Source organism: Hymenobacter sp. IS2118, from assembly GCF_000715495.1.
Classification (GTDB): Bacteria; Bacteroidota; Bacteroidia; order Cytophagales; family Hymenobacteraceae; genus Hymenobacter.
In genome coordinates this window covers 57,672-139,066 of the sequence record NZ_JNLX01000047.1, presented here as the reverse complement: position 1 = coordinate 139,066, position 81,395 = coordinate 57,672, and the positions used below count along the sequence as shown (strand labels likewise).

Annotated in this window: 77 protein-coding genes, 2 tRNA genes and 2 riboswitches (1 of these 81 only partly in view); of the genes, 46 read left to right on the top strand and 33 right to left on the bottom strand. The window is 58.8% G+C overall.

Annotation, left to right across the window (positions count from 1 at the left end; translation table 11 throughout):
* The 3 genes from GM79_RS03245 to GM79_RS03235 all read right to left on the bottom strand — a co-directional run.
* Window positions 1-1,127, bottom strand: a 1,127-nt coding sequence (locus GM79_RS03245; RefSeq protein WP_200875571.1) for a homocysteine S-methyltransferase family protein, incomplete at its 3' end; no start/stop codon positions are given.
* A gap of 72 nt (window positions 1,128-1,199) precedes the next feature.
* A riboswitch (SAM riboswitch) is annotated at window positions 1,200-1,310 on the bottom strand.
* Between the two features lie 91 nt (window positions 1,311-1,401).
* A complete protein-coding gene (locus GM79_RS03240; RefSeq protein ID WP_035559071.1) occupies window positions 1,402-2,619 on the bottom strand; it encodes a molybdopterin molybdotransferase MoeA in 1,218 nt (405 codons plus the stop codon).
* Window positions 2,620-2,665: 46 nt separating this feature from the next.
* A complete protein-coding gene (locus GM79_RS03235; protein ID WP_035559068.1) occupies window positions 2,666-3,733 on the bottom strand; it encodes an SDR family oxidoreductase in 1,068 nt (355 codons plus the stop codon).
* A 433-nt stretch (window positions 3,734-4,166) separates the two neighbouring features.
* On the opposite strand from GM79_RS03235, the gene moaC reads away from it, so the two are divergent.
* From moaC to GM79_RS03220, 3 genes are all read left to right on the top strand, one after another.
* Window positions 4,167-4,658, top strand: coding sequence for a cyclic pyranopterin monophosphate synthase MoaC (gene moaC / locus GM79_RS03230; protein WP_035559066.1), 492 nt, complete (start codon window positions 4,167-4,169; stop codon window positions 4,656-4,658).
* Window positions 4,659-4,666: 8 nt separating this feature from the next.
* Complete coding sequence (locus tag GM79_RS25940) at window positions 4,667-5,887, top strand: NTP transferase domain-containing protein (protein WP_235183901.1); 1,221 nt, start codon at window positions 4,667-4,669, stop codon at window positions 5,885-5,887.
* 162 nt (window positions 5,888-6,049) lie between these two features.
* On the top strand, window positions 6,050-6,739 hold the full coding sequence (locus GM79_RS03220) for a porin family protein (RefSeq protein WP_051718445.1): 690 nt from the start codon (window positions 6,050-6,052) through the stop codon (window positions 6,737-6,739).
* 105 nt (window positions 6,740-6,844) lie between these two features.
* Here the strand turns inward: GM79_RS03220 and GM79_RS03215 are convergent, their stop codons facing one another.
* A complete protein-coding gene (locus GM79_RS03215; protein WP_035559061.1) occupies window positions 6,845-7,267 on the bottom strand; it encodes a molybdenum cofactor biosynthesis protein MoaE in 423 nt (140 codons plus the stop codon).
* Between the two features lie 86 nt (window positions 7,268-7,353).
* The gene (locus GM79_RS03210) at window positions 7,354-7,596 is read right to left on the bottom strand and encodes a MoaD/ThiS family protein (RefSeq protein WP_035559058.1); all 243 of its coding nucleotides are present in this window, start codon (window positions 7,594-7,596) and stop codon (window positions 7,354-7,356) included.
* A gap of 180 nt (window positions 7,597-7,776) precedes the next feature.
* On the opposite strand from GM79_RS03210, the gene moaA reads away from it, so the two are divergent.
* From moaA to GM79_RS03185, 5 genes are all read left to right on the top strand, one after another.
* Window positions 7,777-8,781 carry a GTP 3',8-cyclase MoaA gene (moaA, locus tag GM79_RS03205; protein ID WP_035559055.1) on the top strand — a complete coding sequence of 335 codons (1,005 nt, stop codon included), beginning with the start codon at window positions 7,777-7,779 and terminating at the stop codon, window positions 8,779-8,781.
* Between the two features lie 242 nt (window positions 8,782-9,023).
* Window positions 9,024-10,184 carry an MFS transporter gene (locus GM79_RS03200; RefSeq protein ID WP_035559053.1) on the top strand — a complete coding sequence of 387 codons (1,161 nt, stop codon included), beginning with the start codon at window positions 9,024-9,026 and terminating at the stop codon, window positions 10,182-10,184.
* A gap of 204 nt (window positions 10,185-10,388) precedes the next feature.
* Window positions 10,389-10,766 carry a cupin domain-containing protein gene (locus GM79_RS03195; protein ID WP_035559049.1) on the top strand — a complete coding sequence of 126 codons (378 nt, stop codon included), beginning with the start codon at window positions 10,389-10,391 and terminating at the stop codon, window positions 10,764-10,766.
* A gap of 4 nt (window positions 10,767-10,770) precedes the next feature.
* Complete coding sequence (locus GM79_RS03190; RefSeq protein ID WP_035559047.1) at window positions 10,771-11,562, top strand: SDR family oxidoreductase; 792 nt, start codon at window positions 10,771-10,773, stop codon at window positions 11,560-11,562.
* A gap of 42 nt (window positions 11,563-11,604) precedes the next feature.
* Entirely contained in the window at window positions 11,605-13,203 is a 1,599-nt protein-coding gene (locus tag GM79_RS03185; RefSeq protein ID WP_035559044.1) for an MDR family MFS transporter, read from the top strand.
* A 115-nt stretch (window positions 13,204-13,318) separates the two neighbouring features.
* Here the strand turns inward: GM79_RS03185 and GM79_RS03180 are convergent, their stop codons facing one another.
* The gene (locus GM79_RS03180) at window positions 13,319-16,678 is read right to left on the bottom strand and encodes an SBBP repeat-containing protein (protein WP_035559039.1); all 3,360 of its coding nucleotides are present in this window, start codon (window positions 16,676-16,678) and stop codon (window positions 13,319-13,321) included.
* 289 nt (window positions 16,679-16,967) lie between these two features.
* Window positions 16,968-17,192, top strand: a riboswitch (cobalamin riboswitch).
* A gap of 149 nt (window positions 17,193-17,341) precedes the next feature.
* Between GM79_RS03180 and GM79_RS03175 the strand changes: the two genes are divergently transcribed.
* On the top strand, window positions 17,342-17,731 hold the full coding sequence (locus GM79_RS03175; protein ID WP_035559036.1) for an acyl-CoA thioesterase: 390 nt from the start codon (window positions 17,342-17,344) through the stop codon (window positions 17,729-17,731).
* Between the two features lie 73 nt (window positions 17,732-17,804).
* Here GM79_RS03175 and GM79_RS03170 read toward each other — a convergent pair whose 3' ends face one another.
* From GM79_RS03170 to GM79_RS03160, 3 genes are all read right to left on the bottom strand, one after another.
* Window positions 17,805-18,992 carry a putative sulfate/molybdate transporter gene (locus GM79_RS03170; RefSeq protein WP_235183900.1) on the bottom strand — a complete coding sequence of 396 codons (1,188 nt, stop codon included), beginning with the start codon at window positions 18,990-18,992 and terminating at the stop codon, window positions 17,805-17,807.
* Window positions 18,993-19,091: 99 nt separating this feature from the next.
* Window positions 19,092-19,541, bottom strand: coding sequence for a GNAT family N-acetyltransferase (locus tag GM79_RS03165; protein WP_035559033.1), 450 nt, complete (start codon window positions 19,539-19,541; stop codon window positions 19,092-19,094).
* An 8-nt stretch (window positions 19,542-19,549) separates the two neighbouring features.
* Window positions 19,550-20,269 carry a DUF6624 domain-containing protein gene (locus GM79_RS03160; protein WP_152559801.1) on the bottom strand — a complete coding sequence of 240 codons (720 nt, stop codon included), beginning with the start codon at window positions 20,267-20,269 and terminating at the stop codon, window positions 19,550-19,552.
* 79 nt (window positions 20,270-20,348) lie between these two features.
* On the opposite strand from GM79_RS03160, the gene GM79_RS03155 reads away from it, so the two are divergent.
* Window positions 20,349-20,714, top strand: coding sequence for a glyoxalase (locus GM79_RS03155; protein WP_035559030.1), 366 nt, complete (start codon window positions 20,349-20,351; stop codon window positions 20,712-20,714).
* A gap of 21 nt (window positions 20,715-20,735) precedes the next feature.
* Here GM79_RS03155 and mfd read toward each other — a convergent pair whose 3' ends face one another.
* Entirely contained in the window at window positions 20,736-24,149 is a 3,414-nt protein-coding gene (mfd, locus tag GM79_RS03150) for a transcription-repair coupling factor (protein WP_035559028.1), read from the bottom strand.
* 258 nt (window positions 24,150-24,407) lie between these two features.
* Between mfd and GM79_RS03145 the strand changes: the two genes are divergently transcribed.
* Entirely contained in the window at window positions 24,408-25,148 is a 741-nt protein-coding gene (locus GM79_RS03145; RefSeq protein WP_035559026.1) for a metal-dependent hydrolase, read from the top strand.
* Between the two features lie 385 nt (window positions 25,149-25,533).
* Window positions 25,534-26,535 carry an NYN domain-containing protein gene (locus tag GM79_RS03140; RefSeq protein WP_316930098.1) on the top strand — a complete coding sequence of 334 codons (1,002 nt, stop codon included), beginning with the start codon at window positions 25,534-25,536 and terminating at the stop codon, window positions 26,533-26,535.
* Window positions 26,536-26,639: 104 nt separating this feature from the next.
* Here the strand turns inward: GM79_RS03140 and GM79_RS03135 are convergent, their stop codons facing one another.
* On the bottom strand, window positions 26,640-27,137 hold the full coding sequence (locus GM79_RS03135) for a PaaI family thioesterase (RefSeq protein WP_235183899.1): 498 nt from the start codon (window positions 27,135-27,137) through the stop codon (window positions 26,640-26,642).
* Between the two features lie 122 nt (window positions 27,138-27,259).
* On the opposite strand from GM79_RS03135, the gene GM79_RS03130 reads away from it, so the two are divergent.
* Entirely contained in the window at window positions 27,260-27,565 is a 306-nt protein-coding gene (locus GM79_RS03130; protein WP_081867529.1) for a DUF962 domain-containing protein, read from the top strand.
* Between the two features lie 77 nt (window positions 27,566-27,642).
* Here GM79_RS03130 and GM79_RS03125 read toward each other — a convergent pair whose 3' ends face one another.
* Entirely contained in the window at window positions 27,643-28,101 is a 459-nt protein-coding gene (locus tag GM79_RS03125; protein WP_035559015.1) for a GNAT family N-acetyltransferase, read from the bottom strand.
* A gap of 106 nt (window positions 28,102-28,207) precedes the next feature.
* Between GM79_RS03125 and GM79_RS03120 the strand changes: the two genes are divergently transcribed.
* Entirely contained in the window at window positions 28,208-28,699 is a 492-nt protein-coding gene (locus GM79_RS03120) for a YajQ family cyclic di-GMP-binding protein (protein WP_035559012.1), read from the top strand.
* A gap of 105 nt (window positions 28,700-28,804) precedes the next feature.
* On the top strand, window positions 28,805-29,575 hold the full coding sequence (locus tag GM79_RS03115; protein ID WP_035559010.1) for a TerC family protein: 771 nt from the start codon (window positions 28,805-28,807) through the stop codon (window positions 29,573-29,575).
* Window positions 29,576-29,748: 173 nt separating this feature from the next.
* On the opposite strand, the gene GM79_RS03110 is transcribed toward GM79_RS03115, so the two are convergent.
* Window positions 29,749-30,168: a hypothetical protein gene (locus tag GM79_RS03110; protein WP_035559007.1), complete on the bottom strand. Its 420-nt coding sequence runs from the start codon at window positions 30,166-30,168 to the stop codon at window positions 29,749-29,751.
* A gap of 46 nt (window positions 30,169-30,214) precedes the next feature.
* Window positions 30,215-30,748: an RNA methyltransferase gene (locus GM79_RS03105; protein ID WP_035559004.1), complete on the bottom strand. Its 534-nt coding sequence runs from the start codon at window positions 30,746-30,748 to the stop codon at window positions 30,215-30,217.
* 240 nt (window positions 30,749-30,988) lie between these two features.
* On the opposite strand from GM79_RS03105, the gene mutS reads away from it, so the two are divergent.
* The 4 genes from mutS to GM79_RS03085 all read left to right on the top strand — a co-directional run bounded on the left by mutS (window position 30,989) and on the right by GM79_RS03085 (window position 34,512).
* Complete coding sequence (gene mutS / locus GM79_RS03100; RefSeq protein ID WP_051718448.1) at window positions 30,989-33,676, top strand: DNA mismatch repair protein MutS; 2,688 nt, start codon at window positions 30,989-30,991, stop codon at window positions 33,674-33,676.
* Window positions 33,677-33,810: 134 nt separating this feature from the next.
* Window positions 33,811-33,886 (top strand) — tRNA-Gly (locus GM79_RS03095).
* A gap of 56 nt (window positions 33,887-33,942) precedes the next feature.
* Window positions 33,943-34,443, top strand: a complete 501-nt coding sequence (locus tag GM79_RS23610) for an HNH endonuclease (RefSeq protein ID WP_035559142.1) — start codon at window positions 33,943-33,945, stop codon at window positions 34,441-34,443.
* Window positions 34,429-34,512: transfer RNA gene (locus GM79_RS03085), tRNA-Leu, on the top strand. Before GM79_RS23610 ends, GM79_RS03085 begins: the two co-directional genes overlap by 15 nt.
* 102 nt (window positions 34,513-34,614) lie before the next feature.
* Here the strand turns inward: GM79_RS03085 and GM79_RS03080 are convergent.
* From GM79_RS03080 to GM79_RS24135, 3 genes are all read right to left on the bottom strand, one after another.
* Window positions 34,615-35,157: an XrtX-associated membrane protein gene (locus tag GM79_RS03080; RefSeq protein WP_035559002.1), complete on the bottom strand. Its 543-nt coding sequence runs from the start codon at window positions 35,155-35,157 to the stop codon at window positions 34,615-34,617.
* Between the two features lie 16 nt (window positions 35,158-35,173).
* Window positions 35,174-35,731, bottom strand: coding sequence for an exosortase X (gene xrtX, locus GM79_RS03075; RefSeq protein WP_035558999.1), 558 nt, complete (start codon window positions 35,729-35,731; stop codon window positions 35,174-35,176).
* A gap of 86 nt (window positions 35,732-35,817) precedes the next feature.
* Complete coding sequence (locus GM79_RS24135) at window positions 35,818-36,033, bottom strand: PID-CTERM protein-sorting domain-containing protein (RefSeq protein ID WP_081867528.1); 216 nt, start codon at window positions 36,031-36,033, stop codon at window positions 35,818-35,820.
* Window positions 36,034-36,429: 396 nt separating this feature from the next.
* On the opposite strand from GM79_RS24135, the gene GM79_RS03070 reads away from it, so the two are divergent.
* Window positions 36,430-37,428 carry an AAA family ATPase gene (locus GM79_RS03070; RefSeq protein ID WP_051718443.1) on the top strand — a complete coding sequence of 333 codons (999 nt, stop codon included), beginning with the start codon at window positions 36,430-36,432 and terminating at the stop codon, window positions 37,426-37,428.
* A gap of 95 nt (window positions 37,429-37,523) precedes the next feature.
* Here the strand turns inward: GM79_RS03070 and GM79_RS03065 are convergent, their stop codons facing one another.
* The 3 genes from GM79_RS03065 to GM79_RS03055 form a co-directional block, all read right to left on the bottom strand.
* Window positions 37,524-39,197, bottom strand: coding sequence for a T9SS type A sorting domain-containing protein (locus GM79_RS03065; protein ID WP_081867527.1), 1,674 nt, complete (start codon window positions 39,195-39,197; stop codon window positions 37,524-37,526).
* 167 nt (window positions 39,198-39,364) lie between these two features.
* Entirely contained in the window at window positions 39,365-40,396 is a 1,032-nt protein-coding gene (gene mnmH, locus GM79_RS03060; RefSeq protein WP_035558993.1) for a tRNA 2-selenouridine(34) synthase MnmH, read from the bottom strand.
* Window positions 40,397-40,574: 178 nt separating this feature from the next.
* Entirely contained in the window at window positions 40,575-41,300 is a 726-nt protein-coding gene (locus GM79_RS03055) for a pyridoxine 5'-phosphate synthase (RefSeq protein WP_035558990.1), read from the bottom strand.
* 422 nt (window positions 41,301-41,722) lie between these two features.
* Between GM79_RS03055 and GM79_RS03050 the strand changes: the two genes are divergently transcribed.
* From GM79_RS03050 to GM79_RS02985, 14 genes are all read left to right on the top strand, one after another.
* Complete coding sequence (locus tag GM79_RS03050; RefSeq protein ID WP_035558988.1) at window positions 41,723-42,184, top strand: GatB/YqeY domain-containing protein; 462 nt, start codon at window positions 41,723-41,725, stop codon at window positions 42,182-42,184.
* Between the two features lie 80 nt (window positions 42,185-42,264).
* Window positions 42,265-42,795: a CvpA family protein gene (locus tag GM79_RS03045; protein ID WP_035558985.1), complete on the top strand. Its 531-nt coding sequence runs from the start codon at window positions 42,265-42,267 to the stop codon at window positions 42,793-42,795.
* Between the two features lie 77 nt (window positions 42,796-42,872).
* Entirely contained in the window at window positions 42,873-43,514 is a 642-nt protein-coding gene (locus GM79_RS03040; RefSeq protein ID WP_051718442.1) for an anthranilate synthase component II, read from the top strand.
* Entirely contained in the window at window positions 43,480-44,262 is a 783-nt protein-coding gene (locus GM79_RS03035) for an alpha/beta fold hydrolase (protein WP_035558982.1), read from the top strand. Before GM79_RS03040 ends, GM79_RS03035 begins: the two co-directional genes overlap by 35 nt.
* 132 nt (window positions 44,263-44,394) lie before the next feature.
* Window positions 44,395-45,069, top strand: a complete 675-nt coding sequence (locus GM79_RS03030) for a CBS domain-containing protein (RefSeq protein WP_051718441.1) — start codon at window positions 44,395-44,397, stop codon at window positions 45,067-45,069.
* 27 nt (window positions 45,070-45,096) lie between these two features.
* On the top strand, window positions 45,097-46,524 hold the full coding sequence (locus tag GM79_RS03025) for a POTRA domain-containing protein (RefSeq protein ID WP_051718440.1): 1,428 nt from the start codon (window positions 45,097-45,099) through the stop codon (window positions 46,522-46,524).
* Window positions 46,525-46,603: 79 nt separating this feature from the next.
* Entirely contained in the window at window positions 46,604-47,497 is an 894-nt protein-coding gene (locus GM79_RS03020; RefSeq protein WP_035559129.1) for an NAD kinase, read from the top strand.
* Between the two features lie 139 nt (window positions 47,498-47,636).
* Window positions 47,637-48,605, top strand: a complete 969-nt coding sequence (locus GM79_RS03015; protein ID WP_035558979.1) for a DUF6089 family protein — start codon at window positions 47,637-47,639, stop codon at window positions 48,603-48,605.
* Window positions 48,606-48,646: 41 nt separating this feature from the next.
* Window positions 48,647-49,402 (top strand): DUF6089 family protein, encoded by a 756-nt coding sequence (locus GM79_RS03010; protein WP_035558976.1) that lies wholly within the window; start codon window positions 48,647-48,649, stop codon window positions 49,400-49,402.
* Window positions 49,403-49,535: 133 nt separating this feature from the next.
* Window positions 49,536-50,282 carry an isoprenyl transferase gene (locus tag GM79_RS03005; RefSeq protein WP_035558974.1) on the top strand — a complete coding sequence of 249 codons (747 nt, stop codon included), beginning with the start codon at window positions 49,536-49,538 and terminating at the stop codon, window positions 50,280-50,282.
* Window positions 50,283-50,291: 9 nt separating this feature from the next.
* Window positions 50,292-52,826 carry an outer membrane protein assembly factor BamA gene (gene bamA / locus GM79_RS03000; RefSeq protein WP_072008514.1) on the top strand — a complete coding sequence of 845 codons (2,535 nt, stop codon included), beginning with the start codon at window positions 50,292-50,294 and terminating at the stop codon, window positions 52,824-52,826.
* A 38-nt stretch (window positions 52,827-52,864) separates the two neighbouring features.
* Window positions 52,865-53,548: an OmpH family outer membrane protein gene (locus GM79_RS02995; protein WP_051718439.1), complete on the top strand. Its 684-nt coding sequence runs from the start codon at window positions 52,865-52,867 to the stop codon at window positions 53,546-53,548.
* 49 nt (window positions 53,549-53,597) lie between these two features.
* Complete coding sequence (locus tag GM79_RS02990; RefSeq protein ID WP_235183898.1) at window positions 53,598-54,230, top strand: OmpH family outer membrane protein; 633 nt, start codon at window positions 53,598-53,600, stop codon at window positions 54,228-54,230.
* 56 nt (window positions 54,231-54,286) lie between these two features.
* The gene (locus GM79_RS02985) at window positions 54,287-55,360 is read left to right on the top strand and encodes an RluA family pseudouridine synthase (RefSeq protein WP_235183897.1); all 1,074 of its coding nucleotides are present in this window, start codon (window positions 54,287-54,289) and stop codon (window positions 55,358-55,360) included.
* 74 nt (window positions 55,361-55,434) lie between these two features.
* Here GM79_RS02985 and GM79_RS02980 read toward each other — a convergent pair whose 3' ends face one another.
* From GM79_RS02980 to mazG, 8 genes are all read right to left on the bottom strand, one after another.
* Complete coding sequence (locus tag GM79_RS02980) at window positions 55,435-57,057, bottom strand: tetratricopeptide repeat protein (RefSeq protein ID WP_051718438.1); 1,623 nt, start codon at window positions 57,055-57,057, stop codon at window positions 55,435-55,437.
* Between the two features lie 56 nt (window positions 57,058-57,113).
* On the bottom strand, window positions 57,114-58,103 hold the full coding sequence (locus tag GM79_RS02975) for a PstS family phosphate ABC transporter substrate-binding protein (RefSeq protein WP_051718435.1): 990 nt from the start codon (window positions 58,101-58,103) through the stop codon (window positions 57,114-57,116).
* Window positions 58,096-58,368 (bottom strand): hypothetical protein, encoded by a 273-nt coding sequence (locus GM79_RS02970; RefSeq protein ID WP_152559800.1) that lies wholly within the window; start codon window positions 58,366-58,368, stop codon window positions 58,096-58,098. Before GM79_RS02970 ends, GM79_RS02975 begins: the two co-directional genes overlap by 8 nt.
* A 375-nt stretch (window positions 58,369-58,743) precedes the next feature.
* The gene (locus tag GM79_RS02965; RefSeq protein WP_235183896.1) at window positions 58,744-59,571 is read right to left on the bottom strand and encodes an energy transducer TonB; all 828 of its coding nucleotides are present in this window, start codon (window positions 59,569-59,571) and stop codon (window positions 58,744-58,746) included.
* Window positions 59,568-60,104, bottom strand: a complete 537-nt coding sequence (locus GM79_RS02960; protein ID WP_035558962.1) for an ExbD/TolR family protein — start codon at window positions 60,102-60,104, stop codon at window positions 59,568-59,570. The genes GM79_RS02965 and GM79_RS02960 overlap by 4 nt, the downstream gene beginning before the upstream one ends.
* Window positions 60,105-60,158: 54 nt before the next feature.
* A complete protein-coding gene (locus GM79_RS02955) occupies window positions 60,159-60,791 on the bottom strand; it encodes an ExbD/TolR family protein (RefSeq protein ID WP_035558957.1) in 633 nt (210 codons plus the stop codon).
* A gap of 91 nt (window positions 60,792-60,882) precedes the next feature.
* Window positions 60,883-61,776, bottom strand: a complete 894-nt coding sequence (locus tag GM79_RS02950; RefSeq protein ID WP_235183895.1) for a MotA/TolQ/ExbB proton channel family protein — start codon at window positions 61,774-61,776, stop codon at window positions 60,883-60,885.
* A gap of 268 nt (window positions 61,777-62,044) precedes the next feature.
* Entirely contained in the window at window positions 62,045-62,902 is an 858-nt protein-coding gene (gene mazG / locus GM79_RS02945) for a nucleoside triphosphate pyrophosphohydrolase (RefSeq protein WP_051718433.1), read from the bottom strand.
* Window positions 62,903-62,975: 73 nt separating this feature from the next.
* Between mazG and glmM the strand changes: the two genes are divergently transcribed.
* The 5 genes from glmM (at window position 62,976) to GM79_RS22685 (ending at window position 67,804) form a co-directional block, all read left to right on the top strand.
* Window positions 62,976-64,373, top strand: a complete 1,398-nt coding sequence (gene glmM, locus GM79_RS02940) for a phosphoglucosamine mutase (protein ID WP_035558954.1) — start codon at window positions 62,976-62,978, stop codon at window positions 64,371-64,373.
* A 157-nt stretch (window positions 64,374-64,530) separates the two neighbouring features.
* Complete coding sequence (locus GM79_RS02935) at window positions 64,531-65,694, top strand: cysteine desulfurase family protein (RefSeq protein WP_035558951.1); 1,164 nt, start codon at window positions 64,531-64,533, stop codon at window positions 65,692-65,694.
* Between the two features lie 136 nt (window positions 65,695-65,830).
* On the top strand, window positions 65,831-66,514 hold the full coding sequence (locus GM79_RS02930; protein ID WP_051718430.1) for a ferritin-like domain-containing protein: 684 nt from the start codon (window positions 65,831-65,833) through the stop codon (window positions 66,512-66,514).
* A 197-nt stretch (window positions 66,515-66,711) separates the two neighbouring features.
* Entirely contained in the window at window positions 66,712-67,338 is a 627-nt protein-coding gene (locus GM79_RS02925) for a hypothetical protein (RefSeq protein WP_035558948.1), read from the top strand.
* 19 nt (window positions 67,339-67,357) lie between these two features.
* Window positions 67,358-67,804 carry a PRC-barrel domain-containing protein gene (locus GM79_RS22685; protein ID WP_051718428.1) on the top strand — a complete coding sequence of 149 codons (447 nt, stop codon included), beginning with the start codon at window positions 67,358-67,360 and terminating at the stop codon, window positions 67,802-67,804.
* A gap of 82 nt (window positions 67,805-67,886) precedes the next feature.
* Here the strand turns inward: GM79_RS22685 and hemH are convergent, their stop codons facing one another.
* A complete protein-coding gene (gene hemH / locus GM79_RS02915) occupies window positions 67,887-68,924 on the bottom strand; it encodes a ferrochelatase (protein ID WP_035558945.1) in 1,038 nt (345 codons plus the stop codon).
* A 211-nt stretch (window positions 68,925-69,135) separates the two neighbouring features.
* Here hemH and era point away from each other — a divergent pair, with 211 nt between their 5' ends.
* The 3 genes from era (at window position 69,136) to GM79_RS02900 (ending at window position 71,953) form a co-directional block, all read left to right on the top strand.
* Window positions 69,136-70,032, top strand: coding sequence for a GTPase Era (gene era, locus GM79_RS02910; RefSeq protein ID WP_035558942.1), 897 nt, complete (start codon window positions 69,136-69,138; stop codon window positions 70,030-70,032).
* Window positions 70,033-70,202: 170 nt separating this feature from the next.
* A complete protein-coding gene (der, locus tag GM79_RS02905) occupies window positions 70,203-71,531 on the top strand; it encodes a ribosome biogenesis GTPase Der (RefSeq protein WP_035558940.1) in 1,329 nt (442 codons plus the stop codon).
* A 170-nt stretch (window positions 71,532-71,701) separates the two neighbouring features.
* Window positions 71,702-71,953 (top strand): hypothetical protein, encoded by a 252-nt coding sequence (locus tag GM79_RS02900; protein ID WP_035558937.1) that lies wholly within the window; start codon window positions 71,702-71,704, stop codon window positions 71,951-71,953.
* A gap of 57 nt (window positions 71,954-72,010) precedes the next feature.
* On the opposite strand, the gene GM79_RS02895 is transcribed toward GM79_RS02900, so the two are convergent.
* The 4 genes from GM79_RS02895 to GM79_RS02880 form a co-directional block, all read right to left on the bottom strand.
* On the bottom strand, window positions 72,011-72,595 hold the full coding sequence (locus GM79_RS02895; RefSeq protein WP_035558934.1) for a hypothetical protein: 585 nt from the start codon (window positions 72,593-72,595) through the stop codon (window positions 72,011-72,013).
* Window positions 72,596-72,700: 105 nt separating this feature from the next.
* A complete protein-coding gene (murQ, locus tag GM79_RS02890) occupies window positions 72,701-73,555 on the bottom strand; it encodes an N-acetylmuramic acid 6-phosphate etherase (protein WP_262489430.1) in 855 nt (284 codons plus the stop codon).
* A gap of 21 nt (window positions 73,556-73,576) precedes the next feature.
* On the bottom strand, window positions 73,577-73,843 hold the full coding sequence (locus tag GM79_RS02885; RefSeq protein ID WP_051718425.1) for a cytochrome b5 domain-containing protein: 267 nt from the start codon (window positions 73,841-73,843) through the stop codon (window positions 73,577-73,579).
* A gap of 61 nt (window positions 73,844-73,904) precedes the next feature.
* Window positions 73,905-75,062: an arginase family protein gene (locus tag GM79_RS02880; RefSeq protein ID WP_035558927.1), complete on the bottom strand. Its 1,158-nt coding sequence runs from the start codon at window positions 75,060-75,062 to the stop codon at window positions 73,905-73,907.
* A gap of 195 nt (window positions 75,063-75,257) precedes the next feature.
* On the opposite strand from GM79_RS02880, the gene GM79_RS02875 reads away from it, so the two are divergent.
* The 4 genes from GM79_RS02875 to GM79_RS02860 all read left to right on the top strand — a co-directional run.
* A complete protein-coding gene (locus GM79_RS02875) occupies window positions 75,258-77,036 on the top strand; it encodes an AMP-dependent synthetase/ligase (RefSeq protein WP_035558923.1) in 1,779 nt (592 codons plus the stop codon).
* Between the two features lie 165 nt (window positions 77,037-77,201).
* Window positions 77,202-77,678 carry a MarR family winged helix-turn-helix transcriptional regulator gene (locus GM79_RS02870; protein WP_035558920.1) on the top strand — a complete coding sequence of 159 codons (477 nt, stop codon included), beginning with the start codon at window positions 77,202-77,204 and terminating at the stop codon, window positions 77,676-77,678.
* 58 nt (window positions 77,679-77,736) lie between these two features.
* Window positions 77,737-80,145, top strand: coding sequence for a 3-hydroxyacyl-CoA dehydrogenase/enoyl-CoA hydratase family protein (locus GM79_RS02865; protein ID WP_035558918.1), 2,409 nt, complete (start codon window positions 77,737-77,739; stop codon window positions 80,143-80,145).
* Between the two features lie 122 nt (window positions 80,146-80,267).
* Window positions 80,268-81,395 carry the 5' portion of an acetyl-CoA C-acyltransferase gene (locus tag GM79_RS02860; RefSeq protein WP_035558914.1) on the top strand. 57 nt of this gene lie beyond the right edge of the window, so only the first 1,128 of its 1,185 coding nucleotides appear in the window; the start codon lies at window positions 80,268-80,270; its stop codon lies off the right edge, out of view.

Sequence of the window (81,395 nt, the reverse complement as noted above, 5' to 3'; positions counted from 1 at the left end):
CGGGCGAATGCCCGCGAGCCGGTCACGTTGCAACGCTCGCCCACGTTCACGAAAAGCGTGTCAGACTTGATGGCGAAGGGCTCCAAGCCACTCAAGTGGGTAGCGGAGGGTATTTCGGTGGGCAGCGGGCGCGGCCGGTACCGCTCGGCCAGCTTGCTCAGCTCGGCAATGTGCTGGGGCGTGGTGCCGCAGCAGCCGCCCACCACCGTCACAATGCCTTCCTTCAAATACTCTTCCACCAGCGCCGCGAATTCTTCGGCCGATTCGTCGTAGCCGCCAAAGGCGTTGGGCAAACCGGCGTTAGGATAAGCCGAAATGTGCACGTCCGAAATACGGCTCAGCTCCTGCACGTACTGCCGGAGCTGGTCGGCCCCAAGGGCGCAGTTTAGGCCCACGCTCAGCAGTGGCAGGTGGCTGATGGAGTTCCAGAAAGCTCCCACGGTCTGGCCGCTCAGGGTGCGGCCCGAGGCGTCCGTAATCGTGCCCGAAATCATGATGGGCACCACGCGGCCGCCTTCGTCGAAGAACTTCTGCACGGCGTAGAGCGCCGCTTTGGCGTTCAGCGTGTCGAAAATGGTTTCGATGAGGAGCGTGTCCACGCCGCCATCCACCAAGCCGCGCACCTGCTCCAGGTAGGCCGTGGCCAGCTCGTCAAACGTCACGGCGCGGAAGCCGGGCCGGTTCACATCGGGCGAAAGCGAGGCCGTGCGGTTGGTAGGACCCACGGCGCCGGCCACAAAGCGCGGCTTGTCGGGGGTAGCGTACTCGTCGGCCGCCTCGCGGGCCAGGCGCGCCGACTCGTAGTTCAGCTCGTACACCACGTGCTCCAGGCCGTAGTCAGCCTGGGCAATGGTGGTGCCGCTGAAGGTATTGGTTTCCACCATGTCGGCCCCGGCGGCGAAGTACTCGGCGTGGATGCCCTTGATGATATCCGGCCGCGTGAGGCTCAGCAGGTCGTTGTTGCCGCGCAGCGGCCGGTCATGGTCGGCGAAGCGGGTGCCGCGAAAATCCTCCTCCGTCAGCGGGTAGCGCTGAATCATGGTGCCCATGGCGCCGTCGAGAATCAGCAGGCGCTGGCGGAGCAGTTCGGCAAGGGGAGACGGAGCGGCGAGGGTGGCGGTGGACATTTCTTTCGGATTGAGTAACGGGCAAAAAGCGCGTATCCAGAAAGAAACCCAAGCGGCGGGGCTCGGTTCCGGCTGTCATCTTCTTTCACCAAAAAAAACGCGGTGAAACGGGAGTTGGCACCTACTCGTGGTAGGTTGCCAAGACGTCATCGGGCCCGGTCCCTCGGTCTTTCTGGATAGCAGCGTAGTACAAATATACAACTTGTAATTTGTAGCACATGCTTTAGCTTGTGCCCGCTCGCATGATGCACAAGCTAAAGCATGTGCTACGATATTACAGCCCCCAGGCAGGCCACACGCTGCCCGCCGCGAACATCACCGGCTCAGGCGGCAATTCCAAAAACGCGTCGGCGCCCACCAGCCCGGTGAGGTCGCCGGAGCCGCCCACGCGCAGCGGCGTGGCCAGCCGGCGCCCTTCGGCGTCCACGGTCAGGCGCACGGGCACGAAATGCGCCAGTTGGGGCTTGAAGTTTATTTCCACGGTGAGCACGGCGGGTGCGGGAGTTTCAGTAGTTGCTTCTTCTGTGCCAAGGGGCTGCTGCACGGCGCGCAGCCAGGGCAGCACATACCGGCAAGCCGTGAGGAAAGTGGACACCGGGTTGCCGGGCAGCCCAAACACCACCGGACCGGCTTCTTTGGCCCCAAACCACATGGGCTTGCCGGGGCGCTGGTTCACCTCGTGGAAAATCTCAACCACCGCCAGCTCGCGCAGCAGGCCCGGAAGGTGGTCGGCGCGGCCCTTGCTCACGGCCCCGCTCAGCACCACGGCATCGAAGCCCGCACCGATGATGTTGGTCAGCCCCAGGCGCAACGCCGTAAGCTCGTCGGTGAGGTGAAACAGCGTCACTTCGGCACCCGTCTGAATAAACAAACCCTGGAGGGCATAGGCATTGGAACGCCTGATTTGGTGCGGCAGCGGCGTTTCGCTGATGTCCACCAGCTCGTCGCCGGTGCTTACCACGGCCACGCGCGGGCGGCGCGTCACGCGGATTTCGGCGGCGCCCACGGTGGCGGCTACGGCCAGCTCGGCTGGCCCCAGGCGGGTGCCGGGGGCTAGCAGCGCATCGCCCCGGCGGCGGTCGGCGGCCTGGCGGTGCACGTTGACGCCAGGCGCGGCGGGCGGCGCAATTTGGATGGTAGCGCGGCTGTTTTCCAGTGCCGTGTCCTCGTAGCGCACCACTACGTCGGTGCCGGGGGGCAGCACGGCGCCCGTCATCACTTCCACGGCGGCCTGCGGGTCTTGCAGCGGCTGGGGCGGCGCACCGGCGTACTGCGTGTGCTCAATGGCGAACTCCGTCTGGCCCGCCGCCCAGGCGGCGTGCACCACCGCAATGCCGTCCATGGCCACCCGGTTGAAGGGCGGAAAGTCGCGGTCAGCCGTCAGGCTTTCGGCTAGCACGCGGCCCAGCGCTTCGGGCAGGGGCACGGTTTCGGCAGGCAGTGGGCGGGCAGTGGCCAGCACGCGGGCAAAGGCTTCGGCAACGGAGAGCATGGGGGGTAATGAAATAATGTTCAGGGGTGAGTCGGCTGCCGCGAACCTATGGAATCAGCCGGTCCTCACGCAGCTGGGCAAATAAGTCGAAAAACGAGTCTTCGGTGCGCTGGTACACGGCGAAGCCGCGTTGGCGGCTGTTAGCCATATCGGTCATCACCTCAATGGGCCGGCCCAAGTCCAAGTCGGTGTGCCAGGGCGAGGCCAGCCGGCTCAGGTCCGCCTCGGCCAGGCCGTGCTGCGCGGCAATGCCGCGCCAGAGGTCGGCATCGCCGGCCATTTCGGCTACCAGCGGGTGCATGGTGCCATCGAAGCCCACCGGCTCCACGCCAAACCATTCGGCCAGGCGCCCCCACAGCCAGCTCCAGCGGAAAATATCCCCGTTCACGATGTTGTAGGCTTCGTTGCGAGCCGCCTCGGTGGTCGCGGCCCACACCAGCTGCTTGGCAATGACGCGGGCATCGGTCACATCGGAAAGGCCGTCCCATTGCGCCTGCGAGCCGGGCCAGCGAAACGGCCGGCCGGTTTCCTTACAAATGCTGGCGTACACGGCCAGCGTGGTGCCCAGATTCATGAGGTTGCCCACCGCTTTGCCGATGATGGTGTGCGGGCGATGAATGCTCCACTTGAAGCCGTCGCGGGCCGCCGCAGCATACACTTCGTCTTCCTGGGCATAATAAAAATTGTCGAGCGCCAGCCGGGGCTGCGCCTCGCGCAGCGGCGTGGGGGGCGGCAAGCCGCCGTTCACGTACGCCTCAAACGGCCCCAGGTAATGCTTCAGGCCCGTGACCAGAGCCACATGCTGCACAGAACCTTTCTTGCCAAGCACGGCCAACAGGTTGCGCACCATGGCGCCGTTCACGCGGATGTTCTCGGCCTCGGTGTCGTTGCGCATCCAGCTGGTGATAAACACGTGCGTGGGCGCCACGTTGGCCAGGGCCGTTTCCAGGCTGGCCACGTCGAGCAAGTCGGCGGCCACGGGCTGCAGGCCGTCAATATCCGTGCTGGGCCGGCGGGCCAGGCCGTAAGTTACCCAGTTGTTAGCCAGCAGCCCCCGGGCCAGGTTGCTACCGATGATGCCGCTTGCACCCACTACTAAAGCGGTATTGGTCATGATGTGTATTTATGTCAAATAGAAAAGACGTGTTCCCGAATAAGCAGAAACGAAAAAAATGAGTCATGCTGAGCTTGCCGAAGCATCTCTACCGCGCAACTAATCCAATCGACTCAACGGTGCGGTAGAGATGCTTCGGCAAGCTCAGCATGACTCATTTTTTTCGTTTCTGTATTTAGGAACAATTCTAAAGTATGGGCAGGCCCAACGCGCCCGGCCTGTAGAACTGCCAACGTATTTTCGGCCAGTCGTGGCCAGTCGTGGCCAGGAAATGGCCAGGAAATGGCCGGCCGCCGCCATACTTTGCGACTAAACAATCAGCGGCCAATTTTGGCTGTTAGCAACGCCACGGCGGCCGCCTGCCTGTGGTAGCGGCCTCGCTTTGCCTCTTTGATGCCAACGATTAGACGTAATTACGCGTTTCTGCTATCTTATGCTAACCAAAAATTTTACGCACGTGAACGCCGCCAACGAGCCCACCATGGTGGACGTGGGCGCCAAAGCACCAACCCGCCGCGTGGCCCGCGCCCAATGCCGCGTGGTGCTGGGCGCCGAGCTGCTGGGCCGCGTGCAGGCCGGCGAGATGCCCTCGCACAAGGGCCCGGTCATTCACACGGCCATTTTGGCGGGCATCATGGGAGCTAAGCGCACCGCCGAGCTCATTCCGCTGTGTCACCCGTTGGGTCTCGACGACTGCAAAGTGACCATCGTGCCCGACGGCCCCGATGCCCTGCGCGTGGAGTGCACCGCTGTGGTCACGGGCCGCACCGGCGTGGAAATGGAGGCCCTGACCGGCGCCACCATCGCGGCCCTCACCATCTACGACATGTGCAAGGCCTTCTCGCACGATATCACCATCGACAGCGTGCAGCTGGTGGAGAAAACCGGCGGTAAAAGCGACTTTCACCGGGCCGAAAATTTGTAAATTTCCTCATGGACAGTTCCCCAACCCCCACTGCAAAGCGCTCGAAACACGCCGCCCTGGCCCGGCCCGATTTGGGTGAGTTTGGCCGGCACGAGTTGGCGATACTAGGCGCCCCTTGCGGCGACATTCAGGCCCTGGTGGCGCACCTGCTACCGCACCTGGCTCCCGCGTTGCGCATGGCCTACGTCGACGCCGACCACGCCGCCATCCGTGCCGCCGACGAAGCTGCCGCTACGGCCGCTGCTGGCGTGCCTCTCCACCTAGCGGCGCCGGCTACCAGCCCCACGCTGGGCGAAAACGGGCTTTCGGCCGAGCTGGTTGACTACGTGGCTTACCGGGAACTACGCACCCGCCGGCCGCTGGACCGGTTTTCGCAGCCTGAATTACTGGCCCACGAAAGCGTGGTACTGGTGAACGGCAACCACTTCCGCGCCCGCCAGCAGGTGGTGATTGTGGACCCGCGCAAGCCGCTGGACAAGAAGCTCGACCGCCTCACCGATGTGCGCTTGATACTGCTGGCCGACGGCCAAACCGACCTGCCCGCCGGGCTGGCCCAGCACCTGAGCGCCGCCCCGCTGCCGCCCGTGCTGCGCCTGAGCGACACGGCCGGCATTGCCGCGTTCATTCGCCAGTGGTACCTGTTGGCGGTGCCCGTGCTGCGCGGCCTGGTGCTGGCGGGCGGCCGCAGCGAGCGGATGCAAACCGACAAAGGCGCGCTGCATTACCACGCCCTCGACCAGCGCCAGCACACGGCCGCGCTGCTCGGGGAGTTTTGCCCCGACGTGCGCGTGTCCGTGCGCCCCGACCAGGCCGCCGCCCTGCCCGCCGGCCTCAAGCCCCTGCCCGATACCTTCCTCAACCTGGGGCCGCTGGGGGGCTTGCTTTCCGCATTCCAGGCCGACCCCAACGCCGCGTGGTTGGTGCTGGCCTGCGACCTGCCGTTCCTGACCCGCACCACGCTGGATTTTCTGGTGACCAACCGCCAGCCGGCCCGCGCCGCCACGGCCCTGCGCAGCCCCTGGAATGACTTCCCGGAGCCGCTGGTCACCATCTGGGAGCCGCGCAGCTACGGGCAGCTGCTGCGGTTTCTGGGCCTGGGGTATTCGTGTCCGCGCAAGGCACTCATCAATTCTGACATTGAGCTGCTCACGCCACCCGTGCCTGAGGAGCTGCGCAACGTGAACACGCCCGAGGAGCGGGCGGCGGCAGAACGCGAGTTGATTGGGTAGGCGTCAGAAAGTCAGTTTGGTTGATGCGTTCGTCTTCCTAAGGACAGCATTTTGGAAAAGGTGGCTTTGTATTGGTTAGGAGTGAATAGGCGTTTGTGGTTCAGATTGGCACACTTTTCGAATAGCGCCAATTTGAGGACATCACCTTACTCATTACTTCTCATGAAAAAATCTGCATTTCTAATCGGAGCATTGTTCGCTACGACAGCCGTTTCATCGGCTCAGGCCCAGGATGTGCGCTTTGGCCTGCGCGCCGGCGCCAACTACTCCAACCTGTCGGGCAACATCAAAAACGAAAACACCTACAACAACAAAATCGGCTTTCTGGGCGGTGTGATGGTCAACATCCCCGTTGTGGAGAACTTCTTTTCCGTGCAGCCCGAAATCCTGTATTCGCAGAAAGGCTTCGACAACAAGCCCACCGAATTCACGACCGTGCTCGGCGCCAAACAGAAGCGCGAAGGCAGCGTGAACTACAACTACCTTGATGTGCCCGTGTTGCTGAAAATCAACGCCGGCGGCTTCATCGTAGAGGCCGGCCCGCAGTATTCCTACCTGCTGGGCTCCAACAACGAAACCAAAACTACCACCACGCCGGCCTTGGGCGGCGCGCCATCCACCACCCAAGCAAACGATAAAAACGACGTGAGCGGCCTCAACCGCAACGAACTCGGCTACTTGGCCGGCGTGGGCTACCAGGCCAATAACGGCCTGAGCCTGAGCCTGCGCTACACTGGCGCCCTCAGCGACTTTGTGAAGAGCGACGACAATACCTACTTCAACGGCGACCTGAAAAACGCCCGCCACTCGGCCTTCCAGCTCTCGCTCGGCTACCTGATTGGCAGCAAGTAAGCGCCTGTCATGCTCAGCTAGCGAAGCATAGCAGGTGGCATGGATAGTAGTGAAAAGCCCGGTTCCTGCGCAGGAACCGGGCTTTTTTTATGAAAAGAATTGGCCTTACGGGTGCGCCGCCACCCACTCGGTGCCGTCCTCGTACTCCTCGCGCTTCCAGATGGTGACTACCTGCTTGAGCGTGTCGATGATGAACTGGCAGGCGGCGAAGCTTTCGGCGCGGTGCGGCGTGGCCACGGCTACCACCACGGCCACGTCGCCCAGCTCCAGGGTGCCTTTGCGGTGCACCACGGCCACTTCCTGGAGCATGGGCCACTTTTCGTAGGCCTGGGCTACCACGTGGCCGAGCTGCGTGAGGGTCATGCTGTCATAGGACTCGTAGTGCAAGCGGCGCACCGGGCGGCCCCCCGACTGGTTGCGCACCGTGCCGATAAAGGCGTTGACTGCGCCCGCGGCATCGGTCTGTACGGCGGCCAGGGCATCGGCTACGGCTATGGGCTGGTCGGTAATGGAAAGGTGAGGCGTCATGCGAGTAGTGTGGACTCTGCGAGTCCGCGTGTGGATAAGGGCAGGAAGTTCGTTTGGGCGCGGACTCGCAGAGTCCACGCTACAGGTTACCCGCCGGCTACGGGCGGAATGAGGGCGATTTCGTCTACCGTGCGCAGGGGGTGGTCGTGGGCGGCGTACTCGTTGTTTACGGCCACGGCGCAGCTGCGCAATTCGCCCAGGGCGGGGTACTGCTTGCGCATTTCGGCCAGCAGCTCGCCCACCGTGGCAGGGGCGGGAGCGGGCAGCTCAATCACCGAAGTGCCCACGATGTCGCGGGTAATGCCAAAGAGGGCGACTTTTAAAGACATATCTTTCGACGTTATTTTTGGACCTAAACCAGCACCAGGCAAGTAGTTGCTGCCGTGCCGCAGGCACGACCTGAACACCTTTTCGTGATTGAGGGTTTAGCGCAAGCGGGGTGTCTTACGTACAACCCGACAAATTTGGTGATAAACGTGCTACCAACTGCTTCCCCTACGGCCACTCCTGTGGCATCTACGCTCTACGACCAGCACGGCCGGCCGCTGGAATACCTGCGCCTGGCCGTGACGGACCGCTGCAACCTGCGCTGCTTCTATTGCATGCCCGAAGAAGGCATCAAATACATGCCCAAGCACGAGCTGCTGAGCTACGAGGAAATGCTGCGCCTCACCGGCTTGCTAGCCACTATGGGCGTGCGCAAAGTGCGCCTCACCGGCGGCGAGCCCTTTGTGCGGCGCGACCTGGTGCCTTTTATGGAGCGCCTGGCCCAGCTGCCCGGAATTGAGGACATCAGCCTGACTACCAACGGGGTGCTCACCGCGCCGCACGTGCCGGCCCTGGCCCGACTGGGCGTGAAAGCCGTGAACCTCAGCCTTGATACGCTGGACCGCGCCCGGTTTGCCAGCATCACGCGGCGCGACGAGCTGCCGCGGGTGATGGAGACGTTTCATGCGCTGCTGGAGGCCAGCATTAAGGTGAAAATCAACGCCGTGGTGATGGACGGGCAGAACATCGACGCCCTCGTTCCCCTGGCCAACCTCAGCCGCAACTTGCCAGTTGACGTGCGCTTTATTGAAGAAATGCCCTTCAACGGCGGCAGCCACGATGCCGGGCCTGATTCGCTTCCCTGGAACCACGTGCGCATTCGCCAGCACTTGGAGCAGCACTTTGGTGAGCTCACGCCAATAGCTATGGCGGCGGGTGCCACGGCGTCGGACTATGCCATTGCGGGTCATCAGGGCCACGTGGGCATCATTGCGGCGTATTCGCGCACGTTCTGCGGCACCTGCAACCGCCTGCGCATGACGGCCGAAGGCGGCATCAAAACCTGCCTCTACGACCAGGGCGTGCTCGATGTGCGAGCCCTGCTCCGGGGTGGTAAAGACGACGAGGAAATTGCGGCCGCCCTGGCCGCCGCGTTCCGATTCCGGGCCGCCAACGGCTTTGAGGCCGAGCGGCAGCGCCCCTTGCACCAGCTCAGCTTCGAGAGCATGGCCACCATTGGCGGCTAGCTGGTGTGGGCTTTTGCGGGCTGAAACTTATTGAGCAGCATTTTTTTGAAGGTATTGGTATTCTGATTGTTACATCGCTGCTCCGTCCTGATTTCAGAGCGGAAAGGTTTATTGCAGCAGCACCACAGCTTTAGCAAAAAAAGCAACTACTAGGCGCTAACCGGCGTTGGGAAAGCTTGTAATTTGCTGGACCTGGCGAAAAACGGCCCCCGCCAACCGCCCGGGGAGAGGAGATTTACGTGATGATTTCAGTGACCGCAGCGGCCCCGCCCATTTCCCGCAAAGCCCACCGTCTGGCGGTGGGCGCTTTGTTTTTTCTGCTGGGGCTGTGCTTTGCCAGCTGGGCGTCGCGCATTCCGAGTGTGCAGCAGCGCATGGGCATTTCGGAGGCGCAGTTGGGTCTGGTGCTGCTGGCGCTGCCGTTGGGCCAGCTGCTGTCGTTGCCCGTCACGGGCTGGCTGGTGGCCAAAGAGGGCAGCCGCAAGGTGGTGCTGTGGGGCGTGGTGCTATACGCTGCCGCGCTGGTGGGTGCGGGCTGGGCCAGCAACCTTTATCAGCTGGTTCTTTGCCTGGTCGTGTTTGGGGTGGGCGGCAACCTGACCAATATTTCGGTGAATACCCAGGCGGTGGGCGTGGAGCGGCTTTATAAGCACAAGCCCATTATGGCCTCGTTCCACGGGCTCTGGAGCCTGGCCGGGTTTGTGGCGGCGGCCGTGGGCTCGTTTATGATTGGCCGCGCCGTGCCGCCGGGCGTGCATTTCCTGCTTATTACCTTGCTGATTGTGGCGGGACTAGCGGTGAGCGCTGGCTATACCGTGCGCCAGGACGCGGGCGTAGACCCCGACCAGCCCATTTTTGTGAAGCCCGACAAGCAGCTGCTGGGCCTGGGGGCTCTGGCTTTTTGTGCCCTCATTTGCGAGGGGGCAATGTTTGACTGGAGCGGTGTGTATTTCAAGAAGGTGATTCAGGCCGACAAAGCATGGGTGGGTGCGGGCTACACAGCCTTTATGAGCACCATGGCCCTGGGCCGTTTCGGGGCCGATAAGCTGGCCGAACGGCTCGGCGCCCGGCGCGTGATTCAGCTCAGTGGGCTGCTCACTGCTACCGGCCTGCTCATTGCGGTGCTCCTGCCGATGCTGAGTACGGCGCTGTTTGGCTTTTTTCTGGTGGGGTTTGGCACGTCGGCGGTGGTGCCGCTGGTGTACAGCGCGGCGGGCCGCTCTACGCATATGTCGGCCGGCATGGCCCTGACCTCGGTTTCGACGATTGGCTTCCTGGGTTTTCTGCTGGGGCCGCCCCTCATCGGGTTGGTGGCTGGGGCCACTAGTTTGCGGGTGTCGTTTGCCCTGATTGCAGTGATGGGCCTGTGCGTGTCGGCAGTGGCCAGCCGGGTGCGGGTGTAGCGGGTGGGGGAGGATTAAGGTGAGAAAACGGTCATGCGTAAAAAACGGTCATGCTGAGCGCAGTCGAAGCATCTCTACCGAGCAAGTAATTCCAATAAATGGATTAGTATTGAGGTAGAGATGCTTCGGCTGCGCTCAGCATGCCGGCCTTTTCTATTGTCCACAACGTCAACAACTCACCAAAACCCACCTCAAACCCCCCCCATGGAAGAAACCCAATCCGCTACCAAATACACCTGGGAGGACATGCCCAAGGAGCAGCTATCAGACCAGCTGTCGCGGCGCCTCATCACCGGCAACGACATGATGCTGGCCCATGTTTACCTCAAAAAAGGCTGCGTGGTGCCCCTGCATCACCACATCAACGAGCAGATTACCTATATTTTGGAAGGCGCGTTGCGCTTCCACATCGGAGCCGAAGACGGTGAGGAAATCATTGTGCGGGCCGGCGAGGTGCTGCACATTCCGTCCAACGTGCCGCACACGGCCGAGGCCCTGGAAGACACCCTGGATGTGGATATTTTCAGCCCGCCCCGCCAGGACTGGTTGGATAAGTCCGACGACTACCTGCGTAAGAAATAGCTTCATGGACCTCGGACTCAAAGGAAAAGTAGCCCTGGTGGCGGCCGCCAGCAAGGGCCTGGGACGTGCCGTGGCCGAAGAGCTGGCCGCCGAAGGCGCCTCCCTGGTGCTCTGCGCCCGCGGCGATGAAGCGTTGCAGGAAACGTGCGCGGCCATTGCGGCGGCCACCGGCGTGTCCGTGCTCGGCGTGGCGGCCGACGTATCGAACCCCGCCGACGTGGCCCGCGTGGTGCAGGCTGCCCTAGACCGGTTTGGCCGCGTGGATGTGCTGGTAACCAACGCCGGCGGCCCGCCCGCCGGTACCTTCGACACACTGAGCCGCGAAATGTGGGAAGCTGCCACCCACCTGCTGCTCACGAGCGTGGTGGAGCTCACCCGCGCCGTGCTGCCCGGCATGAAAGAGCGGGGCTGGGGACGGATTCTGAACGTGACGTCCATTGCGGCCAAGCAGCCGGTGGAAAACTTGCTGCTCTCCAACAGCCTGCGGGCGGCCGTGACCGGCATGGCCCGCACGCTGGCCAACGAAGTTGCGCCCTTCGGCATCACCGTCAACAACATTCTGCCCGGTTACACCCGCACCGAGCGGGTGGAGAACCTGGCCGATGCTCTGGCCGCGCGCGACGGCATAACCGCCGCCGCCGCCACGGCCCGGTGGGAAGCCGAAATCCCCATGCGCCGCCTGGGAGAACCCCGCGAATTTGCGGCGCTCGCGGCTTTTTTGTGTTCGGAGCGCGCCAGTTACATCACCGGCACCTCCATTGCCGTAGACGGGGGCTGGATTCGCTCGCTGCGGTAGAGATGCTTCGACTGCGCTCAGCATGACGTTTAAATTTCAGCAATGGCCACCCCCGAAGTACCCGCCACGCCCGCCAACACCCTCGCCCACCGCCAGAAGATGCTCACGTTTGCCGGTGTGCTGCTGGCCATGTTCCTCGGCGCGCTCGACCAGACCATTGTGTCCACGGCGCTGCCGCGCATCGTGGCCGATTTGGACGGGCTGGAGCGGTTTACGTGGGTAGCTACGGCGTACCTGGTGGCCAGCACGGCGCTGGTGCCCATTTATGGCAAGCTGGCCGACATGTACTCGCGGCGCACCATCGAGGTCACGGCAGTCATTATTTTCCTTATTGGCTCGATGCTGTGCGGGCTGGCTGGCGAATTTGGCCCGCTGCCGCTGCTGGGCGATGGCATGAACCAGCTGGTGATTTTCCGGGCCGTGCAGGGCTTGGGCGGGGCGGGCCTGTTTGCCATGGCCTTCATTATCATAGCCGACCTGTTTCCGCCCGCCGAGCGGGGGCGTTACCAGGGCTTTGTGGGAGCGGTTTTCGGCACCTCGTCGGTGCTGGGGCCGTTTCTGGGCGGCTTGCTCACCGATAACGGCAGCAACCTGATTCCGGGCGTGGCGGGCTGGCGCCTGGTGTTCTACGTGAACCTGCCGCTGGGCTTGCTGGCGCTCTGGTTCATCCTCACCCAAATGCCTGCCCTGCGCCCGCGCAGTCAGCCCAAACCCTTTGACTACCTCTCGGCCGGGCTGCTGCTGCTGGGCCTGGTGCCGCTGGTGATGGCCTTGCAGCTCAATAAGGCCGTGTACGGCTGGACCGACCCGTTCACGCTGGGCCTGCTGGCCGTGTCGCTCACGTCCATCGTAGCGTTCGTTTTCCGTAGCCTGCGCCACGAAAACCCGATTCTGGACTTCAGCCTGTTCCGCAACCCGGTGTTCCGCACCGCCAACGCGGCGCTGTTTCTGCTGGGCGGGGCGTTTCTGGGCATCATCATCTTTCAGCCGCTGTTTATGGTGAACGTGCTGGGCGTGTCGGCTACCAAAGCCGGGGTCAGCCTCATTCCGCTGTCGATGGGCGTGGTGCTGGGCTCGCTGCTGGCCGGCCAAATGGTGTCGCGCTACGGCCACTACAAGCGCTGGATGCTGTCGGGGCTGGTGGTGCTTCTCAGCGGGCTGTCGCTGCTGGCCACCATGCCCGCCGATGTGGGCTACTACCGCATTCTGGGCTACCTCTTTCTGTGCGGCCTGGGTCTGGGCCCCACCATGCCGCTCTACACGCTGGCCATTCAAAACGCTATCGAGCCGCGGCTGTTGGGCCAGGCCACGTCGGCCAGTCAGTTTTTCCGGCAGATTGGCGGCGCCATCACGGCCTCTGTGCTCGGCACGGTGCTCACGCTCACCCTTACGCAAAGCATGCCCGCTGCCAACATGCCGCCCCTGCGGCCCACCTCCCAAATGGTAGCCGCAGACGGCCCTGCGCTGCCAGCGGCGGCTAATACCACCTCCCCACAGATGCGCGCGGCCTTCTCTAAGGGCATCTCGCGGGTTTATTTAATCAACATTCTGCTGGTAGTTGGCGGACTGGTAATGACGCTATTCGTGCCGGAACTGCCGCTGCGCAAAACCAACGCGGGGCCACCGGCGCCGGCGGAGTAACTTTTAGGGCGTGACAAGGCAGCCGATAACAGCTTAGTTACATCCACCAAAGAACGAAACAGGCCCGCAGCAAATGTTGCGGGCCTGTTCTTGTTTCCAGCGAGCAGCCGAACCGTTATTCTACCGTCAGCCGCTTCGTTACAGAGCTTTGCGAGGTGGCCACGCGCAGCAGGTACAGACCGGGCGCCAGGTCCGCGAGCGGGAACACGACCGTGGCCGGGCTGCCGGCGGGCCGGGCCTGCGTGCGCACGCGCTGGCCCAACGGGTTTAGCAGGGTGAGGGAGGTAGCCAGCGGGCGCCAGGAGGCCGGCAGCTCAACCGATACCGCCCCACGGGCGGGGTTGGGATATACCAGCACCTGCGCGCCCAAAGCCGCGGAAGCGGTGGTCAGTACCCGGCCCGGCGTCAGCAACAGGCTAAAGCGACTGCCGGCGGCCGTGCCACTCAGGGAGAAGGAATACGAGGGCTGGGTGGCTAGGTCGATACGGGCACCGGTATGGGCGTCGAGCAGTACGGCGCGGGTGCCGGCCGGCAGGTTGGCCAGCCGGGCGGCCCGTAGCGAGTAGGTGCCGGCCGTCGGTACGCTCATTTGCAGGGGCACTACCACATCGGCGGTGCCCAGCGGCTCCAGACCCTGCACCGATAGGGCTTCGGCGTCGGCGGCCAGGGCTGCTACGTTCAGGCCGCTGGTATTCGGCAGCTTGTAGGCATCGAAACCACCGTCGAAAGCTGCTGTGGCGCCGACTTCGGCGTACACGAATACGTCGTCGGCCAGGGTGCTGGCGGCGTTTTGCAGCGTGAGCTGCACCAGCGGGCGGGTGCTGCTAGGGCGCTGAAACGTGGGCTGGGCGGCGTAGGCGGTGGCGCGGTTGGCATTGGTGAGGCTGATGCTGCCAGGGGTGGCGGTGCTGCTGGCCCGCACGAAAAAGCCCTGGCCGGCGGCAATGAGGCCGGTGCCGGCGCCGGTGCCGTTCACAAACGAGGCGTAGCTGCCGGCGTAGGGCCCGCTGCTGCGGTACACGTAGGCGGCGGCGTCTACGTTGGGGCGGGCGGCGGCGGGCACGGTACCCCAGTCCAGCGGGGCGGGGTAGGGGTTGCCCACCAGGTGCCAGCCCGTCTTGTCGGTGGGACCGGCGGCCGGAATGGGCGCCCGGCGGCTCAGCCCATCAATCAGGATGGCCCCTTGGTTAAACGTGCCCTGGAAATCGACCAGGGCTGCGGCATCAATGTTCACCGTGTAGCCGCGGCCTACCACCAGTGCATCGGCGGTGCCGGCGGGCGAGAAGAAGCCCTTGTCAAAGGTCGAGATGCCCGTGGCGGCGTTGCCAAGCCGTGTTTGGTCGTAGCCGAATACATTCGGAAACGGTTTGAAGGCCAGGGGCGTGGGCGAGGTGTTGTAGCCGCTGTTCACGCTGGGTACGAAGCCCGGAGCCGCCAAGTCGGCCACGGTCGAGCCGCTCACCGGGGCGCTGTAGTGGCGGTAGCCGGGGCCGGGGTTGGCACTGGGGGCAATGTAGCGCTGCATGACGCCGGTGCTGCCTTCTACCTGGCCCGTGCCGCTGTTCACGAGCAGGGCCGTGCCGGCGGCCGACGAAAGCAGCGTCAGGGTCCGGCCGTTCAGGTCCAGGTTGCCCGCGCCGCCCATAACGACCCGCTGCGTCACATCCAGTGTCGAGCTCAGAGTCACGGTATTGGCGTTGGTAATGGCCAGGCTGCGTACCTGCGCCGGCAGGCCCGGCCCGGTAATTTGAGTCTGGGTGCCGTTGTAGCGGTAGTTGGCGTCGGGGCTGAAGCTGCGGCTGCCGGTGAGCTGCACGGCGCCGGTGGTGCCCGTCGCCGCAATGCCGGCCGGGTCGCAGATGACCAGCGTGCCGCCCGCAGCCAGCACAAAGTTGCCGGGACCGGTCAGGGGCTGGCAATTAGTGTCGAGCTGGCCGTCGTCTTGCACCGTCAGGGTGCCGTAGACGCTGAGCTCGGCATCGAGTGTGGTGGTGCCGGTGCCGGTCACCGTCACGTTGTTGTAGGCTCCGCTGCTGGTTTGGCCCGGCGTGCTCACCACCAGGTCGGTCAGCGCCTGGCTGCGGGCCAGGAAGCTGGCCGTCTGGCCTGTGCTGCTGTGGCTGAGCGTGGTGAGGCCGAACGTGGCGCTGCCGTTGCTGTAGGCGCCGGTGTTGTAGGCAATGCCCGTTCCGTTGCTGCTCACTCCGTAGCCGTAATCGTTGCCGGTGCCGCCGGCGCGTAGAGCGCCCATCGCGCTGCCGGTCGCGGTATCGTACCGGGCCACGTATAGGTCGAAGCCTCCAGCGCTGCTGAGCGCTGTTTCCCCGAACTGGGCTGAGCCGCTGAAAATGCCCGTCGCCAGCAGGTTGCCCAGGCCGTCGAGGGCCACGCCTTCGCCTTCGTCGGTGCCGTTGCCCCCGGCCCGCTGGGCCCATAAAAAGGTGCCCGCTGCCGAGAGTTTGGCAACATAGCTGTCGCTGCCCGAAGCCACCAGCGTGGTGCCGCCGAACACGGCATTGGAGCTGGAGAAGCGCCCGGTGATGTAGCTGTTGCCGCTGGCGTCGGCCACGATGGCTGAACCGGCCGGGGCCTGGTCGTTGCCGCTGCCGCCGGCCCGGCTGGCCCACACCACTGCGCCGGTGCTGGCTGCCAGCTTGGTTACAAAGAGGTCCTGAGCGCCCGCGCTGCTGAAGGAGCTGCCCTCAAAGGCCGCCGTGCCCGCAAAATCGCCGAACACGTACGCATCGCCGCTGCCGTCAACGGCCACCGCGTTGGCATAAATGTTCGAGCTGCTGGTAAACTGCCGCAGCCATACCGCCGTGCCGGTTGGGCTGTATCTCAGCGCAAACGAATTCACGCCCGCCGAATTTGTGAGCGGGCCCAGGTCGGTGCTGATGCTGGCGCTTTGGAACGCGCCCACGAAGTAGGCGTTGCCGCTGCCATCCACGGCAACGCTCTGCCCGAAATCAGTGCCAACGCCCCCTGCCCGGTGTGCCCACTGCCACTCGCCGACCGACGACACCTTGGCCACCACGGCATCGGTCTGGCCCGAACTGGTGAGTGTGGTGCCGCCAAAGGAGGCCGCGCCGTTGAAAGTACCCGCGATGCAGACATTGCCAGTGGCATCGACGCCGATGCCCAGGCCGGTATCGTCGCCGCTTCCGCCCCCGCGCGTGGCCCACAGCAGCGTGCCGCTTGGGCTGTATTTGGCCACGTAGATGTCGGTAGCTCCGGCGCTGCTGAGCGTGCTGCCTCCAAACTGCACGGTGCCCGAAAAAGACCCCACCAAATAGCTGTTGCCGCTGTCATCGGTCGCGATTTCATGAGCCGTGCTACCGCCGCTGTTGGCTGAAGCGCCGGGGGCCACCGTCAGGGCCTGGGTGAAGATTTGGGCCCGGCCCGACCCGGCCACCGCCAGCAGCAAGGCCAGCATCGCCAGGGGTTTGAACCACCGCGTTTGGTACAGATTATTCATGAATAGTGAGCGTAAAGGAGGTAAGAAGCTAAGCGTCAGAAAAGGAATTTGCGCAAAGCGAATGTAGCACCCAACTATCAGGCGCAGGCTTACAAAAATGAATCTGTGCAGTTTTAAAACCAGGACTTTACGCGACTGCCTCTCTGACAAGCTTTCTCGCAGAGGTCCGCAGAGGTAAAACGCGGAGGTCCGCAGATTTTGCCGTACGGTCAGGGCCTGCTCCCAGAACCGATGCTTAGCAAGCGCCCGCTCGACGTGCTACCTTCGCCCCGTTGGTTCTCGGTTTGATTTCCTTCAATTAGCGGACGGTTTTCGGCCGGGGCTTCGGCGCCGACGGAAATTAAAAGGGAATCGGGTGCAACTCCCGAACAGACGCGCTACTGTAAATTTCCCGGCCTCCAAAAGCCGGAGCAGGCCGCCCCGAACAAGCCCATTGGTTCGCCACCCGCGGGCCGAGAAGGGCGGGGCCGGCCCGAAACAAGTCAGGAGACCTGCCGGCCGCCGAGTGATGCTGCCCCCGCGCTTTGGGGCTGGCATCGGCTGTGCCCGATTCCCCGCGTTACCGACGCGGGCCAAGCGGTGTGCAGTCGGTGGTTGGCTTATTAAAAGGTAGGGGCTCGAAAGCAGGCAGAGGCCATTTTCCACCCTTTTTCCTTCCTGCTCATGCTCCTCGCCGACCGGATTGCCCGCGCCGAAACACGCATCTTCAAAGCCGTGTTTCCCAATACCACCAACCACTACGACACCCTTTTCGGGGGTACCACGCTCATGCTCATGGACGAGGTGGCCTTCATTGCCGCCACGCGCTTTTCGCGCCTCAAAATGGTGACGGTTTCTTCCGAACGGGTCGATTTTACCCACCCGATTCCCGGCGGCACACTGGTAGAGCTGGTGGCCAACATCGAGCACGTGGGTCGCACCAGCCTGAAGGTGCGCGTCGAATTATTCGTGGAGCAGATGTACACCGAAGACCGTCATAAGGCAGTCACCGGCCTCTTCACCTTCGTGGCCGTGGATGAGCACAAAAAGCCCGTGCAAATCCTGGCGGATTAGGGGTCAGTGGTTTGCCGTAAGCTGCTGCAATCCCTGATTTTGAAGCCTAGCCGCAGGCCGGTAAAATCTGGAATCAGTGCTTGCCCAGCCCCACCCAGCCGCGCCGCCCGGCGTAGTGCAGGGCCGTGCCCGTCACCAGGCCCACGAGGTAGCCGTACGGCAGCCCGGCGCAGAGCAGGCCCACCAGCAGTGCCACCACCAAATCGGTGCGCTGGCTGCTGATGTCGCGTAGCAGCGTGGCCAGCGTCAGGGCTTCAAACAGCAGGAGCACGCCCAGAATCGGGAGCGGAAAAATCTGCACTACCTGCTGAAATCCCTGGCTGAAAAACAAGCCTAGCGTGAGAAACAACCCGCCGTAAAGCACTACCGAGCCGCCCGTGCGCGCCCCAAACGCATAATGCCCCACCATGCCACCCGAGCCGTGGCACACCGGAAAGCCGCCCAGAAACGGACTCACCAGGTTCATGAGCGAGTAGGTGAAGCTGATTTTGCGCACCGTAAGGCCGCGCTCGGGGAAGTAGTCGGCGGCAATCTGGCGGGTGGCCAGCACGGAGTTTCCCAGCGACAGCGGAATCTGGGGCAGCGCCAGCAGCACAGCTCCGGTCAGGATATCGGCCATCTGCGGCACGTGCCAGGTGGGCAGGCGCAGGCCAATGGCCCGCTGCGCCGTGCCCAGGTCGAGCTTGAAAACCAGCGCGTAGCCCACGCCCAATGCAATGACGGCCAGCGCCGCCGGCCAGCGCCGGTTGCCCAGCAGCACCACCGTGATGATGAAGGCCGCCGCCGCCAGCGCAAAACCGGGCAGGCCATCGGCCGGCACGTACTGTTTCAGGGCCAGCGTGGCCAGTTGCAGCGCCAGCCCAAACTGAATGCCCCGCACCACGGCCTTGGGCACCAGCCGCGCCAAGGCATCAATCAGCCCCGTGACCGACAGGAAAAACATGCTGACCCCAATGGCCAGCCCGCCCCCGAAAATGACCCGCCCGGGAATATTCTGGGCGATAACCAGCGCCGCAAACGCCTTGAGCGGCTGCACCGGCATCGGCATCCGGTACCACAGCCCCGAAAACACCTGCATCAACCCAAACAGAATGAGCACCCCGGCACTGTCCACGCCAGACGCGGCGATGACGCCGATAAGCAGCGGCAAATCGGTGCCCAGGTCGCCAAATGCGCCAGCCAGCTCGTTGCGGTCGAAGCGGATGGGCGGGCGGGCAGGGGCGGGGCGGGGTTCGGCCGGGGTCAGGGTTGAAGGTTCCACAGCGGCAAAGGTCGGGCGTTTTGCGTTGGAGTGCGTTCGGCGTATGGTCCGCCCTGGTTCGAAACCCTCGCCAACGACAGAACGCGCCAAGGCGCGTTCCTACGCCCGCCGCATGGGAATGTGCGGAATACCATCCTCCAGATACCCCTCGCCGCACTGCGCAAACCCGAAGCCCTGGTAAAACCGCTCCAGGTACTGCTGCGCGCCAATTTTGATGGGCTGCGCGCCATACAGCACCTCGCAGTAGGTCACGGCCTGGCGCATCAGCTCCTGGCCCAGGCCGTAGCGCCGGTGCGCGGGCGACACAATGACGCGCCCAATGGCCACTTCCTCGTAGCTGACGCCCGCGTCGAAGAGGCGCGCGTAAGCGGCCAGCTCCCCGCTTTCGGCGTGGCCCAGCAAGTGGTAGGCCTGGTCGTCCTGTCGGTCCAGGTCCTGGAAAACGCAGTTTTGCTCCACGATGAATACTTCCACGCGCAGGCGCAGCAGCTCATAGAGTTCAGTTAGAGTGAGTTCGTTGTAGGGTTTGGCGGTCCAGTTGAGAGTCATGGGGCGGGTTAGTTTTTGGGCATGCGGGCTACTTCCTCCAGCGTCACCACGCGGTAGGTGATGCCCAGCGAAGCGGCCACTTGCTCCACCGTATCGGAGAAGCCGGCTTTCTTGCGCAGCTCGTTTACCTGAGCGGCGTTTTTGATGGGCCAGATAAACGGCGGCTGGCCCTCCCGCAGGCCGGTAGCGGGGTTGGTATTGCTGTAGCCCATGGCTTGGGTGCCGTACAGTTGCTCTTTACCTTCGCGCATGAGCTGGCGGTCCAGCATCTGGCCGTAGAGGTAAAAAGGCAATTCCCCGCGCTTGGCGGCGGTTCTGATGAGCGGCAGGTAGGTTTTGATGTCCTGCGAATGCTGAATGATGGACCAGGCCGCCTCGTTGGTCGGCGTGCCCACCAGCGACTTGCCGGGGTAGCCGTACTGTTTCAGAATGGCGCGCAGGCGCACCTGGTTGGCCGAGTCCGTGCGCAGCATCTGCGTAGGAATGTAGGTCGGCAGGCTTTCGCGCGTCACACCCAGCGCGCGGGCTACCGAATCGGGACGGCGGCTCACGCGCGGGTCGAAGAGCAGGATGCGCCACTTCTGGTCGGCGGCGTGCAAGCTGTCGAGCTCGTGCTTCAGACGCGGGTTTTTTGGCGATTGTGCAGCGGCAAATTGCGGGAGCAGCGCCAGGAGAATCAAGAAGCGCAAACGGTTCATCTGCATCCAGTTTGAACACGATAAGAGCATTAGGGAGAAGGGTTTGTATACCGGCTTGCTAATGCCGTTCCTTTTTACTAATTTTGTTTGCATTTTACTAATAAATCGCATGAAACAACTCCTTAAATCCATTCGGCCCTTTCTCGGCGCTCATGACTTCAACCTTTCGCGCCGTTTCTACACGGACCTGGGCTTCGAGGAAAACGTGCTGTCGCCGAAGCTTTCCGTGTTCAAATCGGGCGACTTTGGCTTCTACCTACAAGATGCCTACGTAGCCGAATGGGTGGATAATACAATGGTTTTTCTCGAAGTAAATGATGTAGACCAATACTATAATCAACTTATCGCCCTGCACCTGACCGCCAGCTACCCCAGCGCAAAGCTAGTGCCCGTCCGCAACCACGACTGGGGCAAGGAATGCTTTCTGCACGACCCGTCCGGCATCCTTTGGCACATCGGAGAGTTTGCCCGGTAAGGCAGCAAACCGCCCCACTCTCTACGCCGCCACCGCTTCCTCACTGCCCAGCTCGCTCAGCACGCACTTGGCCTGCTGGATGGAGTGTACCTCCTCAAATGTGACGATGAGTTGCTCCTTTTTCTCCTTTAGGCTGGCCGTGCGGGCGTGCGTCTGCACGTAGTTGAGAATGGTGCCGAACTGGTCGCCTTGGAAATACGCCTGGTGCTCCTCGCCGGCCGGTAAAAAGCCCTTCAGCGTGTTGCGCTTGAGGGTGATTTTGGTGAAGCCCACCGCGCAGGCCTGCCAGCGCAGCCGCACGATCTCGGCCAGCTGCTCCACCTCGGGTGGCAGCGGGCCAAACCGGTCCGTCATGCTCGTGAGCAGCTTCTGCAGCTCGGCGGGCTTCTGGGCACGGTCGAGCTTGGCGTAGAGCTGCAGGCGCTCCGACACGTTACTCACGTACTTCTCGGGAATGAGTACCTGCTGGTCGGTTTCCACGTTGCACTCGTGGCTGCGGCCCGCGCCGGCGGCAAGCTGCAGGCGCTGGTTCGAGTCGCCCAGAAACAGGTCGCGGAACTCGGTTTCCTTTAGCTCCGTCACCGCCTCGTCCAGAATCTGGTGGTAGGTTTCGTAACCCAGGTCGTTGATAAAGCCCGACTGCTCGCCGCCCAGCAGGTTGCCCGCCCCGCGAATGTCGAGGTCCCGCATGGCCACATTAAAGCCCGCGCCCAGGTCCGAAAACTCCTCCAGCGTGCTCAGGCGCTTGCGCGCATCGGCCGGCAACTGGGCCACCGGCGGCGTGAGCAGGTAGCAGTAGGCTTTGCGGTTGGAGCGGCCCACGCGGCCGCGCATCTGGTGCAGGTCGGAGAGACCGGCCAGGTGGGCGCGGTTGATGATGATGGTGTTGGCGTTGGGAATGTCAAGGCCGCTTTCGATGATGTTGGTCGAAACCAGCACGTCATACTCGCCCTCCACAAATTTCATCATGCGCTTTTCCAGCATCTCGCCGTCCATCTGCCCGTGGGCGAAGGTGATTTTGGCATCCGGCACCAGCCGCAGAATGGTCGCGGCCATTTCCTCGATGTCCTTCACGCGGTTGTGCACGAAAAACACCTGCCCGCCGCGCTTCAACTCCCGCGCCACCGCGTCGCGAATCAAAATCTCGTCGTACACGTGCAATTCCGTGTTCACCGGCTGCCGGTTGGGCGGCGGCGTGGCAATCACGCTCAGGTCGCGGGCGCCCATCAGCGAGAAGTGCAGTGTGCGCGGAATGGGCGTGGCCGAGAGCGTGAGCGTGTCCACGTTCACCTTCAATTCCTTGAGCTTGTCCTTGGTCTTGACGCCGAATTTCTGCTCCTCATCAATAATAAGGATGCCCAAGTCCTTAAACTTAATGTCCTTATTAGTAAGCCGGTGTGTGCCGATGAGAATGTCGGTTTTGCCCTCCGCCACGCGCGCCAGCGTCTCCTTTATCTGCTTCGTCGATTTGAAGCGGTTGACGTACTCTACCGTCACCGGCAGGGTGGCCAGTCGGTCCCGAAACGTCTTGTAGTGCTGCATGGCCAGGATGGTGGTGGGCACCAGCACGGCCGCCTGCTTGCCATCGGCCACCGCCTTAAAGGCTGCCCGAATGGCAATTTCGGTCTTGCCAAAGCCCACGTCACCGCAAATGAGGCGGTCCATGGGGTGGGGCTGCTGCATGTCGTGCTTCACGTCCTCGGTGGCCTTGGCCTGGTCGGGCGTGTCCTCGTAAATGAAGCTCGATTCCAGCTCGGCCTGCATAAACCCATCGGGTGAAAACGCGAAGCCCGGCGCCGTCTTGCGCTTGGCATACAGCCGAATCAGGTCGGCCGCAATGTCCTTCACCTTCTTCTTGACCGCCTTCTTCTTGTTCTCCCACTCCGGCGAGCCCAGCTTGCTCATGGTGGGCGGCGAGCCCTCGGCGCCGCTGTACTTGGCAATCTTGTGCAGCGAGTGAATACTCACCGTCAGCAAGTCATCATCGCGATAAACGAGCCGAATGGCCTCCTGAATCTGCCCATTAATATCCACCTGCGTCAGGCCCGCAAACCGGGCAATGCCGTAGTCCTGGTGTGTCACGTAGTCGCCGGGCTGCAGCGTTTTCAGCTCACGCAGGGTGAGGGCCTTTTTCTTCGAGAACTTCTTGGTTTCCTGCGCCCGGTAGTAGCGCTCAAACAGCTGGTGGTCGGTGTACACGGCCAGTTCCAGCTGCTCGTCCACAAACCCCTCGCGCAGGGCCAGCAGCAGGTGCTGGAACTTCACGTTGTTGTCCAGCTCGTCGAATATCGTGCGGAGCCGGTCGGCCTGCCGCACCGTATCAGCGGTAATGATGGTGGTGAAATTGCGGTGCTGGTTTTCCTGCAAATTCTTCACCATCCGCTCAAACTCCTTGTTGAAACTCGGCTGCGGTTTGGCCGTGAACTGAAACGTCTCGGCGTTTTTGAAGTGGAAGCGCTTGCCAAACTCCACCACCGCAAACTCATCAAGCAGCTTCTTAAAGCTCTTGCCCGACTCAAATAAATCAGACGGCTTGCTCACGATTTGCATGCCGCCCGCCTCGCTCAGCATCTGCTGAAAGTTGGCCTCAGCTTTCTCGTACAATTCGCTCACCACGTCCAGCGTCTGGCGCACGTCCTTAGCCCAAATGCAGGCCGTGCGGGGCAAAAACTCAAAGAAAGCTTCCCGCGTTTCGGTCAGCATCTTGGTCTGCACGTTGGGGATAATGCTGATGCTGGGCCGGCTTTCCACCGACAATTGCGTCTCGGGATTGAACGTCCGGATGCTCTCAATCTCATCCCCGAACAGCTCCAGCCGAAACGGCAGCTCATTGGCGTAGCTGAACACGTCCACGATGCCGCCGCGCACCGCGTACTGCCCCGCCTCGTACACAAAATCCGTCTTTTCAAAGTCGTACTCGCCCAGCAGCTCGCCCAGAAAATTCACGTCCAGCTTGTCGCCCACCTTGGCGTTGAAGGTGTTTTTCACCAAGCTCTGCCGGTTTATCACCTTCTCCGTCAGCGCCTCCGGGTAGGTCACGATGAACACGCTGTTGCCCGTGGTAGCGGCCCGCGTGGTGTTCAGTCGGTTCAGGGCCTCGGCGCGCATCAGCACGTTGGCATTCTCGGTCTCGTCAAACTGGTAGGGCCGCTTGTAGGAGCTGGGGAACAGCAGCGCCTCGGGCCCCTCCGGCAGCAAGTGCTGCAGGTCGGACAGGAAGTAGGCCGCCTCGTCCTTGTCGTGCAAAATAAACACGTGCGGGTGCTGCGCGTGGGCCATGGCCGCCGCCACCACGGCATCCTGGCTGCCCACCAGGCCGCGCAGGTGCAGGCGCACGCCGCTCGGCTCGGGCTTGGCAGCCGCGCGCAGGCGCGAAGCCAGGGTTTGCAGCTCGGGTGAAAGGCGGTATAAGCGGAGAAAATCAGCTACTTGCACAGGTAAAAAGGCTTGCGAACGACAAATGAATTAGCCCGGCCGGAGTGATTCCGGTCGGGCAGCGGCTTAGGATACAGCGTAGCCGAAGGTAAGGTTTCCGAAAGCAGGGTAGGAACGCGCCTCGGTGCGTTCAATCGTCGCATCCGGTGTGCCCCGCCGTGGAATTACGTCCGGCTGGCCGCAACTTGCACACGTTTTCGTCACACTGTTCCCCCGGCTACAACGCCGAACGCGCCCAGGCACGTTCCTCCCCAATTCATGCGCGGCTCTTCTCACCTGGCCATTGGCCTCATTACCGGCGTGGCCATTGCGGGCCTGGTGCCTGGTATTCCGTTCTCGGTGGCTGGCATTGCCCTGGCCGGCTTTTCCAGCCTTGCCCCCGACCTCGACCACCCCGACAGCCGCCTAAGCAATCGGCTGGGGTTCACCCAAAACTACGTGCGCTGGGCATTTGCCGCCGGCGCGCTGGCCATCGGTGCCTATGCCTACTTTCAACTGGCGGCGGGCTCCGAGCAGCGCTTGTACTACACGGCGGCGCTGGCCTTCGGGCTCATTGGGGTGGGCATGCAGGGCGGCTCGGCCCGGCGGTTGGCGTTGCTCTTCACCGGGCTGGGCACGGTGGTGGCCGGTCTTTACACCGAGCAATTGTGGCTAAGTTTATTGGGAACGTTTGTGGCGCTGGCGCCTTTCACATCGCACCGTTCCTGGACGCACACCATCTGGGCCACCGCCCTTTGGACGTACATCGGCTATCTGGCCGACCAGCACCTGGGCTGGCGTGGCGTGGCACTGTACGCGGGTGGAGGGTATGTTTCTCACATTCTGGCTGATACGCTGACGAAATCCGGGGTCAGGTGGTTTTTGCCATTGGTGAATTACTCTTTTAAAATCCCGCTTATCAGCACCGGTTCCCCCACCGGCAACGTGCTCGAAGTCGCCATTTGTGCGGGTTACGGGCTGCTGGTTTTGGGCCTGGTAATCGGGCATATAGGATTCTAGCCCTGAAGCAGCGGCCCACAGGCCCGTATTGTACTCCTTCCTGCCAAGGCGTACTGTTGCATAAGTCAGCCAATACCACTAGCTTCGCAGTAGATATGCCCCTTTATTAAGACAGTGTTTGTATTGATTCGTGCTACTATCCAGCGTTTTCAATGCGTTTCGCCGTCCGGCATTCTATCAACTCAATAATTAAGGTAACACCAATTCGGGGAGGGCTGCGCAGTGGGGGCGACTACCGAACAAAATAGGGCTATACCGATTGTCATGAGCTTGGAAGGAGTGCGACTACGCCTTCCCTTCGTGCCGATTCTACCACTTCCACATCCACTCTCTTTCACTCAAAACACTTTTCTAAACTTAAATACCAATCATTACCATGAACCAGATGAACAGCCCCTTGATTCGGGTTGGTGTCTTCTATGACGGCAACTATTTCTTAAAAATCAGCGATTATTATTATTTCCAGCACGAGCGTAAGGCGCGTATCAGCCTGGAGGGCTTGCACGAATACATTCGCCATCAGGTAGCTGAGGAAGAAGACGTGGATGTGCGTCTGGCACAAATTACCGACGCTCACTTCTTCCGCGGCCGCCTGTCGGCTACCGAGGCCCGCGACAAAGACCGGCTGTTTCACGACCGCCTGCTCGACGACATTCTGATGAACCTGGGCGTGCAGACGCACTACATGGCCCTGAAAACCCGCGACGGCCGCCTCCAGGAAAAAGGCATCGACGTGTGGCTCAGCCTCGAAGCCTTGGAGCTGGCCCTGCACAAAACCCTCGACGTGGTGGTACTCATCGCCGGCGACTCGGACTACGTGCCCCTCATCCGCAAGCTCAACACCGTGGGCACCCGCGTGATGCTGCTCAACTGGGATTTCAAGTACGAAGATTTCAAGGGCGAAACCCGCGTTACGCGCGCTTCGCAGCAGCTACTGGAGCAGGTAACCTATCCGGTGGCCATGCACGACGTTATCGACCGCGGTTTGCAGACCCAGGACGAAGTAGTAGAGGCCCTGTTCGTGAATCAGTCGGAGCCCGCCGCGTTTGCGCCCAGCACGGCTTCGGCGCCCAAGCTGGTGCGCCCCACCGGCCCCACCGCCGCTGGCCCTGTGGGCACGCTGGGCATGAGCACCATCAAGAACCTGAAAAACGGTTTCGGTTTCGTGGTGATGCCTCCTAACAACCTGTTTTTCAGCTACGCCGACCTGACCGAAGGCGACTTCAACGACCTGCGCGAAGGCGACTGGGTGGAATTCACGGTGGGCCGCAACCACCGCGACGAAGATTGCGCCCGCAACGTGCGCAAAGTAACCGCCCCCCAACTGACTGATATGGAGGACGAGTACGAGCCCGTAAATGCTCACGCCGCTACGGCCGAGCTGTAGCCACGCTTACCCCAGCAAAAAGAGCCCGCCGGATAATTCCGGTGGGCTCTTTTTTGTTGAGCCCTACGCTTGCGGCTTATTGCTTAAAACTTGGGGCTAACTACCTAGCTGTCTTGCTGCATCACCAGCTGGGCAAAGTCCCGCTTGGAGGCCGGGTAGCGGTTGAAGGTGCCCAGGCCGCGGGCTACGGCCACGTCTTCCTGGCCCTCGGCCACGCGGTAAATCACGCAGCTGCTCACCACCAGCTTGTTGCCGATGTGGTCTACTACGCCTTTGGCAACCAGGGTATCGTGGAGATGCGCGGCGTGCAGGAAGTTCATTTTAAACTCCACCGTTGACACAAATTCCAGGGTGGTGAAGGCCAGCGAAAGGGCCGCAGCACCCAACGCCGCATCCATTAGGCCCGCCAGCACGCCGCCGTGGCAGGTGTTAGGGGAAGAAAGGTGCTCGTCGCGGATGGCCATGCGGTACTCGGCCTGGCCGGGCGCGGGCACGGTCAGCGTCATGCCGTTGGCGCGGCCGTAGTGGTTTATCTGGTTGTAGGCCGCTACCATGGTGGCGAGCGGGGGAAGCGGGCGGGCGGGAGTTGAAGAGTCAGACACGAGGGCGAAATTTCTAGTGAAGCGGCTTGGGGTGGCCGGTTTGCCAAAAGTCGGTACCAAAGTGCGAACTTGGATGCGCGGCGGCGCGCCGCGCTTTTTCCTCACACCTTTTTATGCCTGCCATGTCGGCCCTGCCCCTCACCTTTGCCGAGTTCTACCCAAGATACCTGCGCGAGCACAGCCGCCGCGGCACCCGCATCCTGCATTTTGTGGGCACCACGCTGTTTTTGCTTTGTCTGGTCATGCTCGTCCTCACGGGGCGCTGGGGCTGGCTGCCAGCGGGCATCGTGGCGGCTTACGGGTTTGCCTGGGTGGGTCACTTCTTCGTGGAGCACAACCGGCCCGCCACGTTCCAGCACCCGTGGTATTCGCTGCTCGGCGACTTCCGGATGTACGCCGACCTGTGGCGCGGCCGGGAGAGGTTTTGAGCTTCGAGCCACAAGCTTTAAGCCGCAAGCTCCAAGCTGCGAGCTTGGGTCTGTTTCGGAGCGCTTAGCGGTTGTTGCTAGAGTTGCTTGCGCATCAGAAAATGCGGAATTACCCCGAAAAGAGTGTGCGAGGGTTCCACCACTTCGTACCCCAACCGCTCATAAAAGGGTACTGCGATTTCGCGGGAATGCAGCACGATTTCCGTTAGGCCCACTGCCCGGGCCTGGGTTTCCAGTGCGTCCATAATCTGGCGGCCCAGGCCGGTGCCGGCGGCTTGCGGCGCCACCGCCATGAAGCGCACCTGGCCCTGCTGCGCGCTGGTGGGCTGCAGCATGCCCACGGCCAGCGCCTCCGGGCGTGGACTGCTTTCATCGGCCAGGAGCAGCGCGTGAATGGTGCCCGGTTCGTCGTCGGCGGGCACGCGCTCGGAGCCCGGCGGCTGTTGCCAGGGCTGGCGGAGCACCGTGTAGCGCAGGTGGTAGTAGGCATCCCACTCGGCGGTGGTGCGGGGCGAGCGAACGAGGAATGGGGGCATAAGCGAAAGTATAGGTGCGGCCGCGCAACCATGCCGGAGTTGGGCCGTTACCTTTGCGCCCCGGCTCCGGCCGGTTACTTATTTCAAAACTACGCCCCACCCCGCCATGGCTTCCTTCGACATTGTGAGCAAAGTAGACCCGCAAACCTTAGAAAACGCGGTGAACACAGCCCAAAAAGAACTTCAGACCCGCTACGACCTACGCGACACCAAGGGCGGCATCGAGCTGAATAAAAAGGAGAACACCATTCTACTATCGTCCGAGAATTCCATGCGCGTGAAGGCGCTGGAAGATATTCTGCTGGGCCGCGTGGTGAAGCAGGGCATCGACGGCACCAGTCTGGATTTTTCGGCCGAGGAGCAGGCCAGCGGCAACTTGGTTAAGAAAACCATCAAGGTGCGCGCCGGCGTCGACAAGGAGTTCGGTCGCAAAATCATCAAGGCCATCAAAGACGCCAAGGTGAAGGTGGAAGCCCAGATGCAGGACGACCAGGTGCGCGTGACGGCCAAAAAAATTGACGACCTGCAGGCCGCCATTGCCGTACTGCGCCAGTCCGACATCGGCCTGCCGCTGCAGTTCGTGAACATGAAAAGCTGAAGAATGTGAAAATCGGATGATGTGGAAATGTGAGCAATGGCTGTGTCTCTCCGTTTTTCATTCTTCACATTTCCACCTTCTCATATTTTCACATCCGAATAATTTATGTACGATATCAGTGCCTTTGCCGAAGCAGCTACCTGGGTTAGCTTGCTGACCCTCACGTTCATGGAAATTGTGCTGGGCATCGACAACATCATTTTCATTTCCATCGTCGTCAACCGCCTGCCGCCCGACCAGCAGGCCCGCGGCCGCACCATCGGCCTGCTGCTGGCGCTGCTGTTCCGCATCGGCCTGCTGCTCAGTATTTCGTGGATTGTGGGCCTGCGGGCGTCGTTATTTGATGTGAACCTACCCTGGCAGGACGTGCCCTTTGGGGTGACCGGTCGCGACCTTATTCTGCTGGCCGGTGGCCTGTTCCTGATTTACAAGAGCACTACTGAAATCCATAATAAGCTGCAGGGCGAGGAAGAAACGGAGGATGGCGCTGGCCCCAAGCACGCCACCATGCGCAACATCATCATCCAGATTATCATCATCGATATCGTCTTCAGCTTCGACTCCATTCTGACGGCCGTGGGCCTCGTGGACAACGTGCTGGTGATGATTGCGGCCGTGATACTGGCTATGGGGGTGATGCTGGCTTTCAGCAGCGCCGTGGCTGGTTTCGTCAACAACAACCCCACCATTAAGATGCTGGCCCTTTCCTTCCTCATCATGATTGGCTTCATGCTGGTGATGGAAGCCGCCCACAAAGAGGTGGAGAAAGGCTACCTCTACTTCGCCATGGCCTTCTCGCTCACGGTGGAGCTGCTCAACCTACGCCTGCGCAAAAAGACCAAGCCAGTGGTTCTGCGCGACTCGCAGTACGACTAGCATTTTTTTACCACAAAAGGCGCAGAAGAAAGGCGCAGAAGAAAGGCGCAGAAATCCGCAGAAGCCCGCCGCACGTTCGGTGGGCTTTTGCATTTGAAACCTGTCTACAGTAGACAGTCATGCTCCGACAAGCGCAGCATGACCGTTCTTTTTTGCCTATTCAGTATAAAATCTCAAAGCTCTGAAGCCACTTCGGCTACGGCCGCAGCCTGGTCGAGTACGCGGCGCAGGACCATTTCCAGCAGGCGCCGGTTCACTTCGGGGCGGTGCAGGCGGTAGAAGGCGTACTCATCGGCGGTGAAAGCGCCGGTAATCAGGCCCACCACTGTGTAGCGCAGCTTGGTATTGCGGCCCAGCAGCTCGCTGAGCTGGTGGTGCTGGTCAGTGGGGCGCAGGGTGATGTGGTGGTCGAGTACAAAATCGGCGACCACGGCCAGCAGCAGGTCGTTTTGCAGTTTCAGGACCGGGCGCAGCGTGGCGTGCAGGAAGTGGCCCACGGTGCCGGCGGCATCGGTAGCTTCCGCGTTGATGAGGGGGCGCAGGGCCAGCAGGGCGGCATCGGGCCGGGTGGCGGCGGTGGGGGAGGAGAACATGAGAACCCAACCGCCGGCCAGGCCAATGGTTGCCCGGCCCCGGCCGCTACACCACGCCCAGCTTCACCAGCGCGTCCCAGAGCACCACGCCGGCCGCTACGCCCACATTCAGCGAGTGCTTGGTACCGAACTGCGGAATTTCCACGGCCAGGTCGCACAGGGCCAGCACAGCATCTTCCACCCCGAACACCTCGTTGCCCAGCACCAGTGCCAGCGGCCGGCCCGGCTCGGGCTGAAATTGGGGCAGCACCACGCTGCCGGTGGTTTGCTCCACGGCCACTAGCTGATAGCCGGAAGCTTTCAGGGCCGCCACGGCGGCCACGGTTTCCGAAGCATATTCCCAGCTCATTGACTCCTCACTGCCCAGCGCCGTTTTGGTGATTTCGCGGTGCGGCGGGCGCGGCGTAATGCCGCAGAGCCATATTTTTTCTAGCGCGAAGGCATCGGCGGTGCGGAATATTGCCCCCACGTTGTGCATGCTGCGCACGTTGTCCAGCACTAGCACCACAGGGCTTTTGGGCGTACTTTTGAAGTCGGCCACCGTGGCGCGATTCAGCTCCGCCATTGTAAGTTTTCGCATGGGGCGAAGGTAGGAACGCGGCACGGCGCGTTCGGCGTTTCCACTGGTAGCCGGGGACGTTTGCCGCTGGTTGCGTGTTTTTATTTCAATTAAAAACGGGGCCGTTGTTCCGTTTTATCCTACCGATTGAACGCGCCAAGGCGCGTTCCTACTGCTTTGACTGCACCCAAGAAAGAATTCGTTATTAAGTCCGTCGGGCCCGACCACATTACGCCCGGCTCGCCCGTCGACACGCCGCTGATGAAGCAGTACTACCTGCTCAAGCAGCAGCACCCCGGCGCGGTGCTGCTGTTTCGGGTGGGCGACTTCTATGAAACTTTCGGTGAAGACGCCGTCACGGCCGCCCGCATCCTCGACATCACGCTAACCAAGCGCGGCGGCGGCACGCCCAACGAAATTCCGCTGGCCGGCTTCCCGCACCACGCCCTCGACAACTACCTGCCCAAACTGGTGCGCGCCGGCCAGCGCGTGGCCATCTGCGACCAACTCGAAGACCCCAAGCTCGCTAAGGGCCTTGTCAAGCGCGGCATTACGGAGTTGGTAACGCCCGGCGTGAGCATGCACGACAACGTGCTGGAGCGCCGCGCCAACAACTACCTCGCGGCTATCCATTTCGGCAAAACCGAGGCCGGTATTTCCTTCCTGGACATCAGCACCGGCGAGTTTCTGGTGGCCCAAGGCACGCTCGATTACCTGGGCAAATTGCTGCAGAATTTCAGTCCGGCTGAAATTCTGTTTTGCAAGAAAAGCCGGAACGAGTTCGAGCAGCATTTCGGCCCCGACTTCTGCACTTATGCGTTGGATGAATGGGTTTTTGGTAACGATTACGCCCACGACACCCTCACCCGGCACTTCAAAACCACTTCGCTCAAAGGCTTTGGCGTTGATGGCCTGAAGGAAGGCATCGTGGCCGCCGGCTGCATCCTGCACTACCTCGCCGAAACCAAGCACTCCGACCTCGGTCACGTGGCCAGTCTGGGCCGTTTGGAGGAGGACAAGTACGTGTGGCTCGACCGTTTCACGGTGCGCAATTTGGAGCTGGTGCACGCCCAGCACCCCGGCGGCGTGCCCCTCATCGACGTGCTCGACCAGACCCTAACGCCCATGGGCGCCCGCCTGCTGCGCAAGTGGATAGTGCTGCCCCTCAAAGAAGTAAGCCAGATTCAGCGCCGACTGGATACCGTGGCCGCCCTCGTAGCCGATGAAGAGCTGCTGGCCGACCTCACCATGCACCTGCGCCAGATAAACGACCTGGAGCGGCTCATCAGCAAGGTGGCCGTGCGCCGCGTGAACCCGCGCGAGCTGCTGCAGCTGGCCCGCGCCCTGGAGGCCATTGCGCCCATGCGCGAGCGGCTGGCAGGCTCCGGCGTGAAGGCTCTCGTGAAGCTGGCTGACCAGCTCAACCCCTGCGCCAATTTGCGCCAGGAAATCCTGACCAAAATCAAGCCCGATGCCCCGCTGCTCACCAACCAGGGCGGCGTGCTCAACCCCGGCATCGACGCCGAGCTGGACGAGCTGCGTGCCCTGGCGTTTTCGGGCAAAGACTACCTGCTGCAGCTGCAGCAGCGCGAGCAGCGCAATACCGGCATCACCTCACTCAAGGTTGCTTATAACAAGGTGTTTGGCTATTACCTCGAAGTGAGCAACGCGCACAAAACCAAGGTGCCGCCCGAGTGGATACGCAAGCAAACGCTGGTGAACGCCGAGCGCTACGTGACCGAAGAGCTCAAGACCTACGAGGAGAAGATTCTCAACACCGAAGAGCAGCTGTTTGTCATTGAGCAGCGTATTTACACCGATTTGGTGCTGGCCGCGCTCGATTTTGTGCCCCACATCCAGCAGAATGCCCGCGCCATTGGCGTGATGGACTGCCTGGCCAGCTTTGCCCTCACGGCCCGGCAGCAGCGCTACGTGCAGCCCGTGGTGAACGACGGTACCGTGCTCGACATCCGCGCCGGCCGCCACCCCGTCATTGAGCGCCAGTTGCCGCCCGGCGAAAGCTACATTCCAAACGACATCTGCCTCAATCAGGACGAGCAGCAGATTGTGGTGATAACCGGCCCCAACATGGCCGGTAAGTCGGCCCTGCTGCGCCAGACGGCGCTCATCGTGCTGCTGGCCCAGATTGGCTCCTTCGTGCCCGCCGATGCGGCTACCGTGGGCATCATCGACAAGATTTTTACCCGCGTGGGTGCTTCCGATAACCTGAGCAAGGGCGAAAGCACCTTCATGGTGGAGATGACCGAAACCGCCTCCATCCTCAACAACCTATCTGACCGCAGCCTCGTGCTGATGGACGAAATCGGGCGCGGCACCAGCACCTATGACGGCATCAGCATTGCCTGGGCCATTGTGGAGCACCTGCACAACAACCCCAAAGCCAAGGCCAAAACCCTCTTCGCTACACACTACCACGAGCTCAACCAGCTGGCCGACGACTGCCCCCGGGTGCGCAACTACAACGTGGCCGTGAAGGAAGCCGACGGCCGCATCCTGTTCCTGCGCAAGCTGCAGGCCGGCGGCTCCGAGCACAGCTTCGGCATTCACGTGGCGCGGCTGGCGGGCATGCCCACCTCCGTGGTGCTGCGGGCCAACGAAATCATGCACCACCTCGAAGTGGAGCGCACCAGCGCCGGCTCCGACGACGGTGCGCCCACCGAGTTCGATGACGTGCTGGTCGGCCTTGCCAGCGGTAAACAGGCCAATTCACTCAGTCCCTCAGCCACTCTGTCGCCGCAACCCAAGCCCCGCGCCACCACGGCGGTGGCCACCGCGCCGCGCCCCACGGTGCAGCTTAGCATGTTCGAACCGTCCGACCCGGCCCTGGAACGCATCCGCGAGCTGCTCCAGCACCTCGACATAAACACTCTGACACCCATCGAAGCCCTGATGAAGCTGAACGAACTCAAGCTAACATTGGGTGCGTAGAGAATTTTTCAGCCTGAGAATGAACACGGAAGCCTTTCCAGGTGAAAATTTCCACCCTTGGTCCTTGCTTCGCCAAAAAAGCCCCTTACCTTTGTCGCACCATTCAGCACTACGAAAGTAGTAATGAACCTCCCGCGAGAGTAGCTCAGTTGGTAGAGCGCGACCTTGCCAAGGTCGAGGTCGCGAGTTCGAACCTCGTCTCCCGCTCCAAATTACAAAAAACGCTGTCTTCGGACAGCGTTTTTTGTTTCAGCCCATCCCACAACATGGCGGCCACCCGTAAGTGCCTCAGCACCGATGACGAGTTCCGGCAAGCTGTAGCCCAAAGCTTGTCGGTGCGGCAGGTGCTGAGCCGCATCGGGCTGGTGCCGGCCGGTGGCAATTACAAGACGGTGCACAGCCGCATTGCCAGGCTCGGGCTGGACACCAGCCATTTCACGGGTGCGGCGTGGAACGTGGGGGTGCGGTACCGCAGTTTTGGCCGTAAAGCGGAGTTGAGGGAAATATTAGTGGAGCATTCGCCTTACGCTTTCACCCATGGACTGCGGAGGCGGTTGCTCAAGGAAGGCGTAAAACAGCACCGGTGCGAGGCCTGTGGCTTGAATACTTGGCAAGGCCAGCCAATACCCTTGGAGCTACACCACCAAAACGGGGTAAATAATGACCACCGCTTAGAAAATTTGCAGTTACTTTGTCCTAACTGCCACGCGCAGACCACTAGTTATCGAGGTAAAAATCATTTAAAGTCCTTTGCCAGAGTGGTGTAACTGGTAGCCACGAGGGACTTAAAATCCCTTGCTTTCACGAGCGTACGGGTTCGATTCCCGTCTCTGGTACAAATAAAAAGGCCTTCACAATCTTGTGAAGGCCTTTTTATTTGTGAAAATGCTCGTTAGGCTTGCAAGTACTTACCAAATGAATACCCGAGGCTGATAAAGTTAAGATTCATCAGTGTGATTGATTGTTGTTGACTTGTTTTCTGGTGCTGGGTTATTGATGCCTAAACTGGCGCGAAACAACAGGTATAGCCCCACTACGGGTATCGGGCTAACCACAAAATCAGCAATTTCGCGACTGAGCTTGTAAGCCCATGCTGCATTCGCCGCCTTCGCCAGTAGTACCAGGGCTACATAAACAACCAGCACCGCGCAATACAGGCGCAGCACTAGCCGCCAGTGGGCAGGCAGCGGCAACAGGGCCCGCAGCAATAATAAACAAAGCGCCAAGTACAGAGCCGCGTACGTTGCCACCGCCGGCAAAAAACGCCTGGCAATGCCGCTTTTTGAGCCTCCTTGTAATACGTTTGCCTGCTGACTCAAGCCCAGCGCCGCTACGGCTTTTTGCCACAGCGCAACGAGAAATTGCAAAACGGGCTCAGAATAGATGTCTAGCAGAACCAGGGCTAGTGCCAGGGTGCCAATAGTGACCCAGTGGAATTTTCTTTCGGGCGGGCGAGGAACGCCGAGGGTGTCGTTGGTCACTGAATAAACGCCGGCTTTAAACGGCTGTTGGTTGGAGTGCCGGCGTAGCTAGTCGGCGGGCCCACAACATCCAGAGCGCGAAAATGAAGCCGTACACGACGAAGGTGAAGGTGTAGTGGTGATTGAAATCGGCTGAGCTTTGGTAGTAGTGCTGGTTGAGGGCCAGAGCGGCTACCCGCAACACATTCAGAAACCAAATGACGGTGATGCCGGCGGGGATATACCACAGCTTGCGCTGCCAGGGGCCAGGAAAAGCTGCTACAAACCCCGCGAATAAAGCATACAGAACCAACCCATTGCACGGGGCGCCGACCAACACGGCGGGCTTACTGTTGAGCAGAATTAGCTTGGCTTGTGAAGCACCGACCACCGAATCGAACCCCAACAGCCGTAGGAAAGCGGCTCCAGATGCGGCAATGTGCCCACAGAGTACGGCATCGAGCCGGCCATCCGGCTTCAGCCATTGGTCATACCCAAAAAACCAAACCAGAAACAGCGCGGATGCGGTGAATATAAAACGGTAAAGCACCCGGTTGCTGGTAGGCAAGGTGCCGGAAGAAGCAATAGTAGACATAACCCGAGGATGAAGTGTCCGTAAATTTCAATAAAAAAAACGGCTCTTCCTTTCGGGAGAGCCGTTGGCTTATTCGAGTGGATAAGCTAAGCCTTGCGCCGACGGGTGCGCAAATGCTTCAACCCGTAAGCGACACCGCCTGCGAGCAGCAGCGATACGCCGCCATCAACGGGCACGTTCACGGGTAGGTCGCCTGGCCGGGGGCCGCCGGTATCCGGGTCGCCCTGGGCAGATGCGTAAACCGATGTTGCCGCTACCATCAAGAGGCTGGGCAATAGTCTTTTGAGCAAAAATGATTTCATGCGAAAAGATGGAGAGGTTGAAAAGTTCGGATACTGGGGAGTGGCAGAAACAAATATAGGAAGATATTGACAATAAACCAGTGTTCTCTCAGATAGCACGCTTTAATTCTAAAGCAATTGCCTCTGGTCCGAGCATTGATTCAACGAGCATGAGGTACGGCGTTGGGGGGTGTTCGGTTTTTAATTTGCTGACATAAATAAGAATTTCAGGGTTTTTATTTGCTCGGAGCCACTGGTAATCCTGAGGGATTAACTGCCGGAGAAGTTAGGATAGCAGCTAATTCTTGCTTGCCGAACACCATGTTGATGCTGTTTGCCCACTGATTGTAGGGGCTGGCGCCGGGCTCACGGGGCTTATGCTTACCTTGCACGTGTCGCTTTTGCCCGTCTCTAACCATGCTGCCTGCCTCTGACCCTGCCGTGCTATCGGCGTCTCCTATCGATTATCATCCCCTCATTCGGCAGGTATTTGCCGAAATGGGCAAAGTAGTGGTGGGGCAACAGCCGCTGCTCACCCGTTTGCTCATCGGCTTGTTTACCGGTGGGCACATTCTGTTGGAAGGCGTGCCCGGACTTGCCAAAACCCTCACCATCTCCACGCTGGCCAAGGTACTGCATCTGCATTTTCAACGCGTACAGTTTACGCCCGATTTGCTGCCTTCCGACTTGGTGGGCACCATGATTTACAACCAGAATCAGTCGGTTTTTGAGGTGAAGAAGGGGCCAATTTTTGCCAATCTGGTGCTGGCCGACGAAATCAACCGTTCGCCGGCCAAGGTGCAAAGCGCGTTGCTCGAAGCCATGCAGGAGAAGCAAGTCACCATCGGCGAAACCACTTATCCGCTCGACCTGCCTTTTCTGGTGCTGGCTACGCAAAACCCCGTGGAACAGGAAGGTACCTATCCGCTGCCGGAGGCTCAGGTTGACCGCTTCATGCTGAAAGTGCACGTCGATTACCTCAAGAAGGCCGATGAGCTGGAGGTAATGCGCCGGATGGCCAACCTGAGCTTTGTGGAAGACGTGCAACCAGTGCTCACGCAGGCCGATATTTTTGGCATTCGCCAGCAAATCAATCAGGTGCAGATTTCTGATACCCTGGAAAAATACCTCATTGAGCTGGTGTTTGCCACCCGCCGGCCTGCCGATTACGACCTGGTTGAGTTTGCGCAGGCCGTGCAGTTTGGCGCCAGCCCGCGGGCGAGCATCGCCCTGCACCGCGCCTCCAAAGCCGTGGCTTATCTGGAAGGGCGCGATTACGTGCTGCCCGAAGACATCAAGGAAGTGGCCGCCGACGTGCTCAACCACCGCATCATGCTCACCTATGAAGCCGAAGCTGATGGCATCCGCACGCAGGACCTGATAGAGGCCATTCTGCGAAAAGTGCCCATCAGCTAAGGCCCTGCGTGCGTGAGCGGCGCACCGCCTACAATCAAAAAGAGGGCAGGCCGCGCGGCCTGCCCTCTTTTGGGGGTGCTAAATTGCAAATAGAGTTATTGCACTACCACCTGCTTCACCACCAGGTCGGTGCTGGTTTTTAGCTGGAGCGAGTACACGCCCGGTGCGAGGCTGCTGGTGTTGAAATCGACGTTGCCGCCGGCGGCGGGCAGGTTCAGCTGGCGCTGCTGCACGGCTTGGCCCAGCGCGTTGAGGAGCGTGGCGGAAGCTGCGTGCAGGCGGCCGGCCGGTATGCTCAGCGTGAAGCGACCGGAGGCTGGGTTCGGATATAGGCCCACGGCGGCAGCCAGGGCGTCGTTGCGGGTGGCAGTCGGTACCCGCAGCCTGAGGTTGTCGATGCCCATGTCGTCATTGCCAAAGTCGGAAGTAGCCCGGAAGCGAATGACGGTGGTGGGCGAGCTGCTGTTGATGGCCACCGTTTTGGTCGTAAACGTGGTGTTGGTGGTGGCCGTCAGTAGCGGGGTCACGCCGAAGGTGGTGCCGCCATCGATGCTCACGAATATGTCGAGCTTGTCGGTGCCGGAGGGGTTGATGTAGTCGAAGCTGAGGGTGCTGTTGACTGCGCCGGTCATGTTCAAGTACAGGTCGAGTGCGCCTTGCTGCCCGGCTGCTGAGCCGTAGCTGTGAAAGCGGGCCGAGTGGGCGCCGGTGCTGGAGCGTATGCTGTAAGGAGGAACAGGATTATCGGGCGTGATGAACTCGTCGGCGAAAAACCGCCAGCTACTCGTGATAAATCCGTCGTCCTCGCGGCGCCACGAGTTGTCGCCAAAAGCCGGGGTGTTGCGCCAGTTAACAGTGGGGGCGTCGCGGTTATCCAAGGCGTTAACCCAAGGGCCCTCGAAGTCTTCGGCATAGGGTAACGCGGCGTACGCCAAAGCCGGAATGGTTGGGGGGCCGGGCACGAAACGGTAGGTGCGGCCAGGGTCGGGCAGCCCGGTTCGGCTCTGGTTGTGGGTGTATGTGGCATAGTTGCGGCCGGTGAAAAAGGTAGTGCTCCAGGCCGCTTCTGATAAATACTTGAGGGCGAGCAGCACGCGGTTGGTGGCCGGGGTGCTGCCTTTAAGACCTACGCTCGGAAAGTGCGTATCGGTAACGTTGGCCGATGCCGTGGCCGCGCCGTATACGAATTCAATGTTTCCATTTTCGTAAAGCTTGGCCTGAAAGCTGAAGTTGGCGAACTGGGACTTGGCCCCGTCGCCAGGTTCCGACTTATCGCTGACATTTTTCCACTGAATGGTACATATCCGGTTGGGAGCGGTGCCCGAAGTCTCTACCCGATACTCGGCCGCAGCCGTGCCCTGCTCCAGGTCGATGTTGAAGGGCATCACCAGGTTGGCCGTGGAGGCGGCGGAAGAAGCAAGCGGGTCGACGCCGTCGCCGCCTTCAAAATTCTCATAGTACAAGGCCGCCGTAGGAGGGGGCGTGCTGCCGAGCTTAATCAGGCCGTTGGTGTTTAGAATGAACTGCGTGAAAGCGGTGCCATTATAGTTGAACGTGAATCCGATATCCTGCGCCGCCGAATTGGCGTCGTCTTTATTGGCGGTGTCAATGAGCCTGCCCGCAGCGCCCAGGTCCGCGTAAGTGCCGGTTGTGTTCACGGCATTGGAGAAGGAATAATTCAGGTCCTGGGCCTGCACGCCAAAGGGCAGCAAGGCCAGGGGTAGCCATCGGCTGGCTTTTTTTAGGCGGGTTGGTAAAGTTGTCATCATGAAAAAGGGAAAAATGGAAAAATAAGAAGACGGATGGTGGGGGGGACTTCAAGCGCGACTTGGCAAAAGCACACGAAACCAGGCAGAACCGACCAGCAAAGTACTGCCTCACCCGGCAATAGCATAATGACATTGCCGGGAAGCAGCGGGTATTTTAAAAGTAAAGATTAGCGAATGCCTGTGGCCAGCGCTTGTAGCAGGGCGGCGGCGTTGGCGGCGGGAGCGCAACTGGCTACGGGAACGAAGGTGCGGGCCGGCTCGTCGGGGCGCTGGGCCAAGCCGTAGGTGTAAGTCTTGTCGTAATAATCGAGCACCAGCTCCACCATTAAGCTGAAATCGCCGGCCTCCACGGCGGCAAGGGCCTGCTGTGTGGCCAGGCCACCCAGGCGCTTGTGCAGCCGCTCGATGGCAGCAGCCAATTCTGCGGGAGCTTCGGCGCCATATTCGGCGGCCAGCTTGGCTACGCGGGCGGGCCGGGGCACTTCCAGCACCCAGCGCGGGGCGGCGCGCAGCTGCGCGAACAGGGCCGGCGGAATGGTGAGCCGGCCAATCTGCCGGCTCTCGTCCTCCACCCAAATCGGCGCATTGGTGGGCAGGGCGGCCAGCGTAGCAGCCAGCCTGTTCTCAAACTGCTCCTGGGTGGGCTGCACGGGCTGGCCAATGGCCCCGAAAGCCGATCCTTTGTGGCTGGCCAATCCTTCCAGGTCGAGCACGTGCTCCGAATGAGGTGCTGCGGCCAGGGCGTGCAGCACGTCGGTTTTGCCGCTGCCGGTGAGGCCGCCCAGCACGCGCCAGGTGCGCGGCGTTTCGAACGCTGCCAGCACGGCCCGGCGGTAGTCCTTGTAGCCCTTGTCGAGCAGGTGGACTTTGAAACCGGCCAATTCCAGCAGCCATAGCACTGCGCCGCTGCGCATGCCCCCGCGCCAGCAGTGCAGCCGCACTTCTTTGCCTTTGGCTAGTTTTTGCGCCTTTTTCACCATCTCCGACATCCTCGGCCCGAAAAATTCCAGCCCCAGGTGCACGGCCCGCTCCTGGCTCACCTGCTTGTACGTGGTGCCGATGCGGGCCCGTTCCTCGTCGGTGAATAGCGGCAGGTTGAGGGCGCCCGGCACGTGGCCCTGGGCAAACTCAATCGGGGCGCGCACGTCGAGAATGGGATAGGGGAGGGCCTCAAACTCGGCTAATGAATGACGGGGCATGTTAATTCAGTTATCAGTTATCAGTTATCAGTTATCAATGAGCAGTTAGGGCTTCTGCGCCACCTTTCACAATGCTGATTTGGTGCCTGGAAACGGCGGTGGGGCATCGAAGCCCTTGTTTATTCCAAAGCGCCTTTTGATTGCTGGAAATGTAGCGGCAACATTTGGGACAGTAGCGTTAGCTGCTCAATGACTTTAGCTGCCTTTTGTAGAGCTGTACGGTGTTTTCCAGGCCCAGGTAAAGGGCGTCGCACACCAGCGCGTGGCCAATGCTGACCTCGGCCAGTTCGGGTAGCTGTTGCTTCAGCCAGGCAAGGTTGTTGAGGTCCAGGTCGTGGCCGGCATTCACGCCCAGGCCCAGCTGCCCGGCGCGGGCAGCGGCCGCGCGATAGGGCGCCACGGCCCGCTCGCGGTCGGCCAGATAGTGCACAGCGTAAGCTTCGGTGTAGAGCTCGATGCGGTCGGTACCGGTCGTGACGGCGGCTTCAACCAAGGCCAAATCTGTGTCGAGGAAGATGCTGACGCGGCAACCCAGGCTTTTGAGTTCGGCTACCACGTCGCGCAAAAAAGACTGGTGCCGGATGACGTCCCAGCCGGCATTGGAGGTAATGGCGTCCGGGGCGTCGGGCACCAGCGTTACCTGCTCGGGGCGCACTGCGCGGCATAGGTCCAGAAAATCGGGCGTGGGGTTGCCCTCCACATTCAGCTCGGTGGTCACCACGACTTTCAGGTCGCGCACGTCCTGGTAGCGAATGTGGCGCTCGTCGGGGCGCGGGTGCACGGTAATGCCTTCGGCCCCAAACCGCTCAATATCGCGGGCGGCTTGCAGAATATCGGGCCGGTTGTGGCCCCGGGCATTGCGCAGGGTGGCCAGTTTGTTGATGTTGACGCTGAGCTTGGTCACGGAGAGAGGTCGAAAAAAATGGAGGGCGTTGAGGACGTACAACAGCTTATTCCCATGCGTTGGTTTGGGCTGTAGGCAGCATCGGCGCCGGCTTGCGGGCGCGTTGCCGTAGCTTCGGGGCGAAAATACGCCCTTTGGCGCCCCCGTGCCGGACGGCTGGGCCCGGTGCAGTGCGGGCTCCTTTCTTTATTCACCTTCCTCAAAATCTCCCGCGTCATCCTGACTTTTCTTCTGCAACCATGGTTTTGGGAATAGTCCGCCCCTGAATCAGAATCAGAACAACCGTAACCTGTGCTCTAGCTGTTACCCGTAGCCGGCTTGGCCCCAGCCGGGCCGTATTGCCGTATACAATCGTCCAACGGACCCGGCTGCCGCCGGCTGGCCCCATTTTCCCACGCGCTCAACCGCTCATTCACCTCCCCATGCTAAAAGACACCATCGACGCCGCCATCAAGCAAGCCATGCTGGCCAAAGACAAAGTGCGCCTCACCACCCTGCGCAGCATCAAAGCGCAGATTATGCTGGCCGAAACCGCTGAGGGTGCCACCGGCGGCGCCCTTACCCCCGAAGCCGAGCTGAAGATGCTCAACAAGGCCGCCAAGCAGCGCCGCGACGCCGCCACCATCTACAAAGAGCAATTCCGTTCCGAACTCGAAGAAAACGAGCTGGCGGAGCTGGCCATCATTGAAGAATTCCTGCCTGCTCAGCTCTCCGAGGCCGATTTGGTTGAGCGCCTCGTGCACATCATTCAGCGCGTGGGCGCCCGGGGGCCTTCCGATTTGGGCAAAGTGATGGGTGTAGCCGCCCGCGAGCTGTCGGGCCAGGCCGACGGCAAGCGCATCTCCGACGTAATCAGCAACTTGCTGAATAATACTAACCTATAAGGATGAGCGGGTAAGAGTTAACCTTTTTGCTTTCCCGACTGACTCTTACCCGCTTACCCTCCAGCCCTCTTGCCCTATCCATGACGGCCCTCGATATTCTGCTTCTGCTTCCGCTTGGCATTGGGGCCGTGAAAGGTTTTCGGCGCGGGCTGGTGCTCGAAGTGGTATCGCTGCTGGCGTTTGTACTGGCTGTGGTGGGTGGGCTGAGCCTGCTTTCGGCGGCGGTGCCGTTGGTGCGGCACTATGTCGGCAGCGCCTTTGGTATGCTGCCGCTGGTGTCGTTTGCGCTGGTTTTTGTGGCCATTATGTGGGGCGTTCACCTGCTTGGGGGCCTGCTCAGAACGGCGGTGCACCTCACGCCACTGGGCCTGCTGGATAACCTGCTCGGCGGCGCGGCCGGTGTTATTAAATGGTTGTTGGGCCTGAGCCTGCTGCTGCACGGCACCCGACTGGCGGGCCTGCCCCTGCTCTCGCCAACCCTGGTGGCCGATTCCCTGGTACTACCCGTCGTGCAGCAAGCCACGCCGCTGGCGATGCAGCTTACCGCCTACGTACTGCCTTTTGCCCAGGATTTACTGGTGAAAATGAAGGCCGCTTTCGTGCATCAGTAGGAATCAAAACGTAGCTTCAGAAGCTCACGTGCTAAATTGAATTTCCGATTTCTCGTGCCTAATTACTAATTGTTCCCGTGCGCCTGCTGCTGCTCGATAATTTCGACTCCTTCACCTTCACCCTGGCCGATTACCTGCGCCAGCTGGGGGCCGAGGTGCTGGTGCGCCGCAACGACGTTTCCCTCAGCGTAATTCAGGCGCTTGACTTTGATGGCATCGTTCTTTCGCCCGGTCCCGGCGCTCCTGCCCAGGCCGGCGTAATGCCCGCCGTCATTGAGGCGTACGCTCAGCAAAAGCCGATACTTGGCGTTTGCCTGGGCCATCAGGCATTGGGTGCGTTTTTTGGCGCAACGGTGGTGCGGGCGGCCCGGCCCATGCACGGCAAAGTGGCCGAAATACGGTGCGATACCGCCGACGCGCTTTTTGCCGGCCTGCCCGCCACGCAGTTGGTTACGCGCTACCACTCGCTTATTCTCAGCGAACCGCTGCCCGCCGGGTTGGTTGCCCTGGCCCACACCATCGGCGCGCCCTCCGAGCTCATGGCCCTGCGCCACCGTACGTTGCCGCTCTACGGCGTGCAGTTTCACCCCGAAGCCCTGCTCACGCCCCACGGTCTGGCAATTTTGGCCAATTGGCTGCGTTGTTGTATCATTGCCAAAACGCCGGTAATTGAAGAGAGACAAGATGGAATTGCGCCGCCAGCATCAGCAAGGGTATGAGTTTGTAGACGAAGGCCGCGGCCCGGTACTGCTGCTGCTGCACGGCCTGTTTGGGGCCCTGAGCAACTGGGAGGATGTGGTGGAAGAGTTCGCGCCCGATTACCGGGTCATCATTCCCCTATTGCCTATTTACGACATGCCCTTGTCGCAGGCCGGTGTACCCGGCCTGGTGGCCTACGTCGAAGGTTTTGTGGCCGCGTTGGGCTTGCCCGCTGATTTCACGGTGCTGGGCAATTCGTTGGGCGGTCATGTGGCCCTAGTCTACACCCTCAAAAATGCCGAACGCGTGAGCCGGCTGGTGCTCACGGGCAGCAGCGGCCTCTTCGAAAACAGCATGGGCGCATCGTTTCCCAAGCGCGGCAACTACGCCTATGTGGAAGAGCGGGTGGGCTTCACGTTCTACGACCCCAAGGTGGCCACCCGGGAGCTGGTTGATGAAGTATTCAACGTTACCAATTCCAACTCCAAGTGCCTGCGTATCATTGCCATTGCCCGTTCGGCCCAACGGCATAACCTGAGCAAAGAGCTCACCAAAATCACCGTGCCGACGCTGCTGGTTTGGGGCCTGAACGACACCATCACCCCGCCGCCCGTGGCCCACGAGTTTGCCCGGTTGCTGCCCCACGCCGAGCTGCGCTTTCTCGACCACTGCTGCCACGCGCCCATGATGGAGCGTCCTGCCGGCTTCAATGCCTACCTGCGCCGGTTTTTGCGTACCACCGAAACCGTCCCCGTCGCAGTAGCTTAAAGGCTGCTATCCTTTTGCCGGCTCAATTGTTGCTCTCTGCGTTGGCGTAGCTTCCGCTGGCCACGCTATTTCTCTATAATTCTTTCCAGTAAGATATTAGCTATTTCTCCGACGTTCATAACTACTCAGCATATGCCCGCCTTGCTCGCCGAAGACTTACTCAACGAAATGATTCCGCCTTTGAAGGGCACCGATTCGGCGGGCAAAGCAGCGCGCTGGCTCGATGAGTTTCACGTGGCCCAACTGCCCGTGCTCGACAACCGGGTTTACCGGGGCCTCGTCACCGAAGCCGACCTGGCCGATTTTGACGACCCCGAACGGCTCCTCTCGGAGCTGCCATTGGGCTATGCCGATGCTTTCGTCCGCCCCGACCAGCACTTTTATCGGGTGATGGAGCTGGCGATTGAAAATAAAATCCAACTCGTGCCAGTCGTCGATGAGCGCCACGAGTACGCGGGCGTGGTCACCATTGCCGACGCACTAGCCGCGTTTGGGCAGCAGCCGGCTGGTGGTCAGGGTGGCATCATCGTACTCAGCATGGAGGAGCGGGATTATTCCCTGACCCAAATCAGCCGCTATGTGGAGGAGAATAATGCTAAAATCGTCAGTGCTCTGGTGGCGCAGGACGAAGTGGACCCCTACCGCATCCGGCTCACTATCAAGCTTAACACCGATAATCTGGCGCGTATTATCGCCACGCTGGAGCGGTTCGGTTACGTGGTAACTGCGCAATTCAACGGCAATGCTGTGACCACCGAAGACGAGCAGGAGCGCTACGACGCCCTCCTGCGGTACCTGAATGTGTAAAGCCGGGTGGTAGGGGTACTTCTGACGTTGCGTGCGCTGGTGGCCGGCATCGGGCTGGGCCTCAGCCAACCAGCCGATACGTTGCCCCGTTCGCTGGCTCCCGTCGATACGCTGGTGCGCGTGGTGCCGTGCCCTGGGGTGCGGCGGGCGGCAGTGACCACCATCCTGTTTGCGGGAAATTCGGTAACCAAAGAGCGTATTCTGCGCGCGGAGCTGGACTTTCGTGAAGGCGATACCCTGGCTCTGGCCGACCTGTCCGCCCGGCTCGAAGCCAACCGCCGCCGCTTGTTCAACCTCCAGTTGTTCCACTCGGTGGTGGTGCAGGCCAGCTGCGGCAACGGCGGGCTCCTCGTCGTATTTGGCGTGCAGGAGCGCTGGTACACATTCCCGGTGCCTATTCTGTCCTTGGCCGACCGCAACCTGCGCGCCTGGAGCGAGCGGCCGGACCGCTGGCGCCGCATCGATTACGGCATTCACCTCAGCCAATACAATTTCCGGGGCCGCAACGAGCAAGTGCTAGCCAACCTCCAGTTGGGATTCAACCGCAAGTACGAGCTGTTTTACGAGGCGCCCGGCTTGGGCACGTACCGTCGGCTTGGACTGGGCGCGGGCTTCTCCTTCTCCCAAAGTCGAACGGTGGATTACAAAACCCAGGCCGACCAGCTGGTGCCCCTGCAGGCCGATGCGGGCTTTCCCATCCAACGGTTTTATGCCACGGCGGGGCTCCGCCTCCGCCATACCGTGCAGTTCCTCACCGCGCTCGATGCGTCTTATCACCGCGAGCGCATCAATGATTCCACCAATTATTACAATCCTAACTACTACCTCGGCCGCATCCAGCGCGAATTTCTGGACCTCACGCTGACCAGTACAAATAATAAACGCAACACGTTTGCGTACCCACTCACCGGACAATATGCCCAGGCCCGGCTCACGCACCGCATGTTTCTGGACGAAACCACGCCCGACATCACAACGCTGCGCCTGAAGTATGCACGGTACATTGCGCTAGGACGAGGATTTTACTATGCGGCGGGTCTGAGCGGTCAGGCCCGCCTGGCCCGCCGCCTGGCCTACGCCGATACCCGGGCCCTGGGCTACGAGGACCTGGTGCGGGGCTACGATGAGTACGTAATTGATGGTCGTCACTACGGATTGGTTCAGCAAGGCGTGTCCTACCAGTTGCTTCGCCCCGCCTCAATTAGGATTAAGGCCCTCGGCAACGATAAAATCAATACCATTCCATTAGCTCTCTATCTCAATATCTTTGCCGATGCCGGCTACGTAGCTGCTGGCGCTGTGCTGCCCCAAAACCGCCTTCCCAATCAATTGCTGCGGGCAGTTGGCCTCGGGTTGCATCTGGTTACGTACTACGACCGGGTATTCACGGCTGAGTATACCTTGAATGGCCTAGGCCAGACGGGGTACTTTTTCCGCACGGATTTCCCGATTTAACTACTTCAACGGGCTCATCCGGTTATTAATTTGTTACGTAGCCGCGCTCCGGTTGCGCAAGCTGTTTGCCCCATTCCGCATGAAAATAGCCATTCTTGGCAAGCCCTTTGACGATGAGGCCGCCCCGGCCATTCAGGCATTATTCGATGACCTCGCCGCCCGGCGGGCCGAAGTGCGCATCGGCGAGGCTTTCCGAACCTTCCTCAACAACCGCATTCGTCTACCCGAGGGAACCACCGAATTCCGCCGTGGCGACTCCTTGCGTGGCGTGCAGTTCGTCTTCAGCATCGGCGGCGATGGCACCTTGCTCGACACCGTAACCTACGTTGGTAGCCTGCAAATCCCGATTTTAGGCATTCATACCGGCCGGCTTGGCTTCCTGGCCACCATCACCCCCGACCGCATTGCCCAGGCCATCGACTCCTTATATAAGGGCCATTTCAACATCGAGGAACGCAGCCTGATTCGCGTCGACACCGACCCCGACGTATTCGGTAGCCTCAACTTCGGGCTCAACGAGTTCAGCGTCCTCAAGCGCGATACGTCGTCCATGATTGTCGTGCACACGTACATCGACGGTGAATACCTCAATTCTTATTGGGCCGATGGGCTGATAGTGGCTACTCCAACGGGGTCCACGGGGTATTCGCTCAGCTGCGGCGGCCCGGTGATGCTGCCCCAAACCAACAATTTTATCATTGCGCCCGTATGCCCCCACAATCTGAACGTGCGCCCGTTGGTTGTGTCCGACCAAAGTGTGATTTCCTTCGAAATAGAAGGGCGTAGTACCAGTTTTATGCTGGCGCTAGACTCGCGCTCCATGCCCGTAGAAGCTTCCGTCCAGATTGCGGTACGCCGCGAAACCTTCAATGCCCGACTCGTTAAGCTCAATCACGTAAACTTTCTTAGTACGTTACGAAGTAAGCTGAATTGGGGCCTTGACCGGCGAAACCCAACTGGTATTCAGCCGTAACCAGACTATTTCTTGTTGAAAATATACCCGAAAGTTTTTTAAGTTCCCAATAACCACTACTTTTGTCACTGTCTGAAACTGCGCACTTTCTGTGCTGCCCCTATACGCCTGAACATCGCCTCATCATTTTTGCTGCCTTATGAAAAATATTTTCACCTATTCTACGGCCTTCGCGCTCGGACTAGCCCTTGTGGCTACCCCAGACGCAGAAGCCCAGCAATTTAGTAAGCGGAAACAATACAACTCAGTGGGCTTTAGCCTGAATGCTTTGAATTATTTCGGGGACGTAACTCCGGTTACTAACTTTGCCAGCTTCCGCTTCGGTGCAACGCGCGTTGGTGCGGGGGTATCCATTACCCGTCGCTTCTATCCACGTCTTTCCGGCCGGTTTGCTCTTTCGTACGGCCGTATTTCGGGCGACGATGCATTGGCTGCAGATAAGAACGACCCCGATGCCCGCTTCCGCTACAACCGGAACATGAGCTTCCGGAATGATATGGCAGAGGCGTCGGCAGTTGCAATTTTTGACCTGATTGAAAACCGCAATAATTACCTGAAGCGCCCGGACTTTGTGCCGTATGTCTTCGCTGGGGTAGCCGGCTTCTATAGTAACCCCAAAGGTAAAGTTGGCGATACTGCGCCCGCTGGCCTGCGGCCTGGTACTTACGTTTCACTTGCTGACTTGAGAACCGAAGGCCAGGAAAAGGCTTATAGCAAAACCCAGTTTGCGATTCCATTCGGTGGTGGCATCCGGTACCGTATCAATCGCAACTTTGACGCAAGCCTGGAGATTGGCTGGCGCAAGACCTTCACCGACTATTTGGATGATGTAGGAGGCAAGTACGCTCCTAAAGGTAGTTTCACAACGGCAGCACAAGCGTATTTTGGCGGTGGTAACCCACAAGCATCTTCTGGATTGACGCCTGCGGGCGGTATTTTCTCTGATGGTGGCGGCCTGACTCGTGACCGTACCATAGAATTCCGTGGTTTTGATACACCCGGCGAAATTCGTGGCGACAAGCGCAATAGAACCGACTGGTACATCGTTACCGGGGTCACATTGAACTACATCTTGACGCCCCGCATCAAGAACCCTAAATTCCGCTAGCCTAACTTGCTGGCTGATTACTTACCTTACAGTCAGTTTGGATGATAAATTTTGGTTTTTACAGCGCACTCCTCGTTTGCCTTACGCAAGCGGGGAGTGCGTTTTTTTGCCCCACCGCCAGCGCACAAACCACCAGCGAAATTGGACTTGGCATCGGCGCGACTAACTATCGGGGGGAAATCGCTCCCAAGTACCAGTTCAACAACAACCGGCCCGCGGTCACGGCCTTCTACCGCAGGGACATCTCAGTACCTATTACATTACGTGGGGGCCTCACGGCGGGCTTTTTGCGCGCTGCCGACGACAACGTGGTGGGAGTAGATGGCCAGGTGCCGCCCTTGCAACGCTACCGCCAAACCAATACCAAAGGCGGCCTGCTGGAAGCTTCCGCTGTGATGGAGTACAACTTTCTGGATTACCACTTCCGCAAGGCCAAGGTCCATTTCACGCCTTACCTTTTTGTGGGGGTCGCGGCATTCTACGCCAACACTACCACAACTACCAATAACGTGGACCTGGCACCGCGTTTCGACAGGAGCGGGGGGATGCTGGGGTTTGCTATTCCGGCGGGCGTTGGTTTTAAGTATGCGTTGTCGAAGCACCTCAACCTGGGGTTGGAAGCTGGGGTACGCAAAGCTTTTACCGACGAGCTCGACCATTTGGCTACCCAGGACCCGCTTTTGGTTAATCCCAATACCCAGGACTGGTATTATTATAGTGGGGTAAGCCTCTCCTATACCTTCTATAAGATTCTGTGTCCGGACCACTACAAAGACAATAAAGAGCTGTTGAAGTAGCCGTTAGCACTTTGGTGAAGTGATTTGGATACGTGAGGTCCGATTCCCGGCCTTGGGACTGCCAAGAGAAGTAAGCGGCCGCTAAATGCAACCATTTCCGTAACTTGCGTCCTCTTTTAGCGAAACCGCAAAGATGACCGGCAAGGCCGAAATGGATACTCAAAATATTCCCCGCCACGTGGCTGTTATCATGGATGGTAATGGGCGCTGGGCTAAGCAGCGCGGCGGCTTGCGTGTGTTCGGGCACCAAAGTGCCATCACGGCCGTGCGTGAGACGGTAGAGGAGGCCGCCGAGCTCGGCGTGCAGTACCTGACGCTGTATGCTTTTTCCACTGAGAACTGGAATCGTCCGGCCCTTGAGGTAATGGCGCTGATGCAATTGCTGGTGCATACCATTCGGCAGGAAACGGCCACATTACTCAAGAACAGCATTCGGCTGGAGGCGATTGGCGATATCAGCACCCTGCCAGCTAATTGCCGGCGGGAACTGGCAGAGTCTATGGAGCTAACCAAAGCGGGCAACCGCATGACCTTAGTGCTGGCCTTGAGCTATAGCGGACGCTGGGACCTGACCCAAGCCGCTAAACGAATGGCGGCCGACGTAGCCAGCGGCCAGCTCCAACCGGCGAATGTGACCGAAGCAACCGTCGCAGGCTATTTGGTGACGGCTGGCATGCCGGACCCGGAATTGCTCATTCGCACCAGTGGGGAGCAACGCATTAGCAACTTTTTGCTTTGGCAGTTGGCTTATACGGAACTATACATCACCGATTTGTTGTGGCCGGATTTCCGAAAGCAGCACTTTCAGGAGGCCATTCGGGCCTACCAAACCCGGGAACGGCGATTTGGCAAAACCAGTGAGCAACTCACTGTATCTTAAATTTTTGCAATGATTATTGTGCGTGATTTTTTTGTGAGATGTGTGCTGGTGTTGGTACTGCTCGGCGGCTTACTGGTTCAGCCGGTGCTGGCTCAGCAGGCCGGGGGCGGAGCTGACGAACCCAAGCGGTACGAATTGGGAGGCATCACGGTGAGTGGAGCCCGCTATCTGGACCCCAATACGCTGATTGGTCTGACGGGTCTGCGGATAGGAGATGCCATCAGCATTCCGGGCGAGGAGATTGGAAAGTCCATCCGCAAACTGTGGGCCCAGGGCATTTTGGGGGATGTGAGCGTAAGCATCGGCCGCATTGAAGGCAACAAGATTTTCCTCGATTACAACCTGAAAGAGCGTCCCCGCTTATCAAAATTCACTTTTACGGGAATTAAGAAGGCCCAAACTGAGGACCTTACCAAGAAAATAACCCTGATTCGGGGCAAGGTGGTAACCGATGCGCTGTTGAATAATACAAGAACGCAGGTGCGTAAGTTCTTCGTTAATAAAGGCTACCTCGATGCCAAAGTGAACGTGATGCAAGTCGCGGACTCGTCGCTGTCTAATAGCGTGGCTTTGCGTATTGATGTGGATAAAGGCTCGAAAGTTCGGATTCATGACATCGCATTCGAAGGCAACCAAGCATTTTCGGACCGCAAGCTGAAGGGTAAATTCAAAAAAACCAAAGAGCGAAAGCCGTATAAACTGCTGACTGCTGGCAAGTTCCAGCGTAGTGAGTACGAAGATGACAAGAAGGCGCTGCTGGATTTCTACAATGCCGAAGGCTATCGCGACGCTACCATCGTATCGGATACGTTAACGCGGGACAGCGAAGGACTTGCGCTACGCATTAAAGTAGACGAAGGCCCCAAGTATTATTTCCGCGACATCACCTGGAACGGAAACTACCTCTATGACGATAAGACGTTGGCCAACGTGTTGGGTATTAAACCTGGCAGTCCCTACAGCAAGGAAACGTTGGATAAACGCCTGAATTACAATCCGGCCGGCCAGGATATATCCTCGTTATACCTGAACGACGGTTACCTGTTTTTCACCATTGAGGCCGTGGAAACCAAGATTGAGGGTGACTCCATCGACATCGAAATGCGCATGAGCGAAGGCGTCCAGGCGCATATCAAAGACATTAATATTTCGGGCAATACCAAAACCAGCGACCATGTGTTGCGGCGCACCCTGCGCACGCTGCCAGGCGACAAATTCAACCGCGAGCTGCTGATTCGCTCGCAGCGGGAAATTGCCACGCTGGGCTATTTCGACCCGGAAAAAATCGGTATCAACCCAATTCCTAACCCCGTTGACGGCACGGTTGATATCAACTACACGGTGGAGGAAAAACCTTCCGACCAGGTGACGCTTTCGGGCGGCTGGGGTGGTTTTGCGGGCTTCATTGGCACGGTAGGACTTGTTTTCAACAACTTCTCGCTGCGCAAAGCGGGCACGCTGCGCAACTGGACGCCGGTGCCTTCGGGCGATGGCCAGCGTCTGGCCTTGAACGTGCAGGCCAATGGCGTGCAGTACCAGGCATATTCGCTGTCGTTCACGGAGCCCTGGCTGGGCGGGCGGCGGCCGAACTCGTTCTCCTTTAGCCTCAACCACAGTATTCAACGGGCGGGCCAGGCCTTGGATGCCTCGACCAGCAGCTTTATCAAGGTAAGCAGCGCTACAATTGGTCTGGGCCGGCAGCTGCGCGTCCCAGATGACTATTTTACGCTCAGCAACTCGCTGTCATACAGCCAGTATCAGACCCAGAACTACGCACTGATTCCCGGTGCTGCGACGGGCACTTTTAACAATATTTCTTTTAATACCACTCTTGCTCGTAACAGCATCGATAACCCAACCTACACCCGTCGGGGTTCGTCGCTGAGCCTCAGTGTGAACCTGACGCCTCCCTACTCGTTGCTGAATCCGGACCACATTGACCCCAACAAGTACATTGAATTCCATAAATGGATGTTTGATGCTTCGTGGTTTACCCCCGTGGTAGGCAAGCTGGTGCTGAATACACGCGCCCACTTTGGCTACCTAGGTAACTACAGCTCTAATGTGGCACTTGGGGCGTTCGAGCGGTTCAAGATGGGCGGTGCGGGTCTGGGCTTCAATGGAGCCGGTAACTTTCTGGCTGGAACAGAATTTGTGGGCCTACGGGGCTACGACGACCCCAACAGCACTTTTGCCATTCCTACGGCGCAAACGGTTAATGGGGTAGCGCAAGCGGGCGGCGTTGCCTTCAACAAATACGTGTTGGAGATGCGCTACCCAGTCAGCCTCAACCCGGCGGCTACCGTTTACGTGCTGGCATTTGCCGAAGCCGGTAATTCGTACGACAGCTACCGCAACTACAACCCCTACAAGCTATACCGCTCGGCTGGGGTAGGCGCCCGGATTTTCATGTCGGCATTCGGTTTGCTAGGGTTTGATTACGGACACGGGTTCGACTCGGTGATACCACCCGTGGGCACGGCGCCAAACACCAAGCAGGACCCCAATCACTTCCACTTTATCATCGGCCAGCAAATTCGCTAGCCGGGCACTAGCGGACGTTATTTCACGTTTCCTCCGGTATGAAGAAAATTCGCGGCCTGCTGGCCTTGTTATTGCTAACGGTAGCATCTGGGGCCCAGGCGCAGAAATTTGGCTGGGTTGATACCGAGTTTATCATGGCCAAAATGCCCGAGTATGCTAAGGCACAACTTGAGTTGAATACCTATTCTGATACTTGGCAGAAGGAAATCGAGGTTCAGAAAAAAGACCTCGACAAGCTCTATCGTAACTATGCCGCCGAAGAAGTGGTGCTGACCGAGCCGATGAAGAAAAAGCGGCAGGATGAAATCCTGAAGCAGGAGCAAGACATTAAAACGTATCAGAACAAGCAGTTCGGCTACGAAGGACAGATATTTAAGAAGCGGCAGGAACTCAACAAACCCGTGCAGGACAAGGTGTTTGAAGCTGTGGAAAAAGTTGCCAAGAAGAAGCAGCTAGCTGTGCTGTTCGACAAATCGGGCGATTTGACTATGCTGTACACCAATCCGGCGCACGATTACACCGAATTTGTGTTAGAGGAACTGGGCTTGGGCGCTGAAGACCGCAACCAGCCCGGCCCCCGGGGCACGGTAAAAACTGTTGCGCCACCCAAAACCCCGGTTGATGCCAACTTTGAAACGGACTCGGGCACACCCACGCAAAGTCCAGCTGCCAAGCCCGTGCGGGCTACTAAAAAGACCGCAACCAAGAAGAGCCCGAAGTAATTACCTTTGTCTTAGTATTTTTTTGACCTTTTTTTCTTTGATGAATCTCGTGAAAATCTTTCGTCTGACGCTCGCCGCCGCTCTGCTGACCGCCGGAACTCTGGCCGCCACTTCCGCGCAGGCCCAGGCCCCCCTGAAAATTGGCTACACCGACGTACAGTACGTGTTGGCCCAGATGCCCGAAAGCAAGCAAATTGAATCTGACCTGAAAGCGTATAATGGCCAGCTGGAAAGCCAGTTACGGAGTAAATCCGGCGAGCTGGAAGCCAAGTACAAAGCCTACCAGCAAGGTGAAGCTACCATGACCGATATCGTGAAGGCCGACAAGCAGAAGGAGATGCAGAACATGCAGCAGTCCATTCAGGATTTCCAGCGTAGCGCCGAGCAGTCGTTGCAGCAGAAGCAGCAAACCCTGCTCAAGCCAGCGCTGGATAAGCTGCAAAAAAATATCGACCTCGTAGCTGATGAGAACGGCTTTACGTACGTTTTCAATTCCGATGGTGGTGGTAGCCCACTGCTGTTGCACGCGCCTAAAGAGGGTGATATCTCTGACTTGGTGCTGAAGAAGATGGGCATTACTCCCGGCGCTGCCGCACCCATCAAATCAGGTCCGACCACTCCAGCCGCTGCTGCTCCGGCCGCTCCGGTGAACAGCAAGACCAAAACCAAAACCAAAAAATAAGCGGCATCCCGCCGCGCAGAAGCCGAAAAGCCGGAGCAATTGCTCCGGCTTTTTTCATGTACATACGAGCTATAAAGATGAGCCAGGAGATAGATGCCGAAGAGTTTGAGCGAGATGAGTTGGATGCCGGGGAGGGCGATGAGCTCTATGAACACCACCGCATCGTGGTAGACCGCGGACAAGAACTGTTGCGCATCGATAAATTTTTGCTGAGCCGTTTGCGCAACACCTCGCGCAATAAGGTGCAAGAGGCCATCCGGGCCGCGGCAGTGGAAGTGAACGGCGTAACGGTGAAGCCCAATTACCGGGTAAAACCCCAGGATACTATTACCATCACGCTGCCTGAGCCCCCGCGCGAAGACCGAGTGGTGCCCGAAGAAATGGCTCTGGATATTCGCTATGAAGACGCCGACCTGCTTATCGTGAATAAGCCCGCCGGGCTCGTGGTACACCCTGCTTACGGCCACTGGCAGGGCACGCTGGTGAACGGCTTGGCTCACCACCTGGCCAACCTGCCCACCGGCCGCAATGGAGAAGTCCGCCCCGGCTTGGTTCATCGCATCGATAAGGATACTTCGGGCCTGCTGGTCATTGGCAAAACGGAATTTGCCATGACCCATTTGTCATTGCAATTCTTTCATCACACCATCAAGCGCAGCTATCTGGCGCTCGTGTGGGGCACGCCGCCCGGTCCTACGGGTACTATTCGGGGCCATATTGGCCGCAGTCTGCGCGACCGTAAGGTGCAGGCCGTATATCCTGGTGGGGAGCAGGGGAAGCCCGCCGTGACGCACTATGAGGTACTGGAGCACTTCGGCCCCGTTACCTTGGTGCGTTGTGTTCTCGAAACCGGCCGCACTCACCAAATCCGGGCGCACATGCAATACTTAGGTCACCCGCTCTTTTCGGATGCTACCTATGGCGGCGACCGGATTCGGGTGGGACAGAACACCGGGGCCTACCGGGATTTTGTGGAAGGGGCCTTTCAGCTTATGTCCCGGCAGGCGTTGCATGCCCGGTCGTTGGGCTTTGTCCACCCTAGCTCAAATGCTCAGGTTTCTTTCGAGGCAGAGCTGCCAGCCGATTTTGCCGGCGTACTGGAGAAATGGCGGGCTTGGGCTGCTGCCTGAAAAGGGTTAGTGTAGACAAAAAATAGCCCCAGCGCATTGCGCTGGGGCTATTTTTTGTCAGAAGAAGCACAGAATTACTTCTTCTTTGGCGCTGGTTTCTTAACTGCCGTTCTGGGTTTGGCATTGATGACTTCCAGGTTGTTCATGGCGCCCTTGTTCGCTGGGTCCAAGGTCAGCACCTGCTCGAAATACGACTTAGCTGCTGGCTTATCACCTTGCTGGAAGGCATACACGCCCAAGTAGCCATAAGCCTGCACCAAGCCTTCGCGGAACTTAGCAGGCTCAGCATCGGCTTCTTTCGAAAGCGCAATGTATTTCTCGTAATGCGGTTTGGCCAATCCCTGCTTGCCCTCCGGGTCACGCTGGGCATTCACCCCAGCCCGGTACAAGTAGGCAGGAGCGTAAGTTGGCTTTGCGACGTTGATAATGCCGTACACGCTGTCGGCCTCCACGTACTGCTTGTCACTGCTGAAAGCCGTAGCCAACCGGAACTGGTCGGTCAGGTCGCCGTTGCATTTGTTCAGCTTATACTTATACACGCTGATGGCACCCTTGTAATTCTTCTGGTTGGCATAGATGCCCGCCAAGTCATTCTGAAAATCGCAGCCTTTAGTGGGGTCCTTCTTAATGAGCTCATTGATACCGGCAACGGCTTCTGCACCCTTACCAGTCTTGCTCATGATTTTGTACTTGTACGCCAGGTCTTCCGAAATAACCTTGTCGGCCGGGGCCATGGCAAGGTAGGAATCCATGGCCGTAGCAGCGGCTGCAAAATCACCGGTTTCGTATAGCAAGTAGGGCTTGAGACGGTTCATGGTCAGGTTGGAGGGGTCACTCACCAGCACCTTATTCACCTCGACCAAGGACTCAGGATACTTGTTGGTCAGGTACAGGAATGAAGCGTGTTGTGCATCGGTAGCCGCCGATTTTTCGGCCAGTTCCGTGTACTTCTGAAATGTGCTCAAGGCAAGGTCGTACTGACCAGCATAGTAGTACATGTCAGCCAATTCCCGGTAAGCCGGCGCATAGCTGGGGTCAAGTTCAATAGCCTTGTTCAGGCTTTCGCGGGCCGCATTGAAGTTACGCGAGCGCACATTCAAAACCCCTTTTTTGTAGTAAGCCTGAGTATAGCTAGGATTGGCCGTAATAGCCCGGTCAAAGCTGGTCATGGCTTCTCCACCGCCTTTATCTGAGTGCAGGAAAATGTCGCCGCGGGCTACCATCAATGCCGGCTCATCTTTTTTGTTAATTGCCTGCGCAACCGTCAAATAAGCCTGAGATTTGCCCATGTCTTTCAGGTCGGCCTCGCCATAAGCCTGAGCAATCATGGTCAGCACGCTGGCATCCTTGTTTTTGGTGGCCTTGGCTGCGGCATCAAACTGCACTTCAGCAGGAGCTAATTCTCCTTTGGCCAACAGGGCCCGTCCGGCAGCTATTTTGCCAAAAGGAGTAGTGCCGGAAGCCCGGTTAAAGTAAAAAGCAGCCGAGTCAGGCATGCTGCGCATCTGATACAGACGCCCGAGTTCAAAGGCAGCTTCAGGAGAAGAGCCAGGGCGCAGTATCGCTCTGGCCTCGTTGTAACGCCCGAGTTCAATGGCTCGTTGGGCGGATTGGATGTTTTGGGCGGTGGCCGCCGTAGTGCCGGCTACCATTGCGATAGCAACGAGCAGCGGCTGATTCCAGGGCTTGAAACTCATAGGGAGAAAAAAAGGAATGAAAAGCAAATTGAAAAAGGGATACGCACTAAGTGCGTCTACAGTTTAGGCGTGGTGATAATGCGGGCTTGCATCTGGGCTGGCATCAAACCAGATTTCTGAAAGATTAATTGCCCGCTCTTCCCGGCAACAAAAGATGCAAACCCCGTGCCCAACCCTGCACGCGCCTCCCGGCTGATGATATAGATGTTGCGGCGGAGTGGATAATTCTGCAAATCCGGATATTGCGCCAGTTGTTCCAGGGTTTTCGGGGCCAAGTATACTTGGTAAGGCTGAATGAAGTCGCTGGGTTTGGGGTTTGGTCGGGCCGTAATGCTGGCAACTCGTACCTTATTCAGGAATTTCATTGCGGCCGGGTCGTCCTGGTCTGAAATCCAATTCACTCCCACAATGCCGATGGCATTGGGATGCGTGGCGACGTAATCGAGCAGTGCCGGATTCGAAGTAGCTGCAAATACCCGGCTGGTCAGGGGCGCGCCACCGGTTACCGAGTCACGCACGAAACGGGTGGTGCTGCTACGGTTGGCATCAAATACCACATTAATATCGGTGAGACCCTTCTTACCGCTCACTTGGTTCCAGGCGGTGGTTTTGCCCGTGAAAATAGCCGCTAGCTGGGCTACGGTCAGCAACGTATCCGGATTGGTACGGTTGAGTACGATGGCGAGGCCGTCGATGCCAATGTGGGTTAGGCGGGGTACGATACTCTGTTTGGCAAAATCGGCTTTTTCTTCCGCATTTAGCTCGCGCGATACCACCGCCAGCTTCACCTTGTCATTGATGAGGTCCAGCATCACTTTCTCTTCCGGCTGAAAGCTGGTTTGGATGTGAGCGTTGGGATAAAGCTTGGAAAAAGTGTCTATCTGGGCTTGCAGAATGGGGGCAAAGGTTTCGTCTACACTCACTGCTACCGTGCCGCTCGTGGGCGTGTCGCCAGCACCTGGGGTGCCGGGTCCGTTACAGGAAATAACAGCGATAACTCCCGCCAGCACACAAGCCGTGGTTATTAAGTAGGGGCGCTTAATCATGGTCTGACAAAGAATCTTTTTTGCGAAAATGCAGCAGGTAAGCCCGGACGAAGCGAATCAGACCGTAAAGGATGAAGACCGAGCCAAGTATCTGCCGGCCCATTTTTCCTAACTGAACCACACTCTCTCCCGTGGGCTGGCCGGCCGACCACCATAGCCACGCACCCAGGCCCATATAAATGAGCGACATAGCCAGTACAAAGTAGCGTACTACTCGCTGAGGTGATTTACCGAGCCGCTCCTCAGTTGTGGGAATGTTGAGCATAAGGGAAAGAATGCAGAGTTGAAGATATTACAAAACCAAAAAAAAGTGCTTAATGGTTCGGGCTTATGATGAACCACAACTGAATGAAAACACAAATCAATGCCTAAAAATCGTCTTTCATAACTTGCGTCCGATGTTGATTTACGACGAGGTGACACGGAAGAAAATAGAGCAGGTGTGGTGCGGTACAGCCAGTTTGTTGCAGCCGGATATGAATAAGAAGAAACGAATCAACGTCATCACATAGTACACGGCCACTTAAATAAATGAGGCCACGAGAAAAAGAAGACTCTAAACAAACAAAAACCCCAGACCAGGCCATGAGGCTTAATCCGGGGTTTTCAGTTTATCTAGGCTTGCTCCAAAAAACAGGCACTATTGAATCTTAAAGGTAATTGGAACAGTAAAGGATACGCTTACAGCGCGGCCATTTTGCTTACCAGGGATAAATTTAGGCAGGGTCTTTACTGCCCGAACGGTCTCTTCGTCCAAGCCTGAACCCAGACCTTTTACCACTTTCACATCCGAAACGTCGCCTTGGGCATTCACCGTGAAGCTAACGAATACGCGACCTTCAACTTGGTTCCGCAGTGCCAGCGAAGGGTATTTGATGGCTTTTTGAATGGCTGCTACGATGGCACCGTTGCCACCACCGCCAGGCAGGGAAGGCATCTGTTCCACGTAGGTGTAGACTTTATTCTCTACAACTGCTTCCACTACCTTATCACCCTCACCAGAAAGCCCACTCAGGTCGACTGCATCCGTGTTACCTTGAACGGTAACGGTGGCTACGGTTTTTTCTTTAAGCTCTTCTTGGTCTGGCACCTCCTGTTTTTTCACTTCCTCATCTTTTTTCACTACCGGGGGCGTGAATTTGATGGTCGTGAGTTTGGGAGGTGGGGGTGGGGGCGCCTCGGGAGGAGGAGGGGGGGGCGGTGGCTTGGTCTCGTCCAAGGGCGGCGCTTCCATCAGCACGTTCTCCTGCAGATTCTTCGGTGGCTCCTTCGGCATCTTATCTTTCAGATACTGCGAAATGAGCGGAAAAGAAATCAGCAGCAGGAACACGGCGGTGGCAATAATCAGCGCCCGCGTAACGTGCCGCTGGTACAAGCGGCGCAGCACGTACGCTCCGTATGCCTTGTTGCGGCCTTCAAAAACGATGTCGTTCAGGCTGGCCTTGGCAATTTGCGTGTTATCCATCATAACCCTGATTCTTTAATAAGGTCCACATCTTCTTTTGGAACCTTCACCAGCGCGTACTTTTTCTGGTTCGTGATGTTCATCTCGTCCAGAATATCCACCATGTTTTTGTACTTGGCTTCTTCAGTAGGCTTGATAAGAATGATAGGCTCCGGCTGCTGGCGCTGGCGCGTCATGATGACATCACGAATACCATTGGCCGAGAAGTTAGTGACCTTCAGTTCTGGCTTTGGTACGGTGGGGTCGCTCGGCGTGTTCATGCCGTAGTAGTAGTAGGCTTTGTTATCCTTGCCAAGAAGGATGGTCATGGCCTGCGAATTCTTGATTTTGGTGTCCTCTACGTCGTCGGTCTTCTTCACCGGCATCGTAAGCTGCATCACATTCGGCTTAGCGAAGGTGGTGGTAAGCATGAAGAAAGTAAGCAGCAAAAAGGCCAAGTCCACCATTGGTGTCATGTCGATTCGAGTCGACATTTTTTTGGCCCGCTTCTTCCCACCTTTCCCACCGGAATCGGCTTTTCCTTGAATTTCTCCCATGGGGTTTAATGAAGTGAATGGATTAGGAAATAAGTTCGCGCGGTCGGCTCGTGGTTATTGAGCAGCAGCGACGGGCCTGTTCTCCAAGTCCGTAATGAGGTTGAAACGGTTGATATCGCGTTCCTGCAGCAGTTTGATTACTGCCTGAACAGTTGGTACATCGGCATTGCCATCGCCTTTGATAGCGATGTAAGTAGGCTTTTTGAACAGCGCCTGATTGGCCCGCCGGGCCTCAAGTACCCAATCGATAAGCTGGTTGTTGAGCGAGTCGATGGGAATGCCAGGCTGCTGCGAGTTCAATTGCTTACGCTCCTCTTTGTCCACGTCCAGATAAGAACCGAGCTGGTTGATGGGCAAACCAATGTTGGGCAGGTTACCAAACTCCTTGGCTTGTGCCGCAGTGAAGTTGACGCCGTATTTGGCGGCTACCCGCTGCAGGGCCTGGATTTTGGTCTTCGTGTCATCCACGCCAAAAAACACCCGTTTTTTGGCGTCAATGGTCAGCGTGATAACATTGCTCTCGGGCAGCTTAATCTCCGAGATAGAAGATGGCGTATCCACTACCACGGTTTCTTCGGGGGCAAACTTGGTGGTGAGCATGAAGAACGTCACCAGCAAGAAGGCCAGGTCCACCATCGGCGTCATATCGAGGGACGGCGAGGTACGGTGCGGTTTTACTTTAGGCATTGCGAGGTGGGATTAAAAGGGGGCAATTCGTTCTGTTCTCGTGAACGAAACGAATCGCCCCGCATTTTAGTGCATCAGTGAAAGACGGAAATTAAACCGTCCGAACCGGCTGACCTGCGTTGGCATTGCTACCGTGCTGGCTGGCGAAGGTCTGAATGATGCTGAAGCCTGCCTCGTCGATGCTGTACGTCAGCTCGTCAATTTTGCTGGTGAAGTAGTTGTAGGCTACGATGGCCAGGGCCGACGTACCGATACCGAGAGCCGTGTTAATCAGGGCTTCCGAGATACCGTTTGCCAGGGCCACCGCGTCGGGGCTACCTGCCTGTGCCAGTGCGGCGAAGGCGTTAATCATGCCGAACACGGTGCCGAGCAGACCGGTCAGCGTGGCAATAGAAGCAAGGGTTGAAATGATAACCAGATTCTTCTCCAGCATTGGCAATTCCAGTGCCGTGCTCTCTTCGATTTCTTTCTGGATGGCGAGTACGCGCTGGTCAGTGGCCATGTTGGTTTCGCGCGACATCTCATTGTATTTCAGTAGTGCGGCTTTCACCACGTTGGCTACCGAGCCTTTCTGCTGGTCGCAGGCCACGAGGGCACCGTTGATGTCATTGGCGTTGAGCTTCTGGCGCACGGTGCGAACGAAAGATTCAATGCTCTTGGTGCCTTTGGCTTTGCCAATGGTCAGCATGCGCTCAATGGAAAAAGTAATTACCATCAGCAGCATCGACATCAGGACGGGTACTACGAAACCGCCCTTATAAACTATACCGAGGTAATCACCGGGCAGCGGGTTCAACTTGTTGTCACCACCCTGAAAGTGGCTGCCGTTACCAAAGACATATTTGTAAACGATGACGCTAACAATAAAGGCTAGGATGATAACCACGACGGAGAACAGCGAGTTACCACCGCTGCTTTGGGCTTCGGCTTTGGCGGCCGGTGCGGCGGGCCGTGGGCTCGTATTCATGGCATTTTTCTGTTCCATTGTTCTGGAGTGTTTGGGTTTATTGTGTGAAGTAGTTGAATTGAGTGGGTAAAGAAAAAGCTAAAATTTGATTGGAGGTCGGCCCGCGACAAAAATACAATCGATTATCCCTTGTTTTATAAGGACTGGAATAGCACTTATCGAAGGCCAGCCTGGTCACCCTAATGCATTAGCTGGGCAAACCTAACCAAAAAGCACGGCCTGTCCAAAGAAAATCTGGCCAAGGCCAGCAGAAAAGGTTCGGGCAAATGCGGTAAACACGACAATATTAATCGGCGGCGGGGAGTTGGGGAGCCTGCTGTTTGGCTTGTTCCCAATACACGTCCATCTGGGCCAGCGTGAGGTCGGTCAGGCTTTCGCCGTTGGCTGCGGCGGCCGATTCAAGGAACTGAAACCGCCTGATAAACTTGCGGTTGGTGCGTTCCAATGCTTCCTCCGGATTGATGCCCGCGAACCGGGCAAAGTTGACCAAAGAGAACAGCAAATCACCAAACTCATCGGCGGCTTTTTCCGCGTTCATTCGCTCGGGTTGCCCGTGGCTGTACTCCTCACCAAATTCACCTAATTCTTCTTGTACTTTTTCCCACACTTGCGCAGGCTCTTCCCAATCGAAACCGGCGCCGCGAGCTTTCTCCTGAATGCGCATGGCTTTCACCAACGCCGGCAGTGAGGTAGGCACGCCGCCCAGCACGCCGTTGGTATTGCCCTTTTCCTTCAGTTTGAGTTGTTCCCAGTTGCGCTTCACGGTTTCTTCATCATCGGCCTGCACATCGCCATAAATGTGCGGGTGGCGGTAGATGAGCTTTTCGCACTGGGCGTTGAGCACGTCGGCGATGTCGAAAGCACCTTTTTCGGCGGCGATGCGGGCGTAAAAAATCAGGTGCAGCATTACGTCGCCCAACTCCTTTTTCAGGTCTGGTAAATCGTCGCGCAGAATAGCGTCGCTGATTTCGTAGGTTTCCTCAATAGTGAGGTGACGCAGGCTTTGCAGGGTCTGCTTTTTATCCCAGGGGCATTCGGTGCGGAGGCGGTCCAGTACGTCGAGCAAGCGGCCAAATGCTTCGAGTTGCGCCGGCCGCCGGTCGCTGCCAAGCAGGACGCTGGGAGCAGAAAGAGTGTTTTCCATTCTTCCAAAGATAAATGCAGCGTCGGCAACCGGGCGCCAGTGCCTAAATTTGTCCTTTCAAAAATTCTACTCTGTGACTCTTATAAAATCAATTTCCGGCATTCGCGGTACCATTGGCGGGCCCGTTGGCCAAGGCCTGACGCCGCTCGACGTGGTGAAGTATGCTGCCGCTTATGGTACGTGGGTGAAGACTCAAGCTACTGAAAGCAAGCTTATTATTATTGGTCGGGATGCCCGGATTTCGGGCGAAATGGTGAGCCGTCTCGTAGCCGCTACCCTGCAAGGCTTGGGCCTGGACGTGTGCGACCTGGGGCTGAGCACCACGCCCACGGTGGAAATGGCTGTGCCCGCCAAAAAAGCGGCCGGCGGCATCATCCTCACTGCCTCGCATAATCCCAAGCAGTGGAATGCCCTGAAGCTGCTGAATGCCCACGGCGAGTTTATCTCGGAAACCGACGGGCAGCAGGTGCTGGCTTTGGCCGAAAGCGAGGATTTTGATTTCGCAGCCGTAACCAAACTTGGCCAATACACCACCGATAACACCTTCCTCAAAAAGCACATCAAAGCCATTCTGGCCCTGCCGTTGGTGGACGTGGAAGCCATCCGAGCCCGTAATTTTCGGGTAGTGGTGGATGCCGTGAATTCGTCGGGCGGCTTTGCCGTGCCGCAGCTGTTGGAAGCGCTGGGCGTGACCACCATTGAAAAGCTGCATTGCGAGCCCACCGGCGACTTTGCCCACAACCCGGAGCCCCTGCCCGAGCACCTGCGCGACATTGCCAAAGTGTTGGAAAAAGGTGGCTTTGACGTGGGCATCGTAGTGGACCCCGATGTGGACCGTTTGGCTTTGGTGAGCGAAAACGGGGAGATGTTTGGCGAAGAGTACACGCTGGTGGCCGTGGCCGACTACGTGCTCAAAACCCTGGGCGGCGGCAACACCGTGAGCAACCTGAGCAGCACCCGCGCCCTGCGCGACGTGACCGAGAAAGCCGGCGGCCAGTACGCCGCAGCCGCTGTGGGTGAGGTGAACGTGGTGACCAAAATGAAGGAAACCAACGCCGTAATTGGTGGTGAAGGCAACGGCGGTATTATCTATCCCGAGCTACACTATGGCCGCGACGCCCTGGTTGGTATCGCACTGTTTCTGACGCATCTGGCCAAGTCGGGCCTCAACATGAGCCGGCTGCGCAACTCGTACCCGAGCTATTTTATCTCCAAAAACAAAATCGAGCTTACGGCGGAAATCGACACTGATGACGTGCTGGTCAAGATGGAACAGCGCTACGCCAAGCAGCCGGTGAATACGATTGATGGCGTTAAAATCGAGTTTGATAAGGAGTGGGTGCACCTGCGCAAATCCAACACCGAGCCCATTATCCGCATCTACGCCGAATCCGATTCCAACTCCAAGGCGGATTATCTGGCCCAAAAAATTATCGGCGACATCAAAGAAATTATTGCAGTGAAATCCTAGCGCTTCCGTGCTCCGCACCGGGGCGCATGCGCTGTTAGCAGCCCTAGCACAATGGGTGCGGGTTGGTTTCGGCTCAATGGCGGACGTTTGCATCAGCCACACCAGATAACTGCCGGGCGCACCCACGTCCGGCAGTTATCTGTTCTTACCCCACAACATGACAAACCCTGCTGCCCCTGCCTTTGTCTATTTTGACAATGCTGCTACCACACCGCTCGACCCCGAGGTGCTGGAAGCCATGTTGCCCTTCCTGAGCCAGCACTACGGCAACCCCAGCAGCCTGCACGGGCCGGGCCGGCAGGTCCGCGCCGCCATTGAGAATGCCCGCAAAACCGTGGCGCACCTGCTCAATGCCGCGCCGGCCGAGATTTCTTTCACCAGCGGTGGCACGGAGGCCAATAACTACGCCGCGTTCGGCAGCATCCGCACGCTGGAACTCAAGCACGCCATCACCTCGCGGCTGGAGCACCACGCCGTGCTGCACCCCTTGCAAGTGCTGGCCAAAGCCGGCGAAATTGAGCTGCAATATCTAAAGCACGACGCCCAGGGTAGTTTTGACCTGGCGCATCTTGAGGAATTATTGGCGGGCCAGTCGCGCACGTTCGTGAGTTTGATGCACGCCAATAACGAAATCGGGAATTTGAATGACATTGAAGCCATTGGGGAAATATGTGCCCGGCATGAGGCCGTTTTCCATACCGATACGGTGCAGACAATGGGCCACTACCGGCACGACGTGCAGCGCCTGAAAAACCATTTTCTGGTGGGGTCGGCCCATAAGTTTCACGGTCCCAAGGGCGTGGGCTTTCTCTACACCCGTAGCGGCCTGCGGGTGAGCCCGCTCATTCACGGCGGCTCGCAGGAGCGTAATGTGCGTTCGGGTACCGAAAATGTGTACGGCATTGTGGGCCTGGCCAAAGCCCTGGAAATTGCCGTGCGGGATTTGGCGGCGCACCAAACGCACGTGCAAGGACTGAAAGACCGGTTCGTTGCCCAGCTCCGGGCCGAAATCGAAGACGTGCAGTTCAACGGCTGCTCGGTGGTGGCCGATAAAAGCCTCTACACGGTGCTGAGCGTGAGTTTGCCATCGTCGGCCATCAACGAAATGCTGTTGTTCAACCTCGACATCAGCCGGGTGGCGGCTTCGGGCGGCTCAGCCTGCACCAGCGGCGCGCAGGCCGGCTCCCACGTTCTGGAAGCGTTGGGCTGCGACCCCGGCCGGGCTACCGTGCGCTTCTCGATGAGCAAGATGAACACTGCCGCCGAAGTTGATTACGCGGTGGCACAGCTGGCCAAACTGTACCGTCCGGTAGCGGTATAGTTGCAGGAAAAGCAAGTTTCAACGGCGCTTGCCTGCCGAGACGCTCTCCGGCCTGAGGCAGTTTCCTCCAACGCGGCGCACTGGTCTGCGTAAGAATGGATAGGTTTTACTAATGCCTTCCTTATTCTTACTGCCCATGAACCAGCCACAAGCTTCCGCAACCGACAATTCGAAAACAGCCGCTTCATTCTTCGCCCAGGCCCGCCAGTGGCTGCGAGAGGGAAGCATGAGCCAGCTGCTGGGCCAGGTACCGGCTTCGCTCAAAAATGCCGGCCGCCGTACCGCGTCGGGCTTCAATAAACTCAGCACGACTCAAAAACTGGCGGGCGGTGCCGCGTTGCTGGTGGGCGCCACGCTGCTGGCGCGGCACAAACAAGGCAGCCGCACCAGTGAGTCGGCCACGCTCAAGGAGCTGCTTTACTTCGTGAATGACCGGATTGAAGGCTACCGCCACGCCGTAGAGGAGAGCCAGGACTCGGAGCTGCGCAACTATTACCTCGACCTGGTAACCCAAAGCCAGCAGTTTGCCAACCAGCTGAATGTATACCTGAGCCAGGAAGGCGGCAGTCCGCAAACCAGTACCACCATCAAAGGCAAGCTTTACCGGGCCTGGATGGACGCCAAAGCGGCCCTCACCAACCACGACGAAAAAGCCATTCTCGGCTCCAATATCTACGGCGAGGAGTGGGCCCTCAAGGCGTACGAAGAAGCGCTGCACGATAATACCCTGACCGGTGTGATGCGCCAGGTAGTGGAGCGGCAATATGCCCAATCACAGAAAACGTACTACAAGCTTCAGGACCTGCAAGCGAAGGAGTAGGGAGCAATACGAGTCTTACGCAAAGCCCCGCCGGGCATGGCCACTTTCGCAGCCGTGTCCGGCGGGGTTTTGCATAAGCATCCGGCGTAGGCCCGCATTCGCCAGCTCGTCGCTGTTGGAAAATCCGGCTGTTGGCATCGGCGCAAAATGACTACTTTTCGCCGGGTTTCGTAAGACGGGCTATAACTTAATTCTGCATGGCTGACATCAATATTCAACGCAAAAAAAACGCCCCCAGTCCGTGGATTCTGGTGCTGCTGGCGGCCTTTGCCGTAGCCGTGGCTGCCTATTTTTTCCTGCGCCTCGACCCTGCCAGCGAGCCCGTGCCAACCGGTTTGGAAGCCACGCCTACCAATGTGCTGCCCCCCGATACGGCGGCCCTGCCACCCATTGCCAGTGAGGAGGAAGAAACCGAAAACCTGACGGCCGCCGCGCTGGCTGCCCAAGCCGAAACCGACCCGGCCGCGCCCAATTACGCCGTGAATGGCTTGCAAAAGCTGACGGGAATACTGGTAGCAATAACGGACCGCACCGACCTGCGTGACCCCGCCATTCGGGAGCAGCGCGACAACCTGACCAGCGCCACGAGCCGCCTCGACGAGCCCAACAGCAGCGTACGACCCGGCTTTGTGGCTGCTGCTAATCTTATTCGGGGCATTCAGCAACAAGCATATCCCGAACTGGAAGGCGCCGCTGCCGAGCTCGTGAGCTTGGCCGGCCAGCTGTCGGGCCGTAGCGCAACTACCGAGGACCAATTGCAAACCAAACAGTTTTTGACCCAGGCCGCCGCCGTAGTGCGTGTGATAAGCGAGCCGGCGCAGTAATCATTCAGAACCAACACCCATGGAAATACCCGTGCTGCGCCGCCTGCGCGACCTCACCGATTTTGAAGTGGCCGATGACAATCCCGATGTGCGGGGCTGGGTCGTACGCGGTGGCGATGGCCATGCGCTCGGCCAGGTACACGAGCTGATTGTGGACCCGGTAGCCCTGAAAGTGCGTTACCTGGATGTGGAGCTGGACGCCCGTTTCCAGCGCGGCCCACACGAGAACCACATTTTGCTCCCTATTGGCGTCGCCTCCCTCGATGCGGAAGACGACAATGTATTCGTGACGGCCCTCAACGCTGAAACCGTGCTGAGCTACCCGCCTTATATTGAGTTGCAGGTAACCCGCGAATACGAAGAAGCCATGCTTCGAGCGCTGGGCCGGGAGCCCGGTCAACCGGCCCTTTTTTACGAGCAGGACTCTTTTGATGCCAGCAGCTTCTACAATCGCCGGCCCTTGTAGCGCGTGGCATAGGCAGTTCTGGCTTGTGCGTGGTTGCCGTAGCGTCTAACACGCACGAGCCAGAACTGCCTATGCCAAAAACTCAGTTTTGCCGCACCATTTCGGCTACGGCGTCTACCCACATGGGCTCCGAGTTTAGCGAAGGCACCAGCTGCCAGTGCTTGCCGCCGGCTTCCTCAAACAGCTCCTTGAACTCGTCGCCCACTTCGATGGTCGTTTCCAGGCAGTCGGCCACGAATGCGGGCGAAAAGGCCAGCACGTTGTGAATGCCTTTGGCGGGATATTCCTTGATAACCTCGTCGGTGTAGGGTTGGAGCCAGGGGTCGCGGAGGCGGCTTTGCAGGCGGCTCTGGAAGGTGACGGTGTATTGGTCGTCGCGCAGGCCGAGGCCTTGAGCCAGCAGGCGCGAGGTGGCGTAGCACTGCGCCCGGTAGCAATAGCGGTTGTTTTTATTGTAGCTGGCGCAGCAGGTGCCCAGCTTGCAGTGGCCCTGGTGGCTGCCCTTGAGCACGTGCCGCTCCGGAATGCCGTGGTAGCTGAATACGAAGTGGTCGTACTCGTGCTTATCCATTTCCTCCTTGCCCCGCGCTACCAGGCAGGCAATGAAGCCGGGGTCGTCGGCGAAGCTGCTGATGAAGCTGATACTGGGTACTATCCACCAGTCCTTCACGATATCCATCACTTTCTCCTGCACTGAGCCCGTGCTGGCCGATGCGTACTGCGGGAACAGCGGCAGCACGATAATGCGGTCTACGGCCGCGTCGCGCAGTTCATCCAGTGCCTTTTCCACACTGGGCTTCTGGTAGCGCATCCCGAAGGCCACCACATAATCTTTGCCCAGCACCTCTTTCAGCTTGGCCTGCAAATCGAGGCCATGATAAAGCAGCGGTGAGCCCCGCTCCGTCCACAGCTCCTTGTAAATCTTGGCCGATTTGGGCGCCCGCAACGGCACCACCAGCCCGCGGAAAAGTGGGTAGCGAATGGCCGCCGGCATGTCTACCACGCGGCCATCGGTGAGGAATTCGTTGAGGTAGCGGCGCACGTCGGGCGTTTCGGGCGAGTCGGGCGTGCCGAGGTTGACGAGCAAAACGCCAATGCGGCGGGCAGGGGAGGCAGGCATTTTTTTGAGTTGTTAGCTATTAGCAGTTGGCCATTGCTTTTGTGTAAAGTGCTAATGGCTTGGAATGTGTTTGGGAGAGAGCTGCACGATTAACCAATTCGAGCGCTTTTTGACTACAATCTGACTGCAAAATAAGCTAATAGCTTGCAGCTAATGGCTAACAACTCAGAAAGCCGTACCTTTGCGGCCCTGATTATCAAACCCATCCCTCGTGAACCCCGAAACTAAACCCCACCGCGCCGGCTTCGTGAGCATCATTGGCAAGCCCAACGTGGGCAAGTCCACGCTCATGAACGCGCTGGTGGGCGAGCGGCTCAGCATCGTCACGAGCAAGGCCCAGACCACGCGCCACCGCATTCTCGGCATTCTCAACGGCGAAGATTTCCAGCTGATTTATTCCGATACGCCCGGCATCATCCAGCCCAAATACGAGCTGCACAACGCCATGATGAGCTTCGTGTATTCTTCCTTGGAAGATGCCGACGTGGTGCTTTTCGTGACCGATATTTACGAGAAGCACGACGAGGAACCCGTAGTGGAGCGCCTGCGCAAAATGACGGACACGCCCATCATCCTGCTGGTCAATAAAATCGACCAGGCCAACCAGGAGGAAGTCGAATCCAAACTGGCCTACTGGAAAGAGCAGCTGCCCAACGCCGCTGAAGTGCTGCCCATCTCGGCCCTCAAGCAGTTCGGTACCGATGGCGTGTTGCAGCTCGTGATGGAACGCCTGCCCGTCCATCCGCCCTACTACCCAAAGGACGAGCTAACCGACAAGCCCGAACGCTTCTTCGCCGCCGAAATGGTGCGCGAAAAAATCTTCAAGCTCTACAAAAAGGAAATTCCCTACAGCTGCGAAGTTGTCATCGAAGAGTTTAAAGAGGAAGAAGAAATCATCCGCATCCGCGGTATCATCTACGTCGAGCGCAATTCCCAGAAGGGCATCGTTATCGGTGCGGGCGGCGTGGCGCTGAAGAAAGTAGGCACCTGGGCTCGCGAGGAAATGGAGAAGTTCTTCCAAAAGAAAGTCTTCCTGGAGATGTATGTGAAAGTGAACGAGAACTGGCGCACGGATGCGAAAGCACTGAGCCGGTTCGGATACCAGTAATAGGGTAGGAGGGTATGGGGGCAGGAGGGTAAGAGTTGTCTTCAACCCTTCTATCCCCTACCCCCACACCCTCCTACCCTATTACCCCAAAAAACATCCGACCATCTATAATTAAATAACTCCGGGCACTGCCGAATCTAGGTCGGGTCGGCGGCTGGAGCCTGCATATCATGTCAAAGCAAAACACGGTCGCCATTGTAGGGCGGCCCAACGTGGGCAAATCCACGCTATTCAACCGCCTCGTGGGCCAGCGCAAGGCCATTATGGACAACGAGAGCGGCGTCACCCGCGACCGCCACTACGGCTACGGCGACTGGATTGGCAAGAACTTCACCGTGATTGACACGGGTGGTTACGTGCACAATTCGGAAGATATTTTCGAAGGCGAAATCAACAAGCAGGTAAAGCTGGCGATTGAGGAGTCCGATGTTATCCTGTTTATGGTGGATGCCGAAGCCGGCGTGCACGGCCTCGATGAGGAGTTTGCGCATGTGCTGCGCCGCTACATCGGCAAAAAGCCCATTTATATGGTGGCCAACAAGGCCGATACCAACCTGCGCGCCAACGGTGTGGGCGAATTCTACTCGCTGGGCCTCGGCGATGGCGAAATCTACGCCATCAGCAGCGCCAACGGGCACGGCACCGGCGAGCTGCTGGATGCCGTGGTGAGCACTTTCGATGACCCCGGTATTGAAGAGCCGGAGTCGGATATTCCGCGCATTGCCGTGGTGGGCCGCCCCAACGTGGGCAAATCCAGCCTCGTGAACCTCTTGCTGGGCGAAGACCGCAGCATCGTAACCGAAATTGCCGGCACCACCCGCGACTCAATTTCGGCCCGCTACAATGCCTTTGGCAAGGAGTTTATCCTGGTTGATACGGCTGGTTTGCGTCGTAAGGCGAAAGTGAGCGAGGACGTGGAATTCTACGCCAACATGCGCAGCCTGCGCGCGCTGGAAGAGTGTGATGTCTGCATCGTGATGCTCGACGCCAGCCGCGGCATCGAAGCCCAGGACGTGAACATCATTACCCTGGCCGATAAAAACCGTAAGGGCATTGTGATTCTGGTGAACAAGTGGGACCTGGTGGAGAACAAGGAAACCAATACCGCGAAGGACTTCGAGGCCAAAATCCTCGAAAAGATTGCGCCCATTGCCTACATCCCCGTGGTGTTCGTTTCGGTGCTGAACAAGCAGCGCGTGCACAAAGCCATCGAAACGGCCATTGAAGTGTACGGCAACAAGCGCCGCAAAATCCCGACTTCGCAGCTCAACGATGTGATGCTGAAGGAGATTGAGAAGTACGGCCCGCCCGCGCTCAAAGGCAAGATGATTCGCATCAAGTACGTGACGCAGCTGCCCACGCACAACCCCGTGTTCGCCTTCTTCGCCAACCTGCCGCAGTACGTGCAGACCAACTACGTGCGCTACCTCGAAAACCGGATGCGCGAGCATTTCGACTTCACGGGCGTGCCGATTGGCATCCTGTTCCGTAAAAAATAGTGCGTTACTGGCCCTTGAAGCGGTTTTTGTAAACTTTTTACAAAAATTTCATTCAGGCCGGGTTACCTCTTGGCCGCTTGGGTATAAAGCCCCGAATCGAAAGCGTTGCCTGGTGTAAAGTTTTCGAGGTCGTCTGAATCTCAACCCCATTTTTTTAATAAAAACACAAGATGAAAAAGACTCTGTTCCTCGCCCTAGCTGCTGTTTCCTTCGCTTTCACCGCTTGCGAAAGCAAGAAAGAGGAGAACATGGAAGCTGCTGCTGACAACGTAGAAGCTGCTGGCGAAGCCAAAGCTGATGCTATGGAGAACCAGGCTGACATGGTGCGTGACTCGGCTGATGCTAAGGCTGACGCTATGGAGAACACTGCCGACAAAATGGCTCCTGCTACCGAGACTCCTGCTGAAGAAGTTAAGCAATAGTTTAACCCACAGCTACAAAAAAGCCTCTCCGGTAACGGAGAGGCTTTTTTTGTGCGTTTAAAGTTCAGTTTCCGGCATGCCCAGCCGGCGGTTCAACAGATTGTCCACTACCTCAAACAGGCGGCGCGGCTCGTATGTGCGCCACGGCAGGTCGTCGAGCTGCCCGCCGAAGTTGACGTAGTTATCCACGTTGTATTGCTTCATTTCGCGCTGTACGTGCTCCTGGAAATTGACGCCCGCAATCCAGCCGTCTTCCACATCCTCGTACCACTCTTCGTAATAATCGTCGTCGGAGCCGTGGAAGTTGAACACGTTCTCGCCCACCAGAATAAACTTACGGATGCCCTCGTGCACCAGCACATCGATGATGTTGCGCTTGAGCTCCATGATATCGTTTTCGATGGCGTCGTTCCACTCGCCAATAAATTCGAGCACGGCAATGCCGTCGTCATAATCCACGAAGAGGAGTTTCAGGAACAGCGTATCCGAACCCAAACTATCCCACTGCGGGTGGATGTAGTAGCCGTAAATGGTATTGGTGTAGGATTCCAGGCTGTTCTCGGCTTCGAACAGCGGCGACCGGGAGTCTTCCGCCGCGGAGTACTGATCTATCCAGTTGTAATGAGGCTCAATGGTGTGCATAAGAAGTGTAGCACCCGCTTTGGCTGGTGCCCCCCTAGAAACGCCTAAAAGTCTGAATCGTTCGCCAAAAAAAGTAAGCCCGTGAGGCCCAGGCCGAACAAGGTGCTACGGCTTGGCCGCTTCCAGGGCCGCCCGCACGCTGCCGTGCTGCTTCAATAGCACCGCGGCTTCGGCTTGCGCAATGCCCAGCTCGTCCATCAGCATGCGTTCGCCACGGTCCACCAGCTTCACGTTGGATAGTTTCATGTCGACCATCTTGTTGCCCCGCACGTAGCCCAGGCGAATAAAGGTGGCCGTAGTGAGCATATTGAGCACCATTTTTTGGGCCGAGCCCGCTTTAAGGCGGGTGCTGCCGGTAATGAATTCCGGCCCTGTCACCACTTCTACCGGAAACTCGGCCGCCGCCGCCACGGCCGAGCCCGCGTTGCACACCACGCAGCCGGTAGCCACGCCGGCCGCCCGAGCCTGCTGCAGCCCGCCAATAACGTAGGGCGTGCGGCCCGAAGCGGCAATGCCCACCAGCACGTCCTTAGCGCTGATGCCATGCGCTTGCAAATCCTTCCAGGCTTGTTCGGCGTCGTCTTCCGCACCTTCCACGGCCACCCGAATAGCGCCGTCGCCGCCTGCCATCAGGCCAACCACCAGTTCGGCCGGAACGCCAAACGTGGGTGGGCACTCCGAGGCATCCACTACGCCCAGCCGCCCGCTGGTACCGGCCCCGATGTAAAACAGCCGGCCGCCCGCATCCAGGCGGGCCACGGTCGCTTCCACCAGCCGCGCAATCTGGGGCAGAGCCTGGGCCACGGTCTGCGCCACGGTTTGGTCCACTTTGTTCATACCCGCCAGCAAGGCGGCGGTGGGCAGGGTTTCCAAGTCGTTGAATTCAGAAGGAGCTTCGGTGGTCATAGTAGTGAGGTAAGCTTTAGCTTGCCGTGAAGGGCCGTAAAGGAGTTGGTGGATGATGCAACGTCAAGCTAAAGCTTACCGCACGAGCAGCCCAACCACCGGAAAATTATCAAAAACATGGGCCGTGTGTGGCGCGTCCCGGTCCAGCTCAGCGGTCAGGTCCTGGCCGGCCCAGTGTTCGTAGTGGTTGCCGCGCCGCCACAGCCGCGAGCGGCTCACATCGTAAATCTGGCCCTGATACGCCACCCATATCTCGTCGCGGTCCTGGCCGTTGCGCAGGGCCAATTGGTTGCGGGTGTACGTTTTCGTCGTCAGCTGCTCGTTGTCGGTTGTCAGGCTCATATTTGTTCTGAATTCGTAATAAAGACTAACAACTGACAACGAGCAGCTGACAACCAAAAACCTACCCCAGCAGTGCCTGCAAGCGAATCCAGCGCTGCGGCAGGTCGCCTTGCGAGGCATTCAGGTAGTCTTCGTACGTGCAGGGTACCACGCGCTTCACGGCATTGTCGCCCAGGCGCTCTACTTCCATCCACCATTTATCGGCGCGGCGCGATTTGTAGAACACCAGCTTGTCGGGGTTGCCGGGCAGCACCACGGTGTAGGTGAGGAAGCGGAAGGTACCGAAGCCAGTTTCGGGACGGCGGTGGTAAAAGCCCTCCACGAAATACCACAGCATGGTGGCCACGGTAGCGGCGGCCATGCCGTGGGGGTCCAGGTCGGCGCGGTAGCCGTAGAGGCCCAGGGAACTTAGCTGCTCGTTGTGGCCGGCGTACCAGCACAGTTGCGTAGCGTCCTCGTTGCTTAGGCCGAAGGGGTTGGCCGGGTAATAGCCGGGGGCGTCCTGCCAGCGCAGGGCTGCGATGTCCACACTCATAAACTCGGCCTGGCGAATGAGGGGCTCGGCCAACCGGCGGTCGGTGCGCATTTCGCCCACACTCATGGTCTCAAAATGCAGCTTTTCGAGCGCTACCAGTACTTCGGGCGGCGTGAGGTACTGCTGGTGGCCCAAGTGCGCCAGGCTGAATACGAAATTGGGCTCGTGTACCAGCAAGCGGCGCAAGTGGCTTTCTTCGGCAGGCGTGCCGGGGCCGGGCTCAGCCATGTCGGGTCGGGCATCCACTACCGCGAAGCTGATGGCGCGGTCCTGGGTTTCGTAGGCCAGAAACTGGCCGTAATCGAGGTCGTGGCTGCCGCCGAGCAGCACGGGTACTGTGTTTTCTTCCAGCAGTGCGCCGATGATTTCGCGCAGGCGCTGGTACGTGTCTTCCAGGGTGAGGCCGGGCCGCAGGTTGCCCAGGTCAACGAAGCGCACGGTGCCGGTACCTTTTTGGAGCTGATAAAAGCGCTGGCGCACTTCGTTGGCCCCGTGGCGGCTGGGGTGGGGTGGACCGGCGGCGCTGCCGCGCCATTCGTCGAGGCCGATGAGGGCCAGGTCGGCATTGCGCCAGTTGGGAAACGTTTCGGTGAAGCGGGTGGCGTAGGCGGCTAGCGTGGTGGGCGCGGGGGTAGCAGCGGTCAGCGTATCCGGCAACGGGTCAAAAAACAAGGCCAGATTCATTGGGAGCAGGTAAACAGGGGGCCAAAATTACGCACTAAAACCCCGCACGCACTGGTTTTTTGGCTGTTTACAACATCAAACTGATTTTTGTCAGAGCACGATTTCAGTACCATCATCAAACGAAGTTGTGAGCGGAGAAAAAAAAAGCTCTTTATTTAAGCTGAATTTCACCTGCCTGACCAATAAAACCCACCCATGGACGTTCGCCGCACCTTCGAAATACTGGCCCATCAACTAGCGAATTCACCCAAGACGGACGCATTCGCGGCTAAAATAGACGGCCAGTGGGTGCCCACCAGCACCCAGCAAGCACAGGACCAAGCCAACCTCGTCAGCTTGGGCTTGGTATCGCTCGGCCTGAAGCACGGCGACAAAGTGGCCATCATCAGCATGAACCGCCCCGAGTGGATGCTGGCCGATTTCGGCATCGCCCAGATTGGTGCCGTGAGCGTGCCCATGTACCCCAGCATCACCGTTGAAGATTACAAGTACATCTTCGCCGATGCCGGCGTGCGGGCCATTTTTGTGTCCGACGAAAAGCTATTGGACAAAGTGAAAGAGGCTACCGTTGGCCTCGATATTCCTGCCACTAATATCTTCTCATTCGACCGCCTGCCCGGCACCCGCCACTTCAGCGAGCTGCTGGAACTGGGCAAAAAAGGCAAAGTGGCCGACCTGGAACCGCTTAAAGCGGCCGTGCAGCCCGACGACCTGCTCACCCTGATTTACACCAGCGGCACCACTGGCAGCCCGAAAGGGGTGATGCTTACCCACGACAACCTGCTCAGCAATTGCCGCAGCTCGCAGCCGGCCGTGCCCGTTTCCAAAGAAGACCGCGCCCTGAGCTTCCTGCCGCTCTGCCACATTTTCGAGCGCATGGTCACCTACCTCTACATGATTAACGGCGTGAGTATTTACTACGCCGAAAGCATGGAGGTGATTGCCGACAACCTGCGCGAAGTGAAGCCGCAGATTTTCACCACTGTGCCGCGCCTGCTCGAAAAGGTGTATGATAAAATCGTCGCTAAAGGCCACGATTTGGAAGGCGTGAAGAAAAGTCTCTTCTTTTGGGCGCTGGATTTGGGCCTGAAATACGATACCCAAAAAGACCAGGGCTTTTTCTATAATACGCAGTTGGCGCTGGCCAACAAGCTTATTTTTAATAAGTGGCGCGAGGCATTGGGTGGCAATCTGCGCTGCATTGTATCGGGCGGTGGGGCATTGCAGCCACGGCTGGCCCGCGTGTTCTGGTCGGCCGGCATCCCCGTGATGGAGGGCTACGGCCTCACCGAAACCTCGCCCGTTATTGCCGTGGGCGGTTATCAAAAGGAAAATAACATGATTGGCACTGTGGGCCCGGTGGTAGAAGGCGTGCAGGTGAAAATTGCCGCCGACGGCGAGATTCTGACCAAATCGGCCTCCGTGATGAAGGGCTACTACAACAAGCCCGAGCTCACGGCCAAGGAATTTGACGAGGAAAACTGGTTCCACACCGGCGACATTGGCGAGCTGGTGAACGGTAAGTTTTTGAAAATTACGGACCGTAAGAAGGAGATGTTCAAGACTTCGGGCGGTAAGTACATTGCTCCACAGGTAATTGAAGGAAAATTGAAGGAAGACCCGCTCATCGAGCAAGCTATGGTGGTGGGCGCTGACCAGAAGTTTCCCTCCGTCCTGATTGTTCCATCTTTTGCCGACCTCAAAGGCTGGTGCAAGCGCCAGGGTATTGCGGACGCGTCCAACGAAGAACTCATCAAGAACGAGAAAATCGTGGAGCACTACGATGGCTTGGTGAAGAAGTACAACCAAAGCTTCGCGCAGTGGGAACAGGTGAAGCGCTTCGTGCTACTGCCGGAGCTCTGGACTGTGGAAACCGGCGAAATGACGCCCACCATGAAAGTGAAGCGTAAGGTCATTACCGAAAACAACAAGGCACTTATCGAAGGCTTTTACCAGCAAACGGAGAAGCGGTAACTGCACGTCGGCTAGTGGTTGCCCGCGCCTTGCAAGCCTAAAGTTGGTGCATCGTTTAAAAGGTGGAGAATCCGGGGATTATCCGGGTTTTCCACCTTTTAAATTGTAAACTAGTATGCAAGCCTAACAAATTTTTCGTAAGTTTACCGCTCTTACTCCTCGCATATGAAGCCCGAAGAAACTGTCGATTACAACATTAAAGTAGCCTGGCACGCCATTTCGCGGATGTACAATACGCAGGCAGCCCAGAACGACATCACGACCAGCATCGGGTTTGTGCTTCTGAATATTGACCAGGAGAAGGGTACGCCGGCCACTAAAATCGCGCCGTTGCTCGGCCTCGAAACCCGCAGCCTGACCCGGATTTTGCGCAGCATGGAGGAAAAAGGGCTGATTTATAAGCAGGCCGATTCAGTGGACAAACGCTCAGTACGTATTTTTCTGACGCCGCTAGGCCTGGAGAAAAAAGAGGTTTCGCGGCAGACGGTGCGCCATTTCAACCTGAAAATTCGCGATAAAATACCGCAGAGTCAGCTCGATATTTTCTTCAAGGTATCGGCGCAGATTACGAGCATGATTGAAAGCAAAAGCCTTTTTGAAGGATTTGAATTGAAGCCGTTACGGCAGGAAGCATCGGCTTAAACAGGCCGGGTTTCCAATACTATTACATCACTTTCTCACCAAATCACCCCTCCCGAGGATGAATAGAACCATCAAGAAAGTTGCCGTGCTGGGTTCCGGCGTCATGGGCTCGCGCATTGCCTGCCACTTCGCCAACATTGGCGTGCAGGTATTGCTGCTCGACATTGTGCCCAAGGAACTGCTGCCTGCCGAAGAGAAGAAGGGCCTGAAACTGGAGGCGCCGGCGGTGCGCAACCGCATTGTGAATGCTGCGTTGCAGGCTGCAATCGTTTCCAACCCCTCGCCCCTCTACCGCAAGGCCGACGCCAGCCGCATCAAAACCGGCAACTTCGACGACAACCTGAAGGATATTGCCGGCTGCGACTGGACCATTGAGGTGGTGGTGGAGCGGCTGGATATTAAAATGAGCCTGTTTGAGCGGGTGGAAAAATTCCGCAAGCCTGGCACCCTTATTACCAGCAACACCAGCGGCATCCCGATTCATTTGATGACGGAGGGCCGCTCCGACGACTTTAAGAAGCACTTCTGCGGCACGCACTTCTTCAACCCGCCGCGCTACCTCAAACTGCTTGAAATAATCCCGACGCCGGACACCGACCCGGCTATCGTGGATTTCCTGCTGCACTACGGCGACCTGTTCCTGGGCAAAACCACGGTGCTGGCCAAAGACACCCCGGCCTTTATTGCCAACCGGGTAGGCGTATTCGCCATCATGGACGTGCTGCGCATCATGCAGGAGCTGGGCCTGACGGTGGAGGAAGTAGACAAGCTCACCGGCCCTGTGATTGGTCACGCCAAGTCGGCCACCTTCCGCACCTCGGACGTGGTGGGTCTCGACACGCTGATGAACGTGGCCAACGGCCTGGCTCAGGGCCTGCCCGACGACGAAGCCAAAGACGTGTTTCAGCTGCCCGAATTCCTCAAGAAAATGGGCGAGAACAAGTGGCTGGGCGACAAAACCGGCCAGGGCTTCTACAAGAAGGTGAAGGGCGAAGGCGGCAAGTCGGAAATTCAGGCCCTGGACCTGGGCACGCTGGAATACAAGCCGAGCGCCAAGGTGAAGTTTGCCACGCTGGAGCTCACCAAAACCATGGACGCCCTGGCGCCGCGCTTCGCGATGCTGGTGACGGGAAAGGACAAGGCCGGCGAGTTCTACCGCAAGAGCTTCGGCAGCTTGTTTGCCTACGTGTCCAACCGCGTCCCTGAAATCACCGACGCGCTGTACAAGATTGACGATGCGCTCCGGGCCGGTTTTGGCTGGGAGATGGGTCCGTTTGAAACCTGGGACGCCCTGGGCGTGCAAAAAGGCGTGGAACTGATGACGGCCGAAGGCAAGGAGCCGGCTGCCTGGGTTACCGAAATGCTGGCCGCCGGCCACACCACGTTCTACAAAGTGAACGCGGCCGGCAGCAAGGAATACTACGACGCCGAAAGCAAGAGCTACCAGCCCGTGCGCGGCGTGGAGAACTTCATCATTCTCGACAACCTGCGCAGCACCGGCAAAGTGCTGTGGAAAAATGCGGGCGCTTCGGTTATCGACCTCGGCGACGGCATTCTGAACGTGGAATTCCACTCCAAGATGAACTCGCTGGGCCAGGATGTAATCCAGGGCTTGCTGAAGGGCATCGAAATGGCCGAATCCGGCTACCGCGGCCTAGTGATTGGCAACGACGGTGCCCAGTTCTCGGCGGGTGCCAACTTGGGCCTGGTGTACATGCAGGCGCTGGAGCAGGAGTTCGACGAGCTGAACATGATGATTGCGCAGTTCCAGAACGCCATGATGCGGCTGCGCTACAGCAGTATTCCGGTGGTGGGCGCGCCGCACGGCCTGGCGCTGGGCGGCGGCTGCGAAGTGAACCTGCACTGCGACCGCGTGGTGGCAGCTGCCGAAACCTACATGGGCCTCGTGGAATTCGGCGTGGGCCTGATTCCGGCCGGTGGCGGCACCAAGGAAATGACCCTGCGCACCGCCCTCAAGTACGAAGAAGGCGAGCCGGAATTCAACATGCTGCGCAACACGTACATGACCATCAGTACGGCCAAGGTTTCAACCTCCGCTGCGGAGGCGTTTGACCTGGGCTTTATGCGCCGGGGCGATGAAATTGTGGTGAACAGCAACCGCGTGATTGCCGCCGCCAAAGCCGCCGCCCTCGATTTGGCCGATGCCGGCTACACCCAGCCCGTGCCCAAGACCAACATCAAGGTGCACGGCAAAGGCGCGCTGGCCATGTTCAAAACCGGCGTGTACGCCATGCAGCAGGGCAACTACATTTCGACGCACGACCAACTCATCGCCGACAAGCTGGCTTACGTGATGTGCGGCGGCGACCTAAGCGCGCCCACCGAAGTGAGCGAGCAGTACCTGCTGGATTTGGAGCGCGAAGCCTTCCTGTCGCTCTGCGGCGAAAGGAAGACGTTGGAGCGGATTCAGAGCATTCTCACGACTGGCAAGCCTCTTCGTAACTAACTCAATTTGTCATGCTGACGAAGGAAGCATCTTATCACGGCTGCCTTTGTTAGCGTCTTAAACCTTAGTGGCGCAGGCGTGATAAGGTCCTTCGCTGCGCTCAGGATGACAATTAAAAAAATATGTCTAGTACTGCATACATCGTAGCCGGCTACCGTACGGCGGTGGGCAAAGCCAACCGCGGCGGTTTCCGCTTCACCCGGCCCGACGACCTCGCGGCCACCGTCATCAAGCATCTCGTGGCCCAGGTTCCGGCCTTGGACCCCACGCGCATCGACGACGTAATTGTCGGCAATGCCGTGCCCGAAGCTGAGCAAGGCCTGCAAATGGGCCGCCTAATCTCGCTGCTCGCGTTGCCCATCAACGTGCCCGGCCTTATCGTGAACCGCTACTGTGGCTCCGGGGTAGAAACCATTGCCATGGCCGTGGGCAAAATCTCGGCCGGTATGGCCGACTGCATCATCGCTGGCGGCACCGAAAGTATGAGCATGGTGCCCACCGTGGGCTGGAAAACGGTGCCCAACTACACCTTGGCCACCAAGCACCCCGACTATTACATGGGCATGGGCCTCACCGCCGAGGCCGTGGCCAACGACTACAAAATCAGCCGCCAGGACCAGGACGAATTCTCCTATAACTCGCATCAAAAGGCCATCAAAGCCATCGAGAGCGGCAAGTTCAAGCAGCAGATTGTGCCCGTCACCGTGGAGGAAACCTACGTGGACCAAGCCACCGGCAAGAAGAAAACCCGCTCCTTTGTAGTGGATACCGACGAAGGTCCCCGCGCCGACACCTCGGTAGAAGCCCTCGCCAAGCTGCGTCCCGTGTTCGCCGCCAACGGCAGCGTAACCGCCGGCAACTCCTCCCAAACCTCCGACGGTGCGGCCTTCGTGCTCGTAATGTCGGAGCGCATGGTGAAGGAACTGAATCTGGAGCCCATCGCCCGCATGGTGAACTATGCCTCCGAAGGCGTGGACCCGCGCATCATGGGCATGGGCCCCATCAAAGCCGTGCCGAAGGTGCTGAAGCAAGCCGGCCTCAAGCTCGAAGACATCGACCTTTTTGAGCTGAACGAAGCCTTTGCCTCACAGTCGCTGGCCGTGATGCGCGAGCTAAGCATGGACCCCGAGAAGACTAACGTGAACGGCGGCGCCATCGCCTTGGGCCACCCGCTGGGCTGCTCGGGTGCTAAGCTCAGCATTCAGCTGTTCGACGAGCTGCGCGAGCGTGGCAAGAAGTACGGCATGGTT

Coding starts and splice junctions, on each gene's coding strand:
- GM79_RS03240 (WP_035559071.1), bottom strand. CDS start 2,619: ATGCTCTCCGTTGCCGAAGCCTTTGCCCGCGTGCTGGCCACTGCCCGC.
- GM79_RS03235 (WP_035559068.1), bottom strand. CDS start 3,733: ATGACCAATACCGCTTTAGTAGTGGGTGCAAGCGGCATCATCGGTAGC.
- moaC (WP_035559066.1), top strand. CDS start 4,167: ATGCTAACCAAAAATTTTACGCACGTGAACGCCGCCAACGAGCCCACC.
- GM79_RS25940 (WP_235183901.1), top strand. CDS start 4,667: ATGGACAGTTCCCCAACCCCCACTGCAAAGCGCTCGAAACACGCCGCC.
- GM79_RS03220 (WP_051718445.1), top strand. CDS start 6,050: ATGAAAAAATCTGCATTTCTAATCGGAGCATTGTTCGCTACGACAGCC.
- GM79_RS03215 (WP_035559061.1), bottom strand. CDS start 7,267: ATGACGCCTCACCTTTCCATTACCGACCAGCCCATAGCCGTAGCCGAT.
- GM79_RS03210 (WP_035559058.1), bottom strand. CDS start 7,596: ATGTCTTTAAAAGTCGCCCTCTTTGGCATTACCCGCGACATCGTGGGC.
- GM79_RS03200 (WP_035559053.1), top strand. CDS start 9,024: ATGATTTCAGTGACCGCAGCGGCCCCGCCCATTTCCCGCAAAGCCCAC.
- GM79_RS03195 (WP_035559049.1), top strand. CDS start 10,389: ATGGAAGAAACCCAATCCGCTACCAAATACACCTGGGAGGACATGCCC.
- GM79_RS03190 (WP_035559047.1), top strand. CDS start 10,771: ATGGACCTCGGACTCAAAGGAAAAGTAGCCCTGGTGGCGGCCGCCAGC.
- GM79_RS03185 (WP_035559044.1), top strand. CDS start 11,605: ATGGCCACCCCCGAAGTACCCGCCACGCCCGCCAACACCCTCGCCCAC.
- GM79_RS03180 (WP_035559039.1), bottom strand. CDS start 16,678: ATGAATAATCTGTACCAAACGCGGTGGTTCAAACCCCTGGCGATGCTG.
- GM79_RS03175 (WP_035559036.1), top strand. CDS start 17,342: ATGCTCCTCGCCGACCGGATTGCCCGCGCCGAAACACGCATCTTCAAA.
- GM79_RS03165 (WP_035559033.1), bottom strand. CDS start 19,541: ATGACTCTCAACTGGACCGCCAAACCCTACAACGAACTCACTCTAACT.
- GM79_RS03160 (WP_152559801.1), bottom strand. CDS start 20,269: ATGCTCTTATCGTGTTCAAACTGGATGCAGATGAACCGTTTGCGCTTC.
- GM79_RS03155 (WP_035559030.1), top strand. CDS start 20,349: ATGAAACAACTCCTTAAATCCATTCGGCCCTTTCTCGGCGCTCATGAC.
- GM79_RS03145 (WP_035559026.1), top strand. CDS start 24,408: ATGCGCGGCTCTTCTCACCTGGCCATTGGCCTCATTACCGGCGTGGCC.
- GM79_RS03140 (WP_316930098.1), top strand. CDS start 25,534: ATGAACAGCCCCTTGATTCGGGTTGGTGTCTTCTATGACGGCAACTAT.
- GM79_RS03130 (WP_081867529.1), top strand. CDS start 27,260: ATGTCGGCCCTGCCCCTCACCTTTGCCGAGTTCTACCCAAGATACCTG.
- GM79_RS03125 (WP_035559015.1), bottom strand. CDS start 28,101: ATGCCCCCATTCCTCGTTCGCTCGCCCCGCACCACCGCCGAGTGGGAT.
- GM79_RS03120 (WP_035559012.1), top strand. CDS start 28,208: ATGGCTTCCTTCGACATTGTGAGCAAAGTAGACCCGCAAACCTTAGAA.
- GM79_RS03115 (WP_035559010.1), top strand. CDS start 28,805: ATGTACGATATCAGTGCCTTTGCCGAAGCAGCTACCTGGGTTAGCTTG.
- GM79_RS03110 (WP_035559007.1), bottom strand. CDS start 30,168: ATGTTCTCCTCCCCCACCGCCGCCACCCGGCCCGATGCCGCCCTGCTG.
- GM79_RS03105 (WP_035559004.1), bottom strand. CDS start 30,748: ATGCGAAAACTTACAATGGCGGAGCTGAATCGCGCCACGGTGGCCGAC.
- mutS (WP_051718448.1), top strand. CDS start 30,989: ATGAAGCAGTACTACCTGCTCAAGCAGCAGCACCCCGGCGCGGTGCTG.
- GM79_RS23610 (WP_035559142.1), top strand. CDS start 33,943: ATGGCGGCCACCCGTAAGTGCCTCAGCACCGATGACGAGTTCCGGCAA.
- xrtX (WP_035558999.1), bottom strand. CDS start 35,731: ATGTCTACTATTGCTTCTTCCGGCACCTTGCCTACCAGCAACCGGGTG.
- GM79_RS24135 (WP_081867528.1), bottom strand. CDS start 36,033: ATGAAATCATTTTTGCTCAAAAGACTATTGCCCAGCCTCTTGATGGTA.
- GM79_RS03070 (WP_051718443.1), top strand. CDS start 36,430: ATGCTGCCTGCCTCTGACCCTGCCGTGCTATCGGCGTCTCCTATCGAT.
- GM79_RS03065 (WP_081867527.1), bottom strand. CDS start 39,197: ATGATGACAACTTTACCAACCCGCCTAAAAAAAGCCAGCCGATGGCTA.
- mnmH (WP_035558993.1), bottom strand. CDS start 40,396: ATGCCCCGTCATTCATTAGCCGAGTTTGAGGCCCTCCCCTATCCCATT.
- GM79_RS03050 (WP_035558988.1), top strand. CDS start 41,723: ATGCTAAAAGACACCATCGACGCCGCCATCAAGCAAGCCATGCTGGCC.
- GM79_RS03045 (WP_035558985.1), top strand. CDS start 42,265: ATGACGGCCCTCGATATTCTGCTTCTGCTTCCGCTTGGCATTGGGGCC.
- GM79_RS03035 (WP_035558982.1), top strand. CDS start 43,480: ATGGAATTGCGCCGCCAGCATCAGCAAGGGTATGAGTTTGTAGACGAA.
- GM79_RS03030 (WP_051718441.1), top strand. CDS start 44,395: ATGCCCGCCTTGCTCGCCGAAGACTTACTCAACGAAATGATTCCGCCT.
- GM79_RS03020 (WP_035559129.1), top strand. CDS start 46,604: ATGAAAATAGCCATTCTTGGCAAGCCCTTTGACGATGAGGCCGCCCCG.
- GM79_RS03015 (WP_035558979.1), top strand. CDS start 47,637: ATGAAAAATATTTTCACCTATTCTACGGCCTTCGCGCTCGGACTAGCC.
- GM79_RS03010 (WP_035558976.1), top strand. CDS start 48,647: ATGATAAATTTTGGTTTTTACAGCGCACTCCTCGTTTGCCTTACGCAA.
- GM79_RS03005 (WP_035558974.1), top strand. CDS start 49,536: ATGACCGGCAAGGCCGAAATGGATACTCAAAATATTCCCCGCCACGTG.
- bamA (WP_072008514.1), top strand. CDS start 50,292: ATGATTATTGTGCGTGATTTTTTTGTGAGATGTGTGCTGGTGTTGGTA.
- GM79_RS02995 (WP_051718439.1), top strand. CDS start 52,865: ATGAAGAAAATTCGCGGCCTGCTGGCCTTGTTATTGCTAACGGTAGCA.
- GM79_RS02985 (WP_235183897.1), top strand. CDS start 54,287: ATGTACATACGAGCTATAAAGATGAGCCAGGAGATAGATGCCGAAGAG.
- GM79_RS02980 (WP_051718438.1), bottom strand. CDS start 57,057: ATGAGTTTCAAGCCCTGGAATCAGCCGCTGCTCGTTGCTATCGCAATG.
- GM79_RS02975 (WP_051718435.1), bottom strand. CDS start 58,103: ATGATTAAGCGCCCCTACTTAATAACCACGGCTTGTGTGCTGGCGGGA.
- GM79_RS02970 (WP_152559800.1), bottom strand. CDS start 58,368: ATGCTCAACATTCCCACAACTGAGGAGCGGCTCGGTAAATCACCTCAG.
- GM79_RS02965 (WP_235183896.1), bottom strand. CDS start 59,571: ATGATGGATAACACGCAAATTGCCAAGGCCAGCCTGAACGACATCGTT.
- GM79_RS02960 (WP_035558962.1), bottom strand. CDS start 60,104: ATGGGAGAAATTCAAGGAAAAGCCGATTCCGGTGGGAAAGGTGGGAAG.
- GM79_RS02955 (WP_035558957.1), bottom strand. CDS start 60,791: ATGCCTAAAGTAAAACCGCACCGTACCTCGCCGTCCCTCGATATGACG.
- GM79_RS02950 (WP_235183895.1), bottom strand. CDS start 61,776: ATGGAACAGAAAAATGCCATGAATACGAGCCCACGGCCCGCCGCACCG.
- mazG (WP_051718433.1), bottom strand. CDS start 62,902: ATGGAAAACACTCTTTCTGCTCCCAGCGTCCTGCTTGGCAGCGACCGG.
- GM79_RS02935 (WP_035558951.1), top strand. CDS start 64,531: ATGACAAACCCTGCTGCCCCTGCCTTTGTCTATTTTGACAATGCTGCT.
- GM79_RS02930 (WP_051718430.1), top strand. CDS start 65,831: ATGAACCAGCCACAAGCTTCCGCAACCGACAATTCGAAAACAGCCGCT.
- GM79_RS02925 (WP_035558948.1), top strand. CDS start 66,712: ATGGCTGACATCAATATTCAACGCAAAAAAAACGCCCCCAGTCCGTGG.
- GM79_RS22685 (WP_051718428.1), top strand. CDS start 67,358: ATGGAAATACCCGTGCTGCGCCGCCTGCGCGACCTCACCGATTTTGAA.
- hemH (WP_035558945.1), bottom strand. CDS start 68,924: ATGCCTGCCTCCCCTGCCCGCCGCATTGGCGTTTTGCTCGTCAACCTC.
- der (WP_035558940.1), top strand. CDS start 70,203: ATGTCAAAGCAAAACACGGTCGCCATTGTAGGGCGGCCCAACGTGGGC.
- GM79_RS02900 (WP_035558937.1), top strand. CDS start 71,702: ATGAAAAAGACTCTGTTCCTCGCCCTAGCTGCTGTTTCCTTCGCTTTC.
- GM79_RS02895 (WP_035558934.1), bottom strand. CDS start 72,595: ATGCACACCATTGAGCCTCATTACAACTGGATAGATCAGTACTCCGCG.
- GM79_RS02885 (WP_051718425.1), bottom strand. CDS start 73,843: ATGAGCCTGACAACCGACAACGAGCAGCTGACGACGAAAACGTACACC.
- GM79_RS02880 (WP_035558927.1), bottom strand. CDS start 75,062: ATGAATCTGGCCTTGTTTTTTGACCCGTTGCCGGATACGCTGACCGCT.
- GM79_RS02875 (WP_035558923.1), top strand. CDS start 75,258: ATGGACGTTCGCCGCACCTTCGAAATACTGGCCCATCAACTAGCGAAT.
- GM79_RS02870 (WP_035558920.1), top strand. CDS start 77,202: ATGAAGCCCGAAGAAACTGTCGATTACAACATTAAAGTAGCCTGGCAC.
- GM79_RS02865 (WP_035558918.1), top strand. CDS start 77,737: ATGAATAGAACCATCAAGAAAGTTGCCGTGCTGGGTTCCGGCGTCATG.